The sequence below is a fragment of the Microlunatus soli genome (assembly GCF_900105385.1).
Taxonomy (GTDB): Bacteria; Actinomycetota; Actinomycetes; order Propionibacteriales; family Propionibacteriaceae; genus Microlunatus; species Microlunatus soli.
In genome coordinates this window covers 4,475,128-4,590,470 of sequence record NZ_LT629772.1, presented here as the reverse complement: position 1 = coordinate 4,590,470, position 115,343 = coordinate 4,475,128, and the positions used below count along the sequence as shown (strand labels likewise).

Sequence of the window (115,343 nt, the reverse complement as noted above, 5' to 3'; positions counted from 1 at the left end):
AGGGCTGCAGACGGTCCCGGTCCGGTGGTGACCGTGACACCCGGCGTGCGGTCCCGCGGCAAGCAGTCGCAGGAGCGTGCCCGGGACACTCAGGAAAGCATCCTGATCACCGCCGAGCGGCTGTTCGCCGAGCGTGGCGTCTGGGCGGTGTCCAACCGGCAGATCAGTGATGCCGCCGGGCAAGGCAACAATGCTGCCGTCGGATATCACTTCGGCACCAAGCACGACCTGATTCGCGCGATTCTGCGTCGGCACGCCGCAGAGATCGAGACCATCCGCCGAGAGATGGTCGCCGCTGTCGACGACCGCACTGACGTACGGCAGTGGGCCGAGTGCCTGGTGCTGCCGCAGGCCCGCCATCTTGCGGCAATGGGCGGTCCCACCTGGTTCGCGCGGTTCGCCGCGCAACTGATGACCGATCCCGGACTGCGTCCGATGATCGTCGAGGACTCCCTGGATTCGCCGGTGCTGCAGGAGATCCTGATCAACCTGGGTCGGGCGTTGGGACCGTTGCCGGCGGCCGTCCGGATCGAACGGGCGGACATGACCCGGCAGCTGATGGTGCACATGTTCGCCGAACGCGAGCGGGCGGTGGCCGACGGCGACCCGACCGCGCGACCCGACTGGGAGGCTGCCGCGACCGGTCTGGTCGACGGCCTGGTCGGTGTCTGGACCGCGCCGGTGACACCGGTCCGCCGTTCGGGCCGGCGACCACGGAGGCTCTCGGGAGGCGATCGATGATCTTGACCGGAGCGACCGTGTTGATCATCGGAGCGGGTGCCGCCGGATTCGGCACGGCCGAAGCACTGCGGCGATCCGGTCACACCGGGCGGATCATCGTGCTGGGTGCGGAGCGGCACGCCCCCTATGATCGGCCGCCGCTGTCCAAGCAGGTGTTGTCCGGCGCCTGGGAGCCCGAACGGGCCCGGCTGCGCACGGCCGAGCAGTTGCGTCAGCTGGATGCGGAGCTGCTGCTGGATGACGCGGCAGCCGGCCTGGACAGCGAGCGGCATCGGGTGACGACCACCGCCGGGCGCCGGCTGTCCGGCGATGCGGTCGTGATCGCGACCGGTGTCAGCCCCCGCGAGTTGCCAGGACTGACCGGGATCGACGGCGTGCAAGGTTTCCGATCCCTCGACGATGCACTGGTGCTACGCGACAACCTCCAGGACGCACGACATCTGGTCGTGCTCGGCGACGGGGTGCTCGGTGCCGAGATCGCTGCCTCGGCCCGTTCGCAGGGCGCCGACGTCACGCTGGTCGGTCCGCAGACCGCACCGTTGTCCTGGCAACTCGGCCCACTGGTCGGCGAGGAGTTGGCTGCCGTGCATCACGAGCACGGCGTACGGCTGCGGCCGGGGCGACAGCTGGACCGGGTGATCACCCGGCACCAGCGGGTGACCGGAATCGTGTTGGACGACGGTGAGCACCTGCCGGCCGACCTGATCGTCGTCGCGGCCGGATCGACGCCGAACACCGGATGGCTCGCCGACAGCGGACTCGAGCTCGATGATCATGATCGTAGTGTCCGGTGCGATGCCGCCTGCCGTGCCGCCGAGGACATCTACGCCGTCGGGGACGTCGCCCGATGGCACCATCGGGGACTCGGCCGGTCGATCCGGTTGGAGAATCGGACCAACGCCGGTGAGCAGGCGCTCGCCGTTGCACAGAATCTGATCACGGCCGGCGAGCCGGCGCCGTACCGGCCGGTGCCGTACTTCTGGACCGACCAGTTCGAGATCAAGATCCAGGCCTACGGTCTGCCCAGCCCGCGTGCCGCAGTCACGATGCTCGACGGTGATCTTGACCGACGACGGTTCCTCCTGCAGTACACCGAGGACGACCGGGTGACGGCCGTCGTCGGCTGCAACATGCCCAAGCAGACCCGCCAGCATCGGCGACTGGTCCTGGAGTCCTTCCGCGATCAGCCGGCGCCGGCGATCGCATGATCATCTGATCATCGACCGGCGCTGCCCACCCCGACACAGAACCGACACCCGTCTGGAGATTTCACCATGACGACCACCCCGACAACCCGCACCGACGGCGTACTGAGCTACCCGGCTGCTCGCGCGACCGGCTGTCCGCTGGACCCGGCACCGGCGTTGGCCGATCTGCAACGACACGGCCGGCTGACCAGGGTCCGGCTGTCCGACGGCCAGACTCCGTGGCTGGTCACCCGCTACGACGATCAACGAACGCTGCTCGCCGACTCCCGGATGAGTTCCGAAGCCGGCCGTCCCGGCTACCCGTCGCCGGCTGCCACGCAGGAAGCCGCGCAGCAGGAAGCCGGGCAGGACGGCGACGGCCAACAGGGCAGCAAGATCAGCTTCATCCTGATGGACGATCCGGAGCACGCCCGGTTGCGGCGGATGGTGACCGCACCGTTCATGGTCAAACGGGTGCGGGCGATGCGACCGCGGATCCAGCAGCTGGTCGACGAGCTGATCGATCGGATGCTGGCCGGTCCGCGGCCGGTGGATCTGGTGCAGGCCTTCGCACTGCCGTTGCCGTCGTTGGTCATCTGCGAACTGCTCGGCGTGCCGTACGACGATCATGACTTCTTCCAGGAGAACAGTCGGACGATCGTCACCATCTCCGATGACCGCACAGCCGGCCGGACCGCGATGGGCAACCTCACCCGGTATCTGTCCGACCTGCTGACCACGAAGATGGAGCAGCCGGGCGACGACCTGCTGTCCGGGCTGGTGGAACGGATCCGGGCCGGCGAACTCACGGTGGACGAGGCAGCACAGATGGGCATGCTGCTGCTCCTGGCGGGACACGAGACGACGGCGAACATGATCGCGCTCGGCACACTTGCGCTGCTGCAACATCCCGATCAGCTCGCCCTGCTCCGCGACTCCGGCGACCCGCAGATCGCGATCTCGGCGACCGAGGAGCTGCTGCGCTACCTGCACATCACGCACAACGGACGGCGGCGCGTTGCGACCGCGGACATCGAGTTCGCCGGCGAGATCATCCGGGCCGGCGACGGTGTGATCTTCCCCGGCGAGATCGGCAATCGCGATCCGGAGGCGTTCGAACGGCCCGATGATCTTGATCTGACCCGCGACGCACGCCGACATGTCGCCTTCGGCTTCGGAGTCCATCAGTGCCTCGGTCAGCCGCTGGCCCGTGCCGAGCTGCAGATCGTCTACAGCACCCTGTACCGGCGGATCCCCGGTCTGGCGCTGGCCGCCGACCCAGCCACTCTCGATTTCAAACACGACGCTGCCGTCTACGGTGTGCGCGCTCTCCCGGTCACCTGGTGACCACGAAAGGAACTCATGAAGATCAGCATCGATCAGGACAAGTGCGTCGCATCGGGACAATGTGTGGTCGCGGCCGAGGCCGTCTTCGATCAGCGTGAGGAGGACGGCATCGTCGTCCTGCTGGAGGAGAACCCGCCGCCGGAGATCGCCGATGACGTCCGGCAGGCCGCCATCCTGTGCCCGGCGATGGCGATCACTGTCGAGGACTGACCCGGTTGCTGGCAGGATGCCCTGGTGAGTGCCGCACACCAGTCCTTGATCTACATCTTCCGTGGTGGCGATGAGTTGCCGCGGCAGGTGTTGTTGGGCGAAAAGCTGCGGGGATTCGGGCGCGGCAACGTGATGGGCCCGGGTGGTCATCGCGAGGACGGCGAGACCGATCGGGAAGCTGCGATCCGGGAGCTCGGCGAGGAGACCGGGGTGATCGCCGCAGCAGCCGACGTCGAGCAGGTTGCGACCCTGACGTTCCGGTTCCCGGCCGATCCGACGTCCGACGCGATCGTCAGCGTCTTCACGGCTGCCACCTGGACCGGCACCGTCCGGGCCAGCGACGAGCTCGCACCGCAGTGGTACGACGTGGATGCGATCCCGCTGGATCGGATGTGGGACGACGATCGTTACTGGCTGCCCAGGATTCTCGCCGGTGAGCGGTTGACGGCCGAGTTCAGCTACGACGACGCCGGCACCCGGGTGGTCTCACACCGGATCACCCCCACCCACCCGACTGATCCTGCACCCCCGATCAGCCCGTGACAGTTGTACGGGTCCGAACCTGACACACGGCGTACCCGGTCAGCCGTCGTACTGCCTAGCGTTCATGATCATGAACAGCATCAGCAGTGAGACGTCGCCGATCACCACGACCACCGAAGCAACGGTACGAGGCGGGGCGGCGGCGAGGCGGATCCGGCGGGCGGTGACGATCCTGATCGCCGTCCTGGTCGCGATGATCGACTGGGTGATCTGCACTCAGCTGGTCGGGCTGGACCTGATGGTCGACCAGGGGGCCGGACCGACGCCGGTCAATCCGCTTCTTGTCGGGCTAGCACCGGTCCTGTCCGGGCTCAGCGGATGGGCGTTGTTGGCGATCCTGGAACGCATCAACCGTCGGCGCGGCCCGACGATCTGGATGATCATCGCGATCGTGGTTGCCGTGCTGTCCTGCTGGAGCCCATGGGCGATGGCGCTGTCGGTGTCGATTGCCGTCGCGCTGACCTCGATGCACGTCCTGGTCGGCGCCACCGTGATCATCGGGATGATGATCAGCGGGGCGCGCCGACCCTGACCGGCCGGCTCAGCCGCGGGTGAGGCGGCGGTGCGTGGTGCGGTGCGGACGAGCGGCCTCGGCACCGAGGCGATCGATCTTGTTGGCCTCGTAGTCCTCGAAGTTGCCCTCGAACCAGTACCACTGGGCCGGGTCCTCGTCGGTGCCCTCCCAGGCCAGGATGTGGGTCGCGACCCGGTCCAGGAACCACCGGTCGTGGGAGACGACGACGGCACAGCCCGGGAATTCCAGCAGCGCATCTTCCAATGACTGCAGGGTTTCCACGTCCAGGTCGTTGGTCGGCTCGTCGAGCAGCAGCAAGTTGCCGCCCATCTTGAGGGTGAGTGCCAGGTTGAGCCGGTTGCGTTCGCCGCCGGACAGCACGCCGGCCGGCTTCTGCTGGTCCGGGCCCTTGAAGCCGAACGATGCCACGTAGGCCCGGGACGGCACCTCGTAGTTGGCGACCTTGATGAAGTCCAGACCGTCCGAGACGACCTCCCAGACGTTCTTCTTCGGGTCGAGTCCGCCGCGGCCCTGGTCGACGTAGGAGATCGAGACCGTGCTGCCCAGCTTGAGGGTGCCGCCGTCGGGGGTCTCCTCGCCGGTGATCATCCGGAACAGTGTCGACTTGCCGACGCCGTTCGGGCCGACGATGCCGACGATGCCGGCCCGCGGCAGCGAGAACGACAGACCGTTGAACAGCGTCCGGTCCTCGAAGCCCTTGACCAGCTTGTCCACGTCCAGCACCTGGTTGCCCAGCCGCGGACCCGGCGGGATGTTGATCTCCTCGAAGTCCAGCTTCTTGGCCCGCTCAGCCTCGGCGGCCATCTCCTCATAACGCGCCAGCCGGGCCCGGTTCTTGGCCTGCCGGGCCTTGGGGTTGGAGCGCACCCACTCCAGTTCCTGCTCCAGGATCTTGGCCCGCTTGGCGTCCTTGCGGCCTTCCAGCTGCAGCCGGGAGCGCTTGGTCTCCAGATAGGTGGAGTAGTTGCCCTCGTACGGGTAGGTCCGACCGCGGTCGAGCTCGAGGATCCATTCCGCGACCTGATCCAGGAAGTACCGGTCGTGGGTGACGGCCAGGACGGCGCCGGGGTAGGTCTTCAGGTGGCTCTGCAGCCACAGCACCGACTCAGCGTCCAGGTGGTTGGTCGGCTCGTCCAACAGCAGCAGATCGGGCTGCTGCAGCAGCAGTTTGCACAGCGCGACCCGGCGTCGCTCACCACCGGACAGCACGTCGACGATCGCATCTCCCGGCGGACAGCGCAGCGCGTCCATCGCCTGCTCCAGCTGGGAGTCGACCTCCCAGGCCTCGCGCCGGTCCAACTCGGTCTGCAGGTCGCCCATCTCGGCCAGCAGCGCGTCGTAGTCGGCGTCGGGGTTGGCCAGCTCCTCGGAGATCTCGTTGAAGCGGGCGAGCATCTGCTTGGTCTCACCGACGGCCTCTTCGACGTTCTCCAGGACGGTGGTGCCCTCGGTCAACGGCGGCTCCTGCATCAGGATGCCGACCGAGGCGTCCTTGGCCAGCCGCGCGTCTCCGTTGTTGGGCTGCTCGATACCGGCCATCAGCTTGAGCAGGGTCGACTTGCCCATGCCGTTCGGGCCGACGACGCCGATCTTGGCGCCGGGCAGGAAATCCAGCGTGACGTTGTCCAGGATGACCTTGTCACCCAACGCCTTGCGGACGTTCTGCAGCTGGAAAATGAATTCGGCCATGTTCTGGCGGTCCCCTTCTGCTCGCGAGCATCCCCAACGCTATCGGGATCGACGGTCCCGACAAATCCGGGCCACGAGAACCTCCGACGGCGTGCGGGCAGGTGCTGCACTCGGTCGGCGGACCGGTCTCGGGTATCTTGACGTCAAGGCATTCAACAATCGCATCGTTCAGGCACCGATCCGACAGTTCAGGAGTCAGGCGAACCATGGAAGCGTCACCCAGCGCCACGATCATCTACACCCACACCGACGAGGCGCCGCTGTTGGCGACCTACTCGTTCCTGCCGATCATCCAGGCCTATGCATCCAAGGCCGGGGTCCAGGTCGAGACGCGGGACATCTCGCTGTCCGGGCGGATCATCTCCCAGTTCCCGGACCGCCTGACCGCGGAGCAGCGGCAGCCGGACGCGCTGGCCGAGCTGGGCGAACTGGCCGAGCGGCCGGAGGCCAACATCATCAAGCTGCCCAACGTGTCGGCCTCGATCCCCCAGCTGAAGGCTGCCATCAAGGAACTCCAGGATCAGGGCTACGACCTGCCCGACTACCCGGAGAGCGCGCAGTCGGCCGAGGATCGCGAGATCCAGGCCAAGTACGACGCCGTCAAGGGCTCTGCGGTCAACCCGGTGCTGCGGCAGGGCAACTCCGACCGCCGGGCGCCCGCGTCGGTGAAGAACTACGCCAAGGCCCACCCGCATCGGATGGGCGCCTGGAGCGCCGATTCCAAGACCCGGGTCGCCACCATGGGCCACGACGACTTCCGCTCCAACGAGCAGTCGGTGGTCCTGGAGGCCGACGACACCTTGACGATCGAGCATGTCGCCGCCGACGGCACGGTGACTGTGCTGAAGGAGAAGCTGCCGGTGCTGGCCGGCGAGGTGGTGGACGGCACCTTCCTCAGCGTCAGCGCGCTGGAAGCCTTCCTGGCCGAGCAGATCGCCGCGGCCAAGGCCGACGACGTGCTGTTCTCGCTGCATCTGAAGGCCACCATGATGAAGGTCTCGGACCCGATCATCTTCGGCCACGCCGTCAAGACCTTCCTGCCGGCGCTGTTCGAGAAGTACGGCGAGGAGCTCGCCTCGGCCGGCATCTCGGCCAACGACGGGCTCGGCTGGGTGCTCAGCGCCGCGGAGAAGTTGCCCGACGGCGAGGCGATCAAGAAGCTGGTCGCCGACGGTCTCGCGTCCGGCCCGAAGCTGGCGATGGTCGACTCCGACCGTGGCATCAGCAACCTGCACGTGCCGTCCGACGTGATCGTGGACGCCTCGATGCCGGCCATGATCAGGATCGGCGGTCACATGTGGGGCCCGGAGGGCGAGGAAGCCGACACCCTGGCGGTGATCCCCGACTCCAGCTACGCCGGCGTCTACCAGACTGTGATCGAGGACTGCAAGGCCAACGGCGCCTTCGACCCGGCCACCATGGGTTCGGTGCCGAACGTCGGCCTGATGGCGCAGAAGGCCGAAGAATACGGCTCACACGACAAGACCTTCGAGGCCCCAGCCGACGGCACCATCCGGGTGGTCGACAGCGCCGGCAACGAGTTGATCAAGCACGAGGTCCGGACCGGTGACATCTGGCGGGCCTGCCAGACCAAGGACGCTCCGATCAAGGACTGGGTCAAGCTCGCCGTCACCCGGGCCAAGGCCAGTGGCGCGCCGGCGATCTTCTGGCTGGACGAGGGCCGGGCCCACGACGCCAATCTGATCAAGAAGGTGAACACCTACCTGGCCGAGCTGGACACCGACGGCCTGGAGATCAAGATCATGGCGCCGGCCGAGGCGACGGCGTACTCGCTGGAGCGGATCCGCAAGGGCGAGGACACCATCTCGGTGACCGGCAACGTGCTGCGTGACTACAACACCGACCTGTTCCCGATCCTGGAGCTGGGCACGTCGGCCAAGATGCTGTCGGTGGTGCCGCTGATGGCCGGCGGCGGTCTCTTCGAGACCGGTGCCGGTGGTTCGGCGCCGAAGCACGTGCAGCAGCTGGTGAAGGAGAACTACCTGCGCTGGGACAGCCTCGGCGAGTTCTTCGCCCTGGCCGCCAGCTTCGAGCACCTGGCCGGATTTGCCGACAACGCACGGGCCCAGGTGCTGGCCGACACCCTGGACCGGGCCACCGGCACCTTCCTCAATGAGGACAAGTCACCGACCCGGCGGGTCGGCGGGATCGACAACCGCGGCTCGCATTACTATCTGGCGCGCTACTGGGCGCAGGAGCTGGCCGAGCAGACCGAGGATGCCGAGCTGGCTGCGGCCTTCAAACCGTTGGCCGAGACGCTCGCCGGTCAGGAGGAGACGATCGTCGGTGAGCTGAACGGCGTCCAGGGCTCCCCCGCCGACATCGGTGGCTACTACCGTCCGGACGACGAACTGGCCGCGAAGGTGATGCGGCCGTCCAAGACGCTGAACGAGGCGATCGCTTCGCTGTAAGGGATCTCGGAAGGTCGTTACTACGGTCCTTCGACAACCTCAGGACCCATTGTGGATCCTGAGCTTGTCGAAGGACCGTTTGCGTTAGCCGGAAAGACCGACAACCTCCAGCACGTCCCAGGACTCCAGGACGGCGTGGATCCGCGGACCGTGATCATCGGCGGTTGCTTGCCGGTGGGCGGCGGTGATCACGTCGGCGATCTGCACCGGCTGCTTGACGCTCGCCGACCGGACCGCCGCCTCGACCATCGCCAGGCTGAGCACGTTGGCCGCAGCGTGGGTGTCGGGTCGAGTGCCGTTGCGCAGATGGTCGACGAATTCGACCAGCGAGCCGGCGATGTACTCCGGTGTCTGCGGCGACGGCGGGATCTTCACCTCGTGATCATCGATGCGCTCGGCGGTCGGTTCATGATCACCGTCCCAGGCGGCGCTACCGGCTTCGGCGCTCACCCGCCAGTTACCGTTCCAGGACGTCTCCTGTCCCGGTGCGCACCAGCTGCCGTGATAGCCGAAGCGGGTGCCGTCGGCGAAGGTGAAGATCGCGTTGGCGGCGGCGTCACCGTCGTACCAGCTCCAGGAGGGGTTGTACTCCTCGCAGTAGACGCTGACCGGATTGTTGCCCAGCAACGCCCGCGACGCGTCGAAGGTGTGGATCGCCATGTCGACCAGCAACGGGTGCTCCATGGCGTCCCGGAATCCGCCGAAATGCGGTGCCTTGAAGAAGTCGCAGGTGACGGTGCCGATCCGGCCGAGGTCGCCGACCAGCTGGCGATACTGGGTGAAGGAGTTCACGTAACGCCGCGACTGACTGATCATCAACAGCCGTCCGGACGCCTCGGCCGCGGCCGCCATCGCCAACCCGCCCGCCACGGTCGGAGCGATCGGCTTCTCACACAACACCGGCAGCCCGGCGAAGAGAGCCTGCTGACTGGTGGAGGCGTGCGCCTCGGGGATCGTCACGTTGATCACCGCATCGGCCGACACGTCGAGCGCATCCAGCGAGGTAGCGATCACCGCCTGCTGATGGCCCGCCTCGTCGGCGGCCCGCCGGGCGAGATCGGGATCGAGGTCGACCAGACCGACCAGCTCGACGTCGGGGTTGTCGGCGATGGTGCGCAGCCAGCCACGCCCCATCGAACCGGCACCGATCTGGATGATCTTGATCGGGCCGTGCCCGGTCGAACCCTGTGCTGTTGCCATCTGCGTTCCTTTACGCCTTGTTCTGCCAGGGCGACTGATACTCCCGGCCTTCGTTGAACTGCCCTACCTCATGCCTCCGCAGGGTGGGCATGGTGCGCTCGACGACAGGTCGTGCCCAGCCGACACCGTTGGCGATCACCTTACGCACTGCCGCGTTGTGGTAGACCGGGTAGTCCTGATCGCCCGGGGAGAAGTAGAAGACCCTGCCGTTGCCGCGGCGCCAGGTGCAGCCGGATCGGAACACCTCGCCACCGGTGAAGGAGCTGATGAAGATCAACTCGTCCGGGGTCGGGATGTCGAACTGTTCGCCGTACATCTCCTGGGCCTCGATCTCGATCGGATGCGGAACGCCGCGGGCGATCGGGTGAGTACGGTCGATGGTCCAGACCAACTCGCGGTCGTGCTCGCTGCGCCAGCGCAGGGTGCAGCTGGTGCCCATCAGCTTGCCGAAGATCTTGGACCAGTGCCCGGAGTGCAGCACGATCAGCCCCATCCCGGAGAGCACGTGCCGGTAGACCCGCTCGACGATCTCGTCGGCGACGTCCTGGTGCGCAGCATGGCCCCACCACAGCAGCACGTCGGTTTGGCCGAGCAGCTCCTCGGTCAGGCCGTGTTCGGGATCGTCCAGCGTCACGGTGCGGACGCTGACCTGGTCGCCGAGGTTCTCCTCGATGCCTTCCTTGATCGTGGTGTGCATGCCCTGCGGGTAGATCTTCGCGACATGCTCCTCGCGCTGCTCGTGTCGATTCTCACCCCAGACCACGGCGCGGATCGGTCGATCGGTCGGAGCGTAGCTGAGGTCGGTGCTGCTGACGGTCATCTCTGTCCTTGTCGTCGGGGCCTTGCGGACCCTTGATCATTTGACGGCACCGCCGGCGGCGCCGGCGGCGATGTACTTCTGCGCTGCGATCAGCAGCACGATGGCCGGGATCGCCGACAGTACGGCGGTGGCCATCACGGTGCCCCAGTTCTGCACCTGGGTGCCGAGATATTCATAGATTCCCAGCGTCACGGGACGGATCTGGGAGGTGGTGGTCAGGGTCAGGGCGAACAGGAAGTCACTCCAGGAGAAGAGGAAACTGAACAACGCCGCGGTGATCAGCGAGTTGCGGCTGATCGGCACCACGATCGACAGGAACGACCGCAGATAGCCGGCGCCGTCGACCCGGGCCGCCTCGACCACCGCCGACGGGATCCCGAGCATGAAGGAACGCATGATCAGGATCGCGAACGGGATCGATGCGGTCGAGTTGGCCAGCACCAGACCGGGGATCGAGTTCAGCAGTCCGATCTGGACGTAGGCGGTGTACAGCGCATTGGTGATCACGATGCCCGGGATCATCTGGGAGATCAGAATCGCCAGCAGCGCGACGTTGATCCAGCGGAAGCGGAACTTGGCCAGCGCGTACGCGCACGGTGTCGCCACCGCGAGACTGAAGATCACCGTGCCGAGCGCGATGATCAGACTGACGACCAGATTGCGCCCCTGTTCGACGATCGCCTTGGCGTAGTTGGCGAAGGTCGGGTCGAGTGGCAGGAAGCCGGCGGTCAGGGTGTTGCCGGACCGCTGCAGGGATGCGTTGATCATCCAGTAGACCGGGAACAGCATCAGTGCCAGGATCACGATTCCGATCACGGTGTCGACGCCACGTCGGGTGGCGGAGGTGGCTCTCATCGGTCAGCCCTTCTCATGTCAACTCCGGTCATCTCACTCATCCACCGCTCGCCGGGTCGATCGCAGGTAGAACAGCGCGAACAGCAACGAGATGATGATCAGGATGTTGCTCAACGCCGCCCCCTGGCCGAAGGTGAAGTCGACGAACGACCGCTGGTAGGACTGGGTGGACAGCGTCTGGGTCGCGTTCGCCGGGCCACCGCCGGTGAGACCGAGGATGATGTCCAGCACCTTGATCGTGTAGACCACCCCGAGCACCAGCACCACGCTGACCACCGCCCGCAGGTTGGGCCAGGTGATGTACCAGAATGACTTCCAGGCCCCGGCGCCGTCCAGCGACCCGGCCTCGTACAGCTCCTCGGGTATGTCCATCAGACCGCTGTACAGCAGCGTGGTGTTGAACGGGATGCCGATCCAGATGTTCACCATGATCACGGAGAACAGCGCGACCGACGGGGAACTCAGCCAGCCGATCGGATCAGAGGTGATACCGACCCCCTGCAGCACCCGGTTCAGCGGTCCGCTGTCCTGTTCCAGAATCGACCGCCAGGTGGCGCTGGAGACGATCAACGGCAGCAACCACGGCAACAGCAGCAGGGCGCGCAGCACACCGGACAGCGGGAACCGGCGGCGGAAGAAGATCGCCAGCACCATGCCGATCACGAACTGGCCGACGATCGAACCGACCGTGAAAAGGGCGGTGTTGATCATGGCCTTGGAGAACAGTGAATCGGTTACCACGGTGACGTAGTTGGCCAGCCCGACCCAGGGTGCTTGGCCGGTGAAGAAGGTCTTCAGGCCGTAGTCCTGGAAGCCCATCACGATGTTCTTGATCAGTGGATAGCCGAACAGCAGGATCAGCACCAGGGCCGCCGGCACCACGAACATGATCTTGGTGAGTTCCTCACGCCGGCGCGAGCTGCGGCGTTGTGCTCGCCGCTCGGCGGTCTCCGCCACCTCGGCCCGCATCGTCATCGTCTCGGTCATCCGATCACTTCCCTGCCTTGGCGAAGGCATCGCGCGGCGACGCCTGCCCGGTCAGCGCGAGCTGGATGCCGGTGTAGATCGTGGTCGCCACCTCCGGCCATCGGGTGCCCAACTTGCCGGTCCGGCTGCGGGCGTTCTGCACCTGCCGGGCGAACGGCGTCATCTCCGGCATCGCCTTCTCGTAGCGGGGTAGCAGCGCCGTCCTGGTCGGCACCGTGTAGCGGGACTTGGCCCACGCCAGTTGGGATTGATCATCGTTCAGGCAGGCGACGAACTTCGCCGCCTTGGCCTGCTTCTCCTCGTTCCCGGTGACCGGCACCGACCAGGCCTCGCCGCCCAGTGGTGCGACCGGCTGCTGGCCCGCCTTGTTGACCGGGAACTGCACCACGCCCCACTTCAGCTTCTGCTCCTCGTTCAGGGTGGGGATGTTCCACGGGCCGTTGACCATCATCGCCGCCTTGCCCGCCATGAACTGATCATTGACGTCACCCTGGCCCCAGTTGACCACTGACTTCGATGCGGAGCCGTCGTCGACCAGATCGGTCCACAGTTGCAGCGCCTGGGTGACCTGTGGGGTCCGCAGATCGGTCTCGTCGCCGCCGTTGGTCCACATCGGCGGCAGGAACTGCCAGGCTCCCTCGTACGAGGCGTCGGCGCTGAACGCGAGGCCGTAGTGTCCCTTGCCGGTGAGCTTCTTCGACGCCGCGCGGAGCTCGGCCCAGGTCTGCGGTGGCTCGACGCCGGCCTTGGCCAGCATCTCCTTGTTGTAGAAGATGCCGAGCGTGTTGACCACCGGCGCCAGGCCGTAGATCTTGCCCTGGTACGACGTCGCCGACATGATCCCCGGGGCGAAGCCGTTGCCGGTGATGCCGTAGTCGTTCAGCGGCCGCAGGGCTCCGGTCTCGGCGATCTGCTGGACGTCGGGATTGTCCAACATCAAGACGTCCGGGAGCGTCTTGGATGCTGCCCGCTGCAGGGTTTTCTGGATCAGGCTCTCCCCCGGCACCGACTCGCGCTGCAGACCGACGCCGACCTGACGAGCGCAGCGGTCGAGGCCCTTCTGGGTCAGCGAGTGATCGGGCTCGTCGTTGTAGTAGTCCAGGATGCTCAACGTGTTCGGGCCCGGATCGATCTTGGCGCAGCCGCCGATCAGGAACGGCAGCGCCAGCAGCAGGACGATCAGTCCGCCGATCCGGCGTCGTCGGCCGGCGTGGATCGGGTCGCGCCCGATCCCGCGCCTGATCGTGTGGTGCCCGATCATCAGGGGCGCTCCTTTGCGTCGCAGGGAAACCTCATGCAGCGCCCGTGATCCCCGATCGGTCGTTGTCAATCGACGGTAAAGCGCTTAACCTCGTCCGAGCATGGCCCGTCGTCGCGCACCTTGTCAACCCTGACAGCCGATTCTCTCGCCGTGGCCGCGGACGCAGCGTCGACACCGCTACCGTGGGCGTCCACAGATCGGAACGGAGACAGCCTGATGACGACGATGCGCGAGGTGGCCGACCGGGCGGGCGTGTCGATCGCGACGGTTTCCTTCGTGCTGAACGACACCAAGCCGGTCACGCCGGCGACCCGGGAACGGATCGAGACGGCGATGGCCGAGCTCGGGTTCCGGCGCAACGCGATGGCGCGGGCACTGGCCAGTCGGCGCAGCCATCTGCTGGCGTTGGCCTACCCCGCCCTGGAGCACAAGCTGGGCAGCACCGGGATGGAGTTCGTCACCGGAGCCGCCGCGGCGGCCCGGGAGATGGAGTATCACCTGGTGCTGTGGCCGGTGAGCAACGACGCCACCGAGCTCGGTGAGCTGGTCGCCGACGGACTGGCCGACGGTGTGTTGCTGATGGAGGTGCTGTTGGACGACCCGCGGATCGAGGTGCTGCAGCGCGCCGGGCTGCCGTTCTCGCTGATCGGCAGGACCGCCGACCCGGACGCACTGGACTACGTCGACATCGACTTCGACCAGACCATGACGATCGCCCTGGATCACCTGCAGGAGCTCGGGCATCAGCGGATCGCGCTACTACAGGAGGGCCCGTTGCAGCGTCTGCTGCAGAGCTACGGGCCGAAGCGGCGGACCCGGCAGGCGTTCCGGCGGATGACCCGGCACCGCGGGCTCGACGTCGTCGTCCTGGACTGCCCGCCGACGGTCGGCGGCGGTCGTCAGGCAGTGACCCGGCTGGTCGCCGAACACCCCGACCTGACCGCGATCATGGTGCAGAACGAACACGCCGCTGCGGGCGTGGTGTCCGGTCTGCAGTCGGTCGGAGTCGCCGTGCCACGGGACATGTCGGTGCTCTCGTTCCTGACCTCACCGGACATGGCGATGATGTCGGATCCGGAGCTGACGATGCTGCGGGCCCCGGGGACGGCGCTCGGCGATCTCGGCGTCCGGCGGCTGATCGATCTGGTCGAGGCCAAGCCCCGACCGACGGAGCCCGCCGCACCGCAGCTGATCCCGTGCGAACTGGTGGCGGGCGAGACAACCGCTGCCGCACCCTCGAGATAGGAGGGTGCTGAACAATGTGCCCGTCGCGAGCGGTGCGATGTGCGTGCAACGGCAAGGCGCACGACTGAGGGCGTGCGCCAGCACGTTGAAGGAGTGCAACGCCGCCGGTGTGCGTGCAGCGCGCCGCGCAGTAGGGCAGATTGTTCAGCAGTCTCCTAAACCGGGTTATCCACAGCCGGGGAAGCACTTCGAAGCGCTGTCCACAGCTCGAACAGCCGACGGCCTCGGCGAGGAGAGTGTCGGTACCAGGGTCGCGCAGCAGCGGCCCGCCACACCGAGGAGCAGCGGACCATGGACGCACGGGTCACCATCAGCGGAAACGTCGGCGGACCGGTGGAGTTGTTCACCACCCCGACCGGCAAGTCACGAGCGGTCTTCCGACTGGCGTGTACGCCGCGGTTCCAGCGACAGGGCAGCTGGACCGACGACCAGACGATCTGGATGCGCATCACCTGTTGGCGCAACCTCGCCGACAACGTCGCCGAGAGCGTCAACAAGGGCGACCCGCTGATCGTGACCGGCAAGCTACGCAGCGCGGTCTGGGATGACGATGACGGCCATCACCAGCGGCTGGAGATCGACGCCGACATCGTCGGGCATGACCTGAAACGCGGGGTGGCGGTGTTCCGCCGGGTGGCCCGCACCGACGACCCCGAGGACGCCGACAGTGCCGAGCAGGATCCGCAGGAGTTGGCCGGGGAGCCGGACGCGCTGGCCGCCGTCTGAGCAGGCGACGCCGAGCCGGCGGGCTACTCCCCCGGCGGTTTCCAGTTCGGGTCGACCTTGGAGTACTGGGTGGCGGCGGGCCCGATCGGGGCCGTTCCCGGTGCGGGCATCGAGCCGCCGATGCCGGCCGGGCCGGGGTAGCTCGGCGGTGCGTAGGACGGGATCGCACGCCGCCGGCCGAACAGCTCCCGGATCCGGCCGTAGTCGGCGCGAGCCTCGGGCTGGATGACGGCTGCGCCGCGTGCGGCACGGATCCGGGAGAGCAGGAACTTCTCCCGCTCCAGGCCCGCGTCGTCGATCAGACCGCGGGTCATCGAGTCCCGCAGGTAGGCCAACTCGGTCTCGGCTCGTTGGACCCGCAAGGTCGCCAACGGCGCATGCCCACCACGGAACAACGACTGCCACAGCGCCCGCAGCCGGGTCCGCAGCCGCGACATCGGCAGCACGTCGCCGGTCGGCACCCAGCCGACCCGTGCGTAGTCGGTGAGCCGCTCCCGGATCAGTCGGCCTTCTCGGAATTCCTGCCGGACGATGAAGATGATCATCGCCAGCAGCGCGGGCAGCGCCACGAAGAGGTAGGTCAACAGCAGTTGATTGCCCTGCACCAGGGTGGCAGCGGTGTTGAAGCTCATGTGCAGGAACGCCGCGGCGCAGAAGCCGGCCAGCGGCGCGATGACCCGGACGACCTTGCTCTTGGAGCGCAGCCCGATCGCCAGCCCGATGCCGGTCATCGAGGTGAAGAGGGGGTGACCGAAGAAGGTCAGCACACCGCGCTGCAGGAACAGGCCCTGCAGCGCCTGCTCCGGTTCGACCTGGCCGAAGGTATTGGCGGCGTACCGGTAGACGCGCCCGTAGTAGAGGATGTTCTCCACGAAGGCGAAACCGGCGCCGGCCAGCCCGGCCAGGGCGATGCCGCTGAGCCGGCTGACCCAGCGGTAGCGCATCAGGATCGCCACCCAGAAGAGTGCGGTGGCCTTGGCGAACTCCTCGACCCAGGGTGCGACATAGATGGCCGCGCGGGATCCGGTCGCCGGGTCTCCGTCGCCGATGATCGACAGATGGGAGGCCGCCCAGCTGTTGATCTGGGCGGCGAAGAAGGTGGCCACGCAGGCACCCCAGAGGAACACCATCAGCCAGACCCAGAACCGCCACGGCTTGAAGCGGTCAAGCCACAGGAACAGCAGCGACAGCGGCACCGCGGTGAAGGCGGCGTACTTCGCCGAGATCGGCACCGCCTCGTGACCCAGGCCGATCAGCCGGCCGCCCGGCACCTTCTGGTCCGGCACCACCTGGCGGTAGAGCAGCACCAGGCAGGCGGCGTACAGGATCAGCAACGCCACGGTCACCCAGAACATCCGGCTGGTGATCATCCGCTTCGGCAACGGCTGCGACAGGTCGGCGACCGCCGGCAGACCCGAACGGGCAGCCTTCCGTCGCGCCTGGTTGTTCTGGGCTACCGACACCCCGACAGCCTACTCAGCCGACGGGTCCGTCTCACAGTCGCCGCCGGCCGGCCCGATCACGACGACAAGCCGTCATCGACCGCGGGACGAACCGATACAGTGTCCTGGTTGCCTGCGCGATTCCCGCGCGGTCGGCGCGGCCCGCCCCGGTGGCCAAACGGATAAGGCAGCGAGCTTCTACCTCGCCGATTGGGGGTTCGACTCCCTCCCGGGGCGCAGCGATCCTCGAGGTTCACCGATCGATCACATCAGGGATGTGGCCGCCGGCCGTCAAGCTGAGGGATGTCGGTGCCCCGACCGTGGCGGTGCACGTGGGACCGGGCATGGCCGACGGCGTCGGCCAAGGAGTCGAACAGATGGTCGCTGTGCCTGAGCCTGCCGAGCACACCCACCGTGTGCATCAGCCGGCGATGGCGGTGCTGGACGCCCTTGACGAGCACGGTGATGCCCCGGCGTTCCAACGCGGCGACGAGGTCGGCCAGTGCCTTGGCGCCGGTGGCGTCGACCATCCGCAGCTGGGACAGACGCAGGATGGTCACGACGATCCCGCCACGGGTGGATGCGTCGGTCACCGCCGTCAGCACCCGATCCGACGCCCCGAAGAACATCGCACCCTCGAGTCGGAACAGCGCGATGTGCTCGTCACCGGGTTCGGCCGGTCCGGGCAGGGGTTCCCGCTGGACCGACGATCCGCGCGCGACCCGACGCAACGCGAAGAAGCCGGCCACCACCAACCCGATCTGCACAGCCTCGATGAGGTCGAAAGCGACGGTGATGACGGCTGTGATCGCGAAGGTCAGCGCGTCGGCCCGGGTCGAGCGCAGGATCGCCCGCACCGTGCTCACGACGACCATCCGGCACGCGGTGACCATCAGGACTCCGGCCAGAGCCGCCATCGGGATCCGCGCGACCGGGCCGGTGGCGAGGTAGATCACGGCGAGGACGACGAGCGCATGGATGACCGCCGCGAGCCGCGTCCGCGCACCGGATCGCACGTTGACCGCGGTCCGGGCAATCGCACCGGTGGCAGGCATCCCGCCGAAGAGCCCGGATGCGACGGACGCCAGCCCCTGCCCCACCAGTTCCCGGTCCGGTGCGTAGACCGAGCCGCCGGGGGCCATCGATGCGGCGACCCGTGCCGACAGCAAGGATTCGATCGCGGCCAATGCAGCAACGGCGACCGCTGCACCGAACACGTCGCCGATCGTCGCTGCAGTGAAGCCGGGGAGAACCGGCGTCGGCAGGGTATCGGGCAAGGCACCGATCCGAGCGATCGGCAACTGCGTGATCTCGGCACCGGCGGTGACAACGGCCACCGCGACCAGAGAGGCCGGCAGCGCGCCGTGCAGACGTGGCAGAACGACCATCAGGACCGCCACCACCAGGACGACGAGCAACGTCCACAGCATCCGGGATTCGCCGGCTCGCACGGCTGCGAGAACGGACCGCACCGCCGCCACCAGGGTGTTCCCACCGACGGCGCCCTTCACACCGACCGCCGCGGGCACCTGCTGAAGGAAGATGATCGCCGCGATCCCCAGGGTGAACCCTTCGACGACCGGCCACGGAAGGTAGGTCACCACCCGGCCGAGGCGTGCCAGTCCGAGCAGCAGCACCAGCAGCCCACCGAGCACCGTCACCAGGGCGATCGACATCACCCCGTGCTGGGCGACGATCGGAGCCAACACCACCGCCATCGCACCGGTCGGTCCGGAGACCTGGAAACGCGAACCGCCGAACACGGCGGCGACGATCCCGGCGATCACCGCTGTCACCAGACCAGCCGCCGGTCCGACACCCGAACTCACCCCGAACGCGAGCGCCAACGGAAGGGCGACCACGCCAACGGTGACACCTGCGACGAGGTCGGAGACGACCGTACGGGGACGCAGGTCGTAGTCGGTGCGGTGCGGCAGCAGGTCGCGCAGATCCAGCCGGGCCAGCAGGGTTCGCGACGTCACCGGCCGTCCTCGGGCTCATCAGCCGTGGCCGCGCCGGACCTGATCGCGTCCAGCACCGAACGGGCGCTCGCGCCCGGCAGCGCGGGCAGTTCCCGGGCCGCCGCGAGCAGGTCGGGGCTCGTGTCGCCGCCGGCCAGTCGTCGCAGCAGGAACGCCCGGGCAACGCCGAGCAGTTCGGCGACCAACGGCTCGGTCAGCCGATAGAACACCGCGTTGGCGGCGCGTCGGGACTCCACAACACCCGCCTTCTTGAGTACCGCGAGATGTTGGGAGAGCGCCGACGGCTCGGCTCCGGTGGCACCGAGCAGTTGCGCCACCGGAGCCGTCGACTCCGGGTCCGCGGCAAGCACCTCGAGGATCTGGATGCGGGCCGGATGGGCCAACGCCTTGAAGAGTTCGGCCTTGATCCCGTACAGCGGCTGAGTGTCCACGAGACCGTGACTTTAGCATCTGCTGAAATCACGGTCCCGTGGTTCAGCCTCGACCCGCAACGTTCAGTCGCCCTTGACGTTCACCAGCTGGTGCAGCTCGTACAGCGGCTGCACCAGATCGGCGGCATCGGACATCACCTGGTCGATGTCCTTGTACGCCGCCGGGATCTCGTCGATGAACGCGTCGGTGTCGCGATACTCGATGCCGGCCATCGCCGCCCGCAACTGCTCGGCGGTGAAGGTCTTGCGGGCCTTCGACCGGGAGAAGTTCCGGCCGGCGCCGTGTGGCGCAGAGTTGATCGCCTGCCGGTTGCCGAGCCCGGACACGACATAGGACCGGGTGCCCATCGACCCCGGGATCAACCCCAGCTCGCCCTGCTTGGCCGAGATCGCGCCCTTGCGGGAGACGATCACGCCGTCCCGGCCGTACACCTTCTCCCGCGCGGTGTAGTTGTGGTGGCAGTTCACCGTCTGCCGACGCTCGACCGGCTCCCCGGTCGCCGCCTCGACGGCGTCGATCACCCGGTCCATCATCTCCTCGCGGTTGAGGTAGGCGAACTGCTGCGCCCAGTCCAACGCGTCCAGGTAGGCGTCGAACTCCGCGGTCCCCTGCACCAGGTAGGCCAGATCGGGATCCGGCAGCTCGATGAAGTAGCGCTTCATCAGATCCTGGGCGACCGCGATGTGCCGCTGGGCCAGCTTGTTGCCCACCCCGCGCGACCCGGAGTGCAGGAACAACCAGACCGCACCTTCCTGATCGGCCGAGACTTCGATGAAGTGATTGCCGGAACCGAGCGACCCCAGCTGCAGGGTCCAGTTGGCGGCGATCTCGTCGACCGGCACCTGCCGCCGGTTCGCCTCCGTGACCAGGGTCTCGACCCGCTGTCGGGTCCGCTCGTCGTCGACGCGGGCGTTGTACTTCCCGGCGCTCAACGGGATCCGCAGCTCGATGGCGGTCCGCAGCGCCGCCAGATCGATCGACGACCGCAGACCGGACTCGGTGAACTGGGTCCGGATCGCCATCATCCCGCAGCCGATGTCGACACCGACCGCCGCCGGGATCACCGCGCCGAGCGTCGGAATCACCGATCCCACGGTCGCGCCCTTGCCGAGGTGGGCATCCGGCATCAGCGCCAGATGCGGCCAGACGAACGGCATCGTGGCGGTCCGCTCGGCCTGGGCACGGGTGGTCGGCTCCAGGATCGAGGCCCAGTTCAGCAGCTTGTCGTTGATCTTCTCCATCGTTCTCTCGTCATCGTTCTCGGCGGTCGGGACCCTTGAGTGTCGCCGAGCGGCCGCCTGCTGTCGAACGGTTTGACCGGCTCGCCGTCGACGGGTCCGTCGGTCGTCACAGCCGTCTCATCGGCGGCACCGATGGTCACCGGCTGCATAGCCAGCCGATAGATTTGGATCGTGCCAACGCCTCCCGAAACCATCGAGTGGCGCAAGATCGCCGTTCCGGCCTACGGCCCGACGATCCTGGTGGCAGTCGGGCAGGGTGCGATCCAACCGTTGGTGGCGTTGTCCGCCCGCGATCTCGGCGCCAGCGTTGGGGTCGCGGCGCTGATCGTCGCGCTGACCGGCATCGGCCAGCTGCTCGGTGACCTGCCGGCCGGGGCGCTGGCGGCCCGGATCGGTGAACGACGGGCTCTGATCATCGCCTGCCTGGTCGACGCGGTCGCCCTGTTCGGCGCCTTCCTGGCTCGTTCGCTGATCATGCTCGCGCTCGCCGTGCTGGTCGCCGGCCTCGCCGGCGCCGTGTTCAGCCTGGCCCGGCAGAAATACCTGACCGAAGCGATTCCGATCCGGATCCGGGCCCGGGCCCTGTCCACCCTCGGCGGAGCGGGTCGGATCGGCGTCTTCGTCGGCCCGTTCGTGTCGGCCCTGATCGTCAGTCGGACCAGCATCGGAGCGGCGTACGGCTTCGCCGCGGCGATGAGCCTGGTCGCCGCCGTACTGGCCTTCGCCACTCCCGATCTGACCTCCGGCCAGGAACACAGCGATGGGCCACGCCGGCATCGCAGCGTGCTGTCGGTGCTCAGCGAACATCGCCGGGTATTGCTGCTGCTCGGCTCCGGCATCCTGGTGATCTCCGCGGTCCGCGCCACCCGACAGACGATCGTCCCGTTGTGGGCCGAATCGCACGGCCTGGACGCCACCACCACCAGCCTGATCTACGGCATCTCGGCCGGCGTCGACATGCTGATGTTCTTCCCCGGCGGCGCCATCATGGACCGCTTCGGCCGGGCAGCGGTCGCCGTACCGGCGATGCTCGTCCTGGGGACCGGCTTCGTGCTGCTGCCGCTGACCTCCTCGGCGCTGACGATCGGCAGCGTTGCCTGCCTGATGGGACTGGGCAACGGCATCTCCTCCGGCATCGTGATGACGCTGGGGGCCGATGCCTCCCCCGATGACGGACGCGCCCAGTTCCTCGGCGGCTGGCGGCTGTTCAGCGATCTCGGAAACGCCGGCGGGCCGTTGATCATCTCCGCGATCAGCACGCTCGCGTCGCTGGCCGTCGCGGTGCTGGTGATGGGTGGCATCGGCTACCTCGGGGCCGGCTGGTTGGCCCGCTGGGTGCCGCGGTTCGCGCTGCAACCCAGCCATGCGTCTGCTGAGAGCCGGCCCGATCCGGGCTACAGTGACCCGCGTGAATGAGCAGGTACTGGTCTGGATCGACTGCGAGATGACCGGCCTCGATCTCGTCAACGACGCGCTGATCGAGGTCGCAGCCCTGGTGACCGACTCCGAGCTGAACGTCCTCGGTGAGGGCATCGACGTCATCATCAAGCCGAGCCAGCAGGCACTGGACCAGATGAACGACTTCGTCCGCAGCATGCACGAACACTCCGGGCTGCTCGACGAACTCGCAGCGGGTACGACGATGGCCGACGCCGAGCAGCAAGTGCTGTCCTACATCTCCGAGCACGTCCCCGAAGCGGGCAAGGCGCCGCTGGCCGGCAACACGATCGGCACCGACCGCTCCTTCCTGGCCCGCGACATGCCGACCCTGGAGTCCTACGTCCACTACCGCAACGTCGACGTCTCCTCGATCAAGGAACTGGCCCGCCGCTGGTACCCGCGGGTCTATTACCAATCGCCGGACAAGTCCGGTAACCACCGCGCACTGGCCGACATCCGGGAATCGATCGAGGAGTTGCGGTACTACCGCGAAGCGCTGTTCGTCCCGCAGCCGGGACCGGACACCGCGACCGCCAAGGAGATCGCCCGCAAACACCAGGGCGAACTGAGCGACGAGGACCCCGGAGCACCCGCCGAACCGGCGACCGCCTGACCGAACCGATCCTGTTGCCTCATGTCAAGATGCCCGCGTGGTTTGGGTCGTTGACTCATCTGAAGATGCCCGCTTGGTGGGTAGCTTCTTGCCGCTGAGGTAGACGTGGTTGGTCTTGGCGCGGCGAGTGATCTGGCCCCGGCGGCGGGCGAGTTCGAGCAGGTTGGCTTGGATGTCGCTGATTTGGTGTTTCAGCTCGACCAGGTCGGTGTCGTGGCGGAGGTTTTCCAGTCGGGTCCGGTCGTGGGGGTCGACCATGTCGCCGAACTGGGTGAGGAGTCGGTGGCTGGGGGTGGCGCCCTGATCGTGACGTTTGCTCACTTTCGCTCCATGCCTGGTTTTGGAGATCAGTCGTTGTTGGGGCAGGAACTGGTTGACCTGGATCGAGACCAGGGGCCAGAGCTGGTTCAGGAGGTCGAGTTCGCGTCGGCTGTCGTAGCGGTAGTAGCCGACGTTGCGGCGCACCACTGACCAGTTCTTCTGCTCGATGTGGGCTTGGTCGTTGGAGTGGGATGACCGCCCGCGGGAGAAGGTGATCTTCCGGCTGGTGCACCAGTTCAGCAGGTGGTGGTTGATGAACTCGCTGCCGTTGTCGGAGTGGATCCCGCTGATGTGGAAGGGGAACCGGAGCCAGAGTTGTTCCAGCCCGGCTGCCACGATCCGTTCGCCTTTGGAGCGGACGGTGATGGTTTCGGTCCAGCCGGTGGCCACGTCAGTGGCATCGAGGCTGTAGTGGAAGTGGCCGTTGGCGTCGCCGCCGTCGTGGCCGACCAGATCGATCTGGATGATGCCGGGGATGGTGTCGTTCCATTCGTGCCAGGTCTTCATCGGGATCGAGGACTTCAACAACGAGCCGGGTCGGGTGTGGGAGATGCCCTTGCCGGCGACCAGCCCGGTCCGGGCCGGCGCTAATCGTCGGTCGATGGTGGCTGCCGACATCTGCCGGACCTGGACGATCACGGCCGGATCGATGTCGGCCAGGTGGCCATGCCGGGCAAGGTTGTTCAGCACCTCGTCCAGTGCCGGTTTCAGTCGCTTCCCGGCCGGGCCGTCCAGTGCTGCCCAGCACCGCTCCAACACCTCGATCGCTGCTGGGCCGTAGGTCAGAGCCGGTTCTCGTCGTTTCCGCGGGGCAGAGCCGTGCTGGGGATCGGCCAGCAGGGTCCGGATCGCCTTCCGGGCATGGTCACGATGCCAGCCCGTTACCCCACACACCGAGTCCAGGATCGCCGACTTCTCCACCTTCGACGCCTTCGGCCACTTGGCTAACTGAGCCTGCGTGATCGCCTTCCGCGCAGCCAACGAGAGCTCCATCCATGAGGGATCCCACGCGGGCATCTTGAGATGAGTCAACGACACGACCTACGCGGGCACTTTGGATGAGTCAACGCGCCGATTTCTCCTCGACGCTGCGGTGACGCTAAGATTCACTGGCTGCCGGAGGACGAGGCCATCGTGCCCCGGATCCGGCTGGCGGCAGTAGGTCGCCGATGGTGGGTGTAGCTCAGTTGGTAGAGCACCTGGTTGTGGTCCAGGAAGTCGCGAGTTCAAGTCTCGTCATCCACCCCATCCCCCGACAACGGGAAACCCGCTCCGACGAGGTCAGACCGGAGCGGCCGAACACCACCGGATCGTCGACACGGCTTAGCTGCGACGTGCCCCACCCCGCAGCCGTATCCCCCGAAACGCGCTGCAGAGTGGGGCACTTCTTGCGCGCCCCGCTCGGGGGAAACCGGGGCACGATCGGTTGGACGGGGAGGTCGCCGGCCCCAACCCCGAGGAAATGAACCGGGCGACCTCCGCCTGTGTCGGACCGCAAACCCCGCCATGGGGATCTGGCACGCACAACGGCGAGCATGCCAGGTGTGATTCAAGGGACACGTCCCGACGAAGGTCAAAGACATCACAACCCGCCCCGTTGCCGCCTCACCCCTACGGGTGGAGCCGGTCACGATCATGGTCCGGGTGCCGCAGGCCGTCGCTGAACCCGGCCGCGTTCACGCAGTGGGGCTACGGATGGCGATCGGCAGACGACGCGGCGGTCAGGCCGGCGGCCGATCGACGCACCGCCACCCTGCGCGCTTCGATCATCTGACTCTTCGCCTCACCACCGGTCCGCGATCGGCAGCCCCATCTCACCGGGCTGTCACGGCTCATCGGGCTGTCACGGCGACAGTGAACGCCCGAGGGCGCCGATCAGGCCAGCTCGCGTAATCCCGGATGCCGGCGGGCGACGTCGGCCAATGCGGCCAGCGCGGTGGCGATCCCGGTTTGCTGCCGACTGCCGCGGCGGACCGCGGTCAGGATGTGCCGGGCCGGGATCGGGTCGCCCCGCAGCGGGACCCGCACGGTCCGCTCATCGGCCGGGATCCTGGCCAACCGCGGTACCAGCGCGACACCGAGCCCGGCGCCGACCAGCGCGGCACCGCTGTCCCACTCGGCCGACTCGTGCGCAACCGACGGGGCGAAGCCGGCGGCCGCGCACGCCGTCACCACCAGCTGGTGATAGGGACGGCCGACCCGATCCAGGATCCAGTCCTCACCGGCAGCATCGCTGAGCAGCACCGAGACCCGGGCGGCCAACGGATTGTCGACCGGCACCAACAGGTCCAACGGGTCGTCCAGCAGCGGGGCCTGTTCGAAACGCGGGTCGGCGCTGGACGGCAGCGTCGCCGTGGCCACGACGACGGCGACGTCGGCCTGATCGGCCAGCAGCAGGTTGAAACACTCCTCCGGATCGGCCTCGATGATCCGGACCTGACAGTAGGGATGACGGGCCCGGACCTCCGACACCACCGGCGGCAGCAGTGCCGACGCGGCGGTGGAGAAACCGCACAGCCGCAGCGATCCGGTGTAGACGTCGCGAGCCTCGTCCAGCTCGCCGCGGATCTCCTCCCAGCGGGCGTACAACTCGTCGGCGCGGGCGACCAGCACCCGGGCGGCGGCGGTCAATCGGACCCGACGGCCGTCCTGTTCCAGCAACGGGACACCAAGATCACGAGACAGGCTGCGGAGTTGGTGTGACACCGCCGACGGGGTGTAGTTCAGGGTCTGCGCGGCCGCCGTCACGGTGCCCTGCGCGGCGACGACCCGGAGCACGTGCAACCGGGGGTCGATCATGCGATGAACGTACACGGTTCTGTGAACTATTCTTCGCTTTTCTTCCGGGGCCGTCGGCCTCGACACTGAAGCCGTGCGCACCATCGATCCGCTGCTGCAGCCCTACCGGCTCAAGCACCTTACCCTGCGCAACCGAGTGGTCAGCACCTCGCACGAACCGGCCTATGCCGAGGACGGGATGCCGAAGGATCGCTACCGCCGCTACCACGTGGAGAAGGCCCGCGGCGGCGTCGGACTGACCATGATCGGCGGCTCCGCCGTCGTCGCACCGGACAGCCCGCCGGCGTTCGGCAACCTCGAGCTGTATCGCGACGAGATCGTCGGCTGGCTGCGACGGTTGGCCGACGAGGTGCATGAGCACGGTGCCGGGGTGATGATCCAGGTCACCCATCTGGGCCGTCGGTCCAGCAACTTCTCCGGCGACTGGCTGCCGCTGGTCTATCCGTCGGCGCTGCGCGAACCGGCGCACCGGTCGTTCCCCAAGATCGCCGAGGACTGGGACCTGGACCGGATCGTCGGCAACTACGCCGATGCCGCCGTCCGCTGCCGCGACGCCGGACTGGACGGCATCGAGTTGCAGGCCTACGGGCATCTGATGGATGCGTTCCTGTCGCCGGCCACCAACCACCGGACGGATTCCTACGGTGGTGATCTTGAACAGCGGATGGCCTTCCCGCGCCGGGTGATCACCGCCGTCCGGAGTGCCGTCGGCCCCGATTTCGTCGTCGGGATCCGGATGTCGATGGACGAGGACAAGGCCGATGGACTGTCCGAATCCGAAGCCCTGCGGGCATTGCGGCAGTACGTCGACGACGGCATCGACTTCCTCAGCGTGATCAAGGGCACCATCGACAGCGACGCCACGCTGGCCAAGGTGATTCCGTCGATGGGCACCCCGGCTGCACCGTTCCTGGACTTCGCCGGCCGGATCCGGCAGGCCGTCGACATCCCCGTGATGCACGCCTCCAGGATTTCCGACGTCGCGACCGCCCGGCACGCGATCCGCGACGGCCTGTTGGATCTGGTCGGGATGACCCGGGCCCAGCTCGCCGATCCGTATCTGGTGTCCAAGATCGCGGCCGGTGAGGAGGACCGGATCCGACCTTGCGTCGGCGCGAACTACTGCCTGGACGCGATCTATGAGTCCGGCGACGCCAAGTGCATCCACAATCCGGCGACCGGTCGGGAGCTGCAGCTGCCGCAACGGATCACTGCCGCGACCGGACGACGCCGACGCGCCGTCGTGATCGGGGCCGGGCCGGCCGGGCTGGAGGCTGCCCGGGTGCTCGGGGAGCGCGGTCACGACGTGACGGTGCTGGAGGCCGCCGACCGGCCGGGTGGTCAGATCCTGCTCGCCGCATCGGCCGCCCGGCGACGGGACCTGATCGGCATCGTGGACTGGCGGCGGGCCGAGGCCGAACGGGCCGGGGTCCGATTCCGGTTCGGGATGTACGCCGAGGCCGACGACGTGCTGCACCTGCGGCCGGATCTGGTGATCGTGGCGACCGGCGGCGTACCGAATCGGTCGTTCCTGGCCGAGGGACAGGACCTGGTCAGCGACAGCTGGGACGTGATGGACGGCTCGCTGCGCGCCACCGGCACCGTGCTGGTCTTCGACGACAACGGTTCCGAGCCGGCGCTGGACGCGACCGAGAAGTTGATCACCGACGGCGCCCGCGTCGAATACGTCACACCCGAACGCACGCTGGCGCCGGCGGTCGGCAGCATGAACTCCCCCGGCTACCTGGCCGCCTTCGCCGCCGGCGGCGTCACCGTCACCCTCGGCCGTCGACTCTCCCGGGTCGCCGACAAGGACGGCCGGCTCTTCGTCGAACTGTCCAGTGACTACGCGCCCGGCAGCCTGGACCGGGTCGTCGACCGGGTCGTCGTCGAGCACGGCACCCTGCCCAACGACGAGCTCTACTTCGCTCTGCGGGCCGGCTCGACCAATCTCGGCGAGGTCGATCACGACGCGCTGCTGGCCGGCGAACCGCAGCGTGTGCGAACCAACACCGACGGCGGCTATCAACTGTTCCGGATCGGTGATGCCGTGGCCAGCCGCAACATCCATGCCGCCGTCTACGACGCGCTCCGACTCTGCCACCCGTTCTGATCATGATCCCTGCCCGCATTCAGGAGGTTGCGATGTCCACCACGGCCACCGAGGACGAGACGACTGCACGCCATCGACCGGCGACCACCGACCTCCGCGGTCCGCTGGCCGGTTTGATCGGCCGTCGGCGGCCCGGCTACTCGTTGCCGGCGCCGTTCTACACCGATCGGGCCGTGTTCGATCATGATCTTGCGGCGATCTTCGGCGAACATTGGCTCTTCGTCGGCGCCGAGCCGGAGATCGCCGAGCCCGGCGACTACGTCACCGTGCAGGTCGGGACGTCATCGGTGATCGTGCTGCGCGACGACGACGGCGACGTCCGTGCGCTGCACAACGTCTGCCGGCATCGCGGGACCCGGCTGCTCGACGACCGTCGTGGATCCACCGGCAACATCGTCTGCCCTTACCACCAATGGACCTACGGCACCGACGGGTCGCTGCTGCATGCCGGCCAACAGCCGGCCGGGTTCGACAAGAGTTGCTTCACGATCAAGCAGGTGGCGGTGCGCCGCATCGGCGGATTGATCTTCATCTGCCTGGCCGAGCAGCCGCCGGCCGATGTCGACGAGATGGCCGAACGGATCACCCCGTACCTGCTGCCGCACGACCTCACCCGGACCAGGATCGCCGCCCAGGACGAGGTGATCGTGCAGGCGAACTGGAAGCTGGCGATGGAGAACAACCGGGAGTGTTACCACTGCGAAGGCAGCCACCCGGAGTTGACCTGCGTCTTCTTCCCCACCTACGGCTACGCCGTGGAAGACCTGCCACCGCGACTGTTGCCGGCACATGCCCGCTACCTGGGTGCCGAAGCCGCACTCGAACGGACCTGCGACGAACGCAGCATCCCGTACGCCGCGATCGAGGAGTTGCACGGTCGCCCCACCGGCTTCCGGATCCAGCGCGAGGCGCTGGACGGTGGCGGCGAGTCCTACACCACCGACGGTACGGCCGCCTCGACCAAGCTGCTCGGTGATCTTGACACCGCGAGGCTCGGTCGGCTCAGTCTGCACATCCAGCCGAACGCCTGGTTCCACTTCCTCGGTGATCATGCCGTCGTCTTCTCGTTGCTGCCGCTGGATGTCGACCGGTCGGTGATCAGGACCACCTGGTTGGTGCATTCCGACGCCGTCGAAGGGGTCGACTACGACCATGATCGACTGACCGACGTCTGGCGCAAGACCAACGCCCAGGACGCGGCTCTGTGCCAGCGGGCGCAACTCGGGGTGACCGATCCGGCGTATCAACCGGGGCCGTACGCACCGAACGAGTACCAGGTGGATCACTTCATCCGGTGGTATCTGGAGCGGCTGGAACACAACCTGGGACGGGAGGCCGACCGATGACCGAGATCCTGACCCGTACGACGCCGGCGCCGACCTGGGTCGACGAGGTGGACGGTCCGCTGCGCTGCACCGAGATCGTCGACATCACTCCCGACGTCCGCAGTTTCGGTTTCGTGCTGCCGGTCGGGCAGCTGCGCTTCCTGCCCGGCCAGTACCTCACCTTCAGCTTCGAAATCGACGGTGTCCAGGTCGAACGCTGCTACACGATCTCGTCCACCCCGACCCGCCCCGATCAGCTCACGATCACCGTCAAACGGGTGCCCGGCGGCGAAGTCTCGAACTGGCTCCATGATCAACTGGCGGTCGGCGACATCGTGCGGGCGAGCGGACCGTACGGGCAGTTCAGTCACGCGTTCCATCCCAGCGGCCGCTACCTGTTCCTGACGGCGGGCAGCGGGATCACCCCGGCGATGTCGATGCTGCGCGCGATCACCGACCGCAGCGCGACAACCGAACCGGTCAGCGTGGTCTTCGTGCACTGCGCCCGGACGCCGGACGACATCATCTTCCGCGCCGAACTGGAGGACCTGGCGACCCGGTACGACGTCGAGCTCGCCGTGATCTGCGAGGACGATTCCGCGGCCGAGCAGTGGACCGGGCATCGCGGCCGGCTGACCCTGCCGGTGCTGTTCTCGGTTGCCCCGGATCTGCTCGATCGGGACGTGTTCAGTTGCGGACCGGCGCCGTACATGGCAGCGGTCCGGGAGATGTTGGAACTGATCGGGGCGGATCCGGCGCGACGCCACGAGGAATCGTTCGTGCTCGGCGACGGCCCGGAGGTCGGTGATGATCAGCAGAGCGGGATCAGCTGGCGGATCGAGTTCGCCGGCACCGGCCGGACCATCGACTGCGACGCGGCGACCACCATCCTGCAGGCCGCCACCCGGGCCGGTATCGCGGTGCCGTCGTCGTGCACCGAAGGTGTCTGCGGCACCTGCAAGACCCGGATGATCTCCGGTAGCGTCGACCTGCAGCACGCCGGAGGGATCCGGCAGCGGGAGATCGACCAGGGCAAGATCCTGTTGTGCTGTTCCAGGCCACAGCAGGACGTCGTCCTCGACGCCTGACCCAGCCACCGCAGCCTGTCGAAGGTCCCTGAGCCTGTCGAAGGGAATTCGTCGGGCAACTCTGTCGAGAACGCGTTCCCGGTGCCGACCACAGGGCGAGCGACCGCACCAGCGGTCACCAGTGGAGAGGAAACGCGCGATGAAGTACCTGATCCTGATGCAGGTCGACCCGACCGTGCTCGAAGGTCTGGATGACGATCAGCAGAAGCTGATCATGGACGGCCATCAGAAGTTCATGGCCGACACCACGGCGTCCGGCGAGATGCTGAGCACCAACGCGCTCGGCGACCCGAGCCAGACCACCACCGTCCGGGCCCGCAACGGCAAACCGGAGGTGACCGATGGACCGTATGCGGAGAGCAAGGAATTCATGGGCGGCTACTACCTGCTCGACGTCGAGTCCAAGGAACGCGCGATCGAACTCGCCCAACAGATCCCGGACGCCCAGATCGACGGACTGGCGCTGGAGATCCGGCCGGTGATGTTCTCCGGCGGCGAGCCGCTGTGAGCAGCCGGTGAACGAGCTGGAGGACCTGCTGCGCGACGCCGCGCCGCAGGTCCTCGGCCTGTTGCTGCGGCGCTACGGCAGTGGTCAGTTCGACCTGTGCGAGGACGCCGTCTCCGAGGCGATGCTCGCCACCCACGAGCAATGGCAGCGCGACGGTCTGCCGGACAGCCCGATCGGCTGGCTGACCACTGCCGCCCGGCGCCGGCTGATCGACCGGCTGCGCAGCGACGCCCGCCGTCGGGAACGCGAACTGACCGACGCCCGGCTGGCTCATCCGCTGGCCGAGCAGGCCTTCGACGAACAGGCGGGACGGCATGACGACAGCCTGCAGGTGTTGATGTTGTGCTGCCATCCGGGTCTGCCCCGCTCTGCTCAGGTGGCGTTGACGCTGCGCGCGGTCGGCGGGCTGAGCACCGCGCAGATCGCTCGCGGCTACCTGTTGCCCGAGGCCACGATCGCGCAACGGATCAGCCGGGCCAAGGCGAAGATTCGCGACAACACGGCCGGCTTCCCCGCCGTCACCGATCCGACGGCGCGTCTGGACCCGGTGTTGACGGTGCTGTATCTGATGTTCACCGAGGCACACACTGCCAGCAGCGGTGAGTCGCTCTACGACGTCGATCTGGCCCGGGAGGCGATCCGGCTCACCGAGGGCGTGCATCGGGCGCTTCCCGATCATGGCGAGACCGCGGGCCTGTTGGCGTTGATGTTGTTGACCGACGCCCGCCGGTCGGCCCGGCTCGATGATCATGGCCGGATGGTCCCGCTGGACGAGCAGGACCGTACGCTGTGGGACAGGTCCAAGATCGACCGCGGCACCGCACTGCTGCGACGGACTCTGCCGGGTCGGCCGCCCAGCCCGTACCTGATCCAGGCCTCGATCGCCGCCCTCCATGCCGAGGCGGCGAGTGCGGCGCTGACCGACTGGTCGGAGATCCTTGCCCTGTATGGGATCTTGGAGCGGCTGACCGACAATCCGGTGGTCACCCTGAACCGTGCGGTTGCGGCAGCGATGGTCGGCGGACCGGAGGTCGGGCTGCGGATCGTCGACGAGCTCGGCGACCGGCTGCCATCCGATGATCATCGGCGGCTGGCGGTCCACGCCCACCTGCTGGAGCGGGCCGGTCGGAGCTCGGCGCGGGAGGCGTACCTGGAGGCGTCGAAGCGGACCGATTCGATCGCCGAGCGTGACTACCTGCGGTCGCGGGCGCGTCGGCTGCAGCGCTGACCGAGTCAGCCGGTGGTGATCATCGGCAGCAGCTCGTCCACCGCCGCGCGGACCGCGGCGGCTTCATGATCATCTGGCTGCTCGATCGCCTGCAGCTCGGCATCGGTCCAGGCCCGGTAGGCGGCGATCTCGGTCGCCTTCTGTTCCTCGGTCCAGCCCAGCAACGGTGCCACCAGGTCGGCGACCTCGTCCAGTGCGGCAACGCCCTGCTGCGGCACCTCGTAGACGATCCGGGTCCGGCGAGCCATGATGTCGTCCAGATGCAGCGCACCCTCGTGGCTGACGGCGAAGGCGATTTCGGCCCGCAGATAGGCCGGTGCCTGCTGCAGTGGACGGGCCATCGACGGGTCATCGGTGCAGAGCTGGGCGATCTGGATGATCTCGGCCCCGTAGCGGTGCAGCAGGTGGGAGATCCGCCAGTCGTCCCAGCCGTGTCGTTTGGCCAGGGTCCGGGTGTGTTCCCGGGCACCGGGATAGCCGACCGCGCCGACCAGCGGCACTCCTGCCGTCACCGACGGCAGTCGCTCGGCCCGATCACCCAACGCGAAGTCGACGGCGTCCTTGGCCATCACGCGATAGGTGGTGAACTTGCCGCCGGCGATCGACACCATTCCCGGTTCGGGTTCGGCGACGGTGTGCTCGCGGGAGATCTTGGCCGAGGTGCCCTTGGCGTCGGCAACCGGCTGCAGCAGCGGCCGCAGTCCGGCGTAGTGTCCGACGATGTCGGCCCGCGAGATCGGCCGAGCCAGTACCGCGTTGGCCTGGTCCAGCACGTAATCGATGTCGGACGAGGTCGCCACCGGCCGGGCGACGTCCTCCTTCCACGGGGTGTCGGTGGTGCCGATGATCCAGTACCGCGACCACGGGATGATGAACAGCACACTGGTCGCGGTCTGCAGGATCAGCCCGACCTTGCCGTCGATCCGATCCCGGGGCACGACGATGTGCACGCCCTTGGAAGCCAACACGTGCAGGCTTCCCGGTCCGTCGGTGAGTTTTTCGATCTTGTCGGTCCAGACACCGGTGGCGTTGATCACCGTGGTCGCCCGGGCGTCGAAGGAGTCGCCGGTCTCCAGGTCGACCAGCGTCGCGCCGACCACTCGGTCGCCGTCCTTGATCAACTCCGAGACCTGGGTGCGGCTGGCCGGATGGGCACCGTAGGCCTGCGCGGTGCGGACCAGGTCGGCGACGAACCGGGCGTCGTCGACCGAAGCGTCCCAGTACTGGATCGCCCCGACCGCCGCCTTCGGGTCCAGACCCGGGAACCGCTGCATCAGCCTGCGGTGACTGACATAGCTGTGCCAGGGCAGGGCGCGGCGACGCTGGCCGCGCACCTTGGTGCCGCGGCTGATGCTGGCCAGCCCGTCGTACAGCGAGATGCCGGCCTCGACGTAGGCGCGTTCGATCACCCTGTTGTGCAACGGATAGAGGAACGGCACCGGCTTGACCAGGTGCGGCGCGAGCTGGCTGAGCAGCAGGCCGCGTTCGACCAGCGCCTCGTGCACCAGCTTGAAGTCGAACATCTGCAGGTAACGCAGCCCGCCGTGGATCAGCTTGCTGGACTTGCTGGACGTCCCCGATGCCCAGTCCTGCGCTTCCACCACGGCGGTGTTCAGCCCGCGGGTCGCCGCGTCCAGCGCGATGCCGGCACCGGTCACCCCGCCGCCGATCACCAGGATGTCGAGCTCCTGGTTCGGCCGATTGCTGTCCCGCAGTCGCTGCAGGGCGGCCGCCCGGGAGTCGCCGGTCAACCTGCTGTCGATCATGTTCCTCCGTCGAGCTCGTCTGCTGCCCGCAGCTGGATACATCAGCCTACCGATCGCCGAACGGCGTTTCGGGTCTGGGCGGGCCGATAGGTGACAATGGGCGGCATGCCGTCATCGGATACCACCCGCGGGCTGCTGCCGGTCTCCCGCCGGAGTAGTCAGCTCAGCCTCGTCCCCCGTCTGCGCCTCGCGGCGGCGACCCTGGCCGGCCGGATGGCGTCCAAGGCCTCCCGGCTGTCCGGTCGCGGCACCGGCACCGCCATCCGCGGCCAGGTGATGCTCAAGGTCGACCCGGAGTCGATGGCCAAGCTGCTCGCCGACCGGCGGATCGCGATGGTGTCCGGCACCAACGGCAAGACCACCACCACTCACCTGCTGGCAGCCTCGGTCCGCAACGCACTCGGCGCCGATCCGACCCCCGATGCGCAGTTGGTGCACAACGCCGACGGCGCCAACCTGCACAGCGGGATCACCGCCGCGCTGTCCACCAAACCCGATGCCGGGATCGCGATCCTGGAGACCGACGAGCGGGTGGTGGCCGACGTCGTCCGGGTCGGTCGGCCGGAAGTGCTGGTGCTGCTCAACTTCAGCCGGGATCAGCTGGACCGCCATCACGAGATCAAGGCCCTGGCCCGGGCCTGGCGCAATGCGCTGATCGAGGCCGGTGACGACGGACCGGTGGTGGTCGCCAACGCCGACGAGCCGCTGGTCGTCTGGGCAGCGCAGAAGGCACGCCGTACGGTCTGGGTCGACACCGCGAGCAGCTGGCTGCAGGACGCCGTACTCTGCCCCGAATGCGGCGGTGCGCTGCGCCGCCGGGACGCCGACGGCGGATTGGCCTGGTATTGCGCGGACTGTGGCCTGGCCGAACCGGCGGCCGACTATCGGGTGGTCGAGGACAAGATCGTCTCCCCCGACGGCCGGACCTGGGATCCGCAGCTGCAGGTGCCGGGCAAGTTCAACATCAGCAATGCGGCCTGCGCGCTGGCGGCAGCCGGGCTGCTCGGCATCGACCCGGAGACGGCGATCCCGGGCATGCAGACGGTCACCTCTCCGGCCGGCCGGTTCGGCACCGCACACTTCGGTTCGACCAGCGCCCGGCTGCTGCTGGCCAAGAACCCGGCCGGCTGGGCCGAGGCGCTGCCGCTGGTGCAGACCGACACGGTGATCCTGGCCATCGATTCGGCTGCCGCCGACGGCCGGGACGTGTCCTGGCTGTGGGATGTGGAGTACGAGCAGTTGGCCGGCCGGCGGGTGATCGCCACCGGCCCGCGGGCCCAGGACCTGGCCGTCCGGCTGGGCTATGCCGAGGTCGAGCACCGCTGCGTACCCGAGTTGTCCGATGCGGTGCTCGGGCACACCGAACCGGTCGACATCGTGGCGACGTACACGCCGTTCCAGCGACTGCGCAAGATGGGAGGACTGGCATGAACGCGTCCGGTTTCGGCGGTGGCAAGCGGGTCCACGTCGTCCTGCTGTATCAGTCGTTGCTCGGCATCTACGGCGACCGTGGGAATGCCACCGTGCTGGTCCGCCGGCTCGCCTGGCGCGGCTACGACCCGGTGCTCAGTGTGGTCGAGCCGGGCGATCCGCTGCCCACCGACGGTGATGTCTATCTGCTCGGCGGCGGCGAGGACGCCGCCCAGATCTCCGCGGTCAAGGCGCTCAAGGCCGACGGCACCATCTACCGTGCGGTGGACCGTGGGGCCGCCGTGTTCGCCGTCTGCGCCGGCTATCAGATCCTCGGGAAGTCCTTCACCGTCGGGGACAACGACGCCGTCACCGAAGGGCTCGGGCTGCTCGACGTGACCACCACCCGCGGCCCGGTCCGGGCGGTCGGCGAGTTGCTCGGCCGCTGGATCGGCCATGACGGTGACGAGCAGTGGCTGACCGGCTTCGAGAACCACGGCGGCTACACCCGGCTCGGGCCCGACGCTCAGCCGGTCACCCGGGTCGAGGTCGGCATCGGCAACTGCAACGACGGCACCGACGGCGCCCAGAACGGCAACGTGCTGGCGATCTATCCGCACGGCCCCGCCCTGGCCCGCAACCCGGCGCTGGCCGATCACGTCCTCGAGTTGGCCCTGAAGACCGAACTGCCGGCGATCGACCGACCGGAGATCGCCGAGCTCCGTCGGCAACGCATCGCCGCCGCGCGCCGCTGACTGTCAGCCGAGGACGGTGGCGCCGGCCACGGCCATCGCCTGGATGAACTCGCCGGAGGTGTCCCGTTCGCGGAAGGTCTTGAAGGTGTTCCGGGAGAGCCGGTTGATCCGTTCGTGGCTGACCGTCAGCTGCAGCTTGCCGGTGCCTTGCGAATCCAGCGAGATGTCGCTGTTGGACACCATCGCGTTGGACCAGACACCGAACGAGACCGACGGGTAGGACCAGCCACCAGCCGGTTCGTCGTCGGGGGTGAAGCTGAGCATTCCACCGCTCAGGGTGAGGACGCCGAACCCGGCCAACGGATCGAGGTGACCGTCGCGGCGGACGTGGGCGTTCCACTGCCCGTTGCCCGCTGCGGCGGGACTGCCAGGAGCCAGCGGCTGACGACCCGGGTTGCGGGACATCCGGACCACCACCGCGACGATTCCCACTGCCACCAACACCATCGGCATCGCGAACAGAAACGAAATCGGCCCCAGAGACATCTCGCCAGTATGGCCCTCGCCAGGTTCACCACCCCACCACCCGCCGACCCGTCAGTTCCTCCCCGGTTTACGGCGTGTGTCGGGGAGAAACTGACGGGTCGGCGGGGGTGGGTGGGGTGGTTGGATGGGGATGTGAGCGATGTCGTGATCATCGGAGGCGGGCACAACGGGCTGGTGGCGGCCGGCTATCTGGCGCGGGCCGGGCGGTCGGTGACCGTGTTGGAGGCCCGTGATCGGTTCGGTGGCGCGGTGGCCGGCGAGCCGATCTTCCCCGGTGTCGGGGCCCGGCTGTCCCGCTTCTCCTACCTGGTGTCGCTGCTGCCGGACAAGATCATCTCCGATCTCGATCTGCAGCTGGAGTTGCGATCGCGGTCCGTCGGGTGCTACACGCCGGTCGCTGATCATGGCCTGCTGGTCGAACGTCCCGAGGGCTCGGCGACTGCGGCATCGTTTGCCGAACTGACCGGCGGCAAGGGCGAATACGAAGCCTGGCAGCGGTTTCATGATGATCTTGGTCGGGTCGCGACGACGGTCGCACCGACGCTGACCGAGCCACTGCCCCGGGCGCAGCAGATCCGGGAGCGAATCGGCGAGGAGCTGATGTCGGCGCTGGCCGAACGACCGATCGGCGACCTGGTGGTCGACCGGTTCGTCGACGACACCGTACGGGGCACCCTGCTGACCGACGCCCTGATCGGCACCGAGGCCGGCGTGCATGATCGGAGCCTGGTGCAGAACCGTTGCTTCCTCTATCACGTGATCGGCAACGGCACCGGCGAGTGGAAGGTGCCGGTCGGAGGGATGGGTGCCGTCGCCGCAGCCCTGGAACGGTCCGCCCGCGATGCCGGCGCGGCGTTGATCACCGACGCACGCGTCACCGACCTGCGGCGGGTTGATGATCACTGGCAGATCGACACGGCCGACGGCCGGCGGGGACAGGCGCCGTACGTGTTGGCCAACTGCGCGGACTGGACGCTACGGAAGCTGCTCGGCGAGACACCGACAGCACCGAAGCCGGTCGGTAACCAGCTCAAGATCAACATCGTGTTGCGTCGGCTACCCCGGCTGCGATCCGGTCTCGACCCCCGGACGGCATTCGCCGGCACCCTGCACCTGCATCAGGGTTACCGCGAGTTGCTCGCCGCCCACCAGGCGGCGACCGCCGGCAGGCTCCCCGATCCGTTCCCCTGCGAGGTGTACTGCCACACGTTGACCGATCCCAGCATCCTGGCTGCCGAGTTGATCAAGGACGGCTGGCACACCCTGACCCTCTTCGGGCTGCACGCGCCGGCGTCGCTGTTCGTCGCCGATCCCGACGGGATGCGTGATCGGGCCGCGGCCGCTGCCCTGGCCAGCCTGGAGTCGGTGTTGGCCGAGCCACTGGCCGACTGCATCGCCTCCGATCCGGCCGGCAATCCGTGCGTGGAGGTGATGACTCCGCTGGATGTCCAGGCGTCCGTCGGGATGCCCGGCGGGCACATCTTCCACGGCGATCTCTCCTGGCCCTGGCTCGCCGACGACGAGCCGGCCGACACTCCGGCCCGGCGGTGGGGTGTGGACACCGGCCACCCCGGACTGCTGCTCTGCGGCTCCAGCAGCCGTCGCGGCGGCGCGGTCAGCGGCCTCGGCGGACACAGCGCGGCGATGGCCCTGCTGGAGACCTGATTCGGCCCCCGGTGGCTCGATTTTTCCTGGCGCGGGTAGCCTGCTAATGTTCTTCCTCGCGCGCCATTAGCTCAATTGGCAGAGCAGCTGACTCTTAATCAGCGGGTTCGGGGTTCAAGTCCCTGATGGCGCACCAGCTCTCCTTAGCCTGAGCGGCATACTCACCCGGGTAGACATCAACGCTGATGGAGACCCTCATGACTGATTCCTCCCGCCCTGCCGTCGTCCTCGTACACGGTGCCTGGCATGCCCCCTGGCATTGGCATCAGGTGGTCGATCGCCTCCGGAACAGTTCCCAGCCGGCGGTCGACACCGTCGACCTGCCCAGCTGTTCGAGCGGCGGCGACCTGCACGACGACGCGACGGCGATTCGCACGACACTCGACCGGTACGACGACGTGCTGCTGGTCGCCCACTCCTACGGCGGCATCCCCGCGACCGAGGCCGCGACCGGCCATCCGGCTGTCCGCGAACTGCTGTATCTGTCGGCGTACATGGCCGACCTCGGTGAGTCCCTCGGCGGTTTCGAACCGGCCGACGAGCCGCTCAACATCCACCCGCGGACCGACTGCGAGATGCTCGACGACGGCACCGTGATCATGAAACCCGATCGGGCCGCCGAGGTGCTGTTCCACGACTGCCCGGACCCGGACAGTGCCGTTGATCATCTCCGGCCGATGACGCTCGCGGCGATCGGCCAATCACCGGATTCTGTTGCCTGGAAGGAGATCCCGTCGAGTTACGTGGTCACCACCGCGGACCGGGCGACCGCTGTCTCCGTGCAGCGACGGCTGAGTGACCGAGCCGGCCGGGTCTTCGAGATCGACTGCGGGCACTCCTCGTTCCTGGCTCGTCCGGACCGGGTCACCGAGATCATCGACCAGGTGCTGAGCACGCGGCCGACGACCTGACCCGTCCCGTACGCTGCCGGTGTGCCCCATCTGACCATCGTGACCTGTGGCGCCCCGTTGGCCGCCCGCACCGCCGACCTCACCACCGCGGCGGTCGACCGTGGCTGGGAGGTCGCCTATGCGGTCACCGAGTCGTCCCGTGCCTGGCTGACCGACGTCGACCTCGGCGACAGCGGGTTCCGTCGGCCCGATCAACCCAAGCGGCCCCGACCCGACGCCGTCATCGTCCTGCCGTTGACCTTCAACACCGGCAGCAAATGGGCGCTCGGGATCGCCGACAACCGGCCACTCAGTCTGCTCTGCGAGTCCCTCGGCGCCGGGCTACCGATCGCCGCCGTGCCGCTGGTCAACCGGTCATTGTGGGGACATCCGGCGTGGGCCGGGCATCTCGACGTCCTGACCGGCGCCGGCGTCGTGCTGATCGACCCGCTGACCGGCCACCGCGACGCCGGTCCGGTGACCTCCGATCACACCGACGGGCTGGTCGCCAGCTTCGATCCGCGTTGGCTGCTGGATGCGCTGCCGGGGCGGGATTGATCAGCGTTTCGGTCCTTCGACAGGCTCAGGACCCTTGCTGCGAGTCGGGCATGATGAGATGGGCGACGTGGATCGACCCAGCACACTGGCCGCAGCGCTGCGGCGGATGGCCCCGGGGGCGCGGTTGGTCGACGTCCGCGAGTTGCCCGGTGGGATGTCTGCCCAGATCACGGCGTTGGACGTGGACTTCCCGGACGGATCACGGACCGTCGTCGTCCGGCAGTACGGCCCGAAGAACATCGCCGCCGACCCGCGACCTGCCAGCACCGAGACCACCCTGCTCGGATCGTTGCGGGCTGCCGGCATCCCGGTGCCGGCCCCGCTGTACGCCGACGACGGCACCGACCTGCTCGGCGGGCCGTTCTGTGTCGTCGAGTTCATCTCGGCCGACGGCCCACCGGCGGACTGGTCTGACGCCGTCGCCGAGCAGGTGGTCGACGTCCTGACCCGGCTGCATCGACTGCCCGTGACAACGGTCGGCACACTGCTGGCGCCGTACGCCGACCGGATCGACCGCTGGCTGGCCCAGCCGCCGGAGCAGCCGGACGAGGCGATGCGGGAGTCCCGGATCAGGACCGTGTTGGCGGAGAACTGGCCCCGGCGGCGCGAACTGCCCAGCCGCATCCTGCACGGCGACTTCTGGCCGGGCAACACGATGTGGGCCGACGGCCGGCTGCGGTCGGTGATCGACTGGGAGGACGCCGCGATCGGCGACCCGCGGTCGGATCTGGCGAACCTGCGGCTGGAGCTCACCTGGGCCTACGGGCCCGACGCCGCCGAGGATGCGACGACGCGCTATCTCGACTCGGTCGCCGACCTCGGAGCCGGCGAGCCGGCCACCGACGATCTGGCGCTGTGGGACCTTGCGGCGGCCAGTCGCCCGGTCGGTCGGCTCGCCGAATGGGGCCTCGACCCCGCCACCTGGGAGGAGTTCCTGCGCCGCTACCAGGACTTCGTCGACAGGGCGTTGCGGCAACTCGAGCCGCGCTGACGACGCCCCGCACTCGGGTTCGTCACAGGTTCGCCCGAATGACAACCGCAACCTGTGACGAACCCAACAAGTCTGGGGTCGACCGGACTTCGGAAGGGTCGGATTCAGCGGTTAGATTCGAAACGTGGATCAGATCCGTGGACATCTGCTGCTCTTCCTGGCAGTCGCCATCGGATCGGCCATCCCCTTCGTACCGACCGGCGAGATGGTCAGCGGCAGCTCGGCGCTGGCCGCGCACTCCCGGCTCGACGTGGTGTTGATCTTCCTGATCACCTGGGCCGCATCGGTGCTCGGCGACACCATGCTGTTGCTGGAGGCCCGGCTCGGCGCCCGCAAGCTGCGACCCTGGTTGGCTCGTCGCAAGTATGCGGGCCGGGTGACGCAGGCGGAGCAGAAGCTGCACAAGAACGCGTTCAGCGCGATCGTCACCGGACGGCTGATCCCCGGCGGCCGGGCGCCGGTGGTGATCGCGCTGGGACTGGGCCGCTATTCGATCCGCCGATTCGTCGCCTTCGACGCGGTCGCCTGCGGGCTGTGGGCGTTGATCTATTCGACGATCGGCAGCATCGGCGGACGGATCGCCAACCACCCGCTCTGGGGCATCGTGATCGCGATCGCTTTCGCCGTGTGCATGAGCGTCCTGGTGCAGCAACTGATCAAGTTGGTGCATTGGCAGCGGAATCGGCGGGCCGACGAAGCGACCCGCCGACGTGAGCTCGAACCCCGTACCGATCTGTTGAACGATCTGACCTACGTCACCGACCAGCTGAGCGTGCCGCACCAGCAGAGCGATACCGACTCACCACAGCCTCAGATCAGGCCCGGTCAGCGGCCCCAGTCCCAGAGAGAGCGGTCTCAGAGATAGAGACCGGTCCGGCCGTCGTTCAACCGTTCGGCGGCGACCGCGTGCAGATCACGTTCGCGCAGCAGGATGTAGTCCTGACCGCGGACCTCGACCTCGGCCTTCTCCTCGGGGTCGAACAGCACCCGGTCGCCGACCTTGACGACGCGTACGCTCGCCCCGACCGCCACCACCTCGGCCCAGGCCAGTCGACGGCTCATCGACACCGTCGCCGGGATCAGGATGCCGCTACCGCTGCGTCGTTCACCCGGGTCTGCCTCCCGGCTCACCAGGACCCGATCGTGCAGCATCCGGATCGGCAGATCGGTGCCGGTGTCGGTACTTCTGCTCTGTCCCGGCGCGCCTGTCGCGCCGGAGTCGCCTGCGGTCAGCTCGTCCTCCTGGCTGAGTTGGTGATGGAGTGAGGTCGGTGTGGGTGCAGACCCTCAGTCGCGCTTCGTGGCCTTCGGTCCGCGGACCAGTCGGCGGACGACGATCAGGAACGTGACGGCGCCGGCCACACCGCCGCCGATCGCGGCCAGCCTGGACGTCCGCAACTCCCCGTTGGGGTAGACGAACTGCGACTTCACGTTGTCCAGTTCGGCGGCAACGAGGGCACGGACGCTGTCGATCTGGCGTTGCTTGACCCGCTGCGGGTGGACCAGGTCGATCAGTTCCTCGATCGAGGAAGCCAACCGGTCGCGGGTCGCTGCCTGTTCGGCCTCGATCTGCGCACGTGTCCGCGGGTGCTTCGCGCCTGCCGCTTCGGCCACGGTGACCTCTCCCATCTGCCTGCCTGTCGATCAGCACCCCGGTCGACCCCACCGAAACCCTTCGGCGGGTGACCGATCATGCTGCCTGTCGGCCCAGCGTATTGCACACCAGGGCTCACCCTCATCGGGGTGCGGACCTTGCCGGTGTCAGGGCGTCGGGCGCGGGGGCTAAGGTGCTCCTCATGAGCGACCGTCTGACCCCCGGCGACACCGCACCGGCCTTCAGCCTCACCGAGGCCGACGGCAGCACCGTCTCGCTGTCCGACTTCGCCGGCAAGCGGGTCATCATCTACTTCTACCCCGCCGCTATGACGCCGGGCTGCACCACTCAGGCGGTCGATTTCACCGCCTCGATGGACGAACTGAGCGCCGCGGGCCTGAGCGTGCTCGGCATCTCCCCCGACGAGCCGGGCAAGCTCGCCAAGTTCAAGGAGAAGGAGTCGATCAGCTTCCCGCTGCTGTCCGATCCCGACAAGGAGACCCTGTCGGCGTGGGCGGCCTACGGGGAGAAGCTGCTCTACGGCAAGCTGATCGAGGGCGTCATCCGGTCCACCTTCGTGGTCGATGTCGACGCCGCCGGCGTCGGGACGGTTGCCGTCGCTCAGTACAACGTGCGCGCGAAGGGTCACGTGGCCAAGCTGCGGCGCGAGCTGGCGGTCTGATCCGGCGGCTCCTAACCGCGGAAGACCACGTTCCAGTCGTGATAAGCGACCACGCTGACACCCGGGGTGTTGAAGTAGGGGTCGGCGGCGACCAGTTCCTCGGCCTTCTCCCGGGAGTCGGTGTCGAAGACCACCAGCGCGCCGGAGTCGTCGGCCCAGGGGCCGGCGCCGAAGACCAGGCCGTCGTCGGTCAACTGCTGCAGCCGGTCGCGGTGTTGCGGGCGCAGCGCGATCCGTTCCGGATCGGGGTTCTGATAGGTCAACTGGACGGCGATCATGGCGCTCACGCTAGCGGGGCGTCGGTACCGTCGAATCGGCGGCCTGCCGCATCCTGCAGGGCAAGCCGGCGCAGGGCCAGCAGCAACGGCTCGATCAGGATCGTGCCGAGCACTGCCTGACGGACGGCCGCCTCCGGCGAGTCCATCGGTACGGTGGCCACCTCGGCGACGGCGAGCCCGTGCAACTGCCGCGCATACGCCAGCACGCCGCCGGGGATCAACGCCAGCCCGGCCTGATCGATCGCGGTCAAGGCCTGGGCCAGATCGTCCAGGACCTTGGTGTTCGCGGCGACCCGCCAGCCGAGCTCGTCGACGATCGCGGTGGCCTGCTGCCGGTATTCCTCCCCCACCGCATCCGACCGTGACCGTTCGCCGCCGGTCTGCGGCTCGAGCGATTCCGAAGCTCGGCCGAGCATCTCGTTCGGCGATTCCGGCGGATCGTCGACCGCGGCCAGCACACCACGGATCTCGGCGATCGACAGTCGTCCCGGACCGAGCAGCGCCCGGATCAGCCGCAGCCGATCGAGGTGACTGTCGTCGTACTGGGCCTGGGTCGCGGCGGTCAACTCACCGGCGTGCAGCAAACCCTCACGCAGGTAGTACTTGATCGTCGCCGTCGCCACCCCACTGCTGCGGGACAACTCCGATATGCGCACCGGATCCTCCTTGTCGAGCCTTTTAGACAGTGCTACTCTCCATTATTGGAAAGTGTTGCTACCTAGTATGCCGGAAGGACCGATCATGTCTGCACGCACCCCATCCGCGAGCAATCCCGACGGGAGCAACCGCACTGCGATCAAACACGGTCGGATGACCCATGACTACGACGGTGACCTCGTCGTCTTCCTGATCGGCATGACGATCAACAAGTGGTGGCGGATCGACAAGTGGCTGCCGGTGTTCCGGGCGATGCCACGGATGCTTGCCGAGCTCTCCCGCGACAAGGAGTCCGGACTGCTCGGCTATCGGCTGATCTTCGACCTGCGCGGGCCATGGCTGGTCCAGTACTGGAAAAGTCTGGACAAGCTGTACGGCTACGCCTCGGACCCGCAGGCCAGTCACCGTCCGGCCTGGGCCGCCTTCAATCGCAGCACGCGGGACGGCAGCGGAGCCGTCGGCGTCTGGCACGAGACCTACCCCGTTGCCAAGGCAGAGTCGATCTACGTGCACACCCGCCCCCAGGGTCTGGCCACGGCAACGGCGATCCGTCCGGTCAGCAGGCGGATGAACAGCGCCCGGGAGCGGATCGACGGCGCCGGAGACTCCGATCGGCCCTGATCTCCTCGTCCATGATCGGGAAGCCGGGTGAACGGGACGCTACGGTGTTCCGGTGAGCACTCGGCTGGTCCTGGATTGCGACACCGGCACCGACGACGCGGTGGCGATCATGGCCGGCGTCGGCCATCCCGATCTTGACCTGGTGGCGATCACCACCGTGAACGGCAACGTCGCACTCCAGCACAGCACCGAGAACACCCTGCGGGCCTTGGAGCATGTCGGAGCGACGGTGCCGGTGCACCCGGGCTCACCGCGGCCGCTGGTCCGGCCGGACCTGCCGATCCCCCGCGATGTCCTCAATGCCGACAATCCGGACTTCCAGGTGGCGGAGCTGGATCTGGCACCGTCGCACAGCAGACCGAGCGAGAGCTCGGCCGTCCGCTTCTTGATCGACTTCTTCGCTGATCGTGCCAACGACGATGTCGCGTTGGTGGCGACCGGGCCGCTGACGAACATCGCGCTGGCAGTGGCCGCCGAGCCCGGCCTGGCGAACCGGATCAGCCGGCTGGTGCTGATGGGCGGTGCACACCTCGGCGGCAACGTCACCCCGGTGGCCGAATTCAACATCTGGGCCGACCCGGAGGCCGCCCGGATGGTCCTCTCGGCCGGCATCGCCGACGTGGTGATCTTCGGCCTGGACGCCACCCACAGCGTGCCCCTGACCTTGGCCGACTGCGATCACCTGGACCGGATCGGCACCCCGGCTGGCACCGCATCGGCGACCATGGTGCGGCACCGGATCCGGCAGGATCAGGGCACCTATCCCGACGCGGACCTGCCGTCGGCACCGGTGCACGACCCGCTCTGCCTGGCCTACCTGGTCAATCCGGAGGTGATCACCGAGGGCGGACGTTTCCCGGTCTCGGTCGAGACCGCCGGCGAGCAGACCCTCGGCCAACTGATCCTCGACACCCGCCCCTGGGCACCCGAGCCGCCGAACGCGACCGTCGCGCTGCGCGCGTCGGCAGAGCTCTACCGGGAGTTCCTGTTCGACGGCTGCGGTGCGCGAGGGGGGAATTGAACCCCCACGTCCGAAGACACCAGAACCTAAATCTGGCGCGTCTACCTGATTCCGCCACTCGCGCGAGCAGACCAACAGTAGCCAATCTTTGCGCCCGAGACGATCTCGTCGACGACTCCCGGCGTCAGCCCGCGGCACGGATCTCCCTTGCCGGGCCGCCTTGATGAACTCGACCTCACGAGTAGAAGCCGAGGCTTGTCTCCTCCAGGTTTGCCCGGACAATGCCGTCGAACAGACAGACCGTCGGGTAGTTCGGCATCAGCCCGGCCATCGACGACCGGGCAGGTCGGCGTCACATCGGTGGCGGCCGCCGCGATCTTGCCGAGCCCGTCGCCCTGACGATGCAGATCGGCAATCTGCAACCGCTCCTCCAAGGACAGATAGCGCCCGACGGCGGTCGCCCCGGTCGGTGATACTTCCCGGACTCCGCACACGACACCGTCGACAAATCCCACGACCACAACACCTCACGTGTGTGAGTCCCTTGGAGTGGTGGGGTTTCGGGGTTCGGTGAGTCGTCGCTGTTGAGGGCGCCACCGGCGGGATTCTCGGTGTGTACCGCCAAGTACTCACTGAAGGATGGTCCCACCGATGGCGTTGTCCCAGTCTGTCGCATCCGAGCTGCTTGCAGCGTTTCGTGCCGGTGAAGGCGTTGACCTGATCCGGGAATCGGTTCGGATGGTGATGCAGGAACTGATCGAGACCGAAGCGACCGAACAGATCGGCGCCGGCCCTTATGAACGCACCGACACACGCACGACTCAGCGCAACGGATCTCGTCCGCGGCTGGTCTCCACCCAGGCCGGTGATGTTCAGCTCCAGATCCCGAAGCTGCGGCAGGGATCGTTCTTCCCGGTGATCTTGGAACGCCGACGGCGGATCGATCAGGCCTTGTATGCGGTGGTGATGGAGGCCTGGGTGAACGGTGTCTCGACCCGTGCAGTCGACGATCTTGTCGTCGCTTTGGGCATCGGGACCGGTATCAGCAAGTCCGAAGTGAGCCGGATCTGTGCCGGTCTGGACGAGCAAGTCACCGCGTTCCGGACCCGGCCCTTGCACCACACCAGCTTTCCCTACGTGTTCCTCGACGCGACCTACCTGCATGTCCGACGCACCGGACAGGTCACCTCGATGGCCGTGGTGGTGGCGACCGGGGTGACCGCCAGCGGCGGCCGGGAGATCCTCGGTATCGACGTCGGCGACAGCGAGGACGAGGTGTTCTGGCGCGGTTTCCTCCGCACCCTGCGCGAGCGTGGCCTGTCCGGAGTCCAACTGCTCATCTCCGACCAACACGCCGGTCTGGTCGCCGCTCTGGACCGGCAGTTTCAAGGGGTGGCGCATCAACGCTGCCGGGTCCACTTCGCCCGCAACCTGCTCGCGCTGGTGCCCAAGTCCCACAAGGACATGGTCGCCTCGGTGTTCCGAACCGCGTTCGCCCAACCCGACCCAACAGCAGCTGCAGCGGTCTGGGACCAAGTCCGAGACCAACTCGCGCAAACCTTTCCCAAGATCGGTCCGCTGATGGACGACGCGAAAGCCGAAGTCCTTGCCTTCACCACGTTCCCCCGTAGTCACTGGGCCAAGATCTGGTCGACCAACCCGATCGAACGGATCAACCGCGAGATCAAACGCCGCGCCCGCGTCGTCGGAATCTTCCCCAACGAGGCCAGCGTCATCCGCCTCGTCGGCGCCGTGGTCAACGACCTCCACGACGAATGGCAAGTCGCCGAACGCCGCTACCTCTCCGAAACCAGCATGGCCAAACTCCGCCCCGACAGCGATACTGGACCCGTTGCCGCGATCGAGACCGGCAACTAGACACCGAGAATCAACTCGAAAACCCACCACTCAGCGGGGCTCTATCCCTCACGTCATCAGGTGTTGCAACGACCGGTTGAAACCGCCCGACCGCCAAGAACGCAACAGGGCCGGGCCCCACCCCGCCCATTCGCCCACGGGCACAGCCGCTGGTGCTACAAAATCAGCGCCGCCACCACCCCGCACTCCAAACCGACCGGCCGCCGGAACGATCACCGAGCAACCTCACACACATCGGATCGAACCCGGCGCGCCGTCGCACAGCGGATGATCGCCCAGGCAGAAGATCGGGTCGCGTCGCGCTACTCGAGCTTCGGAGTTGTCGACCCGCGATCCGGAGAACTCGATTCCCGAGAAAGTCGGAATCCGGGCGGCAACGGAAACTCGCCGTCCACAAAGGCACCGACAGCCCGGACCGACCTTGCCCTGTCAGGCCCCACCGCCGGGCCGGCCCGGCGGACGAAGAGGGTCGCACAGCCTTCACACGCAGGGGTGTCCGGTCATCGGGCGCGCGTTCGGTCGGGAACGCGCGCCCGATCCGGATGGATTCAGGCGGGGTTGTTCGCGACTCCTTCGTCGATCGGCGCCTTGCGGGCGCCGGTGATCACCGCGTAGCTGGCCCCGGCGATCGCGGCACCGATGATCGGCGCGACGATGAACAGCCATACCTGCGCGAGCGCCCCGCCACCGGCGAACCAGGCGACGCCGAGCGAACGGGCCGGGTTGACCGAGGTGTTGGTGATCGGGATGCCGACCAGGTGGATGATCGTCAGCGCCAGGCCGATCGCGATCGGAGCGAAGCCCTTCGGTGCGCGATCATCGGTGGCGCCGAGGATCACGTAGAGGAACATCGCGGTCAGCACGATCTCGGCGATCAGGCAGGCGACCAGCGAGTAGCCGCTCGGTGACCGGTCACCGTAGCCGTTGCTGGCGAAACCGCTCTCCACGGCGCTGAAGCCGGACTTGCCGCTGGCGATGGCGAACAGGATCAGACCGGCAAAGCTGGCCGCGACGATCTGGGTGACGATGTAGGTCGGAACCCATTTCCATTCGATCCGCTTTGCCACGGCGAGGCCGACGGTGACGGCCGGGTTGAAGTGACCGCCGGACACGTGACCGACGGCGAAGGCCATCGTCAGGACGGTCAGGCCGAAGGCCAGTGCGACGCCGACATAGCCGATACCGACCGGGAATTTGTCAGGGCTGAGCGCGGTGGCCGCGAAGATCGCCGAGCCACAGCCGCCGAACACCAGCCAGAACGTACCGAGGAACTCCGCACCGACGCGTGCGGGTAGGGAAGGTGAATCCACGATCATTCTCCTCAGAGATGAAGTAGTCCCCGAGACCATGGGAGGTCTGCAACGCAAACCAAGATCAGCCTAAGGGAACTTTCGCAGATCTTGCGGTATTGATGGGTTCGTCTGGATTTCGGAACGGCAACGACCTTGATTCCGTCTGAGTCTCAGGACGCAGCAGTACGACGCCAGGTCACCCAACTGAAGCCGTCATGATCATCATCGCGATCGGTCTGCCGCCAGACCGTGCTGTCGATCACCGGGAAGGTGGCGTCGCCGTCCGGCTCGGCGTGCACCTCGGTGATCTCCAGCCGGTCGCAGACACCCATCGCCGCGCGATAGATGTCGCCCCCGCCGGCGATCACCGTCGGACCCTCCGGATCGATCGCAGCTGCCCGGTCCAGTGCCGACGTCAGCGAGTCGACGACCTGCACCTCGTCGTGGCCGGGAGCCCGCCAGGCCTGGTTGCGGGTGATCACGATGGTGGTCCGCTCCGGCAGCGGCCGACCGATCGAGTCGTAGGTCTTGCGGCCCATGATCAACACGTGGCCCTTGGTCAGCCGCTTGAATCTCGGCAGGTCACCCTTCAACCGCCACGGGATCGCGCCGTCGGCGCCGATCACGCCGTTGCGGGCGACGGCTGCGATCGCGACGACTTCAGGCATGCGTTTCCTCGGATCGGTGATGGGGCAACGGGAGGAGCCCTTCGACAAGCTCGGGGATCGTGGGTCAGACGGCGATCGGGGCTTTGATGCCCTTGTGCGGGTCGTAGCCCTCGATGCTGATGTCGTCCAGGGTGAAGCCGTCGATGTCGGTGACCTCCGGATTCAAGATCAACTTCGGCAGCGGGCGGGGCTCACGGGTGAGCTGCCGCTTGGCCTGCTCGACGTGGTTGACGTACAGGTGGGCGTCGCCGAGGGTGTGCACGAAGTCGCCGACACCGAGGCCGGTGACCTGAGCGACCATATGCGTCAACAGAGCGTAGGAGGCGATGTTGAACGGGACGCCGAGAAAGATGTCGGCCGATCGCTGGTAGAGCTGACAGCTGAGCCGGCCGTCAGCGACGTAGAACTGGAACATCGTGTGGCACGGCGGCAACGCCATCTGGTCGATGTCGGCGACGTTCCACGCGTTGACGATGTGTCGGCGGGACTCGGGGTTGCTGCGGATCGAATCGATCACCGCGGCGATCTGGTCGATCGAATGTCGTTCGCCGTTGTCGCCGGCCACCGGATCGGGCCAGGAACGCCACTGGTAGCCGTAGATCGGCCCGAGCTCGCCGTCCTCGTCGGCCCATTCGTCCCAGATCGTCACATCGTTGTCCCGCAGCCACCCGATGTTGGTGGAGCCCTTGAGGAACCACAGCAACTCGGCGAACACCGACCGGGTGTGGATCCGCTTGGTCGTCAACAGCGGGAATCCGTCGGAGAGATCGAAGCGCATCTGGTAGCCGAAGACGCTGAGCGTCCCGGTGCCCGTCCGGTCACCCTTCGGCGTCCCCTTGGTGAGCACATGGTCCAGCAGATCCAGATACGTCCTCATCGCTTCTCCCCTTCCGCCAGCAGTCCGACCATCACCTCGACCATCGCCCGCACCGCCTTGCCACGATGGCTGATCGCGTCCTTGGCCTCGGCGGTCAGCTCGGCATAGGTCAACTCCGAACCGTCCGGCACGAACATCGGGTCGTAGCCGAACCCATTATCCCCGCGCAGCTCGTCGATCACCCGACCCGGCATCTCACCGTGTCGGACGTACTCCCGGCCGTCCTGGCCGGGAAAGACGAGCGCGATCGCGCTGACGAACGCTGCCTGCCGGCGACCGTCGGCGAGGTCGTGCAACTGGGCCAGCAGCAGATCGTTGTTGGCCTCGTCGGTGGCGTCCGGACCGGACCAGCGGGCCGACCGCACACCGGGCATCCCGTTCAGCGCGGCGACCGCGAGTCCGGAGTCGTCGGCCAGCGCAGGCAGACCGGTCTGCTCCGCGCAGACCCGCGCTTTGATCAGTGCATTGCCCTCGAAGGTCCACTCGGTCTCGGCGGGCTCGGGGTAGGTCGGGAAATCGGCCAGCCCGAGCAGTTCGATCTCCATCCGCCCGGAGGTGACGACCGGATGCTCACCGAGGATCCGGCGCATCTCGACCAGCTTCTTGGCGTTATTGGTGGCCAGCACCACCTGATGGCGGGTCATCGGCGCCCTCAGCCCTGCAGCGCAGAGCGTTGCAGCTCGGTCAGGGTCGTACAGCCACCGGCAGCCAGGTCGAGCAGCTGATTGAGCACGCCGCGATCGAAGGGTCGGCCCTCGGCGGTGCCCTGCACCTCGATGAAGTCACCGTTGCCGCTCATCACCACATTCATGTCGGTGTCGGCGACCGAGTCCTCGTTGTAGGCCAGGTCGAGCATCGGCACACCGTCGACCACGCCGACCGAGATCGCCGACACCGAACCGGTCAACGGCTCACCGGCCAACCGGTTGCGGTCCCGCAGCCAACCGACCGCGTCGCTCAAAGCCACGTAGGCACCGGTGATCGACGCCGTCCGGGTGCCGCCGTCGGCCTGCAGCACGTCACAGTCGAGCACGATCGTGTTCTCGCCGAGTGCCTTGTAGTCGATGATCGCCCGCAGGCTGCGGCCGATCAATCGGCTGATCTCGTGGGTCCGGCCGCCGACCCGGCCCTTGATCGACTCGCGGTCGTTGCGGGTGTTGGTCGAGCGGGGCAACATCGCGTACTCACTGGTCACCCAGCCGAGCCCCGACCCCTTCCGCCAGCGCGGCACCCCCTCGGTGACGCTGGCGGCGACCAACACCCGGGTCCTGCCGAACTCGACCAGTACCGAGCCCTCGGCGGAGTCGAGCCAGCCGCGGGTGAACTTCACCTCGCGGAGCTGATCCAACGCACGACCGTCGGCCCGCTGCCCTGATCCGGTCGTCGGTGCTCCCGCTCCGGTCGATGGGTTTGCGGTGGTCGAATTCGCCTCGGTCATGCCGCCAACCCTAACCAGCGACTCCGACATCCTTCGACGGCCGTCCGACTGCAGTAGCAGCTAGTGCGGTCCGTGGGCCGATCCGTCGTCTTCTGGACATGCCTAACGTGTCGATCATGATGAGACGTCTGTTCGGAATCGTCGCGGGGATGATCGCTACGGCGTTGCTGATCAGCAGCGCGTCCGCCGCCGGCCCGATCCACGCCGTGCTGGCCGAGATTCGGTAGCCGACCTACGATCCGGAGTGGCTGCTGTCGTTGGACATGGGACCGAATCCGGTGCTCGCCGAGGTCGCCGGATTCGAGGTGCTGACCTGGCATCCCGCCGACTACTGGGCCAAGCACACCCAACTGACCGGCGGCCTCACCGACGTCCGGCCAGGGTGCCGTCGGACAGCCTGGAGTTCTGGTTGCGCTGGGAGGACGCCGTCGGCGGCACTGGGCGCCGGGCGGCCGGCCCTCGGTCTGGTCCATGTGACCGCCCGAAAGCCCCGCTGACAACCGGCGATGCACTGACTCGTACGGGATCCGGTCACCCCGCGTCGACCGAGGTCGTCGTGTCCTGACCCTGTGGACCCGGTCGTGATGGAGGTAGCGCGGCCGATGCCAACAGGTTCAGTTTGTCGGCGTCGACGCTGCCCTGATCAGGGTGATAGAGCACCAGCATCTGGCCGTCGGCGCCGGCGACGAGCAGCTTCTCCCGATTCAGTGTGATCCGGCCGACCTGCGGATGGTCGAGGGAGATGGCGGCCGCCTCACGTCCGCGGACGTCCTGCCTGGCCCACAGCTGACCGAACCGTGGGCTGGCGATGGACAGTTCCCCGACGAGTTCGACGAGCCGGGGGTCGTCGGTGTCAGTGCCGACCGAGTGGCGGAAGCCTGCGACCAGTGCCGCCGCGGCCAGTTCCCAGTCGGGTTCGTACAACGCTCGCTCGGCCGGATCGAGGAACACGTCCCGCAGCCGGTTCCCGCCGGCAACCAGCCGCGGCGACAACGCGGTGGCCAACGGGTTGGCCGCCAGCACGTCGAAGTAGCGGCCCTCGACGAAGGCCGGCAGCTGCAGGGCGTCCAGCAGCTTGGCGGTGGTCGGCGGCACGACCTCGGTACGGCGTGGCCGCCGCGGTCGGCGACGGCTCTGGGCTCCGAGCCCGAGCAGGTAGCCGGACGCGTCCTCGTCGAGCTGCAGGACCCGCGCCAACGCCTCGAGGACCTGAGCGGACGGATGCCGGTCGCGGCCCTGCTCCAGCCGGAGGTAGTAGTCGGCACTGACTCCGGCGAGCATCGCGACCTCCTCCCGACGGAGACCCCGAACCCTCCGCGATCCACTGACCGGAAGGCCGAGCTGCTCTGGGGTGACCAGCTCACGGCGGGCGCGCAGGAACTCCCCCAGCTTCGACCCGTCCCGCTGATCATCCGTTCGTCGTGCCATACCGCCACGGTATCCGCTGCGGCTGAGCACTGACTGGTCCTGCCACCCCCAGGAACGCCGCGACCTGTTTGCGGACCGGTACTCGCCGAAGCATGGATCCACGGGCGCATCGGGAATCCGACGAACCGTCATCACAGCACGAAGGGATCCATCCATGACCATTACGTTGATCACCGGTGCCAACAAGGGCATCGGCTACCAGACCGCCCGGCAACTGATCGCCCTCGGCCACACCGTCTACCTCGGTGCCCGCGATGTCGAACGCGGACAGCGGGCGGCGGCCGAGCTGGGCGGCCGGTTCGTCCAGCTCGACGTCACCGACGACGACTCGGTCAGCAGCGCGATCAAGATCATCGACCGGGCCGAGGGCCGTCTCGACGTCTTGATCAACAACGCCGGCATCGCACCGAGCGCACCGTTCGCCGGTGACATCCTGACAGTGCTCGACACCAACGTCGCGGGGGTACTGCGGGTCACCGAGGCCGCCCTGGAGTTGCTGCACCGTTCGGCTGATCCCGTCGTGGTCAACGTGAGCAGCAGCCTGGGCTCGTTCTGGGCCGTACACAACAGTGATCGCCAGGAGTCCCGGGTACTGTCCGGCAGCTACGGCGCATCCAAGGCCGCCGTGACGATGTTGACCGTGCAATATGCGCGCAAAGAGCCGAGTATCCGGTTCAATGCCGTCGAGCCGGGCTACACCGACACCGACCTCACTGCTGACGTACCCGGTGGTCGTTCGGCCGAGGACAGTGCCGCCGTCGTCGTCCGGATGGCCACCGTGGGAGCCGGCGGACCGACCGGAACCCTGCAGGAGGAAGCAGGTCTGCTGGCCTGGTGATCTCGATCACCAGGACTCCCCCGAGCGCCATCCAGGTGTCAGTATCGTGACCATGACCAACGATGTTCCTGGAGTCGGTACAGAAACCGCGCCGCACCCCGGAGGGCAGCAGGCCGTGATCGACAGCGCCCGGCGGGTGCTGGCCGATGATCATCGTGTCCTCGGAGTCTGGCTGTCCGGTAGCTACGGCTCCGGCAGCCAGGACCGGTTCAGTGATGTCGATCTGTGGGTCGTCGTCGAGGACGAAGACCTGCCCGGATTCTGTGACGACTGGCCGGAGATCGCGGAGCGGATCGCGCCGACCGTGTTGTGCAGGCAACTCGGCCAGGCGCCGGTCTTCAACCAGATCTCCGCGGACTGGGTCCGGTTCGACGTCTCGATCGGCACACCCGGCGATGTCGCACGACGGACCCGTTCGACCGTCCGAGCACTGCACGATCCGCACAACCTGAGCGAGCGGCTGGCCGCCCCGGGTCCGGCCCTGCAGCCCGATCCCGACCGGGTCGCGTCGATCACGGTCGAATTCCTGCGGGTGCTCGGCCTGTTGCCGGTGGTGATCGGCCGCGAGGAGTACGTCGTCGGTGTCTCCGGCGTGGAGTTGTTGCGCGGCATGATCATCCAGCTGATGCTGCAGGACGTCGCGGTCGAGGATCGCGGCGGCGCGCTGCACCTGCGGCGCCTGCTGCCGGCCGATCGGCTGCAGATCCTGACCGAACTGCCGGCCACCACGGCCGACCAGGAATCGGTGATCAACGGCAATATCGCCTGCGTCGACCTCTTCTTCCCGTTGGCCCGGGAACTGCACGACCGCTGTGGCATCCCGTGGCCGCAGGAGATGCAGGACGCGGCCCGCCGGCATCTGGCGTCGACGCTCTCCTTCGAGCTGCCGGTCGGCAGTGCGACCGGCGCCGCTCAGTGATCAACACTGAATCCCGGCACCCGGTCCTGCACCACGAAACTGGCGCCGGTGAAGAACGGTGAATCGCGGTCGCTGACCTTGTCCACCACCCGCACGTCGAACCGTGCCCGATCGGCGTTCACGTCGCAGATGTCGTAGCCACAGTGCAGATCCGCCCAGTGCAAGGAGTCGTTCATCCGGCGCCGGACCTGCCGCTTCTCGTTGAGCACCGGGTTGAAATCAGACGCCGTGCTCACCGACGGACTGGTGATGTCGACGCCGATCAGATCCGAGTCGGGATCGAGACTGTCCGAGATCAGATCGGACACGTAGGAACAGTGCACGTCGCCGCCCAACGAGCAGAAGTTACGCACCCGGCCGGCATCGAGATTGGCCGCCACCAGGTCGAACATCCGTTGCTGGGAAGCCTGATAGCCGTCCCAGGTGCCCGGGCTGAAGGTGGTCGGCTGCTCAACGGACGCCGCCGTGTTCAGCCGGGCCATCAGGATCTGCTGGGCGACGAAGTTCCACCGGACCGGGTGACTGCCGAGGCTCTCGGCCAGCCAGCGTTCCTGCTCGGCGCCGAGCACCGTACGACCCGGGTCGCGACGCTCGCCGACGTCCGGCGCCGGCGACGTCTTCGTCTCCGGATCGCGATACTGGCGGGTGTCCAACACGTCGAACTGTGCGGTCCGACCCCAGCCGATCCGCCGGTAGATCCGGGCATCGGATCCCTGCGGGAGTTGCGGCTTGCGCAGCGGCATGTTCTCCCAATAGGCGCGGTACGCCGCCGCCCGCCGATCAAGATCATCACGCGCCAGCGTTTCGTAGTTGTCGGCGACTTCATGATCATCCCAGGTCAGCACCCACGGCATTACGTGGTGCGCGGCCTGCAGGTCGGGATCGAGCTTGTGCAGTCCGTAGCGCAGCCGATACTGCTCCAGGGTCTCCAACATCGGCACGGTCTCCGCCGGGAGGTCGGACGGGATCGGCCGACCGGTCGGCATCTGCTGGATCGCGAACTCGTACACGTAGTCGCCGAGGAAGAACATCGCGTCCAGGTCCTGCTCGGCGGCGTCCCGCATGGCGTGGAAATAGCCGAGTCGGTAATCCATGCAGGAGGCGAATCCGAACCGCAACGGCGGTGTGCTGTCCGGTGCCGGCGCCGTCCGGGTCCGGCCGACCGGGCTGATAAAGGACCGACAGCGGAACCGATACCAGTACGGCCGATCGGGCTGCAGTCCGTCGACATCGACGTGCACCGAATAGCTCTCCGCGGCCGTCGCCCGGGTCGTGCCCCGAGCCGCGATCCGGCGGAAGTGTTCATCGGCCGCCACCTCCCAGCGCACCGTCAGCGATCCGCTGGGATCGAGTCCGCAGCCGACGGCCAGCGGTTCGGGTGCCAGCCTGGTCCAGATCAGCACCGCATGAGGTCGCGGCTCACCCGAGGCGACACCGAGGGTGAACGGGTCGGTCTTCAGCGAGACGTCGGCCCGCGCGTCATGGGACGGCCGAAGAGCGAACGCCAGTCCGGCCGCGCCACCGCCGGCTGCGGCGAGGAACCGGCGACGGGTCACCGGATCGGCGGTGGAGAACGAGGGCAACGTCGCTTTGCTGGTACCGGTCGATGCAGTGGTTGCTCGGCGCACACGACAGAAGGTAGCGATCGCTACTTTCCCTTACCCATAAGGAAAAACGTCCTCGAGGTGAACTCGGGTTGCACTCCTGAGATCGTCACCGGTGATCGTCGACGTATCCGGGGACGCCGTCCTCGACGGTGAAACTCGCACCGGTGCTGACCGGCGAGTCGTCCCGACTGACCTTGTCCACTACGCGGATGTCGAAGCGAATCCGTTCGGCTGTCACGTCGCAGATGTCGTAGCCGCAGTGCAGATCGGCCCATCGCAGGGAGGCGTTCATCCGGCGTCGGACCTGGCGTTTCTCGTTGGCCACCGGATCGAAATCCTGGGCGCTGCTGATCGACGGACTGGTGATGTCGACACCGATCAGCTCCGACTCCGGGTCCAGCGTGTCGGCCATCAGATCGGAGACGTAGGAGCAGTGCACGTCGCCGCCGAGGGAACAGAAGTTGCGGACCTGTTGACGCCGGAGATTCGTCGACACCAGGTCGAACATCCGTTGCTGGGAAGCCTGATAGCCGTCCCAAGTGCCGGGGCTGAACACCGTCGGCTGGTCGTCGGCTGCCGTGTTCAGCCGGGCCATCAGGATCTGCTGGGCGACGAAGTTCCAGCGGACCGGTCGGCGCCCGAAGCTGTCGGCCAGCCAGCGTTCCTGCTCGGCGCCGAGCACCGTGCGGTCCGGGTCGCGGCGCTCGCCCTCGTCCGGCGCCGGCGAGACCGCGGTCTCCGGATCACGGTATTGCCGGGTGTCCAGGACGTCGAACTGTGCGGTCCGCCCCCAGTCGATCCGACGGTACAACCGGGCATCGGATCCCCGCGGACGTTGTGGTCGGCGTAACGGCATGTTCTCCCAGTAGGCCCGGTACGCCGCCGCCCGCCGATCAAGATCATCACGAGCGTCGGTCTCGTAGTCGTTGACGAACTCATGATCATCCCAGGTCAGCACCCAGGGCATCATCCGATGGGCGTTCTGCAGATCGGGATCGAGCTTGTACAGCGCATAGCGCAACCGGTACTGGTCAAGGGTCGCCAGCATCGGCACCACCTCGGCCGGCAGGTCGGCGGCGATCCGGCGGCCGACGGGAAGCTGCTCGATCGGATACTCATAGAGGTAGTCGCCGAGGAAGAACATCACGTCCAGGTCCTGCTCGGCGGCATCCCGCATGGTGTGGAAGTAGCCGGCGCGGTAGTTCATGCAGGAGGCGAACGCGAACCGCAACGCGGGCGCGCTGTCCGGGGCCGGTGCGGTCCTGGTTCGGCCGACCGGGCTGAGGTGGTTCCGGCACCGGAAGCGATACCAGTAGTCCCGTCCGGGTCGCAGGCCGGTGACGTCGACATGCAGCGAGTAGCTCTCCTCCGGACTCGCCGTCGCCGAGCCGCGGGCGACGACAGTGCGGAATCGTTCGTCGGTGGCGACCTCCCACCGAACCTGATAGGAGGACTTCGGGCTGAGGCCGGCGTCGACAGCCAGCGGCTGCGGCGCCAGCCGGGTCCAGATCAGGACGCCGTCGGGACGCGGGTCGCCGGAGGCGACGCCGATCGTGAACGGATCGGCGCGGATCCGGCCGTCGGCGTGGGCCCGGGCGGTCGGACGCAGGGCGAAGGCCAGGCCGGCCGCGCTGCCGCCGGCCGCGGCCAGGAAGCGGCGCCGGGTGACGGGATCTGCTGTGCGGAAGGAGGGCAACGACGACTTGCTCGACCCGGACAGGCGGGTCATTGCTGTGGGCACACCCAGGAAGCTAGTGAAAGCCTTCCGGCCGGTCAGTGCGCATGATCGGTACGTTCGGTGAACTCGTACTGGCCGTTGATCATCAACATCCCGGCCGCAACCGTGGCTCGGCAAACCCTGCGTCAACGGTGGTCGACGGTTGTTGCAGCGCGACGCCGTCCAGGTCCCAGTCGGCCTCGACGGTCACGCCCAGATGCCGCAGCACGGTCGGGGCAAGATCGACGTTGCTGACGGCAGCGGGAGGCGTGAAGCCGAGGTCGGCGTCCAGCCGCGCCATCGCCAGGAAGGACTGCCGCTCCTGCCAGCTGTTGCCACCGTGGCCGCCTTCGTCACGGTGGCCGTGATCGGTGGTGATCACCACCAGCCAGTCCTCGTCGGAAAACGTCGGCCGCCGGCGGACGGCGTCGATCAGTGCGCCGGTCCAGCTGTCCTCCTGCCGGATCGCGTCGCGATACCGCGGTCCGACGCCCTCCAGGTGCGCGGTCTTGTCGGTGCTGGCGAAATAGACGAAGGACAGGGCGTAGTCGCGGTGTCGGAGTTGGTGCCGGGCATCCTCAGCCACCAACGGATCCCGGCCGATCGGCCCGAGCGGATGGGTCCGGACGTCGTGGAAGATCAGCGTCGAGACGCCACCGGCCAGGATCGGCCCGGGCCCCTTGGTCGATCCGAGCATCGCGGCACAGACACAGGCCAGGGTCTGCCGGTCCGGCTGATCGGTCAGCAGCCGCTGCAGCAGATGCGGATAACGGTCGAAGTGATTGGGCATCGGCTCGTTGTCGGTGATGCCGTGTTTGGCCGGCCAGACCCCGGTCAGGTTGGTCGACCATCCCGGCGCGGTCGAGGTCTTGGCCTCGCTCTCCTCCGGCATCGTGGTGCCGATCAGAAATCCCTGCTCGGCAACGGCCGACAGCGTGGGCAACTCCAGCTCGGGCAGCAGATCGTGCCGGACACCGTCCCAGCCGACGATCAGCGCATAAGGGGTAGCAGGTCGGGTGGTCATGATCATCAACTTCCGGGTCAGGCGCGACGGACTCCGCCGCTGAACTGGTCCACGTCGGTGATCAGGTCCGGGACCAGCCTGCGGCCGAGCGCGGAGAAGGAGTCCGGATCGCCGGTGGTCAGGAATCGTCGGCTGGTCTGCCGGGGTGCATCGTGGGCGAGGCCGGCGGTAGCCAGTGTCACGTACAGCTGTTTGGCGCATTCGTCGGCGCTGGACACCAACGTGACCCGGTCCCCGAGCACCATCGAGATCACGCCGGTCAGCAACGGATAGTGGGTGCAGCCGAGAATCAGGGTGTCGATCCCGGCGTCGCGAAGCGGCGTCAGATAGCTCTCGGCGGCCGCGAGCAGCTCCGGCCCGCCGGTCACTCCGGCTTCGACGAACGGTACGAACGCCGGGCAGGCTGCGGTGACGACCTCGACGCCGACGGCGACGCCGAGTGCGTCGTCGTAGGCCATCGAGGTCTTGGTCACTTCGGTGCAGATCACGCCGACCCGGCCGTTCCGGGTTGCGGCTGCTGCTCGCCGAGCGGCCGGCAGCACGACCTCGACCACCGGCAGCCGATAGCGTTCCCGGGCATCCCGCAGGGTCGCCGCACTGCCGGCGTTACAGGCGATCACCAAGGCCTTGACGCCCTGTTCGACCAGATGATCCAGACATTCCAAGGTGTATTCGCGGACGTCGGCGATGGCTTGATCGCCGTACGGTGCCCGCGCGGTGTCGCCGAGATAGATCAGGTCCTCGTTCGGCAGTTGGTCCATCACGGCGCGGGCCACGGTCAGCCCACCGAATCCGGAGTCGAAGATGCCGATCGGCCCTTCGGCGGCACGGGACATCGGTTCGGTCACCTGCCGGAGCCTACCCAAGGCGATCCCGGGAGTTGCAGTGAGCAGCCCACCTGGAGCCGGACCGGTGGCAGCGGACTAAGGTGCGCACCATGGCCCGCCCGCTCCCGACCGAATGGTGGGAGAGGTTCCTGGCGTCCGACCCGGGGCTGACCCGGCTGCGGACGGCGGCTCAGGCCGTCGCCTCGATTGCCGCCGCGATGCTCTGCGAGTGGTTGTTCGTCCGCCTCACCGGTGCCCTCCAGGTCGATCCCGGTCCCGGTCGGTTGACGGCCGAACAGGCTGCCGCGGTCGCCGCGCAGCATCACGCCGCTGTCGTGATGGCGATCATGGTCGGCGCCGTGATCGGGATGATCTCGGCCTTCGCCGGGCCGATGTTCCCGCGCCCGCGGGAGCTGTTGATCAGCCTGCTGCTGATGCCACTGCCGATGATCGCCGGGATGGCGATCGGGCTGGCGCTGGCCCCGTTCCACCTTGCTGCGTTGGCTTCCCTGGTCGTGGTGTTGGCCGCCGGCGGGTATCTGCGTCGGTTCGGTGCGCGCGGCTTCCTGGCCGGACAGCTGCTGTTCATGGGCGACTTCTTCGGCTTCTTCCTGGCCCGGCTGGTCGACATCTCCGACCTCGGCTGGCTGATCGGCATCATCGCCGTCGGCTCCGCGGTGGCGATCGCCGCCCAGTTCACGCTGTTCTATCCCAGTCGACGGCTCGCGCTGCGCCGGATGCGTCGCTCGTTCGCCGTCCGCTCCGGCCGGTTGGCTGCTGCCGCGCTCACCGTTGTCGATCACCCCGATGATCGGACGGAGGCCCGACGGTTGCACGGGCTGCTGATCCGGCTCAACGAGACCGCCCTGATGATCGATGCCCAACTCGCCGATCCCGCGGCGCTGCCACACGGGGCAACGGCCGCGGCCCTGCACCAGCGGGTATTCGACGCCGAACTGAGCCTGACCAATATCGCCCGTTTCGCCGAACGCCTGGCCGGGCTCGAACTGCCCGCAGACCTGTTGCGGCCGGTGCGCGGGGTGCTGCTCGCCGTCGGTGATCATGATCCGGCGGCAGCGGAGGTGGCCGCCGAGGAGATCCGCCGGCAACTGCAGTCCGAGCGGCCGGCCGATCGTGACTCCCCCACCGAGCGGGCGCACCGGACACCGTTGCCGCGGACGACCCAGATCCTGCTGCACCGGTTCTGCACCTCCACCACCGGCTACGCGGCCGTGCTGCGGTCGATCCGCTCCGAACCGAATCCGTCCTTCCTGCCTGACGAGGGCGCGTTCGATCCGGCCGTGACCCTGAGTGGCGGCTGGTTGCCCGGCTCCCGCGACGTCAGTGCCACCGCATCGACCGAACGCGGCAACCGCTGGATCGATCGGGTCCGATTGGAGCCGTACGCACGGGTGTCGATCCAGATGGCGGTTGCGGTGACCGCGGCGATCGTCGTCGGCAGTCTGGTGTCGCCGCAACGGTTCTACTGGGCGGTGATCGCGGCGTTCGTCACCTTCCTCGGCGCGCACAACGCGACCGAACAGATCCGGAAATCCGTGCTGCGGGTGGTCGGCACGGTGATCGGGGTCTTCGTCGGTGCGGTGATGGGACACCTGTTGGCCGACCACACCCGGATCTCGGTGTTGGTCGTGCTGGTGGCACTGTTCTTCGGGCTGTACCTGCTCCGGGTCAGTTACGCCTTCATGACCATCGGCATCACGGTGATGATGTCGCAGCTGTATGTGCAGTTGAACGAGTTCTCCGACAGCCTGCTGCTGGAGCGACTGGCCGAGACCGCGGTCGGCGCCGGGGTGACGGCGCTCACCGTTGCCTTCGTGCTGCCGATCCGGATCGGGCACGTGGTCGCGGTGGCCACCCGGGAACACCTCACCGCACTGCTGGAGGTCGTTGATCTTGCCGTCGGGCAGTTGTGCTCACCGGACAATGACCGTGAGCTGCGGGCCGCGGCGCGGCGGTTGGACGTCGCCTACCAGGCCTTGGAATCGGCCACCTCGCCGAGTCGCAGCCGACTGCGACTCCCGGGCGCCTCGGGCGGCGGATTGCGGGACAAGTTCTGGTACGCGGCCACGGCGTCGCGCTACTACGCGCGCAACCTGGTGGTCGACACCCGCTCCAGTACGCCTCTGCCCGAGCAGGCCGGTGCGGACCTGGCGACAGCGGCCAAACTGCTGTCCACCTCTGCCGGTGAGATCATCGAAGCGTTGCAGCAGGGCCGAGAGGTCGAACAGCGGAGCTACCTGCGTTCTGCCTCGCTGTTCGACCGGGTGGCCACCGCACTCGATGATCAGGACGTGACGACGCCGCGGCAACTGGCGCTGCGTGATCTCGAGCTGATCGACGGCGCGCTGGCCAGCATCGCCGGCTCGTTGCGGATGCAGGTCCGCGGTCTGGACGAGGGGCCGGAATGACCCCGCCGATCATGAGATCAGGTGCACGACCGCGAACAGCAGCGGAACCGGCAGCGCGACCAGCGCGGCGGCCAGCACGTGCAGCCGGGGCCGCTCGGCGAGCACCGCGACGAATTCCCTGATCATCGCGCTCGGCCAGTAGTAGCCGGCGGTCGGTGCGCCGGTGGCCTGGGCCGGGATGCCGAGTTTGCGTGCCAGGATGGCGGCGCGCATCACGTGGTAGTTGCTGGTCACGATCAGCCCCGGAGATGTCGTCGGCTGCTCGGCCCGGCGGGTCGGATCGGTCGGTTCGAGATCAGCGTCGACACCACCGGACGGCAACAGCTCACGGCTGAACCGCAGATTCTGTTCGGTGTTGCGGGACCTGGCCTCCTGCCGGACGGCGTCGGGATCGGCCCCGTTGCCCAGCGCCCACTCGGCCATCGCCTCGGCTTCTGGCCGGATCTCGTCCTCCCCCTGACCGCCGGACATGATCAACAGCGAGGCTCCGCGTCGTCGATACTGCTCGATCCCGGTCCGGATCCTGGATGCCAGCAGTGGCGTCACCCGGCCGTCCCGGCCGAGCCCGGATCCGAGCACCACGATCCATTCGGCCGGCCGGTCCCGGATCAACCTCGGGTAGAGCAGCGCATATCCGGCGAAGGCCACGAACTGGAAGCCGAGATAGGTCGCGATCAGCAGCACCGCCACCAGCGCCAGGATCAACCAGACGCTGCGGGTCAGGAGCACCGGAATGATGATCACCAGCAGTGCGAGCAGACCGACGCCGGCGATCAGGGACAACAGGTTGCCCAGCGATCGACTCTCCCGGCGCAACATCACCGCACCGTTCAAGATCAGGAAGACGGTCAGCACCAACACCAGCAACGGTCCGGTGAGCATCACCATCCCGAGCAGCCAGACCACCAGGCCGGCCCCGGGCAGCCCGAGTCCGGCGAAGGTCTGCACCAGCAGCAGGATCGCGGCCAGCAACCAGTAGGCGTTGGACCAGCGGCGCGGCTCGGTCCGGATCCGGCGCACGGCCATCCAGCAGACGCCGAACGCGATCGCCACCGGGACGATGATCACCAGCGCGGTCAGCAACCCGGTCAGCACGCCGATCGAACCTTCCTGTCAGCTGGTGGGAATCGCCCCCGGATCTCCACCCTGCACGATTTCCTTGATCGGGTCGATACCGGAGTCCCACAGATTGGCATGCATCCCGGCGACCACCCGCCCGTCGAGCACCCAGTATGCGGCGAAGGCACGGCCGGCCACATCACCGCGCAGTTCGACCTTCGGTGAGCTGCCCTGCGGCAGGTAGCCGATGTACTCCATCCCCAGGTCGTACTGATCACTGAAGAAGAACGGCAGGAAGTCGACCGTGGCGTCCTGACCGAGCATCGCCCGGGCCGCCACCGGACCGCAGTCGTTGGCCCAGGCCCAGTGCTCCACCCGGACCCGACCGAGCCGTTCATGATCAACCGCCGCGATGTCGCCGACGGCGTAGATGTCCGACTCGGAGGTGCGCAGCGACCCGTCGGTGAGCACACCGCCGTCGACCCGGAGCCCGGCGTCCTCGGCCAACTGCAGCCGCGGTGCGGCGCCGACGCCGAGGACCACCGTTGCCGCCGGATAGCTGTCGGTCTCGGTGCGCACCGCGGACACCACACCGTCGGTGACGTCGAACCCGGCCACCTTCGCGCCGGTGACCAGGGTGACGCCGTGCTCACGATGCAGGCCGGCGAACACCTCGGCGACCTCCCGTCCGAGGACACCGAGCAGCGGGAGCTCGGCTGCCTCCAGCACGGTCACCTCGACATTGCGCTGACGGGCCGCGGACGCCACTTCGAGCCCGATCCAGCCGCCGCCGATGATCACCAGCGGGCCGCCGTCGTCGATCGCGGCGTTGATCTTCTTGGCGTCCTCCACGTTCCGGAGGGTGAGCACGTTGGGGGCGTCGGCGCCATCCAGCGGCAACCGTCGCGGCTCCGAACCGGTGGCCAGCAGCAGCTTGCTGTAGGACACCGTTCGGCCGGCCGCCGTGGTCAGCCGATGCTCCGCCGGCTCCAGACCGACGGCCGGATCGCCGAGCAGCACCTCGACCTTGTTGTCGTCGTACCACTGCTGATCATGGGCGAACGCCGAGTCCAGCTCTTCCGATCCCAGCAGGTAGCCCTTGGACAGCACCGGACGCTCATAGGGCAACTCGGACTCGGCTGCGACCAGCGTCAGCGGACCGTCGTATCCCTGGCTGCGGAATTCCTCGATCGCCCGGACGGCGGCGAGTCCGCCACCGACGACGACGATCCCGGTCTCTGTGTTGGCATCCATTCCAAGATCATCACCCGTAGCGGTTGTCCGCGCAAGGGTCGGACGGACTACGGGCGCCGCCGGGCTCAGGCCCAGACCTGGGTGTCCAGATGCTCCTCGACCTCGTCCAGGCTTGCCGCGTAGGCCCCGGTGGACAGGTATTTCCAGCCGCCGTCGGCGATCACCAACACGATGTCGGCGGATTCACCGGCGCGCTGGGCCTTGGCCGCCTGCGCCAACGCGGCGTGCACGATCGCACCGGTGGACAGTCCGGCGAAGATCCCTTCGCGTTCGAGGAGCTCCCGCACCCGGCGGACCGCGTCACGGGAACCGACCGAGAAGCGGGAGCTGATCAACGAAGCGTCGTACAGCTCGGGGACGAAGCCCTCATCGAGGTTGCGCAACCCGTAGACCAGTTCTCCGTACCGCGGTTCGGCGGCGATGATCTTGACGTCGGGCTTCTGCTCGGACAGGAAGCGGCCGATCCCCATCAGGGTGCCGGTGGTGCCGAGGCCCGCGACCACGTGGGTGACCTCGGGCAGGTCGGCCAGGATCTCCGGTCCGGTGCCGGCGTAGTGCGCCTCGGCGTTGGCCGGATTGCCGTACTGATAGAGCATCACCCAGTCCGGGTGTTCCTCGCTGAGTTGTTTGGCGACCCGGACGGCCTCGTTCGATCCGCCGGCGGCGGGCGACGAGACGACCTCGGCGCCCCACATCGCCAGCAGCTCACGGCGCTCGGAGCTGGTGTTCTCCGGCATCACACAGATCAGCCGATAGCCGGACAGCTTCGCCGCCATCGCCAACGAGATGCCGGTGTTGCCGCTGGTCGGTTCCAGGATCGTCGAGCCCGGCTTGAGTCGTCCCTCGGCCTCGGCAGCGGCGATCATCCGCAGCGCCGCCCGATCCTTGATCGACCCGGTGGGATTGCGGTCCTCGAGCTTGGCCCAGAGCCGGACGGTTTTGCTCGGCGACAGCCTCGGCAGCCCGACCAGCGGCGTGTTTCCGACCGAGTCGGCGAGCGAGTCGTATCGGGTCATCGGGTCAGCGGCTCACCGGGTCAGCGAGCGCCACCGGCAACTGCCGGCAGCACCACGACCACGTCGTTCTCGGTCACCGGTGCGGCCAGCCCGCCACTGAAACGGACGTCCTCGTCGTTGACGTAGACGTTGACGAAGCGCCGCAGCGCGTCGGCCTCGACCAGACGGTCCTTCAAACCCGGATGGCGGGTCTCGACGTCGTCGATCACCTCGGCCAGCGTGCTTCCGGAGCCGGACACCGTCTTCTCGCCATCGGTGTAGGTCCGCAGGATCGTCGGGACCTTGACTTCGACCGCCATCTGCTCACTCCTGGTTGGTTTACACGGTACTTCTGCTACGAAACAGTTCTCAGTCAGCCAACGACAACCGTCGGCGGACTATTCCGACCCGGCTCAGGACTCGAGATACTCGATGTCCTCCTCGGTCACGTCGCCGTCCAGGATCCGGTAGGACCGCACCGACACCGGGCCGTCGCCGCTGCCGCTCTCGGCGGTGGACACCAGCACGTAGTGGGCCTGGGGCTCGGCGGCGTAGGAGATGTCGGTCCGGGACGGGTAGGCCTCGGTCGCGGTGTGGCTGTGGTAGACCACGACGATCTCCTCGTCGGCGGCGTCGAGTTCCTTGGCCAGCTTCAGCTGCTCCAACGGGTCGAACCGGAAGAAGGTCGGTGAACGGTCCGCGTTGATCATCGGGATCAGCCGGGTCGGCCGGTCCGAACCTTCCGGACCGACCGCGACGCCACAGGCCTCGTCGGGATGATCGGCGCGGGCATGGGCGATCATCTCGTCCACCTGGGCACGCGGGATCCTCAACACACCCGCGAGCCTAGGCAGCCCCGGATCACGGCCCGCCCGCCGCTCGCACTGTGAGACCGGTAGCGTCGCCTCGGTGACTTCACCGTACGGCGATGACGCCGCAGCCGCCTTCCCGCAGCAGGCCGAATGGATCGCAGCCCCCACCCCGACGAACCGGGCCGACCGTTTCCGGGCACCGATCCTGACCCGGGCGATCGCCGTCGACGGCGACGTACAGCAAGCGACGTTGACGGTCTGTGGACTGGGCCTGCAGCACGTCACGCTCGACGGCGAGCCGGTCAACGATCACCGACTGGATCCTCCGTTCACCGACTTCGATCATCGGGTGCTGTACGTCAGCTCCGATGTGACCAGCCGGCTGACCGCCGGTGACCACGAATTGTCGATCATGCTCGGCCGGGGCTTCTTCGCGTTGCCGACCGAGAACGTCTGGCACTGGCACCGGGCGCCGTGGACCGGCGAGTTGCGGGCGATCGCCGAGCTGGAGGTGCACTACACCGATGGTCGGACCGTGATCGTCGGCACCGACCGGGACTGGACCGCCACCCGCAGCCGGATCGGCTACGACTGCTACTACGCCGGCGAGTCCTACGACGCGACGCTGGCGATCCCCGATCCGGTGCCGGTGGTCGGTGCCGAGGCTCCGCGCGGCCGATTGCAGCCGACCGATCACGAACCGATCCGGGTGACCTGGCAGGGCAAGCCGACCTGGCAGCAGGTCGGCGAGTCCTGGGTCGCCGACTTCGGCCGGACCATCGCCGGTTGGGTCGGGCTGCGCTCTGCCCAGCGGGCCGGCGCCGAGGTCAGGATCAGCTACGCCGAGAAGCTGACCGACGACGGTCGCTGCGCCCCGGTCAACGAGCACGTCACCGGCGATCGGTTCCAGGTGGACAGCTACATCGGGGACGGAACGGCCGACCAGCAGTGGGAGCCGTTGTTCAGCTACAAGGGCTACCGGTACGTCCAGCTCGACGGGCTCAGTCATCCGCCGACCGACGAGACCCTGATCGGCTACGCGGCACACAACGACGTCACCCGGGTCGGGAACTTCTCCTCCGATGTCCCACTGTTCGAGACCTTCGTCGACGCGATGGCGCGGACGATCGAGAACAACCTGCACCACATCCCCACCGACACACCGATGTATGAGAAGAACGGGTGGACCGGGGACGCCCAGGTCGGTGCGGTCAGCATGATGAGCCTGTTCGATCTCCGTGGTTTCCTGATCAAATGGCTCGGCGACCTGCGGGACGCACAGCGGCCCGACGGCTGGCTGCCGGTGATCGTGCCGTCCGCAGGATGGGGATTCACCGATCTCGCGCCGTCGCCGGAGTGGACGACGGTCTACCCGCACCTGCTCCGCGAGGTGTACCGCCGCTACGGCGATCGTGAGTTGGTCGTCGATCATTGGCCCTCGGTGCTGCGCTACCTGGACTGGGAGTTGAGCAAGCTGGTCGACGGCTGCGCGGTGTCGGCGCTCGGTGACTATCTGCAGCCCGGCACCAACGGTCTGGGGCCCGACGACTCGGGCGTGACGGCGTCGTCGTTGTTGATCAGGGCCCTGCGGGACACCGCCGAACTGGCCGGGGTGATCGGCGAAGGCGATGATCAACAGCGGCTGCTGCAGGCGGCGGCGTCGCTGGCCGAGGCGATGAACGCCCGGTATCTCGACCGGGACCGCGGACGATATGAGGTCGGGCCGGTCTACAGCCAGACCTCCAATGCGGTGCCGCTCGCCCTCGGCCTGGTGCCGGCCGATCAGGAGGCTGCCGTGGTGGCCAACCTGGTCGCCGACATCGAGGACCGCGATGATCATCTGCATGTCGGCTGCATCGGCGCCAACCTGGTGCTCCGGGCGCTGACCGAACACGGCCACGGCGAGCTCGCCGTCCGGGTGGCACGGCAGACCAGCTATCCCAGCTGGGGCTACTGGTTCGCCGAGGGCGCGGACACGATGTGGGAGATGTGGGAGACCACCGCCCGGTCGCGTGATCACTACTTCCACGGCACCGTTGTGCAGTGGCTGTTCGAGGATGTCGCCGGGCTGCGCTGTGGTGATCATGGCTGGCAGACCATGACGGTCCGACCGCAACCGGTCGGCGGCCTGTCGCACGCGGCCTACGGGATCGACACCGTACGAGGTCGGGCGGCGGTCGACTGGCGGCGCGACGGTGACACCTTCGACCTGTCCGTCGACGTGCCGCCGGGCTGCACGGCCGCCGTGTCCGTACCCGGTCGGGACGTGACGGTCACCGCCGGTTCGGCGACCGAATCCGCCGACGCCACGTTGACTGTCGGAGCGGGCCACGCGGAGTTCCGTTCGACGTTGCCCTGACTCCGGCACCAGCCCCCAACGCCGCTGACCCGTCAGTTCCTCCCCGACATGCCGGGCGTGTCGGGGAGGAACTGACGGGTCGGCGGGGTGTTGCGGCCTGGAAACTGGCTCCCGCCATCGGTTGCATAGCGTCCCCATACTCTCGCGTGCTGTTTGCCGGCTGTTCCCCATTCGCCACCGCCGAATTCAACCCGGAGCCATAACTTCCTGGAGGAAATTAACCTCAGGGGAGCACATGGATCAGACCCCGGCCGTTCGTGCCCGCGGGATCAGCAAATCGTTCGGCGACATCGTCGCCCTGGACGGCATCGATCTGGACATCGCAGCGGGCCAGATCCACGGCCTCGTCGGACCCAACGGCGCCGGCAAGACGACACTGCTCGGCCTGCTGCTCGGACTCGCCGTCGCCGACGGCGGTGAGTTGGAGATCCTCGGCACACCGGTGGGTCGCAGCCTGCTGGTGCCGGACGGCGTGGCCGGCTTCGTCGACGGCCCGGGCCTGTACCCCTCACTGACGCCACGGCAGAACCTGTCGGCGCTGGCCAAGCTGCGCGGCTCCGGCAGCGACGAGATCGACACCACCCTGGAACGGGTCGGGCTGAGCGATGTCGCCGACGACCGGATCCGCGGCTTCTCCCTCGGGATGCGGCAGCGACTGGGCCTGGCCGCCGCGCTGCTCACCCGGCCACGGCTGCTGGTGCTCGACGAACCGGCCAACGGCCTCGACCCGGCCGGCACCCGCGACGTCCACCGGGTGCTCACCTCGCTGGCCTCGACCGGCACCGCCGTGGTGCTGTCCAGCCACCGGATGGATGATCTTGCTGCGCTCTGTCACGAGGTGACCATCCTGGACACCGGCCGACTGGTGTTCACCGGCCCGGTCGCCAAGCTGGCCGCGGAGAGCGGCGAGTTGGACTACCGGCTCCGTACCTCCCACCCGGACAACGCCCGGCGGATCGCCGAACGGATCGCCGGGCTCACGGTGCTGGCCGCCGATGATCAACATCTTCGGCCCGACCCGGACACGCTGCTCGTCCGCGGGCCGGTTCCGGCGCTGGACGAGTTGATCATCGCTCTGGTCGGTGCCGGCGTCGCCGTCCGTGAACTGGCACCGGTGGTCGCTCCGCTGGAGGCCGCGTTCCTCGCGCTCACCGACAAGGAGACCCGATGACTGCCGCCGTCGCCCGGCCCGACAGCGTCACAGCCTCCGACGCCCGACCGCGCCCAGCGGTGCAGCCGGCGTCGTTGCCGCAGACCTATCGCTTCGAGTTGATCAAGTTGCTGTCCCAGTGGCGGGTCCGGATCCTGCTGGTCGCCTGTTGGATCGCGCCGGCCGCGTTCGTCGCCGTGGTCAGTCGGCAGAGCACGCTACCGTCCGACACCGTCTTCGGACGGCTGATGAACTCCACCGGCTGGTCCGGCGCGCTGGTGGTGCTGGCCTTCGCCTGCCTGTGGGCGCTGCCGTTGCTGATCTCGCTGGTCGCCGGTGACGTGTTCGCCGTCGAAGATCGACTCGGCACCTGGCGGCATCTGCTGGTCTCGGTCCGATCACCGGCTCGGATCTTCGTGGCCAAGGCGTCGGCGAGTGCGACAGTGATCCTGACCTTGGTCGTCGGGCTGGCGGTCTCCGGCCTGATCGGCGGCCTGATCTCCGTCGGGAACCGGCCGCTCGCCGGCCTCGACGGCAGCCCGTTCGTCGGTGCCGACGTCGCGGGCCGCTACCTGCTCGCCTGGCTCTGTGTGCTGGCACCGACCGCGGCCTTCGCCGCCGTCGGCCTGCTCGGCTCGGTGGTGCTCGGCCGGTCACCGACCGGGCTGCTGCTGCCCGCCGTCCTCGCTGTCGGGCTGGCCGTCATCCAACTGCTGCCGCTGCCACTCGTGGTCCGGCTCGCCCTGCCCAGCCAGGCGTTCGTCGCCTGGCACGGACTGTTCACCCATCCGGCGCAGACCGGTCCGTTGCTGGTGGGAGTCGTGGTGGCCCTGATCTGGGCTGTTGTCGCGACGGCGGCGGCGTACCGGATCTTCGTCCGTCGCGACTTCACCGATCTGGCCAACGACGGCTCCGGTCGCCGGTTCCTGATCGGCGGGCTGCTGCCGCTGGCCGTGGTCGCCGGGCTGTCGGTATCGGTGATCGCGATCGCCACGCCGGCGACCGGCTCCGGCATCGACAAGATCAAGGTCCAGCAGTCGCTGGCGACGTCCTACAGCCACCTGTACGTGCTGCAGTCGCGGGAGATGGGCCGGCCGGCCGTCACGCCCGAACAGATGCAGACAACCGCCGCTTGTGACAAGGGCGGTTCGATGGTGACCGACGAGGGCCCGGGCAGCGATTGGCGCTGCGTCGTGTCCTGGCACCTGCCCGACACCAGCGCGGTGGGTCAGGCCATCTACCAACTCGACGTCACGGCCGACGGACGGTACGTCGCCGACGGTGACGGACCGACCGAGATCAACGGATTCTTCCAGGTCAGAGCCCCCTACGGGAGCGCTCCGAACCCTCTTTGGCAGTTCGACGGCTCCGTCGATCTGCTCACCCCCTCGCAGAAGGACTGATGCCATGCAAGTAAGACGCCAACGCCGATCCAAAGCCGGCCGCCTGATCGGGCGCGGCCGGTCGACGCGGATCGCGATCGCCGGGATCGCGGCGGTGTGCCTGGTCAGCGGAGGTGCGGCCTACGCCAACACCGACGCGTTCGGCAAGCACCAGGTCGGCACCGAGTACAAGGCCGGACTCCAGGTGTCGGGCGATCAGGTGATCAAGCCGCTCGGCGATCGCCTGGTCACCAAGTTCGGCAAGTTCATGGGGTCGGCGACCAGCCCCGACGGCCGGTTCCTGGCCGCTACCGCCACGGACAAGAAGATGGTGCTGCAGATCTTCGATCTGAAGACCTACCGGCTGATCTGGACGGTCGGCTCCGCCACCGGCGTGAACACCAAACTGGCCGACGGCACCGTCGGCCAGGAGGGACCGACCTGGTCACCGGACGGCAAGTTCCTGTGGCTGCCGCAGAAGGACGGTCTGACCCGGTTCGCGGTCAACTCCGACGGTTCGCTCGGCGCCATGACCACCGTCGCGATCCCGGTCGTCGACGGACACTCGGCACTGCCGGGCAAGTCGGCCTACTCCCCCGACGGATCAACCCTCTACGTCCCGGTCAACGGCCAGAACACCGTCGCCGCGATCGACCCGTCGTCCGGTGCCATCACCCGCACCTGGAAGGTCGGTATCGCGCCGCGTTCGGTGGCCTTCGTCGGCGACAAGCTCTACGTCAGCAACGAAGGCGGCCGGCTGGCCCGCTCCGGTGAGAGCACCATCGAGTCCTACGGCACCCAGGTGCCGGCCGACCCGCACAAGGGCACCTCGACCACCGGAACGGTGAGCGTGATCGACCCGGCGAGCGCATCCGATTCGGTCGGCTCGATCAACGTCGGGCTGCACCCCACCGCCTTGTACGCCGGCAAGAACACACTGTTCGTCACCAACACCTTCGACGACAGCGTCTCGGTGATCGACACCACCAAGGGACATGTGGTGCAGACGATCGAGACCAAGCCCTGGCCGTCCTCCGATGTCGGCTACGCACCCAACAGCGTCACCCTGACCGACGACGGGCACCTGCTCGTCACCCTCGGCCGGGCCAACGCCGTCGCGGTCTACCAGTATCACGACGACCCGCAGGAACCGGTCAACTACATCGGCCTGCTGCCGACCGACTACTACCCGTCCGACATCGCCCAGTCCGACGGCAAGATCGTGGTCACCAACACCCGCGGCATCGATGCCCGCGGACCCGAACTCACCTTCAACGGCGGGCCCGGCACCGTGGTGGCGACCGGTCACGGCACCCACAGCACGACCGCTTCGCTGACCCGATTCACCTTGCCCAATGATCAGGAGATCGCCGCCGCCACCCAGACGGTGTTCACCCAGAACGGTTGGACCGACACCGATGTGGAGAAGGCATCGGGCAGCAAGGCCAAGGCCGTTCCGGTGCCGAAGCGGATCGGCGACCCGTCGACGATCAAGCACGTTTTCCTGCTGGTCAAGGAAAACCGGACCTACGACCAGATCTACGGCGACGACAGCCGCGGCAACGGCGACCCCACCCTGGCCCAGTTCGGCGAGAACGTCACCCCCAATCAGCATGCGCTGGCCAAGCAGTTCGGCCTGTACGACAACTTCTACGACGTCGGCACCAACTCCGCCGAAGGTCACAACTGGGTGATGCAGGGCGACAACCCCGAATACACCGAGTCCGACGCCGGTGAGTACATCCGCAGCTACGACACCGAGAACGACGTGCTCGGCCATCAGCGTTCGGGCTTCCTGTGGACCGCGGTACAGGACGCCGGCGGCACCGCCCGCAACTTCGGCGAGTTCATGCCGTTCCTGAACAAGCCGGCCGGAGCGACCTGGCAGCAGTACTACTGCGCCGCCACCGGCGTCGACAACGGCGGCGACCCGGCCCAGCTGACCGATCCCGCGATCCGGGTCAACGACCAGTCGCCGATCCCGTCGCTGAACGAGATCTCCAATCACGACGCGCCCCAGTTCGACACCGCCATCCCCGACATCTACCGCTACCAGATCTGGAAGCAGGAGTTCGAGGAGAAGGGGCCGGCCAGCCTGAACATGATGTGGCTGTCCAGCGACCACACCGGCGGCACCGCCGGTCCGCGCGCGCAGGTGGCCGACGGCGACCTGGCGGTGGGCAAGATCGTCGACGAGATCTCGCACAGCAAGTACTGGAAGGACTCCGCGATCTTCGTCGTCGAGGATGACAGCCAGAACGGTGCCGACCACGTCGACGGGCATCGGGCACCGTTCCAAGTGATCAGTCCGTGGGCGCAGCACGGCAAGGTGATCAGCGGATTCGAGTCCCAGATCACCATGGTGCGGACCATCGAGCAGATCCTCGGTGCGCAGCCGCTGAACCAGAAGGTCGCCGCGGCCACCCCGATGTACAACGCGTTCACCAGCAAGGCCGACACGACGCCGTTCGACGCCGTGCCCAACCAGATCCCGCTGACCGAGGGCGTGGTGACCCCGCCGTCCTGCGGTGTGGACACCCTCGGCAAGAAGGGCGCGGCAGCCAAGAAGGTCACCGAGGAGTCGGCCAAGCGGACCGCCGTCCCGGCCGATCAGAAGACGGTGGCCAAGAAGTGGGAGACGTGGAGCAACAAGCAGCATCTCACCGGTAACGGCGCGGTCCCCGACTACGCCCACCCCGAGCAGCTGAACCGCTACACCTGGTACCAGACCCACAGCTGGAAGAAGCCGTACCCGGGTGACTCCGAGATCTACGCCCCCGAGGACGTCCCGGGTGGTTCCATCCCGGGTGTTGACGCAGACGGCTGATCCTGAGGCACTGATCAGCAGCTCGCTGACCGATCGAACGGCCCGCCGGACGTTTCCGGCGGGCCGTTTCGCTGCCCGCAGATACCATCGCTGCCGACCAGATTCAACCCTCCCGTTCTCCTCCGGGACCTGATTAAATCGATTCAACGCCGCCTCGGGGGATGCGACGTCGGCAGCCCGGGAGGCTGCCCGAACGCTGCAGGGCCACGACCCAATCACGACGATGTGTGCCCGGGAGCAGCCGATGACGAGGTCCCTTCATGCCACCGACCGGACAGGTCGCGTCTCCCGCCGTGCCCTGCTCGGCGCCGGAGCCGCCGGTACGGCCGCGCTGGCCCTCGGGTCGACCGGCTGCCAGGTGGTGTCCCAGGGCGCCGACGGTATGAAGACCAGCCCGAGCAAGGACGCCGCGCCGGGCCGGAAGTTCACGATCTCGATCTTCAACATCTGGGGCGACGCCGCAGGCAGCGGCATCGTGAAGTGTGCAACGGACTTCGAACAGAGTCATCCCGACATCGGCGTTCGGGTCGTGTTCGCCCCGGAGAATCCGTCGACCCGGCAGCGGCTGTTCACCGCGATCGCCGGCGACGAGTCGCCCGACATCGGCCTGTGCGCCGCTGACGTGGCGCCGATGTGGACCCGGCTCGGCATCATGACCGATCTGGCGCCGTACTTCGAACGGGACGGAATCGACCTCGGTGGCTTCCTGCCCAGCGCCCAGAAGGGGATGCAGTACCGCGACGGCATCTGGCATGTCCCGTGGGACGCCGACGCCAACTTCCCCTTCTACTGGAACAAACAGCTCTTCGAGGATGCCGGTCTCGACCCGGACAAGCCGCCGACCACCATCGAGGAGGTCACCGAGTACGACAACAAGATCACCAAGATCAAGGGGGGCCGGGTGCTCAAGATCGGGATCGTCCCGTGGGATCAGTACGGGGGTAACAACTCGATGCTGACCTGGACCTACGCCTTCGGCGGCCGGCTCGCCGAACCCGGCACCGATCAGGTCACACCGGACAACGAGTATGCGGTCAAGGCCTTGGAATGGATCGCATCCCGGGCCAAGCGGATCGGCTGGGCCGGTGCGTTGTCGATCTCGCCACCGTCGCTTGCTGCCCATCCGTTCGTCACCGGCAATCTGGGGATGTCGGGACTGGTCTCGGCCAACGTCGCGCAGATCAAGCAACTCAATCCCAAGCTGGAGTTCGGTTCGACGCTGCTGCCCTATCAACCGCCGGGCGCCGAACGGCCGGGTGAGGGCGCCTGGCTCGGTGGCTGGTCCTTCTTCATCCCCAAGAACGCTCCGCAGAAGGAGGCGGCCTGGGAGTTCATCAAGTGGATGGGCACCGAGGACGCGGGAACCGCGGCGGCCTGGAAGAACATCGGCTTCCCGCCGGCCTACAGCCCGGCGCCGGTGAACCGGAAGATCGCCGCAGATCCGGTGATGGGTGTCTTCTACAAGACGCTGATGCGGATGACGAACGCCCGCCCGAACGTGCTCGCGGCGAACTTCTACAGTCAGCAGTTCGAGGAGAAGATGTCCAAGGTCGTCTACGGACAGCAGAAGCCGCTGGATGCGCTGCGCGAGATCAAGCAGCTCACCGAACGTGAGACCACCCGAATGAAGCGGGTCGGGTGAGGAGACGATCATGACCACGACAGCCGCGCGCCCGGCATCGGCCGGTGACCGTACGCCTGCATCCGCCGGCCGACAGCGCCGACGTGGATCCGCCGTCCGACGACAGAATCTCAAGTGGGGCCTGATCTTCTGCTCACCGGCGATCGTCGGGCTGCTGTTCCTGACCGCCTACCCGGTGCTGCGATCGCTGCAGAACAGCTTCACCTCGGCCAGCGCCTTGACCCGCGGCCGATGGATCGGCCTGCAGAACTATCGTGATCTGCTCACCGATGACACCTTCTGGACAGCACTGGGCAACACCGCCTTCATCATGATCGGCGCCGTCCCGTTGGGGATCGCGGTCGCGTTCGGGCTGGCGCTGCTGCTGAACATGAAGGTCCGCGGTCGCGGCATGTATCGGGTGTTCTTCTACATCCCCAGCATCGTGCCGCTGGTGGCCACGGCGGTGGTCTGGTCCTTCGTCCTCAACCCGCAGTACGGCGCGATGAACAGTCTGCTGGCCAAGTTCGGCATCGCCGGTCCTGGTTGGCTGAGTGACCCGTTGTGGTCCAAGCCGGCCTTGATCATCATCTCGGTCTGGGGTGCCGGCAACCTGATGGTGATCCTGCTCGCCGGCGTCCAGGACGTACCCGAGGAGTTGCACGAACAGGCCAAGATCGACGGCGCCGGCGTATTCAGCCGCTTCCGCAACGTGACGCTGCCATTCCTGTCGCCACACCTGCTGTTCGCACTGGTGACCGGACTGATCGCGGGCTTCCAGTACTTCACCGAGGTGTTCGTGCTGACCGACGGGTTGGGTACACCCGCCAACTCGACCTTGGTCGCCGGACTGTACCTCTACATGAACGCCTTCGCCTTCTTCAAGATCGGCTACGCCAGCGCCATCGCCTGGGTGCTGTTCATCCTCTGCGGCGTCTCTGCGCTCTTGGTGTTCTGGATATTCGGACGTCGCGTCTACTACGGGGGTCGTTGATCATGACCAGCACCGATACCGTGGCGGCACCCGCTGCCGAATCTGACCGCCAGGCCGCGGCTGCGACGCGGCGGCCGCCACAACGACGCCGACCGCTGATGCCCCGGCTGCTCGCCGCGATGGCCAAGCACGCCGTGCTGATCGGGTTGTCGGTGATCTTCCTGATCCCGCTGTTCTGGATGATCACCGGCGCGTTCAAGACGCCCGAGGTGTTGAACGCCGTACCGACGATCTGGTTCCCCGACACGATGACCTTCGACAACTTCGTCCAGGCCTTCACCGTGTTCCCGATCTTCCGTTTCATGATCAACACGTTCATCGTCTGTCTGCTGTCGGTCTGCGGCACCGTCTTCAGCTCTGCGATGGTCGGCTACGGCCTGGCCCGGATCCCCTGGCGGGGGCGCAATGTGTTGTTCGGGATGATCCTGTCCACGATGATGATCCCGGCCTTCGTGACGATGTTCCCGACCTTCGAGATCTATCGCGCACTGCATCTGACCAACACCTGGGTGCCGCTGATCCTGCCGAGTTGGCTCGGCGTCCCGGTCTACATCTTCCTGATGCGGCAGTTCCTGATGACGATCCCGCAGGAGCTGAGCGAGAGTGCCCGGATCGACGGCGCCGGTGAGTGGTCGATCTTCGTCCGGATCATCCTGCCGCTGGTCAAGCCGGCGCTGGTGGCGATCGGGCTCTTCCAGTTCCTGATCTCCTGGAACGACCTGCTCGGCCCGCTGATCTACCTCTCCGATCCCAAGCTCTACACGCTGTCCTTGGGCTTGAGCTACTTCAAGGGCCAGTTCGCCACCGACTTCGGACCCCTGATGGCCGCCGCAACGATCACCGTGATCCCGATCATCATCCTGTTCTTCTTCGCGCAGCGGATGTTCATCCAAGGCATCACCCTGACCGGCGTCAAGGGCTGACCCACCCAAGCGCCATGAGCTTGTCGAAGCGCGGTCAACCCGCCGTGCGAACTCGACCCAAAATCTGTGGATAACCGTTACTGGCTTGGGATCTCGACCGGCACAAACTGTCAGACCCCCTGCCTAGTGTTGATCACATGATCGATGGCAGCGGGCTGATGCACACAGCCCAGACGACGGCGGGCATCGATCCGTCCTGCCTGGCCACCGACCAACTCCTGCACCACGTCACCGCCATCGACTGGCTCGTCCGCGCCACCACCAACGCCAGGCTCTGCGTGGCAGCAACCTGGGCCGACCGCTTCCCCGCCGACAGCATCGCCGCCCACCAGTTAGCGATCCCCGGCGGCGACCGCCCGATCCGACCCGGCGGCGACGGCACCCCCGAACTCAGCCGATTCTGCGTCACCGACCTCGCCGCCACCCTGCACAAATCCACCGGCTCTGCCGAACGGATCATCGCCGACGCCCTCGACCTCCGCCACCGCCTGCCCTGCCTGTGGCAACGCCTTTGCAGGAACGAGGTCGACGCCCTGGATTGTCAGACCATCGCCCGCCAAACTCGGCACCTGACCCTGGAGCAGGCGTTGGAGATTGATCGGTCGATCGCGCCGATGGTCGGACACTGGTCCTGGAACAAACTCCTTGCCCAACTCGAAGCCACGATCATCCGGGTCGACGCCGAGAACGTGAAGAAGCTCGCCGAGGAAGCCTGCAAGGAGGTCGGCGTCTTCATCAATCAGAGCAACGAACACGGCATCAAAGGCATCTACATCCTCACCGACTCACCAGCGGGGATCCGGTTCTACGCCCAAGTCACCAGGATCGCCGACATCCTCACCCGCCGCGGCCACACCGGCACCAAGAACGAACGGATGGCCGCCGCCATCGACGTCCTGGCCAACCCCCTCGACGCGGTCCGGATGATCGCCGAAGACACCGAACCCACGCTCTTCGATCCCGACCCCGACGACGACTCCCTCTTCCCGAAACCGACGAACGACGCCGACACGTGGACGGCCGGGCCGCACGCGTCCGCATCATCGGCGCTCGGCGAGGATGTCGACCAGGACCAGCCCGCCGACACCGCGACGCCCGCACCGGGCCAACAGCCGCATGATCACGACAGGGCGCGTGAGCCGCAACCCGATGATCACGACTCCCAGGACGAACCGCCACCGGATCCCCTGGACGACGGCGCAACCGGCCGCTTCCCCCGCGTTGATCAAGACCGCAGGCTGGCCGAGCTCGCGATCCGCGCGATCGGCAAGATCAACCCGGCCACGTTCCGACCCAACGCCACCCTCTACGTCCACATCGCCAAAGAAACCCTCGACACCGGACTCGGCGTCACCCGGATCGAAGACATCGGCCCCATGATCAGCAGCCTGGTCGCCGACTGGCTCGGCCACTGCAACATCACCCTCAAACCCGTCATCGACCTCACGGTCGACCTGACACCGGTGGATTCCTACGAGATCCCGCGGGAGATGCGAGAACGCCTGTTCCTCAAACACCCCGGCAGCATGTTCCCCTACTCCGGAGCCGTCGGGCGTCACCTTGATCTTGACCACAACATCCCGTTCGTCGAAGGCGTCCCGGCTCAAACCCGGGAGGACAACCTCTCCCCCGCCGGCCGCCGGGAACACAACGTGATCACCCACGGACTGTGGAAACGGCGACGACCCGAGCCCGGAACGTTGGTGTTCCGGGCGCCGGAAGGCAGAGTGTTTCTGGTCAACGCGACCGGCAGCTACGACCTCGGACGTGGCAGCTTCGCCCAACACATCTGGCACACCAGCGCGCCCACACCCGACGCCACCTGATCGCTCCGGCTCCGCCGCTCGCCACTGGTTCGCACTCTTCGGAGAACGGACCGGCGCCGTCATGACGGACCGTCCGGGCTGCAACCGGACACGTCGCAAAGCAGTTGCCGTGCAGCGACCTGCTGGGCATCATCGACGGTGCCATGATCACCGAACAGGACCGGCTCGCGCAGCTGATCACCCAGCGCCGTGCGACCGACGGCTACCAGACCTGGGGCTATCACTCAAGGGTGTCGGTCGCACACCGCTGGGTCTGCGTGCCGATCCCGAAGGTGGCCTGTACGACGACCAAGACGGTGCTCCGCGAGTTCGACGGGTTACCACCGTCGGAGCACATCCACGACGAGGGGCCACGACTTGCGGACTTCACCGTCGCCGACAACGTCGAGATGATCATGTCGCCGGACTGGCTGCGGTTCGCTTTCGTCCGCAATCCCTATGCCCGGCTCTATTCGGCGTACAAATCCAAGATCGGCAACACCTGGGAGCAGCAGTACGACTGGCTCCGTGGCGAGATCAGGGAGGCGTTCGACTATCCGGCCCGCGACAGTCGGCGGGCCGGCATGGTCACCTTCGACGACTTCGTACGGCTCGTCGCCGCTTCCGACGACCCACGCATCATCACCGACGGCCATCTTGCGGCCCAGACCGCCGTACTCCAGCAGGATTGCATCCGTTACGACGTGATCGGCCGGTTCGAGTCCTTCCAGGACGACTTCACCGCGATCCTCACCCGCCTCGGCGCACCGGATGACGTCCGGCAGCGGGCGCGTGAGGTCCTCAACCCGACGCCCTACTCCCCGCTGGCCGCGGCTTATCGCCGGGAACTGGCCGACATCGTGCACACCCTGTATGAGGCCGACTTCGAGGCGTGGAACTACCCGCGGGACAGCTGGCTCTTCATCGACCTCTGACGGCCTCATCCGGTCGGGAGGACGTTCACCACCACCGAGGAGTGCGCTGCAGCATCACCTGCCGGGCGGACCGGACCGATGATCCGGACCCGATGCCCCTCGGGCAGGCTGAACACGAACTCCCGGGTCCCCCACGGCTGATCCACCGGCTGCATATCGATCGTCACGCCCGACTCGGCGGCTCGCCGATACATCACGTCCGTCGGGATGCCGATGTCGAAGGAGACCGTCGCGCAGGCAATCACGCCGTCGGCAGCACTGAGGTCGACTCCGGCGGAGCCGGTCCACGGAGCCACGCCCAGCCGCGCGAAGGTCGGAGGGTCGCCGTACTCGAACAGGACGGTCAGCCCGAGGACCCTGGTCAGCAGCCTGCCGGTCTGCCGAACGTCGCGGACCGGCAGGTTCGGTCGGGCGGCGAGGACATCGCAGTCGCCGGGCTCGGCTGCTCGAGCCATCACGACCTGCTGGGCGGTGTGATCGGGATAGACCCGGGCCAGCGTCGCTCGCTCCGCCAGCCGTGCTCTGCGAGCGACACCGATCGACCGGGTGTTCCGGGTGTCGATCCAGGCCTCCACCCCGTCGATGCCCGGCTGTGCGAGCAGATGATCAATCACGACCGGCGCGGCCTCACCCATCAGACCACGTCCCCAGTGATCACGCCGCAAGCCCCAACTCAACCCTCGGATCGTCGTTCCCTGATCAGCGAAGATCCCGATGGTCCCGAGCGCCTCGGTCCGCGGCCGCAGCCGCAGTACCCAGGTCCAGCCGCCGTTGGCACGCAGCATCTCGGCCAGCCGCCGGCGGGTCGCGGCGACATCGGCGGTCGGTTCGTTCGGGCCGTATCGGTCGTACTCGGGGTCGGAGTACATCGCGAACAGGCTTTCGGCGTCCCGGTCCGGGTCGAGCGGCACCAGGTCAAGACGATCGGTGGTCAGCTGCATGGCTCATCGTCCTCGATCTCGTCACCGAGCGCGCGCATCGCGTCCAGCCCGGCGCGCCAGCGAGCCGGCCAGCCGTCGGCAACCCAGCCGGCGTGCGGCTGATGGCCGCGTTCGCCGAGCCGGACGACCTCGTCGATCGCCTGCTGGTGCCGCCGGACGGCCGCGTCGACGACGTCGAACGGTTCGCTCCAGCCGTATCCGTCCAGCAGCGCCGCGATCCGTGCCCGGCGGTCCGGTGCCGCCGTGAATCCACGTCGTTTCAGTTCGTCCGAGTCGGCGGTGAACGGGGCCAACCAGATCAGGGCGTAGGCGAGATCGTTCTTCCGGTCCCCGGGCCGGGCCGCATCCCAGTCGAAGATTCCGACGGCCCGCCCGTCCCGCCAGGCCAGGTTGGCCGGCTGCGGGTCTCCGTGACAGATCACCGGGCCCGGACCGTACGGCACCGACCACTCCGCCGCCGGCGGCGGCCGCCAGTCCACGGTCGCGTCATGGATCCGGCGCAGCAGCTGCCCGGCCGATCGCACGCCGTCCAAGCCCACCTGATGCGGCCAGGCATCGACGCCCGCGTCGCCCTCCACCAGACCGACGTACTCATAGGTCGTGTCGTAGCCGAGCGGCTCGGGAACCGGCAGCCCGCACGCATGCAGATGGCCGAGCAACGACTGGACCGTCGCGGTCCAGGGTTTGGCGGGTCGCCGCACGACGTTGCCGACGATCCGGATCGCCCGCTCGGCACTCATGATCAGAGCGCCAGGACCAGAGTCTCCTGAGCGAATCCGAGCCAGTCGTAGACGCTGATCAGGAAGGCTCGCGGATCGTCGTCGGGGACGGCAGCCAACGCCTCGGCGTCGTCGTTGTCGTTGATCCCCAGCCGGCCGGCGACCGCGAGCCGGATGCTGGTCAGCGTCCGCAGCCAGGAACCGGCCTCCTCGGCGGGGATCCGCAGCTGGTCCCGTCCGCCGTCGGTCGCTGCGAGGTGTCTCAGCACCACCTCGGCGTCGGTCGCCTTCTTCTGCCGTAGGTTGCGATCGGTGAAGCGACGGAACTCCGCCGATGCCTTGGGATCGTTGGGATAGGCGTCGGGCAGCAGCCGTTGCAGCACCGGGTCGGTGGGCGGCTCCACCGGACCGTCGTCGGCCAGCTCCGCAGCCCAGGCGGCGAACGGATCGTCCTCGGCGACGGTGTCGGTCGGTGCGGAGTCGGCTGTGCCGGTGTCGAGCAGTCCGATCAGCTCACGGACCAGGGACTCCAGCAGCTGGACCTCGTCGGCGGTCAGATCGGTGCTGATCACGCCGCCACGCTTCTTGAATCTGTGCATCAGTCCTCGGGGTCCCGGTTCAGGAATCGGCTCGGTCCAGCGTTGCCCACAGACCGTACTCGTGCATCGCGGTGACGTCGCGTTCCATCTCTTCCTTGCTCCCGGTGGCGACGATCGCCTTGCCCTCGGTGTGTACCGCCATCATCAGTCGGTGTGCCTTGGACTTGGAGTAGTGGAAGTAGGTGGCGAACACGTGGGCGACGTAGGACATCAGGTTCACCGGGTCGTCCCAGACGATCGTTGCCCACGGCGAGTCGTCGTACGAGTCCTCGATCGGGCGCTCCTCGATCGCGGTTCCAGCCGCGGGCGCCAGAATGGGATCGGAGGTTGTGGGCATGCAGCCCATTGTGACAAACCGGGATCCCGCGACGGAAACAGCCGCACCCGAGGAGCGCCCTGGTGACGTCCTAGGGTGTGTCTCCTTACTCGGGTTGGAGCGAGCAGGTGCGCGGTCGAGTGCCTCGGCGTCGCCGGCGAGGGAGGCATATCGGGATATGTCGACCGAGTCCGGCCACGGCGAGGTGCCGACCGCGTGCCGCGCAGCCCCGCACGAATAAGGAGACACGCCCTAAGCTCTGCGGTGTGACTGCGAATCCGGCGATGGCCGACCCGGCGACGACGGTCGGCGAGCCCTGGGGCCCCAGCGAGGTGCCCACCACGGCACTGCTGACCGACCACTACGAGCTCACCATGCTGCGGGCGGCGTTCCAGTCCGGGACGGCCGACCGACGCTGCGTTTTCGAACTCTTCCCGCGCAAGTTGCCCGACGGCCGCCGCTACGGCGTGGTCGCCGGTGTCGGGCGCGCGCTGCGGGCGCTGTCGCACTTCCGGTTCGACGACGAGAGCCGGCAGTTCCTGCTGGACCGCGGGATCGTCGATCAGCAGACCGCCGACTGGCTCGCCGACTTCCGCTTCAGCGGCCAGATCTGGGGGTACGCCGAGGGCGAGATGTTCTTCCCCGGCTCACCGTTGATGGTCGTCGAGAGCACCTTCGCCGAGGCCGTGCTGCTGGAGACGGTGCTGCTCAGCATCTACAACCACGATTCGGCGATCGCGTCGGCAGCCTCCCGGATGACCGCGGTGGCCGACGGTCGACCCTGCCTGGAGATGGGTGCGCGGCGGACCCAGGAGCTGTCCGCGGTCGCCGCCGCTCGGGCCGCCTACATCGCCGGCTTCGACGGCACGTCCTCGTTGGAGGCCGGCCGACGCTACGGGGTGCCGACCATCGGCACCGCGGCACACGCCTTCACGCTGCTGCACGACAACGAACGCGATGCCTTCACCGCGCAGATCGCCGCGCTCGGCGAGGACACCACCCTGTTGGTCGACACCTACGACGTCGACGAGGCGGTCCGGACCGCGGTCGAGCTGACCGGCGGCAAGATCGGATCGGTCCGGCTGGACTCCGGCGACCTTCCGGTCCAGGCCAAGCACGTCCGCAGCCTGCTGGACTCGCTGGGCGCGATCCACACCAAGATCATCGTGACCAGCGACCTGGACGAGTGGCAGATCGCGGCGCTCTCCGGTGCCCCGGTCGACGGCTACGGCGTCGGCACCGCGTTGGTCACCGGATCCGGGCATCCGACCTGCGGATTCGTCTACAAGATGGTCGCCCGAGCCACCTCCGACGAACCGGATGCGCCGATGATCCACGTCGCCAAGAAGAGCGCGTCCAAGGCGACGATCGGCGGCCGCAAGTATGCCGTCCGCAGCTACGATTCACGCGGCGTCGCCGACGCGGAGGTGATCGGGATCGACAAGGAACCCACCGTCGAGTCCGGCCGCGATCTGCTGGTCCCGTTGGTCACCGACGGTGAGATCGTCGGTCGGGAACCGCTGGCCGCTGCCCGGGAACGCCATCGCAAGGCCTTCGCCGAGCTGCCGTTGGCGGCATCGAAGATGTCGCGCGGCGAACCGGTGTTGGAGACCGTCTTCGTCTGAGCACAGGACCTCGAGAGGAAGTTGATCATGACCCATGCTTTGATCGTCGTCGACGTCCAGAAGGACTTCTGCGAGGGCGGTTCACTGGCCGTCACCGGCGGAGCCGCCACGGCGGCCCGGATCAGCCAACTGCTCGACGGTGATCACGGCTACGACGTGGTGGTCGCCACCCGTGATCATCACATCGACCCCGGATCCCACTTCTCCGACCATCCCGACTTCGTCGACAGCTGGCCGCCGCACTGCGTGGTCGGCACCGACGGTGTCGAGTTTCATGATCAACTGACCTTTTCCGACTTCGGCTCGGTCTTCGACAAGGGAGAGTACGAGGCCGCCTACTCCGGCTTCGAGGGTCGGGACAAGGACGGGAAAACGTTGCAGGCTTGGCTTGCCGATCATCGGGTCGACAGCTGCGACGTGGTCGGCATCGCCACCGACCATTGCGTCCGGGCCACCGCCCTGGATGCCGTGAAGGCGGGCTTCACCACCACCGTACGGCTGGATCTCACCGCCGCCGTGGCTCCGGAACGGATCGAACAGACCTATGCCGAGCTGGCCGAGGCCGGGGTGGCCACCGAAGGCGAGCTGTGATCCGGGACTGCTGTCCGCTCAGCTCGGCGTTGCCGCGTCCAACTGCTTGATCAGGGCCTTCGGCGCGACGCTCCGGTAGGCCTCTTCGGCGATCCGGTCCAGCTCGCCCTGATCGACCTCGCGCAGGTGCACCCCGAGCCAGCCACGATGGCCGACATAGGGCGGCCGGAAGAAGCGTTCGGGCTCGGTGTCGATCATCTCCTGCTGGACACCCTCGGGCGCGGCGCACCAGATCGCCAGCCGGCCGTCGCCGTGATGATCATCGAGGAACATCACGAACAGTTTCTTGTCCCGGACGAAGAATCCGGGGCCGCCGTGGCTGGGCCGTTCGGTCATCTCGGGGAGATCCCGGCAAGCACGCCGGACCTTCGCCAACTCGCGGTCGGCATCGGCCTGGGTCCAGTCCGCCATCTCGCGCTCCTGATCGTCGTCGTCCGCCGATCACTCAGATCTACCACAGGCCAGGCCGACGGACCGCTGGACTACCCTGCTGAGGATGAGGCTCTTCAGCGGATTGATCGACCCGGCGTCGGCTCAGCCGGTGACCACCGTGTCCGAGATTCAGGAGCTGCGATCCGGCCCGCACGGTGCCTTGCTCGGGGCGCTGCTGGTGCCCGATCAGGAACTGATGGCTCTGGACCGCGCCGCGTCCGCCGAACTGCCGGTGACGGTGATCAACACCGGCGGGGCGGGCGGACTGGTCGCCGTGGCCGGGCGGCATCCGCAGCGGTTGCGGATCGCCGGCGTCGACAACGTGGTCCGTGATCCCCAGGATCCGGTGGGCAACATCGCCCGGATCGCGGCCGCCGCCCGGGAACTCGATCCCGAGATCGTGATCCGGGTCGCGATCCCCTTCCGCTGCACGGGTTATGACGACGCCGTCGCCGAGGCGGAGTCCGAGGAACTGCAGGGTCTGCTGTCGGCGACCGATCCATCCGCCGACGGCGACCTGGCTGCTCAACTCAGCACCTTCGTCGAGGCCGACCTGGCGTGCGCCGTGGCACTCGACGATCCGGTCCGCCTGGTCGGGCTGATCATCGCCCTGGACGCGATCATCGACGGCGCCGACCCGGCCGACGCCCGGGTCCTGCTGGCCGGGAACGATGCTCCGGCCGCTGCCGGTGAGATTGCCGGCTGGGATGATCAACGGATCGGCCGGGTCCGGCGCCGACTGACCGCCGTCCGGGTCCCCGACCCCGCTGCCCTGCTGGATCAGCTGACCCGCTGGGGCATCCTCACCTGATCTTGATCAGCTGGGTCTTGGCGGCGATGTCATGGATCGCCTGACGCTTGGCGTTCCACAGCGGGAACAGCGAATTGAGCGCTCCGAACAGCAACAGCATCGCCGTCCCGGCAGTGAACGGGACACTCCAGACCAACGCCCGGATGACCGCCTGCGGCCAGGGCAACCGTTCGGTGTTGCGCCCCTGACCGTCCGGTACCACCCGCAGCCCGCAGATCGACTGTCCCAGCGTCGCGCCCCGAAACCGCCACAGCAGAACGAAGTACAACAGCCCCACGACGACCGTGATCGCGCTCATCAGGATCTGTTGGTTGGTGCTGAACAACTCCTGCGCGGTCAGTGTCGGTGTCATCCGGCCGGCCTCGGCATCGGCGACCGCCTGGCTGAAGTATCGCGAGATCGCCGGCAACGACTGCAGAGACACCGGCAGAGCGAGGATCGAGCCGACGATCGAGACGATGATCAGATCGATCAATCCGGACAGGAACCGCCAGCCCCAACCCGCCAGCGGTACGCCGTCGGCGGTCTGCGGACCAGCGACAGCCTGCGCTGCCGCACCGGGATAGGACGGCAACGGCTGCGGCTGGCCCTGCTGGTAACCCTGTTGCTGGTAACCCTGTTGCTGGTAACCCTGCTGCTGATACCCCTGTTGCTGCTGGAAGCCGTGCGGCTGGAAGCCGGGTGCGCCGGTGGGGCCGGCGCCTGCCGGCCCGTTCGCCGCCACCTCACGCGTATTGCGGGACCAACCCCAGCCGTCCCAGTAGCGTTCCCGAGAGCCGTCGACCGGATCCGGATACCAGCCGCGGGGCGCGGCATGCCGACCCGGAGGAGCGGGCGGGGAACCGATCGGAATGTCACTCACGGTGTCCAGGGTAGTCGGGACCGCCGACCGACGTCAGATGGCTTCGACGTTGCGCGCGCAGCGGCGCAGCAACTCCACTACTCGGGCCACCTCGGCCTCGCTGATTCCGGCGATCATCCGATCCTCGACCCGGCCCACCGCACGGTCGGCCTTCCGCAGCACCTTGCGCCCCTCCGGGGTGATCCTGATCGGCAGCGCGCGGCCCTTGCCCGATTGCTCGACCACCCGGACGTAGCCGCTGCTGCGGAGCACCCGCATCAACTCCTGCAGCGACTGCCGGCTGACGTTGCAGTCCCGCGCGATCTGGGCCGAGGACACGTCCGGTGTCCGGGCGATGGCCTGCAGCACGGTGTACTGCGCCAGGGTCAGCCCGGTGGTCTGCAGCGCCGCGTCGCCGGTTCGCCGCAACACCTGCTGCAACCGCCGCGTCTGGTAGGCGATGTGATCCTGCGCGTCGTCGCCTGCATCGTTCGATCGCTCTGCCATGCCCCTCCTCACCGCATCGATCAGGAGGTTACACAGCCCTCATGTCAGGCTCCTGACGGGGGCGACCGAGAAGCGGTCAGCGCAGGCTGTAGCCGCCGTCCATCAGCAGTTCACTGCCGCAGTAGAACGCAGATTCGTCGCCGAGCAGGAAGGCAGCGGTGGCGGCCACCTCCTCCGGTCGCGCCATCCGACCGGCCGGAGTGGCCTGAAGCCATTGGGCGAACTGGTGCTTCTTGGCCGCCAGCAACGGGGTGTCGACATAACCCGGCGCGATCGCGTTCACCCGGACCCCGCGTGGCCCCCACTCCGCGGCCAGGGATCGGACCAGCGCGCTGACTCCGGCCTTGGACGCGTTGTAGGCACATTGGTCCTGCGGCGTGTTGACCACGTGGTTGCCGCTCATCGAGGAGATCGCGACGACACTGCCGCTGCCGGCCCGCAGCATCGGCTGCCCGAAGGCCTGGCAGGTCAGAAACACGCCGACGAGATTGACCTCGATCACGGCGCGGAACTGACCGGCCGACATCTGTTCTGCGGCGACGTCGTCCTCGACGATGCCGGCCGCAGCGACGACTCCGTCGACCTTCCCTGCCTCGGCCAACACTCGATCCCGGGCCGCGCCCAGCGACTCCGCGGAGGTCACGTCGATCTCGACCGGGATGCCGTGAACGCCGGCATGGGTGTCCAAGGCGTAGACGGTCGCTCCGTCGTCGGCCAGCCGTCGGCAGATCGCCTGCCCGATACCTCCTGCTGCACCGGTGACCGCGATCACCTGGTCGGAAAAGTCAGTCGCCACGCCGCGCCTCCTACAACCCGTCGGATGCTGTTCCGGTCGGTGTTCATCGTGCCAGCCGGTCAGGTCGGTTCCTGATGCCGCACCCGTACGGTGTCGACGACGACCGCGAGGAAGATCATCACGCCACCGACGATGGCAACGTAGTAGGCGGAGATGTTGATGATCTGCAGACCGACCTGGACCACTGTCAGCAACAGCGTGCCGCCGAGCATGCCGATGATGTTGCCTCGGCCACCGAACAACGACACGCCGCCGATCACCGGGGCAGCGATCGCATACAACAACAGATTGTTGCTGCCGACAGTCGCGTTGACACCGGCGAGGTAGGCGGTCGTCAGCCAGCCGGCAACCCCGGCGAGCAGCCCGGACACCACGAAGGCCTGCAGCTTCACCCGCTTGACATTGATGCCCGACGCGTACGCCGCCCGCGGGTTGCCACCGGTGGCGTAGAGCCGACGGCCCCATCGGGTCCGGGAGAAGATCACTCCCATGATCACGAAGAGCAGCACCAGCGCGATCGGCATCACCGGCCAACCGCCGATCAGTCCCTGCCCGATCCACAGATAGGCCGGCGAATCGATGGTGATCGTCTGACCTCGGGTGATCGCCAGCACGGCACCGCCCAGCGCCAGTCCCATCGCCAGTGTCTCGATCAGCGAGTTCATCCGCAGGTAGGAGATGCAGAAGCCGTTCACCAGACCGATCAGCGCGCCGAGCGCGAGCACCACCAGAATGGCGAGCCCGCCCGGGACACCGTGTTGGACGAGTACGGCGCCGACCGCACCGCTGACGCCGAGGATGCCGACCACCGAGAGGTCGATCTCCCCGAGCAGCAGCGTCACCGCCAGAGCCAGCGCGAGTGCGGCCAGACTTGTCGCCTGGACAAGGATGTTCTGAAGATTGGGAATGGTCAGGAAGAACGGGTTGATGACGTTGGCGATGATCGCGAAGACGATCAACAACAACCAGACGACGTTGTTCAGCAGCAGATTGATGACCCGAGTGCTGCTGCCCGATCGGGTCGGTCCGGTCGGCGTGGTGCCGGTCGGTCCTCCTGGGTCCGGCGAAACGGACTCCGGAGCCGCGCCGGACGCTGTCTGCGACGCTGAGGGGCTGATCACTTCACGCTCCCGGTGTAGGTGGATTCCTTGTGTGCCAGGGCATCCAGGACGTTTTCGACACTGAGTCGATCCCCGGCCAGTTCCCCGGAGATGCTGCCGTCGGCGAAGGCGACGGCGCGGTCGACGACCCGGACCAGCTCGTCGGTGTCGTAGGCCAGCATGATCACCGCCAGCCCGTGATCGGTCAGTTCGTCGACCAGCCGGTGCACCTCCTCCTTGGTTCCGACGTCGATGCCCAGGGTCGGCTCGTCGAGGATCAGCACCTTGGGCTGCAGGGCGAGCAGTCGTCCGATCAGCACCTTCTGCTGGTTGCCGCCGGACAGTTCGGAGACCGGTTGCTGCGGTCGGTGCACCCGCAACGACAACGAGTCGCGATACCGTTCGAAGACCCGCCGCATGTCGGACAGATCGAGAAACCCGTGCCGGGTCGGCCAAGCGCCGATGTGCATGCTTTCCTGCACCGACAGCGGACCGACCAGCCCTTCCCCGATCCGGTCCGGCGTCAGATAGGCGATGCCGCCGCGCACGGCGGACTGCACCGACCGACATCGGACGGTGCGGCCGTCGACCGTCACCGACCCGGACCGGGGCGGCCGGAGACCGGCGATCGTCCGTGCGGTCTCCTGCGAACCGGACCCGGGCAGCCCGATGAATCCGACGATCTCACCGGCCCGGACGGTCAGCGAGACCGGCCCGACACCGTCGCTGGTCAATCCGTCGACCTCCAGGACGACGTCACCGACCCGACCGGAATCGCGGCGGAACTCGGTGACCTCCGACCCGACGACCAGCTCCGACAGCTGCGCGCTGCTCAGCTGCTTGACCTGTGCGCCGGACGCCACCCGTTGGGCATCGCGCAGGATGGTGTATTCGTCGCACACCGCCTGGATCTCGTTGTTGAAGTGGGAGATGTAGACGAAGGTCTGGCCGCCGGCGTTCAGGTCCCGCATCCAGTCGAACAGGGACACCCGCTCGGCTTGACTGAGAGCCGTGGTCGGCTCGTCCAACATGGCGAGTTGTCCGTTGCCAGCAAGGGTTTTCACGATCCCCAGCTTGCGTTGGTCGGGCAGTGCGAGACTTCCGGCCGGTACATCGGGCGGGATGACCAGGTCGTACCGCTGCAGCAGCTCTGCGGCCCGCGCACGGACGTCGCGCCAGTTGACCCAGGCGGCGCCGTTGTAGTCCGGGGTGAGCAGATTCTCCGCCACCGACAGATTGGGCATGATCTCCGCATGTTGCGGCAGCAGTCGGATCCCCAGCCGGCGGCGGGCCGCGAGGCTGCTGCCGGTGATGTCCTGTCCACGGAAGATCACCTGGCCCGAGGTCGGGGTGATCGAGCCGGCGATGATCCCCATCAGCGTCGATTTGCCGGCGCCGTTCTTGCCGAGCAGGCCGTGGATCGATCCCTCGGTGATCGTCAGGTCCAAGGGATGCAGAGCCCACGCCTCGCCGTACCGCTTGGAGACGCCGCGGACCTCCAGCAGTGGCGCCCCGTCGCCGGGGTTGATGATGCCGCCGGGGTTGTTCGTACCATCGGGGGTCATGATTGCTTCATGCCCCAGTCCTTGATCACCACGTTGCCCCACTGCCGCGGATCCTCGACGTTGTCGGCATCGATGTAGTACGGCGGGATCACCATGGTCGGGCCGGTCGCCCCCTTGACGATCGGTGCCTTTTCCCAGAAGTAGTCCTTGTTGCTGTAGTCCTGCAAGGGAACCTCCTTGCCGGCGACCGCGTACTTGTTCAGCATCTCCACACAGATCTGCCCGTAGGCCACCGGGTCCTGCGACACCTCGGCGTCCAGGATCTTGTCCCGGGTCCACTGCAACGACTGCGGCTCGCCGTCGATCGAGACCAGGATGATGTGATCATCATCGCCGACCGGCTTGGCCTTGCCGGCGTTCTTCATCGAGGTCACGATGCCGCGGGTGATCGAACCGCTCGGCGCGTGCGCCGCGTCCAGATCCGGGTATTCCGACAGCGTCGCCGCCGCCACGTCGCGGGCCTTGGTCTCGGCGCCGTCGGTCGGCCGCGCCAGGATCTTGACACCCGGATACTTCTTCAGCACTGCTTCGAAACCTTCCTTGCGTTGCCGCCAGGCGACCGAGGACAGCGCACCGTAGGCGTTCAGCACGGTGCCTTTCACGCTGCCGTACTTCTTCTTCAACAGGTCGGCGACCTTCTGGCCCGCCAGCTCGCCGCCCTTCCTGTTGTCGAAGGAGACGGTGAAGTCGGTCTCGCCCTTGGTCAGCGGGGTATCGATGATGCCGACCGGGATCTTCTGTTGGCCGGCCTTCTTCGTCATCGGCGCCAGCCCCTCGGAATCCACCGGGTCGGAGATGATCATGCCCGGGCGTTGCAGCAGTGCGGAGTTCCAGTTGTTGTACTGGGCGCTCGCATCCTGCTTGGCATCGGTGGTCTGGAAGGTGTAGCCGATCTCCTTGCTCGCCCGCTTCACTGCCTCGGACTGGACGACGAAGAAGAAGAAATCCATGCCCTTGTTGACGTAGGAGGCGGTTTTGTTGCCGCCACCACCGGCGGCCGATCCGGAGGTTTCTCCACAGGCGCCCAGGACACCGGCCGCGGCCAGCCCGAGACCGCCGGTCAGGAACTGACGCCGAGTCGGCAGGATCAGCGAGGTTGTCTGCTCTGACATGTGTGCTCCTCTGCACTGTCGTACCGCTGACGTCTTCACGCTGCGGTGCTGGCGGCGCCGGGCAAGCTGAGGACCCAGCGCTCGATTCAGTTGTCGGGACCGTCAGTTGTCGTCACGCTCTGCGGCGAGGAACCGGGCGCGGTTGCGGACCACGCGCCGCAGGTGGTGCTCGGTCGCATACCGTGCTCGGTTCGGATCTCCGGCGGCGATCGCGTCGGCGATCTCGATGTGCTCGGCGATGGTCTGGGTCGCCTCCGACGGATAGCCCGGCCCGGCGGCGTACTCCTCGGACAGGAATCCGTTGATCGGCCGGACGATCAACGCGAAGAACGGGTTCCCACTGGCCTGCGCAACCAACTCGTGGAAACCGAGGTCGGCCTGCAGGAACTCCGCTTTGGCGTTCACGGCCTGCTCCAACCGGTGGTTGGTGTCGATCATGTCCTTCAGCTGCTGATCGGTACGGCGCGCGGCGGCGAGTGCCGCCATCTCGACCTCGAGGACCAGCCGGACCTCCAGCAGCTGAACGAAGGAGCCCTGGCTGTGCCGCAGCAGCAGGGCGTACTGATCGGCGATCATCCGACCGTCGAACTCGGCAACCGTCATGCCACGACCCGGGCTCACCGAGACCAGGCCCCGCTGGACCAGGTAACGGGTGGCCTCCCGGACGGCGGTCCGGGACACCTCGAAGCGGGACGCCAACTCATTCTCGGTCGGCAGCTTGGTGCCGACCTCGAGCCCCAAGATCTCATTCTGGAGCTCGTTCGCAATCGCCTCGGGGAGGCGTTTGCGAGTCGGGGCGACATCGTCCATGTCTGGAAATGTATGATGATTGTCGTGTCATGTCAACGCCGACGATCGACTCACGTCGGGCAAGTTCTCTGTGTAGCAAGGACATATCTCACGACCGCAAGGAGCCTTGCTCCATAATTTGTACGATGATACGGTCCCGGAGACGGCGTCGGCGCGGTCTGCGTGACGCCCCTCTCGCCCGCTCGTCAGCAGATTCCCGCAGCTGATGGGCTCAGACACACGGAGCACATCCCATGGTGAGTCAGCCTCAATCCCCTACCTCACTGATCGACTCGGAGTCCTTGGTCGCCCAGGTCCTCCCCGATGACGCCGGCACCGCGACCCTTGTCGGCCGCCTCCTCGACCCCGCGGTCGGACCGTGTGTGGTCGCGGTCCGCGGCGACGAACTGATCGACATCACCCACCTCGCGCCGACCACGGCCGACCTGTTCGACAATCCGGATCGGGTCGCGGTGGTCTGTGCCGCCGACGGTGATCGCCGCTGGCGGCTGGCCGACGTGCTGCGGGCCAGCTTCGACCCTGCTGGGGACGATCGGCAGCCTCGTCTGCTGGCGCCGATCGATGTCCAGGTCCTCAAGGCCGCCGGAGTCACCTTCGCCCGCAGCATGATCGAGCGGGTGATCGAGGAACGGTCGGCCGGAGACCCGGACCGTGCCGCCGAGGTCCGCCGCCAGGTCGCCGACGTGGTCGGCGAGAACATCTCCGTCGAACCCGGCACGCCGCAGGCCGAGAAGGCCAAGCAGGTGTTGATCTCCGAGGGCCTGTGGTCGCAGTATCTCGAGGTCGGGATCGGGCCGGACCCGGAGATCTTCACCAAAGCTCCGGTGCTGTCCGCGGTCGGCGTCGGCGCGGCGATCGGTATTCTGGCCCGATCCACCTGGAACAACCCGGAGCCCGAGATGGTGTTGATCAACACCTCTGCCGGCGAGCCCGTCGGAGCCACCCTGGGCAACGACGTCAACCTGCGTGACTTCGAGGGCCGCAGCGCATTGCTGCTGGCCGAGGCCAAGGACAACAACGCCAGTTGCGCCATCGGCCCCTTCGTCCGACTCTTCGACGACTCCTTCGGCTACGACGATGCGGCCACCATCGATGTGACGCTGCGGATCAGCGGACCGGACGGGTTCCGGTTGGAAGGCATCAACCCGGTCAGTGAGATCTCCCGGGATCCCCGAACCCTGGTCGCGCACGCCTACGGCGATCACCACCAGTACCCCGACGGATTCGTCCTCTTCACCGGCACCATGTTTGCTCCGACCGAGGACCGTGACCATCCGGGACAGGGCTTCACCCACAAGGTCGGCGACGAGGTCAGCATCTCCTCGCCACGGTTGGGCAGCTTGATCAACATCGTCCAGACCGCCGAAGCAGCACCGGACTGGACCGTCGGCGTCCGATCCCTGATGCGCAATCTCGCCGGCCGCGGACTGCTCGCCACCGGCTCTGCCCAGCCGTCATGACCCGCCGGATCGTGGTCACCGATCACGCCTTCGGCAACGTCGACGCCGAGCGGGCCGTGGCTGCCGAGATCGGCGCCAGCTTTGCCGTGCATCAATGCCGGACCGAGGCCGAGACGATCACGGCCGTCCGTGGCGCGGACGCCGTGCTGGTCAACTTCGCGCCGATGACGGCGGCCGCGTTGCAGGCTCTCGCCCCGGCGGCCATCGTGGTCCGCTACGGCATCGGCTACGACAACGTCGACGTCGACGCGGCCCGCGCAGCCGGAATCGCGGTCGCCAACGTTCCCGACTACGGCAGCGAAACCGTCGCCGACCACGCCGTCGCGGCACTCCTGTCGCTGCTGCGCCGGCTACCCGTCTACGACGGACTGATCCGGGACCAGGGCTGGTGCCAGCCGCCGGACGTCGGCCCGCTACCGGCCCTGGCCGATACAACGGTCGGGCTGATCGGGACCGGCCGGATCGGGCTCGCGGTGGCGCGCCGTCTGCAGGCCTTCGGGACCAGAGTTCTGGCCCACGACCCGTACGCCGATCCTCGGATCGACGAGGTCGTCACCCGGGTCGAGCTGGACGACCTGCTCACGACCAGCGACGCGATCTCGTTGCACTGCCCGCTGGTGCCCGAGACCGCGCACCTGATCGATCACCGGGCCCTCGGCAGACTCCGACCGGGAGCGGTCCTGGTCAACACCTCCCGTGGTGGGCTGGTCGATACGGCCGCGCTGACCGACGCCTTGTCCGACGGCCGGCTCGCCGGTGCCGCACTGGACGTGTTCGAGCCCGAACCGCTGCCGGCCGACAGCCCGCTGCGGACCCAGGCCGGGGTCATTCTCACCCCGCATGCCGCCTTCTACTCCACCGCCTCGGTCCGGGCCCTGCAGCAGCTGGCCGCCGACGAGGTCCGGCGTGCATTGACCGGCGCCGAACTCCGCAGCAGGGTCGCTTGAGACGATGATCCACAACGACCTGCCGCACCAAGATCCCGACAGCAAGATCATTCCGACCGGAGAACAGCGATGAACAAGCCCAACAACGGGACGGTCCGCAACTGGATCAACGGGGTGTGGACCGACCATGCCGGTCCGACCATCGACGTGATCAATCCGGCCACCGGACAGGTGGTGACCAGCCAACCCGACAGCTCCGCCGAGCAGGTCGACAGTGCCGTGAGCGCGGCACGGTCTGCCTTCAGCTCCTGGCGCACCGTCAACCCGTCGGTCCGAGCGCAACACCTGCACGCGATCGCCGATCAGGTCGCCCTGCGGATCGACGAACTGGCGACGGCGGTCACCATCGAGATGGGCAAGCCGCTGGACGAGGCGCGCGGAGAGGCCCGCAAGCTGGTTGCCGCCCTGCACTTCTACGCCGAGGAGGCGACCCGACTCCGCGGGTCGATCGTGCCGAACGCCGACGACGGCTTCTCCAGCCTCGTCGAGTACGAGCCGATCGGCGTTGTGGCCGCGATCGCGCCGTGGAACTATCCGCTGGAGTTGATCGGCTGGAAGCTCGGCGCCGGGCTGGCCGCCGGCTGCACGATGGTGATCAAGCCGTCGGAGTACAGCCCCGGCTCCGGACTGTTGCTGGCCGAGTGCGTCGCCGCCACCGAGCTCCCGGCCGGCGTGGTCAACATGATCACCGGAGCCGGACAGACCGGGCAGGCACTCACCCAGCACGGCGACATCGACAAGATCGCCTTCACCGGGTCGGGCGCCACCGGCGCCGCGATCGCGCGCGGGGTGGCCAAGGCGACGTCGCTGTCGATGGAACTCGGTGGCAGCTGCCCGCTGATCGTCACCGAGACCGCCGACCTCACCGAGGCCGTCCGCGGGACGCTTCGGCGGGCCTTCCGCAATGCCGGCCAGATCTGCATCTCGATCAACCGCGGGTACGTGCACACCGACGTCTACGACGACTACCTGGCGGCCCTCGCCGAAGGCGCCACTCGGCTCGTGGTTGCCGATGGGTTGCAGACGCCCAACGCCGACGTCGGGCCGGTGGTGAACCAGGAGATCTTCGACCGGACCACGGCGCACATCGCCGACGCTGTCCAGCGGGGCGCCCGGGTGATCGCCGGCGGCGGACCGATCTCCGACCTGGCCCCCGGTCTCTTCCTGCAACCGACCGTCCTGGCCGACACCGACCAGGACATGTTGATCATGCACGAAGAGACCTTCGGTCCGGTGATCGGCATCGCCCGCTACACCGATCTGGACGAGGCGATCTCTCAGGCCAACAGCACCTCAGCAGGTCTGGCGGCGTACGGATTCTGCCGCGATCTCGGCCAGACGTTCACCCTCAGCAAGCAGCTGGACTTCGGCAACGTCGCGATCAACAACGTCGACGCCGGCATCATCAACGCGCCGTACGGTGGCCGCAAGGGCAGCGGCTTCGGTGTCGAGCACGGCCGCGAAGCCATCGACGGATACCTGCACGTCAAACACACCCGGATCCGGCACGGCGCCTGACGCGTGGAGGGGAATCGCACCATGTGGATGGGTATCGATGCGGGCACCTCGGCGTGCAAGGTCGTGGTGATCAGCGAGGACGGACGGGTCGTCGCCGAGGCGACCCGGGACTATCCCCTGCAGGTCCCCCGGCCGGGTTGGGCCGAGCAGGACCCGGAGGACTGGTGGCAGGCGACCGACGCCGCAGTCAGCGACGTCGTCGGACGCGTCGATCCGCAGCGGATCGCGGGCATCGGCCTGTGCGGGCAGATGCACGGCCTGACCGCGCTCGACGAGCACGGCGAGGTGTTGATCCCGGCGATCCTGTGGAACGACCAACGCTGTGCCACCGAGTGCGACGAGATCGTCACTGCAGCCGGCGGGCTGGCTGCCCTGTTGCAGCTGACCGACAACCAGATGCTGCCCGGCTACACGGCCGGCAAGATCAGCTGGATGCGGAAGCATCGACCCGCGGAGTTCGCCCGACTGCGAACAGTGCTGAACCCGAAGGATTTTCTGCGGTTCAAGATCACCGGCGACCGCTGCACCGACGTATCCGACGCCTCCGGTACCGGGCTGTTCGACGTCCGCCGACGCCGCTGGTCGACCGAGCTGATGCGGCTGATCGACCTCGATCCCGACCTGTTCCCCAGGGTGGTCGAGTCGACCGAGATCACCGGCACGATCCTCCCCGAACTCGCCCGGCGATGGGGGCTGGCCGCCGACACCCCGGTCGTCGGCGGCGGAGGCGACTCCGTCCTGCAGACCACCTCGATGGGCATCGTCGGACCGGGCGTGCAGGGCGTCACGCTGGGCACCGCCGGACTGGTCGGCGCCGCCGACACCCGCTGCCCGGACAATCCCGACGGCCGGCTGCAGATCTCCTGCGGCAACGCTCCGGGCCGCTGGCATGTGATGGGCGTGTCGCTGAACGCCGGCGGCAGCTACGCCTGGCTCCGCTCGGTCCTCGGCGAACTCGCCGATGGGCTGGACTTCACCGCCCTGAACAGGGCTGCCGACGCCGCACCCGTGGGATCGGAGGGGCTGCTGTTCCTGCCGTACCTGTCCGGCGAGCGAGCACCGCACATCGCACCGACCGCCCGCGGCGGCTGGATCGGTCTGACCGGACGGCACCGCAGTGATCATCTGATCCGCAGCGTGCTGGAGGGAGTGTTGCTCAATCTGCGCCAGATCGGATCCATGGTGACCGCCGCCGTCGGCGCACCGGAGCGGATCCTGGTGTCCGGCGGAGCCACCGGCGGCCGGCTCTGGCTGCAGCTGCTGGCCGACGTGCTCGGACAGCCGGTGCGCTCGGTCAGCGGCGCCGAGCAGGGCGGCGCCTTCGGTGCCGCGTTGCTGGCCGGCGTCGGCACCGGTGCCTGGCCCGAACTGGACCGGGCCCTGGCCGTCGTCACCGAGCAGGATCCGGTGCGACCGAACACCGAGGCGTCCACGATCTACGACCGTCTCTCCGAGGTCTACCAGCGGCTCTTCCCTGCCCTGGAAGGAACCTTCGACACCCTGGCCGGGCTCGAGTTGCCGACGGCCGGCTCGGTCAGTGCCGCCGCGGCCGACGATGATCGGCCCGTACGCACCGTGATCTTCGATCTGGACGGAACGCTGGTCGATACCGCTGCCGACATCGCCCGGGCGGTCAACGTCGTCCTCGCCGAACACGGCCGCCCCGCCCAGGACCCGCGATTCGTCGAGGGGTTCACCGGTCACGGACCGACCGGTCTGATCTCGGGTGTCTACCGGGCGATCGGACTGCAGGTCGACGACGACCGGTTGACCCGCGACGTAGAGACCTATCTGCGGGCCGCCCGGACGAGCCCGGTGCAGGAGTCCCGACTCTTTGCCGACGCGGCGGAATCCCTGCAGGCGTTGGCCGATCGGGGAATTGCGATCGGCATCTGCACCAACAAGACCGAGGACATGGCCCGTCGGGTCCTGACCGCGCTCGGCGTCGACCGGTTCGTCGGTGCGATTGTCGGCGCCGACACGCTCGACCAGCACAAGCCCGATCCCGAGCACCTGTTGGAGACGATCCGCCGGCTCGGCGGTGATCGGTCGACCTCGCTGTACGTCGGCGACAGCGCGGTCGATCTGCAGACCGGCGACCGGGCCGAGGTCAGCACCTGGCTGGTGGACTGGTCCCGGATCGACGATCCGGACCGGCGCCGGATCGCCACCTTCGCCGAGGTCGTCGCAGCGACCGACATGATCAGCTCGACCCCGATCCCAGCAGCAATCTCACCCACCGCACAAGGAGTTGTCCGATGATCGAATCCTCTCTGACCGACGGTCTGACCGGTCAGGACCTGGCCAAACAGACCTCAGGACTGCGGGCGGCCCATGATCTTTGTCAGGACGGGATGAAGCTGGGGCTGGGTTCGGGCACCACGTCGCACTTCTTCGTCCGTGCCTTGGCCGAGCGGGTCCGCAACGGCTTGGACATCGTCGGGGTGCCGACCTCGACCGCAACGCGCGATCTCGCACGCGAGCTCGACGTTCCACTGGCCGACCTGAACGATCTGGTCGAGCTGGACCTGACCGTCGACGGCCCCGACGAAATCGCACCGGACGGTTCGATGATCAAGGGGGCGGTGCCTGCCTGTTGTGGGAGAAGGTGGTCGCCCGAGCCTCGAAGACGGTGATGATCGTCGCCGACGACAGCAAGCTCGTCCCCCAGCTGGGCGCCTTCCCGCTGCCGATCGAGGTGCTGCCGTTCGGCTGGCGGAGCAGTCGGAAGTTGATCATCGAACTGCTGTCCGACCACGGTCACGCCGGCGCCGACCCGCAGCAGCGGATCCGCAACGACGAGGTGGTGATCACCGACAGCGGCAACTACATCCTGGACGTCCGACTCGGCTCGGTCACCGACCAGGCCACCCTGGCGGTCGAGTTGAACACCATTCCCGGTGTTGTCGAGAACGGCTTCTTCGTCGGCATCGCCGACGGGGTGGTGATCGGCCGGCCCGATGGTTCGTCGGAGATCAGGGAGATCGATTCGCCAGCATCCCAGACATCCGCATCCCAGACAGCAGTCTGACCCGATCGGTACCGCAGTCCGATGGCCTGCCTTGTCGGACTGCCTACTCTGGTGATCATGCCGCTGAGCCGACGATCCCTGCTGAGGTTGGGCGTCGGCACGGCAACCGGGCTCGCGGCGGCTGGCGTCGCCGGATGTGCACCGGGGACCGACGAGCCGACCCCGGACCCGACCTGCGTGTCCCGTAGCAGCCTGAGCGGGCACCGGTCGCTGGGCGACGCCGACCTGATCTACGACATCAGCCAGAACCGGAACACCTTCTGGTTCGACGACGGCTTCTACGGTCAGCTGGGCCGCTGGCTCGACGACTACCGCGAGCTCACCGGCGCTGCGAAACCCGACCAGGTGTGGACCTACGGATCCTGGTTGGACGGCGGACCGGATTGTGATTCCTGGCATGACGCCGGCCGCGCGTTCGATCTGTCCCGGCTGGTCCGCAACGGCGAGGTCCAGGTGTCGGCCCGCTATGACATCTGGAAGGACTACGCCGAGGACCGGCGGCGGCGTTTCCGGACCCGCTACTGGGCGTTGGCCGCCAGCCTGCACCTGCACTTCGCCTACGTGCTGACCTATCTGTACAACCCGACCCACCACAATCACATCCACATCGACAACGGTCGGTCGGGTGAGCAACTGTCGACCTTCAGCACTCGCTCGACGGCACAGGTCCAGGCCGTCCAGGGGATGCTCAATCACATCTGGGATCGGCCGGTCGAGATCACCGGTGACTTCGACCGAGCAACGGCGAAGGCGGCGCGCAGCGTGCTCGAGCAGACCGGAACCGACGGCGGTCTGGACGACGGTGTCGATCAGTGGCGCGCCTTCCTGCGAGCAACCGCCGCTCGCAGGATCAAGCGCCACTGACCGCCCAGTGCCGGATGGCGTCGATCCGCTGCTGGAGTTGATCTTCGCTGGCGACCGCCGACGGCGGGCCGCCGCACTCCGACACCAGCGCGGCATGGATCACCCCGTGCGGCTTGCTGGTCCGGTGATGCCAGGCCGCCACCAGGCCGTTCAGTTCCTTGCGCAGCTCACGGAGCCGCTGGTGGGTGCTGTGCGAAGCCGGTGGCTCGGCACCACCGCGCTCGACCTGCGAGGCCTGATGCCGACGCAGCAGATCCTTGACCTGGTCGGCCTCCAACAGCCCGGGGATGCCGAGGTAGTCCAACTCGTCCTGACTGCCGGAGTAGGCCGCCATCCCGAATTCGCCACCGTCGAACACCACCCGGTCGAAGTCGGCGTCGCTGGCCAGCGCGGCGAACGAGTGCTCGCCGTCCAGGTCGGCGTCCTCCTCGGTCTGGGTCCGCTCGGCCTCGACCAGCAACTGGGTCTCGTCCTCGCTGCGCGGCTTCAGCGCGTGATCGCGTTCGACCTCCATGTCGGCGGCGAACCGCAACAGGTGCCCAGCGCTGGGCAGGAAGACCGACGCGGTCTCCCCCTTCGATCGGGCCCGGACGAACCGGCCGACGGCCTGGGCGAAGAACAGCGGTGTCGCCGTCATCGTCGCGTACACCCCGACCGCGAGCCGCGGCACGTCGACACCCTCCGACACCATCCGGACCGCCACCATCCAACGGTCGTCGCCCTCGGAGAACTTGGTGATCTTCTTGCCGGCCTTGGCCTCGTCGCTGAGCACCACCACCGGACGCTTACCGGTGATCGTCTTCAGGATGTCGGCGTAGGCCCGAGCGTGATTCTGATCGGTCGCGATCACCAGTCCGCCGGCGTCCGGAACATGCTGCCGGACCTCGGTCAGCCGATGGTCGGCGGCCTTCAGCACCACCGGGATCCAGGAGCCGGCCGGGTCCAGCGCGGTCCGCAGCGCCTGATTGGTGAGGTCCTTGGTCATCGGTTCGCCGAGCCGGGCGGCGACCTCGTCGCCGGCCTTGGTCCGCCAGTGCATGTCACCGGAGTAGGCCATGAAGAGCACCGGCCGGACGATCCCGTCCTCCAGAGCCGGGCCGTAGCCGTAGGCGTAGTCGGCCTTGGACCGCATCGCGCCGGTGCCGTCCGGTTCGTACCGGACGAACGGGATCGGATTGGCGTCGGAACGGAACGGTGTCCCGGTCAGCGCCAGCCGCCGGGCAGCCGGCTCGAACGCCTCCCGGACCGCCTCGCCCCAGCTCAACGCGTCGCCGGCGTGGTGCACCTCGTCCAGGATCACCAGGGTCTTGAAGCCCTCGACCCGGATCCGCAGCCCCAACGGGTTCGCCGCCACCCCGGCGTAGGTCAGCGCGATCCCCTTGAAATCCTTGCTGGTCTTGCCCTGTTTGCTGCCGAAATTCGGATCGATCGGGATGTTGATCTTGTCCGCGGCCTCGGCCCACTGGGTCTTCAGATGCTCGGTCGGTGCGACCACGACCACCCGGTCGATCTCCCGCCGGTCGAAGAGGTTGGCCGCCAGCGTCAACGCGAACGAGGTCTTCCCCGCACCCGGCGTCGCGACCGCCAGGAAGTCCTGCGGGTTGGTGTCGAAATACTGCGTCAGCGCCGCGGCCTGCCAGGCCCGCAGCTGCTTGACGGTGCCCCACGCCGCCCGATCCGGAAAGGCCGGCGGCAGCCCGGTCCGGGTGGTGATCTCGTTCCCTGAGGCATCGATCGGAGTCTCCGGCTCAGGTTGGGCTGTCACGCGTCAGAACTTTAGACGAGCACCCCGACAGGAACCGAACCCGACTCACCCTCACCGCGGATCAGTGCGGGAGCTTGCCGACCCGGAGCGAGGCGAGCACGCCGAGCAGTCCGACGAACGCCATCACCGCGAAGGCGATGCCGAAGGTGCCGGCCAGGTCGCCGCGACCGTGCAAGGCGCTGAACACGGACCCGCTGATCCCGACGAACACACTGGTGCCGAGCGCGTCGCCGAGGTTGAGCGACGACGCATTACGACCCTGCTCGGCGTCGCTGGACAACGCCATCGTCGCCACCGAACTGCTCGCCGTGCCGACCCCCATCCCGAACGCCGCGATGATCCAGCCGATCGCCACCAGCCCGACCCAACTGCCGGGCAGCAGCGCCATCACCGCGACCACCGCGACACCGAGGGTGACGCTGGCGACGCCGATGGTGATCATCCGGTCCCGACGGACCGTCATCCAGCGCTGGGACTGCACCCAGGCGCCGAACGACCAGCCGATCGACCCGACGGTCAGCGCCGCGCCGGCCAGGGTCAGACTGAGATGTCGCTCCTCGACCAGCATCAGCGGAATGAACGCCTCGGCGCCAAAGAAGGCGCCCGGCAGCATCATCCGGGTCAGCACCACCGCCGGCAGCCCGCGGCCGAGCCGGGTGAAGCCGGGCGGCATCAGCCGTGGCAGCGCGACCACCAGGCCGGCCAGACCGAGCACCCCCGGGATGACCGCGAGCAGGTCGAGGCGCTGGCCGGCGTACTGGATCAGGGCCGCCGACAGCGCCGCGACGGCGGCTCCCCAGATCGGCGCCGGATTGCTCGGCGCGGCGTTCTCGTCGCGGTCCGGCGACGGCGTCCGCAACAGCAGCCGCCAGGTCGGCGTCAGCAGGACCGCGCCGAACGCCAGTAGCGGCAGCACGGCGAAGAAGGCCCAATGCCAGCTGAAGGTCCGGGTGATCCAGGCCGCCGCCGACGGGCCGGCGATCCCGGGCAGCACCCAGGCCATCGAGATGTAGGTGAACATCCGCGGCCGCTGCTTGGCGTCGAACACCTGGGCGATACACACGTACGACGCCGTGTTCAGCGCACCGCCGCCGAGTCCCTGGACCAGCCGGCCGATGATCAGCATCGGCCAGCTGACCGCCGTACCGCCGATCACCAGGCCGGCGGCGAAGATCAGCATCCCGACGATCATCGGTTTGGCCGGGCCCACCCGGTCGCACAGCCGGCCGGCGACGACGGTGGAGAAGAGCATCCCGATGGTGAACAGCGAGAACGCCCAGGCGTAGGAGTCGATCCCGTTCAGGTCCTTGGCCGCGACCGGCATCGAGGTCGCCACCGCTGCCGCTTCGAACGCGATCCCGATGATCATCGCGCAGAGACCGATCGCCAACCCGGTCCGAGTCACCGTCGGACCGTCCCCCGGACTCGGTGTGTCGGTGCTGCCCGGGGTGGTCGACGGTTGGTTCACCGCCCTACTCCATCACCTCGACCCAGGTCGAGGTCAAGTGAGAATCTCGGGCAACACGGGCGTGGGCTTCCGGTTGGCCCGGCAGCGCATAAAGTGGGTCCCGTGAGTCAGCAACTGAGCCCGGGTGCGGAGACGATTGTCGACGAGCGCACCGAGACCGAGTACCGGTACGACGAGGGCGACGCTGAGCGGTTCAGTCACTATGTCCCCAAGGACAAGCTCACCGAGGCGATGGTGATGGGCACGCCGGTGGTCGCCCTCTGCGGCAAGGTGTGGGTGCCCAGCCGCGACCCGGAGAAGTTCCCGGTCTGCCCCGAGTGCAAGGAGATCTGGGACAGCCTGCGCCCCGGGGGCAAGAACGGCAAGGGCGGCGGCGACAACAGCGGCGGGGACGAGTAAGAGCGTCCCGAGCCCGTCGAAGGAACCCGAACTCGTCGGACCAGCCGAAGGACCCGAACGTGTCGAAGGGCTGGCTCGGTCGAAGGATCTGATCTGCCGGAGGATCTGATCCGTCGAGACACGCGAACTGGTGACCTGCTCGACGCCGGCATCGCTGCCGAGATGCCGCCGGCCGAAACCCGGCCGACTGTCCGGAAATCGCGGTCGGGTGCTGAGCTTGCCGAAGGGAGGTCGACGACAACCGCACGGTCGCCGCTTCACCCGGTTTTCGACAGACTCAGGGGCCGCGGTGCCGATCGACCGGTTCGGGGCGTTCACTCGTCCTGGTGCTTCAGTTCTTCCTGCTGCTGTTCCAGGCTGCTGACGATGTCCTCGGCGGGCACCGGGGCGAGCCGGTCCCAGAGCAGGAAGAGCAGTCCCGCGATCAGCATCGCGATCCCGGTCCAGATGTTGATCTGGATGCCGCCGGTCTTATCGCCATCGGTGCTGTGATTGACGATGCCGACGAGCAGCACGATGATCCCGTAGACGCCGAACAGGGCGCCCAGGATCCGGCGGAGGTCGAAGCGCCGAGTTGACCGGACGGCGTCCTCGGCGGCTTCCTGGCCGGTCAGATCAGGAACGTTCTTGCCCGACCCCTGATCGCGCGGGCCGTTGTTGCCGGCGCCCGGAGTGGTGTTGGCGTTGTTGTTCATGACGGTTCTCCTTGCTCAGCGTCAGAGGAAGGGCAGGTAGAGGGCGACGCAGAGCACCAGTGCCACGGTGCCGAGCAGGGCCGGGGATCGGTACCACTTGGTGTCGGTGGCCACCGCATCTCCGTGGATGTCGATCTTGCCGATGCCGTACACCAGGCCGGACAGTTCCTTCTCCGGCTTCGGCTTGGTGACCAGGCTGACCAGCACCCCGAAGACGATCACGGTGCCGAAGGAGATGATCGCGCCGTACAGAGTCTCCGCCGTCGCGGTGGCGAACAGATCCGGATTCAGCAGATAGGCGATCCAGACGATCGTCGGAGCGATGATGCCGAGCAGATAGCCGACCAATGCGGCCGGTGTCGTCATCCGCTTCCAGAGCAGACCGAGGATGAAGACCCCGAACAGCGGTGCATTGAAGAAGGAGAACAGGGTCTGCATGTAGGTCATGATGTTCTGTGCCTGCGCGGCCAGGAACGCGGTGCCGATGCCGACCAGGACACCGATGATGGTGACCATCCGGCCGATGTGCAGGTAGTGGCTGTCCGGCATCTTCGGCCGGATGTAGCGCTGCCAGATGTCGTAGGTGAAGACGGTGTTGAAGCTGGACACATTGGCCGCCATCCCGGCCATGAACGAGGCCAGCAGTCCGGTGACCGCTACACCGAGAACGCCGGACGGCAGATACATCTGGATCAGCTTCGGGATCGCGTCGTTGTAGTCCAACCCGGAATTGTTCGCGCCCGCCAATTGGTTGCCCAGCACCGCACCGGCGATCATGCCGGGAATCACCACGATGAACGGGATGAACAGCTTGGGGAATGCCGCGATCAACGGCGTCCGACGGGCCGCCGACATGTTCTTGGCCGAGAACGCCCGCTGCACCTCGGTGAAGTTGGTGGTCCAGTAACCGAAGCTGAGCACGAAGCCCAGACCGAGGACGATCGCCAGCCAGTTGGCGCCGATCGGGTTGGTCACGTCACCGATGCCGGTGCCGACCCAGGTGGACAGATGCTGCACCCCGGAGGTCTGCTCGACGGCCTTGGTCAGGCCGCCCCAGCCACCGACCCGATGCAGGCCGACGATGGTCAGCGGCACCAGTCCGGCGATGATCACGAAGAACTGCATCACCTCGTTGTAGATCGCGCTGGAGAGCCCGCCGAGGGTGATGTAGGCCAGCACGAAGCCCGCCGAGACGATGATCGCCACCCATTCCGGCCAGCCGAGCATCGCCTCGATCACGATCGCCATCGCGTACAGGTTGATGCCGGCGATCAGCACGTTGGACACCGAGAACGCGATCGAGTTGACGATGTGCGGGCTCTTACCGAAGCGGCGGAGCATGAACTCCGGGACGCTGCGGACCTTCGAGCCGTAATAGAACGGCATCATCACCAGTCCGAGGAACACCATCGCCGGGACGGCGCCGACCAGGTAATAGTGCAGCGTGGTGATACCCAACTGGGCGCCGTTGGCCGCCATGCCGATGATCTCGGTGGCGCCGAGGTTTGCCGAAACGAAGGCCAGACCGGTGATCCAGGCAGGCATCGAGCGACCGGACAGGAAGAAGTCCATGCTCGTCTTGACCCGTCTTCGCGCCGTGAACCCGATCCCGATCACGACACCGAAGTAGATGATAATCATCAGGTAATCGACCCAGGACAGGTCGAGTTGGATCCCTGTGGTCACGATGCGCCTTTCTGGTTGACCGGCCTTGGCCGTTCGTCCCGGGGGTGCTTTCGGCGCTGAATCTCGGTCCGAGGCGAAACCTGTTCAGCTTGCCACAGGACGGCGACCGGACGGAAGTCAGGCGGTCGCCAGACGGTGCAGGATCTGCTCGCCGTAGCGGGACAGCTTGGCGTCACCGACGCCGCCGACGGCGCCGAGTGCGGCCAGATCCTGCGGCCGATCGACCGCGATCTGCCGCAGCGTCGCGTCGTGGAAGATCACGTAGGCCGGGACACCCTGTTCCTTGGCCGTTTCGGCGCGCCACTGCCGCAGCGCCTCGAAGATCGGAACGGCGTCCGGCGGCAGATCGATCACGGCCTTGGCCTGCTTGGCCTTCTTCGTCGGCCGACGGCGTTCCGGGTCGCGGCGCAGCCGGACCTCACGCTTGTCGAACAACACCTGCCGGCTGCTCTCGGTGAGTCCCAGCGTCCCGTGATCGGACTCCACGGCGAGGAAGCCCTGGGCCAGCAGTTGCCTGATCACGGTCCGCCACTGGTTGGCGTCCAGATCGGCCCCGACGCCGAACACGCTGAGCTGCTGATGTCCGAACTGCTCGATCTTCGGGGTCAGCTTGCCGGTCAGGATGTCGGTGATGTGTCCGGCCCCGAAATGCTGGCGTCGTTCGGTGTGCAACCGGTAGACGCAGGACAGCATCTTCTGCGCCGCGATCGTGCCGTCCCAGGACTCCGCCGGGATCAGGCAGGTGTCGCAGTTGCCGCAGGCGCCCTGGGTCGACTCGCCGAAATAGCCCAACAGCTGTCCACGCCGGCACTGGATGGTCTCGCAGAGCGCCAGCATCGCATCCAGATGGGCGGCCTGCTGCCGTTTGTACTGCGCATCGCCGTCGCTGTTCATGATCAGCTTGCGCTGCTGGACCACGTCGGCCAACCCGTACGCCATCCACGCGGTGGACGGCAGCCCGTCCCGACCCGCACGCCCGGTCTCCTGGTAGTAGCCCTCGACCGACTTCGGCAGGTCGAGATGGGCGACGAAGCGGACGTCCGGCTTGTCGATCCCCATCCCGAAGGCGATCGTCGCGACCATGATCAGCCCCTCCTCGCGGAGGAACCGGGACTGGTGTTCGGCGCGGGTCGCCGCACCGAGTCCGGCGTGATACGGCAACGCCGCGATCCCTTGCTGGGAAAGGAATTGTGCGGTGTCCTCGACCGACGCCCGGGACAGGCAGTAGACGATGCCGGCATCCCCGGCGTGCTCGGTGTTGATCAGATCCAGCAACTGCCGTCGGGGGTTGTCCTTGCCTACGATGCGGTAGCTGATGTTGGGCCGGTCGAAGCTGGCGACGAAATGGCGGGCCTGGGTGAGGTCGAGCCGCTCGGCGATCTCGGCCCGGGTGGCCCGGGTGGCGGTCGCGGTCAACGCGATTCTGGGCACCTGCGGCCAGCGCTCGTGCAACTGCGACAGCGACAGGTAGTCGGGCCGGAAGTCGTGTCCCCATTGCGACACGCAGTGCGCCTCGTCGATCGCGAACAGCGCGATCCCGGTGTCGCCGGCCACCCGGTCCAGCAGTTCCAGGGTGGCCGGCACCCGGAGCCGTTCGGGTGCCAGGTAGAGCAGGTCGAGTTCGCCGGCCAGCAGCGCCTGTTCGGTGCCGCGGCGCTGCTCGAAATCCTGGGTCGAGTTCAGGAAGCCGGCCCGGACACCGAGGGCGCGCAGTGCGTCGACCTGATCCTGCATCAGCGCGATCAGCGGCGAGATGACCACCCCGACCCCGTCCCGGACCAGCGCCGGGATCTGGTAGCACAACGACTTGCCGCCGCCGGTCGGCATCAGCACCAGGGCGTCGCCGCCGGAACAGACCTGCTCCACGATCTCGGCCTGCGGGCCGCGGAAGGAGTCGTAGCCGAAGACCCGTTGCAGCACCTGCTCCGCCGACTGCCGTTCGCTCCCCACGCCCGCCGAGTGTAGCCATCCCCCGGCGGGCGCCGGCGCCGTCATCCCCAACGCCGGCGACCCGATCAGCGTTCGAGGCCGTTCAGTTTGGAATGCCGGCGCCCGTAGGCGAAGTAGATGATCAAGCCGATCAGCAGCCAGACCACGAACCGCAGCCAGGTCTCCCAATGCAGTTGGGTGATCAGGAACAGCGAAGCGATCACCCCGATCGCAGGAACCAGCGGCATCCACGGCCGCCGCAGGGCGAAGCTGCGTTCGGCGTCCGGACGCCGGTAGTGGAACACGATCACCGCGCTGCAGACCACGACGAAGGCGGCCAGGATGCCGATGTTGGTCAGGTCGGCGACCAACCGGATCGGGAACACACCGGCCAGGAACGCCGACCCGAAGCCGGCGATCCAGGTCACCCGCTGCGGCACGCCACGCTGGTCGGTCTTGGCGAACCACTTCGGTAGCAGGCCGTCCCGGCTCATCGAATACCAGACCCGGGTGACGCCGATCATGAAGGTCAACATCACCGTCAGGATGGAGATCACCGCGAAGCCGGCGATGATCAATCCGATCGCCCGCAGTCCGACCGAGTCGAAGGCGACAGCGAACGCTGCCGCGGGATCGATCTTGGTCCAGTTCTGCATCCCGGTCAGCACCAGGGTGGCCAACACGTACAGCACCATCGCGATCGCCAGCGACAGCAGGATCGCCTTCGGCATGTGCTTCTTGCCGTCCTTGGCCTCCTCCGCCGCCGAGCTCATCGCGTCGTAGCCGAAGACGGCGAAGAAGACGGTCGCCGCGCCGGTGAAGATGGCCCCGAATCCGTTCGGTGCAAAGGGTGTGTAGTTCTCCGGCTTGATGTAGAAGGCGCCGAGAATGATCACGAACAGCACCAGCACGATCTTCAGACCGACCGCCACCAGCTCGAAACGGCCGAACGTCTTGGAGCCCCGACTGAGGATGAACGCGATCAGCAGGCAGAGCAGGATCGCCGGCAGATTGATCAAGCCCCCGTCGTCGGCGGTCGCCGAGATGGCAGCCGGGAGTTGGACCCCGAGTCCGCTGATCAACTCGTTGAGGTAGCCCGAGATGCCGATCGCGACGACCGCCACCACCGCGATGTATTCCAGCAGCAGATCCCAGCCGATGAACCAGCCGACGATCTCGCCGAGCGCGACGTAGCCGTAGGTGTAGGCCGAGCCGGCCCGCGGGATCATTCCGGAGAACTCGGCGTAGGACAGTGCGGCCGCGGCACTGGCCAGGCCGGCGATCAGGAAGGAGATCATCACCGCCGGCCCGACGCCCGGGGATCCCTCCGAACCGTGCGCGACCTCGCCGGCCAGGGTGAAGATGCCCACCCCGATGATGCCGCCGACCCCGATCGCGGTGAGTTGCCAGAGCCCGAGCGTCTTGAACAGACCGCTCCGACTGGCTTCGTCCTCGATGTCGGACAACGGCTTGCGCCGCAGAACCGATCGCGTTGTCGCCATCGCCACACTCCGTCCGCGTCGACGTGCCGACAGCGGTCGCTGTCGACCTCATGGCGTGTTGCTTTCTGTGACGGTAGCGCCGATCGACGGTCGGGGCAGGGACGCCGTACGCCGCGCCGTTGCGTGCCGTCCGGCAGTGATCTATGATCAGGTCAATCGCCTAGGGCACTCGTACAGGTCAATTGCCCTGGAGCGTGGTCAGGACACCTGATGATCAGCCGCCGACCCGCGCGGCCGACCGATCGAAGGAGCGCCGTGAGCACAACTTCCGTGGCCCGTGGAGAGGCCGTCCGGCAACGCCTGCTGGCGGCCGCGGTCGAGCTCATCGCCGAGCTGGGCTGGTCCGCCGTCAGCACCCGTCTGCTGGCCGAACGGGCCGGCGTGACGCCGAGTGTCGTGCACTATCACTATTCGTCGATGCGGGCCCTGCTCAACGAGGCGGTCCTGGAGATGATCGGTCGCGGTGTGGCCGAGCTGGACCGGCTGCTGGCGACCGCGCACACACCGGCCGAGGTCATCGACGCGATCTTCGCTGCCGCCGACCGCTACACCGGGCGGGACGACTCGACACTGGTCGCCGTCGAATCCACCCTGGCCGGCACCCGCGACCAGCAGTTGCGGGCAGATCTTCGAGCAGCATTGGACGGATTCCGGATCCGGTTCGGCGACTGGCTCGCCGAGCATCGGGTGTCGGACCCGCACGAGACGGCCGCCGTCGTCGCCGCGTCGCTCGACGGACTGGTGCTGCAACGGGCGCTGGGGGTCGAACTGCCGCGTCCGGCGACGGCCGCCGTGCTGCGCCGCCTGGTCGCGACCACTGAGCAGGAGGATCGATGAAGATCCTGATCTGTGGCGCCGGCATCGCCGGACTGGCCCTGGCCAACCGACTTGCAGTCCGCGGTTTCCAGGTGGTGCTGCTGGAGCGTTCCCGCGTCCCGCGTGAGCAGGGCTACATGATCGACTTCTTCGGACCCGGCTACGACGCGATCGAGGCGATGGGGCTGCTGCCTGCCGTCTCGGCGATCTCCTACGACCTGGACGAGGCAGTGTTGCTGGACGACCGTGGCCGGCGCCGGGCCGGTGTCGATCCCGCCCGGTTCGCAGCCGAGGCCCCGCGACTGGACCTGATGCGCCCGGACCTGGAACGTGTGCTCCGGGAGAACCTGCCGCCGTCGGTCGAACTCCGGTACGGTGCCCGGGTCACCGGCGTTGTCGACCGCGTCGATCAGGTCACGGTGATGCTGGCCGATCGGAGCACCCTGACCGGTGATCTGCTGGTCGGCGCCGACGGCATCCACTCCACCGTTCGGGAGCAGGTGTTCGGGCCCGAGGTCGACTACCTGCGCTACCTCGGCTACCAGACCGCCGCCTTCGTGTTCGACGATCCGGCGATCTACGCCGAGATCGGCGGACGGTTCTGTCTGACCGACACTGTCGGCCGTCAACTGGGTCTGTACGGGCTGCGCGACGGGCGGGTGGCCACGTACGCCGTGCACCGGACAGCGGATCCGACCCTTCCGCAGGATCCGCGAGCCGCCGTCCGCGACATCTACGCCGAGCTCGGCTGGGTCGCCCCTGCCGTCCTGCAGTCCTGCCCGCCACCCCGGGAGATGTACTACGACCTGGTCGCCCAGGCGATCGTTCCGCAGTGGAGTCGAGGACGGGTGGTGCTGGTCGGAGACGCCGGCTACGCGGTCTCGCTGTTGGCCGGGCTCGGCGCTTCGCTCGGCGTCGCCGGCGGTTACCTGCTGGCCGAGCAGCTGTTCCGGGCCCGCTCCGTCGCCGACGGGCTGGCCGGCTACGAAGCGCTCTGGCGCCCACTGGTCGAAGACAAGCAACGGTCGGCCCGGGACGCCGTGCGATGGTTCCTGCCCGAGAACACCATCCAACTCCTGGTTCGACGTGCCGCGCTACGCCTGTCGAGACTTCCGATCGTGGAGCGGCGGCTCGCCGGAATCATCGGCGGCACGTCGAGTGCGGTGATCACGAACCTGCGGGACGCCGACGCCTTCGACGTACGCCGACCGGGATGATCGCGACCGGCCGTTCGTAACCTTCCGTCAACCGAAGCTGCGTACCGTGGGTCCCATGGCGGTCAAACGCACGATCGTTCTCCTGCGCCATGCGAAGTCGGCGTGGGGACTCGACGTACCTGATCATGAACGACCACTGTCCAAACGCGGACGCCGGGACAGCATCGCGGTGGCTGAACACCTGCTCGACAACGAGATCCGACCCGACCTGGTCTGGTGCTCGACGGCGCTGCGCTCCCGGGAGACCTGGGAGCGGGCGGAGAAGGCCGGTGCGAAGGCGTCCGAGGTCAGCTACGACGACCACCTGTACGAGGCAGTCGCCCACGAACTGATGAAGGTGCTCCGCAAGACCCCGGACGAGGTGCACACCGTCCTGATGATCGGTCACTCCCCCGGTATCCCCGACCTGGTGGAGAAACTGGCTCCCCGCAAGGGCAACAAGGACCTGTGGAACCGGATGGACACCAAGTATCCGACCAGCGGACTGGCCACGCTGTCCTATCGCGGCGACTGGCCCGAGCTGGCCAAGCAATCCGCCGAGCTGCTCGGTTTCGACGTCCCGCGGGGCAAGAAACCGTCCTGATCGGCCGGCCGGCCGACGCCCGCCGGCTGGCATCCGGCTGAAGTAGGTTGACGCCCGTGTTCACGTGGGTGCATCGCGACGGCTTCGACTGGCAGCTCATCGAGCCACCCGAGGGCCAGCAGAGCGGACCGTCCGCGCCGACGTACGTCCTCGGCGTGACCTTCGGGTACGGCGCAGCGGACGAGCCGCTCACCGACCTCGGGTCCCTGCGGTGTGCGGCGGCCGTCATCCGCAGCGAACTCCGACGACCGATCGAGCTGCCGGGCGGTGGAGTCGGCACCGCCGAGGTCGAAGCCGTGGTCGGCTCGGACACCAGCACGTTCACCGTGGCCGGCAGTGTCGACGTGCTGACCGCGGCCTGGCAGGGACTCGCGCTGCTCTTCGCCGCACCGCGGATCGAGGAGGACCAGGGCCCGCTGCCCGCCCAGCCGTTCCCGTGGCCCACCGACCGCACCGTCCGCTACGGGCTGGATGCGCTCGCCCTGAACGCTCTGGAGGACGTCACCACCGACCTGGCCGCTGCGGCGCACCGCCGACTGACCGAGCTGGACCCCGCTGCCGGCCAGGTCCGCTGCACCTTCTTCACCACCTCCGAACTGCTGCTCGGGACGGCCACCGGCCCCGGCAACGGCGGTCGGCCGGGATTCGTCGCGCCGACCGTGCCGGCCGCACCGGCCGACGGTGGCCCGCCGCTGGCGGCGAACACCCGCCGGGGCAGCCTGCCCGCCCCGAACGATCAGCTGATGCTGTCCACCTCCTTGCCGTCGACGTTGGACGGCCTGGTCGCCGCACAGCTGATCGCGACTCGGTCCGGCAACACCTTCGAGGCGGTGAACGCGACCGGCCGGGACACCTTCGTGAACCTGGCCGGGATGCGCAGTGAGCACTATCTGGCGATCGGCAACGCAGCGGCGCAGTCACCGCAGGACCGGGAGCGGATCCTGCCGCTGCTGATCGACGACCTGACGACCGCCTCGGACGAGCAGATCGAGACCGAGTTGCTGTCGGTCGCCATGGACGTCAGTCCCGGCTGGGCGCGCCGAAGCCGGACCCTCGGGCTGGACGACGCAGCACCGACCGTCGCCGGTGTCCGGCAGGCCCTGCGATCCGGTTCGGACGGGGTGCACCTGGCCCTCGTTGCCGGCCGACCGGCGCCGGAGGCGTTCCCGATGCTGCGGGAGCAGTTGCCTCCGGAGAAGGGCAAGACCTTCCATTCCTGGGGTAGACAACGGCTGACGGCCGGCTACTCGACGGCGGTGGCAGATGTGCGGATCGGCCGACGGACGCTGACGACCTACCAGAACGGCAACGTCGACGGCCGCAAGGTGCCGGCGGTGTTCCAGCAGATCGACCTGAACGACGCGGGTCTGGTGATCGCCGATCCTGCCGGACGGACCACGATCGTGGACCGCGCGCTGCGTTCGCTCGACCTGATGGTGTCGGGCTTCCGCGGATCGCAGAAATTGCAGCGGCAACTCGACGATCGGCTCCGCGACGTCCCCGTCCTGCGCGTTGCGACCAGCCCGATCGACATCGAGACCCATCGGCAAGCGATCCGTCGAGCAAAACGGCTGTGGGTGTTCGCCTTCGTCGGCCCGATCCTGGTGATGGCGGTGTTGATCGGCGCTGCGGTCGCCCAGCAACTCGCCACCGACGATCCGATCGACCTCGACACCTCCGTCGGCGAGTCCGCCAAGCTCAGCAACGGCACCGTGATCACCGTCACCGAAGTCGATCCGGTGGTGCACGACCATGACGCCACGGTACGAGTGCACGTGCGGTTCTGCGCCGGGAAGGACACCGATGCCGACGGCGCGCCGGCCGACGTCCGCCGCCGGGTCTCACCGTCGGACTTCGCCTTCTACGACGGGTATGCGACCGGTCAGCGGACGACGACCAGCACCGAACTGCCGCGCCGAACCCTCGCATCGGGCGAGTGTGTCGAGGGCGATGTCGGCTTCCGGGCGATGAGTTACACCGGCGGTCAGGACAAGGTCTCCTACCGCAACGAGGTCG

General features: G+C 67.6%; 105 protein-coding genes, 4 tRNA genes and 1 pseudogene (2 of these 110 only partly in view). 58 read left to right on the top strand and 52 right to left on the bottom strand.

Going from position 1 to position 115,343, the window contains the following annotated elements; genetic code table 11:
- From BLU38_RS20980 to BLU38_RS20950, 7 genes are all read left to right on the top strand, one after another.
- Nucleotides 1-31 carry the final stretch of a cytochrome P450 gene (locus BLU38_RS20980; RefSeq protein ID WP_231919962.1) on the top strand. 1,283 nt of this gene lie to the left of the window's left edge, so the window shows 31 of its 1,314 coding nt (coding positions 1,284-1,314); the start codon falls outside the window, past its left edge; its stop codon occupies nt 29-31.
- 2 nt (nt 32-33) lie between these two features.
- Nucleotides 34-741, top strand: a complete 708-nt coding sequence (locus BLU38_RS20975; protein WP_197680255.1) for a TetR/AcrR family transcriptional regulator — start codon at nt 34-36, stop codon at nt 739-741.
- Nucleotides 738-1,949, top strand: coding sequence for an NAD(P)/FAD-dependent oxidoreductase (locus BLU38_RS20970; protein WP_091527360.1), 1,212 nt, complete (start codon nt 738-740; stop codon nt 1,947-1,949). Before BLU38_RS20975 ends, BLU38_RS20970 begins: the two co-directional genes overlap by 4 nt.
- 66 nt (nt 1,950-2,015) lie before the next feature.
- Nucleotides 2,016-3,275, top strand: a complete 1,260-nt coding sequence (locus BLU38_RS20965) for a cytochrome P450 (protein WP_091527359.1) — start codon at nt 2,016-2,018, stop codon at nt 3,273-3,275.
- A 15-nt stretch (nt 3,276-3,290) separates the two neighbouring features.
- Nucleotides 3,291-3,485: a ferredoxin gene (locus BLU38_RS20960; RefSeq protein WP_091527358.1), complete on the top strand. Its 195-nt coding sequence runs from the start codon at nt 3,291-3,293 to the stop codon at nt 3,483-3,485.
- Between the two features lie 24 nt (nt 3,486-3,509).
- A complete protein-coding gene (locus BLU38_RS20955) occupies nt 3,510-4,028 on the top strand; it encodes an 8-oxo-dGTP diphosphatase (RefSeq protein WP_157683597.1) in 519 nt (172 codons plus the stop codon).
- A 70-nt stretch (nt 4,029-4,098) separates the two neighbouring features.
- Nucleotides 4,099-4,560 (top strand): DUF6069 family protein, encoded by a 462-nt coding sequence (locus BLU38_RS20950; RefSeq protein ID WP_157683596.1) that lies wholly within the window; start codon nt 4,099-4,101, stop codon nt 4,558-4,560.
- Between the two features lie 9 nt (nt 4,561-4,569).
- On the opposite strand, the gene ettA is transcribed toward BLU38_RS20950, so the two are convergent.
- Nucleotides 4,570-6,252, bottom strand: coding sequence for an energy-dependent translational throttle protein EttA (gene ettA, locus BLU38_RS20945; protein ID WP_091527355.1), 1,683 nt, complete (start codon nt 6,250-6,252; stop codon nt 4,570-4,572).
- Nucleotides 6,253-6,458: 206 nt separating this feature from the next.
- Between ettA and BLU38_RS20940 the strand changes: the two genes are divergently transcribed.
- The gene (locus tag BLU38_RS20940; protein WP_091527354.1) at nt 6,459-8,684 is read left to right on the top strand and encodes an NADP-dependent isocitrate dehydrogenase; all 2,226 of its coding nucleotides are present in this window, start codon (nt 6,459-6,461) and stop codon (nt 8,682-8,684) included.
- Nucleotides 8,685-8,768: 84 nt separating this feature from the next.
- Here BLU38_RS20940 and BLU38_RS20935 read toward each other — a convergent pair whose 3' ends face one another.
- From BLU38_RS20935 to BLU38_RS20915, 5 genes are read right to left on the bottom strand one after another with little or no spacing between them, the layout of a single operon-like run.
- Nucleotides 8,769-9,884 (bottom strand): Gfo/Idh/MocA family protein, encoded by a 1,116-nt coding sequence (locus BLU38_RS20935; RefSeq protein WP_091527353.1) that lies wholly within the window; start codon nt 9,882-9,884, stop codon nt 8,769-8,771.
- A 10-nt stretch (nt 9,885-9,894) separates the two neighbouring features.
- Complete coding sequence (locus BLU38_RS20930) at nt 9,895-10,704, bottom strand: ThuA domain-containing protein (protein WP_091527352.1); 810 nt, start codon at nt 10,702-10,704, stop codon at nt 9,895-9,897.
- Nucleotides 10,705-10,740: 36 nt separating this feature from the next.
- Complete coding sequence (locus BLU38_RS20925; RefSeq protein WP_091527351.1) at nt 10,741-11,559, bottom strand: carbohydrate ABC transporter permease; 819 nt, start codon at nt 11,557-11,559, stop codon at nt 10,741-10,743.
- A 33-nt stretch (nt 11,560-11,592) separates the two neighbouring features.
- Nucleotides 11,593-12,546 (bottom strand): carbohydrate ABC transporter permease, encoded by a 954-nt coding sequence (locus BLU38_RS20920; protein WP_197679804.1) that lies wholly within the window; start codon nt 12,544-12,546, stop codon nt 11,593-11,595.
- Between the two features lie 4 nt (nt 12,547-12,550).
- The gene (locus BLU38_RS20915; protein ID WP_091527349.1) at nt 12,551-13,807 is read right to left on the bottom strand and encodes a sugar ABC transporter substrate-binding protein; all 1,257 of its coding nucleotides are present in this window, start codon (nt 13,805-13,807) and stop codon (nt 12,551-12,553) included.
- A gap of 216 nt (nt 13,808-14,023) precedes the next feature.
- Between BLU38_RS20915 and BLU38_RS20910 the strand changes: the two genes are divergently transcribed.
- Nucleotides 14,024-15,052, top strand: a complete 1,029-nt coding sequence (locus tag BLU38_RS20910) for a LacI family DNA-binding transcriptional regulator (protein ID WP_091527348.1) — start codon at nt 14,024-14,026, stop codon at nt 15,050-15,052.
- Nucleotides 15,053-15,343: 291 nt separating this feature from the next.
- Nucleotides 15,344-15,778, top strand: a complete 435-nt coding sequence (locus BLU38_RS20905; protein ID WP_091527347.1) for a single-stranded DNA-binding protein — start codon at nt 15,344-15,346, stop codon at nt 15,776-15,778.
- A 23-nt stretch (nt 15,779-15,801) separates the two neighbouring features.
- Here the strand turns inward: BLU38_RS20905 and BLU38_RS20900 are convergent, their stop codons facing one another.
- On the bottom strand, nt 15,802-17,241 hold the full coding sequence (locus tag BLU38_RS20900; protein ID WP_091527346.1) for a PrsW family intramembrane metalloprotease: 1,440 nt from the start codon (nt 17,239-17,241) through the stop codon (nt 15,802-15,804).
- Between the two features lie 143 nt (nt 17,242-17,384).
- Here BLU38_RS20900 and BLU38_RS20895 point away from each other — a divergent pair.
- Nucleotides 17,385-17,457, top strand: a tRNA-Arg gene (locus BLU38_RS20895).
- Between the two features lie 32 nt (nt 17,458-17,489).
- On the opposite strand, the gene BLU38_RS20890 is transcribed toward BLU38_RS20895, so the two are convergent.
- The 3 genes from BLU38_RS20890 to BLU38_RS20880 all read right to left on the bottom strand — a co-directional run bounded on the left by BLU38_RS20890 (nt 17,490) and on the right by BLU38_RS20880 (nt 20,875).
- A complete protein-coding gene (locus BLU38_RS20890; RefSeq protein WP_197679803.1) occupies nt 17,490-19,202 on the bottom strand; it encodes a SulP family inorganic anion transporter in 1,713 nt (570 codons plus the stop codon).
- The gene (locus tag BLU38_RS20885) at nt 19,199-19,633 is read right to left on the bottom strand and encodes an ArsR/SmtB family transcription factor (RefSeq protein ID WP_091527345.1); all 435 of its coding nucleotides are present in this window, start codon (nt 19,631-19,633) and stop codon (nt 19,199-19,201) included. The genes BLU38_RS20890 and BLU38_RS20885 overlap by 4 nt, the downstream gene beginning before the upstream one ends.
- A gap of 63 nt (nt 19,634-19,696) precedes the next feature.
- Nucleotides 19,697-20,875, bottom strand: coding sequence for an RtcB family protein (locus tag BLU38_RS20880; protein WP_091527344.1), 1,179 nt, complete (start codon nt 20,873-20,875; stop codon nt 19,697-19,699).
- A gap of 171 nt (nt 20,876-21,046) precedes the next feature.
- On the opposite strand from BLU38_RS20880, the gene BLU38_RS20875 reads away from it, so the two are divergent.
- Both BLU38_RS20875 and orn read left to right on the top strand, forming a co-directional pair.
- Nucleotides 21,047-22,291, top strand: coding sequence for an MFS transporter (locus BLU38_RS20875; protein ID WP_231919961.1), 1,245 nt, complete (start codon nt 21,047-21,049; stop codon nt 22,289-22,291).
- Nucleotides 22,239-22,928, top strand: coding sequence for an oligoribonuclease (gene orn / locus BLU38_RS20870; RefSeq protein ID WP_197679802.1), 690 nt, complete (start codon nt 22,239-22,241; stop codon nt 22,926-22,928). Before BLU38_RS20875 ends, orn begins: the two co-directional genes overlap by 53 nt.
- A 24-nt stretch (nt 22,929-22,952) precedes the next feature.
- Here the strand turns inward: orn and BLU38_RS20865 are convergent, their stop codons facing one another.
- Nucleotides 22,953-24,230, bottom strand: coding sequence for an integrase catalytic domain-containing protein (locus BLU38_RS20865; protein WP_091532731.1), 1,278 nt, complete (start codon nt 24,228-24,230; stop codon nt 22,953-22,955).
- A 191-nt stretch (nt 24,231-24,421) separates the two neighbouring features.
- Between BLU38_RS20865 and BLU38_RS20860 the strand changes: the two genes are divergently transcribed.
- Nucleotides 24,422-24,497: transfer RNA gene (locus tag BLU38_RS20860), tRNA-His, on the top strand.
- 627 nt (nt 24,498-25,124) lie between these two features.
- Here BLU38_RS20860 and BLU38_RS20855 read toward each other — a convergent pair.
- Nucleotides 25,125-26,048 carry a LysR family transcriptional regulator gene (locus BLU38_RS20855; protein ID WP_091527341.1) on the bottom strand — a complete coding sequence of 308 codons (924 nt, stop codon included), beginning with the start codon at nt 26,046-26,048 and terminating at the stop codon, nt 25,125-25,127.
- 73 nt (nt 26,049-26,121) lie between these two features.
- On the opposite strand from BLU38_RS20855, the gene BLU38_RS20850 reads away from it, so the two are divergent.
- The 5 genes from BLU38_RS20850 to BLU38_RS20830 all read left to right on the top strand — a co-directional run bounded on the left by BLU38_RS20850 (nt 26,122) and on the right by BLU38_RS20830 (nt 32,310).
- Nucleotides 26,122-28,161 carry an NADH:flavin oxidoreductase gene (locus BLU38_RS20850; protein ID WP_091527340.1) on the top strand — a complete coding sequence of 680 codons (2,040 nt, stop codon included), beginning with the start codon at nt 26,122-26,124 and terminating at the stop codon, nt 28,159-28,161.
- Between the two features lie 32 nt (nt 28,162-28,193).
- Nucleotides 28,194-29,507, top strand: coding sequence for an aromatic ring-hydroxylating oxygenase subunit alpha (locus BLU38_RS20845; RefSeq protein WP_091532880.1), 1,314 nt, complete (start codon nt 28,194-28,196; stop codon nt 29,505-29,507).
- Entirely contained in the window at nt 29,504-30,574 is a 1,071-nt protein-coding gene (locus tag BLU38_RS20840; protein WP_091527339.1) for a hybrid-cluster NAD(P)-dependent oxidoreductase, read from the top strand. Before BLU38_RS20845 ends, BLU38_RS20840 begins: the two co-directional genes overlap by 4 nt.
- A gap of 139 nt (nt 30,575-30,713) precedes the next feature.
- The gene (locus tag BLU38_RS20835; RefSeq protein ID WP_091527338.1) at nt 30,714-31,082 is read left to right on the top strand and encodes a YciI family protein; all 369 of its coding nucleotides are present in this window, start codon (nt 30,714-30,716) and stop codon (nt 31,080-31,082) included.
- Nucleotides 31,083-31,089: 7 nt separating this feature from the next.
- Entirely contained in the window at nt 31,090-32,310 is a 1,221-nt protein-coding gene (locus tag BLU38_RS20830; RefSeq protein WP_091527337.1) for an RNA polymerase sigma factor, read from the top strand.
- A 5-nt stretch (nt 32,311-32,315) separates the two neighbouring features.
- Here the strand turns inward: BLU38_RS20830 and BLU38_RS20825 are convergent, their stop codons facing one another.
- Nucleotides 32,316-34,076 carry a glycerol-3-phosphate dehydrogenase/oxidase gene (locus tag BLU38_RS20825; RefSeq protein ID WP_091527336.1) on the bottom strand — a complete coding sequence of 587 codons (1,761 nt, stop codon included), beginning with the start codon at nt 34,074-34,076 and terminating at the stop codon, nt 32,316-32,318.
- 276 nt (nt 34,077-34,352) lie between these two features.
- Here BLU38_RS20825 and BLU38_RS20820 point away from each other — a divergent pair, with 276 nt between their 5' ends.
- Nucleotides 34,353-35,507, top strand: a complete 1,155-nt coding sequence (locus BLU38_RS20820) for a Mur ligase family protein (RefSeq protein WP_231920424.1) — start codon at nt 34,353-34,355, stop codon at nt 35,505-35,507.
- Nucleotides 35,504-36,241 (top strand): type 1 glutamine amidotransferase, encoded by a 738-nt coding sequence (locus BLU38_RS20815; protein ID WP_091527335.1) that lies wholly within the window; start codon nt 35,504-35,506, stop codon nt 36,239-36,241. Before BLU38_RS20820 ends, BLU38_RS20815 begins: the two co-directional genes overlap by 4 nt.
- Nucleotides 36,242-36,244: 3 nt before the next feature.
- On the opposite strand, the gene BLU38_RS20810 is transcribed toward BLU38_RS20815, so the two are convergent.
- Nucleotides 36,245-36,727 (bottom strand): hypothetical protein, encoded by a 483-nt coding sequence (locus BLU38_RS20810; RefSeq protein ID WP_157683595.1) that lies wholly within the window; start codon nt 36,725-36,727, stop codon nt 36,245-36,247.
- Nucleotides 36,728-36,859: 132 nt separating this feature from the next.
- Here BLU38_RS20810 and BLU38_RS20805 point away from each other — a divergent pair, with 132 nt between their 5' ends.
- The 6 genes from BLU38_RS20805 to BLU38_RS20780 all read left to right on the top strand — a co-directional run bounded on the left by BLU38_RS20805 (nt 36,860) and on the right by BLU38_RS20780 (nt 41,696).
- On the top strand, nt 36,860-38,392 hold the full coding sequence (locus BLU38_RS20805) for a phytoene desaturase family protein (RefSeq protein WP_231919960.1): 1,533 nt from the start codon (nt 36,860-36,862) through the stop codon (nt 38,390-38,392).
- 60 nt (nt 38,393-38,452) lie between these two features.
- A tRNA-Lys gene (locus tag BLU38_RS20800) sits at nt 38,453-38,528 on the top strand.
- A gap of 61 nt (nt 38,529-38,589) precedes the next feature.
- Nucleotides 38,590-39,303: an alpha/beta hydrolase gene (locus BLU38_RS20795; RefSeq protein ID WP_157683594.1), complete on the top strand. Its 714-nt coding sequence runs from the start codon at nt 38,590-38,592 to the stop codon at nt 39,301-39,303.
- A 21-nt stretch (nt 39,304-39,324) separates the two neighbouring features.
- Entirely contained in the window at nt 39,325-39,840 is a 516-nt protein-coding gene (locus tag BLU38_RS20790; protein ID WP_091527331.1) for a flavoprotein, read from the top strand.
- A 67-nt stretch (nt 39,841-39,907) separates the two neighbouring features.
- Entirely contained in the window at nt 39,908-40,831 is a 924-nt protein-coding gene (locus tag BLU38_RS20785) for a phosphotransferase family protein (RefSeq protein ID WP_157683593.1), read from the top strand.
- Between the two features lie 124 nt (nt 40,832-40,955).
- Nucleotides 40,956-41,696, top strand: a complete 741-nt coding sequence (locus BLU38_RS20780; RefSeq protein ID WP_091527329.1) for a DedA family protein — start codon at nt 40,956-40,958, stop codon at nt 41,694-41,696.
- On the opposite strand, the gene BLU38_RS20775 is transcribed toward BLU38_RS20780, so the two are convergent.
- Nucleotides 41,687-41,983, bottom strand: a complete 297-nt coding sequence (locus BLU38_RS20775; RefSeq protein WP_091527328.1) for a GroES family chaperonin — start codon at nt 41,981-41,983, stop codon at nt 41,687-41,689. The genes BLU38_RS20780 and BLU38_RS20775 overlap by 10 nt on opposite strands.
- Nucleotides 41,984-42,118: 135 nt before the next feature.
- Nucleotides 42,119-42,460, bottom strand: coding sequence for a DUF3618 domain-containing protein (locus BLU38_RS20770; protein ID WP_091527327.1), 342 nt, complete (start codon nt 42,458-42,460; stop codon nt 42,119-42,121).
- 167 nt (nt 42,461-42,627) lie between these two features.
- Between BLU38_RS20770 and bcp the strand changes: the two genes are divergently transcribed.
- Nucleotides 42,628-43,107 carry a thioredoxin-dependent thiol peroxidase gene (bcp, locus tag BLU38_RS20765; protein ID WP_091527326.1) on the top strand — a complete coding sequence of 160 codons (480 nt, stop codon included), beginning with the start codon at nt 42,628-42,630 and terminating at the stop codon, nt 43,105-43,107.
- Between the two features lie 11 nt (nt 43,108-43,118).
- Here the strand turns inward: bcp and BLU38_RS20760 are convergent, their stop codons facing one another.
- On the bottom strand, nt 43,119-43,385 hold the full coding sequence (locus BLU38_RS20760) for a YciI family protein (protein ID WP_091527325.1): 267 nt from the start codon (nt 43,383-43,385) through the stop codon (nt 43,119-43,121).
- 5 nt (nt 43,386-43,390) lie between these two features.
- Nucleotides 43,391-44,041 (bottom strand): MerR family transcriptional regulator, encoded by a 651-nt coding sequence (locus tag BLU38_RS20755; RefSeq protein ID WP_091527324.1) that lies wholly within the window; start codon nt 44,039-44,041, stop codon nt 43,391-43,393.
- Between the two features lie 85 nt (nt 44,042-44,126).
- On the opposite strand from BLU38_RS20755, the gene BLU38_RS20750 reads away from it, so the two are divergent.
- Nucleotides 44,127-44,663, top strand: coding sequence for a DUF4188 domain-containing protein (locus BLU38_RS20750; RefSeq protein WP_091532876.1), 537 nt, complete (start codon nt 44,127-44,129; stop codon nt 44,661-44,663).
- Nucleotides 44,664-44,715: 52 nt separating this feature from the next.
- Nucleotides 44,716-45,684: a nucleoside hydrolase gene (locus tag BLU38_RS20745; RefSeq protein WP_091527323.1), complete on the top strand. Its 969-nt coding sequence runs from the start codon at nt 44,716-44,718 to the stop codon at nt 45,682-45,684.
- Here BLU38_RS20745 and BLU38_RS20740 read toward each other — a convergent pair.
- Nucleotides 45,666-45,748 (bottom strand) — tRNA-Leu (locus tag BLU38_RS20740). The genes BLU38_RS20745 and BLU38_RS20740 overlap by 19 nt on opposite strands.
- 527 nt (nt 45,749-46,275) lie before the next feature.
- Here BLU38_RS20740 and BLU38_RS20735 point away from each other — a divergent pair.
- Nucleotides 46,276-47,502: an IS256 family transposase gene (locus tag BLU38_RS20735; RefSeq protein ID WP_091532027.1), complete on the top strand. Its 1,227-nt coding sequence runs from the start codon at nt 46,276-46,278 to the stop codon at nt 47,500-47,502.
- 548 nt (nt 47,503-48,050) lie between these two features.
- Here the strand turns inward: BLU38_RS20735 and aqpZ are convergent.
- From aqpZ to rph, 5 genes are all read right to left on the bottom strand, one after another.
- Nucleotides 48,051-48,812: an aquaporin Z gene (gene aqpZ, locus BLU38_RS20730; protein WP_231919959.1), complete on the bottom strand. Its 762-nt coding sequence runs from the start codon at nt 48,810-48,812 to the stop codon at nt 48,051-48,053.
- 152 nt (nt 48,813-48,964) lie between these two features.
- Complete coding sequence (locus tag BLU38_RS20725; protein ID WP_091527321.1) at nt 48,965-49,462, bottom strand: dihydrofolate reductase; 498 nt, start codon at nt 49,460-49,462, stop codon at nt 48,965-48,967.
- Between the two features lie 64 nt (nt 49,463-49,526).
- Nucleotides 49,527-50,339 carry a thymidylate synthase gene (locus tag BLU38_RS20720; protein ID WP_091527320.1) on the bottom strand — a complete coding sequence of 271 codons (813 nt, stop codon included), beginning with the start codon at nt 50,337-50,339 and terminating at the stop codon, nt 49,527-49,529.
- Complete coding sequence (gene rdgB / locus BLU38_RS20715; RefSeq protein ID WP_091527319.1) at nt 50,336-50,983, bottom strand: RdgB/HAM1 family non-canonical purine NTP pyrophosphatase; 648 nt, start codon at nt 50,981-50,983, stop codon at nt 50,336-50,338. The genes BLU38_RS20720 and rdgB overlap by 4 nt, the downstream gene beginning before the upstream one ends.
- A gap of 8 nt (nt 50,984-50,991) precedes the next feature.
- Entirely contained in the window at nt 50,992-51,777 is a 786-nt protein-coding gene (rph, locus tag BLU38_RS20710; RefSeq protein ID WP_091527318.1) for a ribonuclease PH, read from the bottom strand.
- A gap of 263 nt (nt 51,778-52,040) precedes the next feature.
- On the opposite strand from rph, the gene BLU38_RS20705 reads away from it, so the two are divergent.
- Entirely contained in the window at nt 52,041-52,274 is a 234-nt protein-coding gene (locus BLU38_RS20705; protein WP_091527317.1) for a hypothetical protein, read from the top strand.
- A 34-nt stretch (nt 52,275-52,308) separates the two neighbouring features.
- On the opposite strand, the gene BLU38_RS20700 is transcribed toward BLU38_RS20705, so the two are convergent.
- Complete coding sequence (locus BLU38_RS20700) at nt 52,309-53,205, bottom strand: helix-turn-helix domain-containing protein (protein ID WP_091527316.1); 897 nt, start codon at nt 53,203-53,205, stop codon at nt 52,309-52,311.
- 154 nt (nt 53,206-53,359) lie between these two features.
- Here BLU38_RS20700 and BLU38_RS20695 point away from each other — a divergent pair, with 154 nt between their 5' ends.
- A complete protein-coding gene (locus BLU38_RS20695; RefSeq protein ID WP_091527315.1) occupies nt 53,360-54,043 on the top strand; it encodes an SDR family NAD(P)-dependent oxidoreductase in 684 nt (227 codons plus the stop codon).
- A gap of 52 nt (nt 54,044-54,095) precedes the next feature.
- Nucleotides 54,096-54,962, top strand: coding sequence for a nucleotidyltransferase domain-containing protein (locus BLU38_RS20690; protein WP_157683592.1), 867 nt, complete (start codon nt 54,096-54,098; stop codon nt 54,960-54,962).
- Here BLU38_RS20690 and BLU38_RS20685 read toward each other — a convergent pair.
- The 4 genes from BLU38_RS20685 to murI all read right to left on the bottom strand — a co-directional run bounded on the left by BLU38_RS20685 (nt 54,956) and on the right by murI (nt 60,158).
- Nucleotides 54,956-56,590 carry an alkaline phosphatase D family protein gene (locus BLU38_RS20685; RefSeq protein WP_091527313.1) on the bottom strand — a complete coding sequence of 545 codons (1,635 nt, stop codon included), beginning with the start codon at nt 56,588-56,590 and terminating at the stop codon, nt 54,956-54,958. The genes BLU38_RS20690 and BLU38_RS20685 overlap by 7 nt on opposite strands.
- An 85-nt stretch (nt 56,591-56,675) precedes the next feature.
- Nucleotides 56,676-58,310 carry an alkaline phosphatase D family protein gene (locus tag BLU38_RS20680; RefSeq protein WP_197679801.1) on the bottom strand — a complete coding sequence of 545 codons (1,635 nt, stop codon included), beginning with the start codon at nt 58,308-58,310 and terminating at the stop codon, nt 56,676-56,678.
- 82 nt (nt 58,311-58,392) lie between these two features.
- Complete coding sequence (locus tag BLU38_RS20675; protein ID WP_172836193.1) at nt 58,393-59,310, bottom strand: alkaline phosphatase family protein; 918 nt, start codon at nt 59,308-59,310, stop codon at nt 58,393-58,395.
- Nucleotides 59,311-59,327: 17 nt separating this feature from the next.
- Nucleotides 59,328-60,158: a glutamate racemase gene (gene murI / locus BLU38_RS20670; protein ID WP_407939613.1), complete on the bottom strand. Its 831-nt coding sequence runs from the start codon at nt 60,156-60,158 to the stop codon at nt 59,328-59,330.
- 89 nt (nt 60,159-60,247) lie between these two features.
- Here murI and BLU38_RS20665 point away from each other — a divergent pair, with 89 nt between their 5' ends.
- Nucleotides 60,248-62,566, top strand: a complete 2,319-nt coding sequence (locus tag BLU38_RS20665; protein ID WP_091527310.1) for an FUSC family protein — start codon at nt 60,248-60,250, stop codon at nt 62,564-62,566.
- A gap of 9 nt (nt 62,567-62,575) precedes the next feature.
- On the opposite strand, the gene BLU38_RS20660 is transcribed toward BLU38_RS20665, so the two are convergent.
- The 5 genes from BLU38_RS20660 to BLU38_RS20640 form a co-directional block, all read right to left on the bottom strand.
- Complete coding sequence (locus BLU38_RS20660; protein WP_091527309.1) at nt 62,576-63,661, bottom strand: YdcF family protein; 1,086 nt, start codon at nt 63,659-63,661, stop codon at nt 62,576-62,578.
- A gap of 18 nt (nt 63,662-63,679) precedes the next feature.
- The gene (locus BLU38_RS20655; RefSeq protein WP_091527308.1) at nt 63,680-64,879 is read right to left on the bottom strand and encodes an NAD(P)/FAD-dependent oxidoreductase; all 1,200 of its coding nucleotides are present in this window, start codon (nt 64,877-64,879) and stop codon (nt 63,680-63,682) included.
- Between the two features lie 65 nt (nt 64,880-64,944).
- Nucleotides 64,945-65,895, bottom strand: a complete 951-nt coding sequence (locus tag BLU38_RS20650; RefSeq protein WP_091527307.1) for a PLP-dependent cysteine synthase family protein — start codon at nt 65,893-65,895, stop codon at nt 64,945-64,947.
- A 20-nt stretch (nt 65,896-65,915) separates the two neighbouring features.
- Nucleotides 65,916-66,194, bottom strand: coding sequence for a MoaD/ThiS family protein (locus BLU38_RS20645; protein ID WP_091527306.1), 279 nt, complete (start codon nt 66,192-66,194; stop codon nt 65,916-65,918).
- A 93-nt stretch (nt 66,195-66,287) separates the two neighbouring features.
- The gene (locus tag BLU38_RS20640) at nt 66,288-66,710 is read right to left on the bottom strand and encodes a Mov34/MPN/PAD-1 family protein (RefSeq protein ID WP_091527305.1); all 423 of its coding nucleotides are present in this window, start codon (nt 66,708-66,710) and stop codon (nt 66,288-66,290) included.
- A 73-nt stretch (nt 66,711-66,783) separates the two neighbouring features.
- On the opposite strand from BLU38_RS20640, the gene BLU38_RS20635 reads away from it, so the two are divergent.
- From BLU38_RS20635 to BLU38_RS20595, 9 genes are all read left to right on the top strand, one after another.
- A complete protein-coding gene (locus BLU38_RS20635; RefSeq protein ID WP_091527304.1) occupies nt 66,784-69,045 on the top strand; it encodes an alpha-L-rhamnosidase in 2,262 nt (753 codons plus the stop codon).
- Nucleotides 69,046-69,280: 235 nt separating this feature from the next.
- Nucleotides 69,281-70,216, top strand: a complete 936-nt coding sequence (locus BLU38_RS20630; RefSeq protein ID WP_091527303.1) for an ABC transporter ATP-binding protein — start codon at nt 69,281-69,283, stop codon at nt 70,214-70,216.
- Nucleotides 70,213-71,598 (top strand): ABC transporter permease, encoded by a 1,386-nt coding sequence (locus BLU38_RS20625; RefSeq protein ID WP_091527302.1) that lies wholly within the window; start codon nt 70,213-70,215, stop codon nt 71,596-71,598. The genes BLU38_RS20630 and BLU38_RS20625 overlap by 4 nt, the downstream gene beginning before the upstream one ends.
- Before the next feature lie 4 nt (nt 71,599-71,602).
- Nucleotides 71,603-74,404, top strand: coding sequence for an alkaline phosphatase family protein (locus tag BLU38_RS20620; RefSeq protein WP_091527301.1), 2,802 nt, complete (start codon nt 71,603-71,605; stop codon nt 74,402-74,404).
- 244 nt (nt 74,405-74,648) lie between these two features.
- Nucleotides 74,649-76,046: an ABC transporter substrate-binding protein gene (locus tag BLU38_RS20615; protein WP_157683591.1), complete on the top strand. Its 1,398-nt coding sequence runs from the start codon at nt 74,649-74,651 to the stop codon at nt 76,044-76,046.
- A gap of 10 nt (nt 76,047-76,056) precedes the next feature.
- A complete protein-coding gene (locus tag BLU38_RS20610; RefSeq protein WP_091527299.1) occupies nt 76,057-77,019 on the top strand; it encodes a carbohydrate ABC transporter permease in 963 nt (320 codons plus the stop codon).
- 2 nt (nt 77,020-77,021) lie between these two features.
- On the top strand, nt 77,022-77,942 hold the full coding sequence (locus BLU38_RS20605) for a carbohydrate ABC transporter permease (RefSeq protein WP_231919958.1): 921 nt from the start codon (nt 77,022-77,024) through the stop codon (nt 77,940-77,942).
- Between the two features lie 137 nt (nt 77,943-78,079).
- Nucleotides 78,080-79,768, top strand: a complete 1,689-nt coding sequence (locus BLU38_RS20600) for a hypothetical protein (RefSeq protein WP_091527298.1) — start codon at nt 78,080-78,082, stop codon at nt 79,766-79,768.
- Nucleotides 79,769-79,911: 143 nt separating this feature from the next.
- On the top strand, nt 79,912-80,682 hold the full coding sequence (locus BLU38_RS20595; RefSeq protein WP_157683590.1) for a sulfotransferase family protein: 771 nt from the start codon (nt 79,912-79,914) through the stop codon (nt 80,680-80,682).
- Nucleotides 80,683-80,687: 5 nt separating this feature from the next.
- On the opposite strand, the gene BLU38_RS20590 is transcribed toward BLU38_RS20595, so the two are convergent.
- The 4 genes from BLU38_RS20590 to clpS are packed head-to-tail and all read right to left on the bottom strand — an operon-like array spanning nt 80,688 to nt 83,278.
- A complete protein-coding gene (locus BLU38_RS20590; RefSeq protein ID WP_091527296.1) occupies nt 80,688-81,623 on the bottom strand; it encodes a GNAT family N-acetyltransferase in 936 nt (311 codons plus the stop codon).
- Nucleotides 81,614-82,363 carry a phosphotransferase gene (locus tag BLU38_RS20585; protein WP_091527295.1) on the bottom strand — a complete coding sequence of 250 codons (750 nt, stop codon included), beginning with the start codon at nt 82,361-82,363 and terminating at the stop codon, nt 81,614-81,616. The genes BLU38_RS20590 and BLU38_RS20585 overlap by 10 nt, the downstream gene beginning before the upstream one ends.
- Before the next feature lie 2 nt (nt 82,364-82,365).
- Complete coding sequence (locus BLU38_RS20580) at nt 82,366-82,941, bottom strand: DUF2017 domain-containing protein (protein WP_091527294.1); 576 nt, start codon at nt 82,939-82,941, stop codon at nt 82,366-82,368.
- Between the two features lie 19 nt (nt 82,942-82,960).
- Nucleotides 82,961-83,278 (bottom strand): ATP-dependent Clp protease adapter ClpS, encoded by a 318-nt coding sequence (clpS, locus tag BLU38_RS20575; RefSeq protein ID WP_172836192.1) that lies wholly within the window; start codon nt 83,276-83,278, stop codon nt 82,961-82,963.
- Between the two features lie 263 nt (nt 83,279-83,541).
- Here clpS and BLU38_RS20570 point away from each other — a divergent pair, with 263 nt between their 5' ends.
- A complete protein-coding gene (locus BLU38_RS20570; RefSeq protein ID WP_091527292.1) occupies nt 83,542-84,882 on the top strand; it encodes a nicotinate phosphoribosyltransferase in 1,341 nt (446 codons plus the stop codon).
- A gap of 21 nt (nt 84,883-84,903) precedes the next feature.
- Nucleotides 84,904-85,473 carry an isochorismatase family protein gene (locus BLU38_RS20565; RefSeq protein ID WP_456238061.1) on the top strand — a complete coding sequence of 190 codons (570 nt, stop codon included), beginning with the start codon at nt 84,904-84,906 and terminating at the stop codon, nt 85,471-85,473.
- Between the two features lie 18 nt (nt 85,474-85,491).
- On the opposite strand, the gene BLU38_RS20560 is transcribed toward BLU38_RS20565, so the two are convergent.
- Complete coding sequence (locus BLU38_RS20560) at nt 85,492-85,884, bottom strand: MmcQ/YjbR family DNA-binding protein (protein WP_091527290.1); 393 nt, start codon at nt 85,882-85,884, stop codon at nt 85,492-85,494.
- Between the two features lie 85 nt (nt 85,885-85,969).
- Between BLU38_RS20560 and BLU38_RS20555 the strand changes: the two genes are divergently transcribed.
- Nucleotides 85,970-86,716 (top strand): hypothetical protein, encoded by a 747-nt coding sequence (locus BLU38_RS20555; protein WP_091527289.1) that lies wholly within the window; start codon nt 85,970-85,972, stop codon nt 86,714-86,716.
- Here the strand turns inward: BLU38_RS20555 and BLU38_RS20550 are convergent.
- The 7 genes from BLU38_RS20550 to BLU38_RS20520 form a co-directional block, all read right to left on the bottom strand.
- Nucleotides 86,709-87,578, bottom strand: a complete 870-nt coding sequence (locus tag BLU38_RS20550) for an RDD family protein (protein ID WP_091527288.1) — start codon at nt 87,576-87,578, stop codon at nt 86,709-86,711. The genes BLU38_RS20555 and BLU38_RS20550 overlap by 8 nt on opposite strands.
- A gap of 33 nt (nt 87,579-87,611) precedes the next feature.
- Nucleotides 87,612-88,064: a MarR family winged helix-turn-helix transcriptional regulator gene (locus BLU38_RS20545; protein ID WP_091527287.1), complete on the bottom strand. Its 453-nt coding sequence runs from the start codon at nt 88,062-88,064 to the stop codon at nt 87,612-87,614.
- 76 nt (nt 88,065-88,140) lie between these two features.
- Entirely contained in the window at nt 88,141-88,860 is a 720-nt protein-coding gene (locus tag BLU38_RS20540; protein ID WP_091527286.1) for an SDR family oxidoreductase, read from the bottom strand.
- Between the two features lie 59 nt (nt 88,861-88,919).
- Nucleotides 88,920-89,981 (bottom strand): ABC transporter permease, encoded by a 1,062-nt coding sequence (locus BLU38_RS20535; RefSeq protein WP_197679800.1) that lies wholly within the window; start codon nt 89,979-89,981, stop codon nt 88,920-88,922.
- Entirely contained in the window at nt 89,978-91,525 is a 1,548-nt protein-coding gene (locus BLU38_RS20530; RefSeq protein WP_091527285.1) for a sugar ABC transporter ATP-binding protein, read from the bottom strand. The genes BLU38_RS20535 and BLU38_RS20530 overlap by 4 nt, the downstream gene beginning before the upstream one ends.
- Entirely contained in the window at nt 91,522-92,637 is a 1,116-nt protein-coding gene (locus tag BLU38_RS20525; protein ID WP_091527284.1) for a sugar ABC transporter substrate-binding protein, read from the bottom strand. The genes BLU38_RS20530 and BLU38_RS20525 overlap by 4 nt, the downstream gene beginning before the upstream one ends.
- A 102-nt stretch (nt 92,638-92,739) precedes the next feature.
- Nucleotides 92,740-93,447: a FadR/GntR family transcriptional regulator gene (locus BLU38_RS20520; RefSeq protein WP_091527283.1), complete on the bottom strand. Its 708-nt coding sequence runs from the start codon at nt 93,445-93,447 to the stop codon at nt 92,740-92,742.
- A gap of 233 nt (nt 93,448-93,680) precedes the next feature.
- On the opposite strand from BLU38_RS20520, the gene BLU38_RS20515 reads away from it, so the two are divergent.
- From BLU38_RS20515 to BLU38_RS20490, 6 genes and pseudogenes are all read left to right on the top strand, one after another.
- A complete protein-coding gene (locus BLU38_RS20515; protein ID WP_091527282.1) occupies nt 93,681-94,907 on the top strand; it encodes a fumarylacetoacetate hydrolase family protein in 1,227 nt (408 codons plus the stop codon).
- Nucleotides 94,904-95,854, top strand: coding sequence for a C-terminal binding protein (locus BLU38_RS20510; protein WP_091527281.1), 951 nt, complete (start codon nt 94,904-94,906; stop codon nt 95,852-95,854). The genes BLU38_RS20515 and BLU38_RS20510 overlap by 4 nt, the downstream gene beginning before the upstream one ends.
- Before the next feature lie 69 nt (nt 95,855-95,923).
- Complete coding sequence (locus tag BLU38_RS20505) at nt 95,924-97,372, top strand: aldehyde dehydrogenase family protein (protein WP_091527280.1); 1,449 nt, start codon at nt 95,924-95,926, stop codon at nt 97,370-97,372.
- Between the two features lie 21 nt (nt 97,373-97,393).
- Nucleotides 97,394-99,634, top strand: a complete 2,241-nt coding sequence (gene xylB, locus BLU38_RS20500) for a xylulokinase (protein ID WP_091527279.1) — start codon at nt 97,394-97,396, stop codon at nt 99,632-99,634.
- Nucleotides 99,631-100,403, top strand: a pseudogene (gene rpiA, locus BLU38_RS32395) (ribose-5-phosphate isomerase RpiA). Before xylB ends, rpiA begins: the two are co-directional and overlap by 4 nt.
- Before the next feature lie 57 nt (nt 100,404-100,460).
- On the top strand, nt 100,461-101,267 hold the full coding sequence (locus BLU38_RS20490; protein ID WP_157683589.1) for a hypothetical protein: 807 nt from the start codon (nt 100,461-100,463) through the stop codon (nt 101,265-101,267).
- Here BLU38_RS20490 and BLU38_RS20485 read toward each other — a convergent pair.
- Together BLU38_RS20485 and BLU38_RS20480 are read right to left on the bottom strand one after the other, a co-directional pair.
- On the bottom strand, nt 101,254-102,963 hold the full coding sequence (locus tag BLU38_RS20485; RefSeq protein WP_231920423.1) for a DEAD/DEAH box helicase: 1,710 nt from the start codon (nt 102,961-102,963) through the stop codon (nt 101,254-101,256). The genes BLU38_RS20490 and BLU38_RS20485 overlap by 14 nt on opposite strands.
- Before the next feature lie 130 nt (nt 102,964-103,093).
- Nucleotides 103,094-104,500, bottom strand: a complete 1,407-nt coding sequence (locus BLU38_RS20480) for an MFS transporter (protein WP_091527276.1) — start codon at nt 104,498-104,500, stop codon at nt 103,094-103,096.
- Nucleotides 104,501-104,602: 102 nt separating this feature from the next.
- On the opposite strand from BLU38_RS20480, the gene BLU38_RS20475 reads away from it, so the two are divergent.
- Nucleotides 104,603-104,899 (top strand): DUF3039 domain-containing protein, encoded by a 297-nt coding sequence (locus BLU38_RS20475; protein WP_091527275.1) that lies wholly within the window; start codon nt 104,603-104,605, stop codon nt 104,897-104,899.
- A gap of 314 nt (nt 104,900-105,213) precedes the next feature.
- Here BLU38_RS20475 and BLU38_RS31435 read toward each other — a convergent pair whose 3' ends face one another.
- The 4 genes from BLU38_RS31435 to BLU38_RS20455 all read right to left on the bottom strand — a co-directional run bounded on the left by BLU38_RS31435 (nt 105,214) and on the right by BLU38_RS20455 (nt 110,711).
- Entirely contained in the window at nt 105,214-105,594 is a 381-nt protein-coding gene (locus tag BLU38_RS31435; RefSeq protein ID WP_197679797.1) for a hypothetical protein, read from the bottom strand.
- A 21-nt stretch (nt 105,595-105,615) separates the two neighbouring features.
- Nucleotides 105,616-107,235, bottom strand: coding sequence for a sodium:solute symporter family protein (locus BLU38_RS20465; RefSeq protein ID WP_091532852.1), 1,620 nt, complete (start codon nt 107,233-107,235; stop codon nt 105,616-105,618).
- Nucleotides 107,236-107,397: 162 nt separating this feature from the next.
- Nucleotides 107,398-109,230, bottom strand: a complete 1,833-nt coding sequence (gene recQ / locus BLU38_RS20460; RefSeq protein WP_231919956.1) for a DNA helicase RecQ — start codon at nt 109,228-109,230, stop codon at nt 107,398-107,400.
- 65 nt (nt 109,231-109,295) lie between these two features.
- Nucleotides 109,296-110,711: an amino acid permease gene (locus BLU38_RS20455; RefSeq protein WP_091527273.1), complete on the bottom strand. Its 1,416-nt coding sequence runs from the start codon at nt 110,709-110,711 to the stop codon at nt 109,296-109,298.
- Nucleotides 110,712-110,966: 255 nt separating this feature from the next.
- Here BLU38_RS20455 and BLU38_RS20450 point away from each other — a divergent pair, with 255 nt between their 5' ends.
- The 4 genes in view from BLU38_RS20450 to BLU38_RS20435 are tightly spaced (at most 56 nt apart) and all read left to right on the top strand, a layout consistent with a single transcriptional unit that may run on beyond the window.
- Entirely contained in the window at nt 110,967-111,548 is a 582-nt protein-coding gene (locus BLU38_RS20450; protein ID WP_197679796.1) for a TetR/AcrR family transcriptional regulator, read from the top strand.
- Nucleotides 111,545-112,744: an FAD-dependent monooxygenase gene (locus BLU38_RS20445; RefSeq protein ID WP_091527271.1), complete on the top strand. Its 1,200-nt coding sequence runs from the start codon at nt 111,545-111,547 to the stop codon at nt 112,742-112,744. Before BLU38_RS20450 ends, BLU38_RS20445 begins: the two co-directional genes overlap by 4 nt.
- Nucleotides 112,745-112,799: 55 nt before the next feature.
- Nucleotides 112,800-113,327, top strand: coding sequence for a SixA phosphatase family protein (locus BLU38_RS20440; RefSeq protein WP_091527270.1), 528 nt, complete (start codon nt 112,800-112,802; stop codon nt 113,325-113,327).
- Nucleotides 113,328-113,383: 56 nt separating this feature from the next.
- Nucleotides 113,384-115,343 carry the 5' portion of a hypothetical protein gene (locus BLU38_RS20435; protein WP_091527269.1) on the top strand. 26 nt of this gene lie beyond the right edge of the window, so the window shows 1,960 of its 1,986 coding nt (coding positions 1-1,960); the start codon lies at nt 113,384-113,386; its stop codon lies off the right edge, out of view.

Coding starts and splice junctions, on each gene's coding strand:
- BLU38_RS20855 (WP_091527341.1), bottom strand. CDS start 26,048: ATGATCGACCCCCGGTTGCACGTGCTCCGGGTCGTCGCCGCGCAGGGC.
- BLU38_RS20935 (WP_091527353.1), bottom strand. CDS start 9,884: ATGGCAACAGCACAGGGTTCGACCGGGCACGGCCCGATCAAGATCATC.
- BLU38_RS20590 (WP_091527296.1), bottom strand. CDS start 81,623: ATGCAGCTGACCACCGATCGTCTTGACCTGGTGCCGCTCGACCCGGAC.
- BLU38_RS20925 (WP_091527351.1), bottom strand. CDS start 11,559: ATGAGAGCCACCTCCGCCACCCGACGTGGCGTCGACACCGTGATCGGA.
- orn (WP_197679802.1), top strand. CDS start 22,239: ATGCGTCTGCTGAGAGCCGGCCCGATCCGGGCTACAGTGACCCGCGTG.
- BLU38_RS20555 (WP_091527289.1), top strand. CDS start 85,970: ATGAGGCTCTTCAGCGGATTGATCGACCCGGCGTCGGCTCAGCCGGTG.
- BLU38_RS20835 (WP_091527338.1), top strand. CDS start 30,714: ATGAAGTACCTGATCCTGATGCAGGTCGACCCGACCGTGCTCGAAGGT.
- BLU38_RS20655 (WP_091527308.1), bottom strand. CDS start 64,879: ATGGATGCCAACACAGAGACCGGGATCGTCGTCGTCGGTGGCGGACTC.
- BLU38_RS20440 (WP_091527270.1), top strand. CDS start 112,800: ATGGCGGTCAAACGCACGATCGTTCTCCTGCGCCATGCGAAGTCGGCG.
- ettA (WP_091527355.1), bottom strand. CDS start 6,252: ATGGCCGAATTCATTTTCCAGCTGCAGAACGTCCGCAAGGCGTTGGGT.
- BLU38_RS20650 (WP_091527307.1), bottom strand. CDS start 65,895: ATGACCCGATACGACTCGCTCGCCGACTCGGTCGGAAACACGCCGCTG.
- BLU38_RS20675 (WP_172836193.1), bottom strand. CDS start 59,310: ATGACCACCCGACCTGCTACCCCTTATGCGCTGATCGTCGGCTGGGAC.
- BLU38_RS20930 (WP_091527352.1), bottom strand. CDS start 10,704: ATGACCGTCAGCAGCACCGACCTCAGCTACGCTCCGACCGATCGACCG.
- BLU38_RS20645 (WP_091527306.1), bottom strand. CDS start 66,194: ATGGCGGTCGAAGTCAAGGTCCCGACGATCCTGCGGACCTACACCGAT.
- BLU38_RS20950 (WP_157683596.1), top strand. CDS start 4,099: ATGAACAGCATCAGCAGTGAGACGTCGCCGATCACCACGACCACCGAA.
- BLU38_RS20560 (WP_091527290.1), bottom strand. CDS start 85,884: ATGGCGGACTGGACCCAGGCCGATGCCGACCGCGAGTTGGCGAAGGTC.
- BLU38_RS20775 (WP_091527328.1), bottom strand. CDS start 41,983: ATGCTGCACGATCGGGTCCTGGTGAGCCGGGAGGCAGACCCGGGTGAA.
- BLU38_RS20770 (WP_091527327.1), bottom strand. CDS start 42,460: ATGGGAGAGGTCACCGTGGCCGAAGCGGCAGGCGCGAAGCACCCGCGG.
- BLU38_RS20545 (WP_091527287.1), bottom strand. CDS start 88,064: ATGGCAGAGCGATCGAACGATGCAGGCGACGACGCGCAGGATCACATC.
- BLU38_RS31435 (WP_197679797.1), bottom strand. CDS start 105,594: ATGAACAACAACGCCAACACCACTCCGGGCGCCGGCAACAACGGCCCG.
- BLU38_RS20490 (WP_157683589.1), top strand. CDS start 100,461: ATGCCGCTGAGCCGACGATCCCTGCTGAGGTTGGGCGTCGGCACGGCA.
- BLU38_RS20810 (WP_157683595.1), bottom strand. CDS start 36,727: ATGTCTCTGGGGCCGATTTCGTTTCTGTTCGCGATGCCGATGGTGTTG.
- BLU38_RS20705 (WP_091527317.1), top strand. CDS start 52,041: ATGGGACCGAATCCGGTGCTCGCCGAGGTCGCCGGATTCGAGGTGCTG.
- BLU38_RS20735 (WP_091532027.1), top strand. CDS start 46,276: ATGGCGTTGTCCCAGTCTGTCGCATCCGAGCTGCTTGCAGCGTTTCGT.
- rdgB (WP_091527319.1), bottom strand. CDS start 50,983: ATGACCCGCCATCAGGTGGTGCTGGCCACCAATAACGCCAAGAAGCTG.
- BLU38_RS20970 (WP_091527360.1), top strand. CDS start 738: ATGATCTTGACCGGAGCGACCGTGTTGATCATCGGAGCGGGTGCCGCC.
- BLU38_RS20665 (WP_091527310.1), top strand. CDS start 60,248: ATGGCCCGCCCGCTCCCGACCGAATGGTGGGAGAGGTTCCTGGCGTCC.
- BLU38_RS20605 (WP_231919958.1), top strand. CDS start 77,022: ATGACCAGCACCGATACCGTGGCGGCACCCGCTGCCGAATCTGACCGC.
- BLU38_RS20595 (WP_157683590.1), top strand. CDS start 79,912: ATGATCACCGAACAGGACCGGCTCGCGCAGCTGATCACCCAGCGCCGT.
- BLU38_RS20825 (WP_091527336.1), bottom strand. CDS start 34,076: ATGATCGACAGCAGGTTGACCGGCGACTCCCGGGCGGCCGCCCTGCAG.
- BLU38_RS20760 (WP_091527325.1), bottom strand. CDS start 43,385: ATGATCGCCGTCCAGTTGACCTATCAGAACCCCGATCCGGAACGGATC.
- BLU38_RS20615 (WP_157683591.1), top strand. CDS start 74,649: ATGACGAGGTCCCTTCATGCCACCGACCGGACAGGTCGCGTCTCCCGC.
- BLU38_RS20700 (WP_091527316.1), bottom strand. CDS start 53,205: ATGGCACGACGAACGGATGATCAGCGGGACGGGTCGAAGCTGGGGGAG.
- BLU38_RS20530 (WP_091527285.1), bottom strand. CDS start 91,525: ATGACCCCCGATGGTACGAACAACCCCGGCGGCATCATCAACCCCGGC.
- BLU38_RS20610 (WP_091527299.1), top strand. CDS start 76,057: ATGACCACGACAGCCGCGCGCCCGGCATCGGCCGGTGACCGTACGCCT.
- BLU38_RS20795 (WP_157683594.1), top strand. CDS start 38,590: ATGACTGATTCCTCCCGCCCTGCCGTCGTCCTCGTACACGGTGCCTGG.
- rph (WP_091527318.1), bottom strand. CDS start 51,777: ATGACCGAGGCGAATTCGACCACCGCAAACCCATCGACCGGAGCGGGA.
- BLU38_RS20690 (WP_157683592.1), top strand. CDS start 54,096: ATGACCAACGATGTTCCTGGAGTCGGTACAGAAACCGCGCCGCACCCC.
- BLU38_RS20585 (WP_091527295.1), bottom strand. CDS start 82,363: ATGAGTGCCGAGCGGGCGATCCGGATCGTCGGCAACGTCGTGCGGCGA.
- BLU38_RS20520 (WP_091527283.1), bottom strand. CDS start 93,447: ATGGACGATGTCGCCCCGACTCGCAAACGCCTCCCCGAGGCGATTGCG.
- xylB (WP_091527279.1), top strand. CDS start 97,394: ATGTGGATGGGTATCGATGCGGGCACCTCGGCGTGCAAGGTCGTGGTG.
- BLU38_RS20965 (WP_091527359.1), top strand. CDS start 2,016: ATGACGACCACCCCGACAACCCGCACCGACGGCGTACTGAGCTACCCG.
- BLU38_RS20515 (WP_091527282.1), top strand. CDS start 93,681: ATGGTGAGTCAGCCTCAATCCCCTACCTCACTGATCGACTCGGAGTCC.
- BLU38_RS20455 (WP_091527273.1), bottom strand. CDS start 110,711: ATGGCGACAACGCGATCGGTTCTGCGGCGCAAGCCGTTGTCCGACATC.
- BLU38_RS20750 (WP_091532876.1), top strand. CDS start 44,127: ATGTCTGCACGCACCCCATCCGCGAGCAATCCCGACGGGAGCAACCGC.
- BLU38_RS20915 (WP_091527349.1), bottom strand. CDS start 13,807: ATGATCGGGCACCACACGATCAGGCGCGGGATCGGGCGCGACCCGATC.
- BLU38_RS20600 (WP_091527298.1), top strand. CDS start 78,080: ATGATCGATGGCAGCGGGCTGATGCACACAGCCCAGACGACGGCGGGC.
- BLU38_RS20940 (WP_091527354.1), top strand. CDS start 6,459: ATGGAAGCGTCACCCAGCGCCACGATCATCTACACCCACACCGACGAG.
- BLU38_RS20625 (WP_091527302.1), top strand. CDS start 70,213: ATGACTGCCGCCGTCGCCCGGCCCGACAGCGTCACAGCCTCCGACGCC.
- BLU38_RS20445 (WP_091527271.1), top strand. CDS start 111,545: ATGAAGATCCTGATCTGTGGCGCCGGCATCGCCGGACTGGCCCTGGCC.
- BLU38_RS20845 (WP_091532880.1), top strand. CDS start 28,194: ATGTCCACCACGGCCACCGAGGACGAGACGACTGCACGCCATCGACCG.
- bcp (WP_091527326.1), top strand. CDS start 42,628: ATGAGCGACCGTCTGACCCCCGGCGACACCGCACCGGCCTTCAGCCTC.
- BLU38_RS20720 (WP_091527320.1), bottom strand. CDS start 50,339: ATGAGGACGTATCTGGATCTGCTGGACCATGTGCTCACCAAGGGGACG.
- BLU38_RS20880 (WP_091527344.1), bottom strand. CDS start 20,875: ATGGAGAAGATCAACGACAAGCTGCTGAACTGGGCCTCGATCCTGGAG.
- BLU38_RS20725 (WP_091527321.1), bottom strand. CDS start 49,462: ATGCCTGAAGTCGTCGCGATCGCAGCCGTCGCCCGCAACGGCGTGATC.
- BLU38_RS20570 (WP_091527292.1), top strand. CDS start 83,542: ATGGCCGACCCGGCGACGACGGTCGGCGAGCCCTGGGGCCCCAGCGAG.
- BLU38_RS20580 (WP_091527294.1), bottom strand. CDS start 82,941: ATGCACAGATTCAAGAAGCGTGGCGGCGTGATCAGCACCGATCTGACC.
- BLU38_RS20815 (WP_091527335.1), top strand. CDS start 35,504: ATGAACGCGTCCGGTTTCGGCGGTGGCAAGCGGGTCCACGTCGTCCTG.
- BLU38_RS20465 (WP_091532852.1), bottom strand. CDS start 107,235: ATGATTATCATCTACTTCGGTGTCGTGATCGGGATCGGGTTCACGGCG.
- BLU38_RS20620 (WP_091527301.1), top strand. CDS start 71,603: ATGCAAGTAAGACGCCAACGCCGATCCAAAGCCGGCCGCCTGATCGGG.
- BLU38_RS20910 (WP_091527348.1), top strand. CDS start 14,024: ATGACGACGATGCGCGAGGTGGCCGACCGGGCGGGCGTGTCGATCGCG.
- BLU38_RS20695 (WP_091527315.1), top strand. CDS start 53,360: ATGACCATTACGTTGATCACCGGTGCCAACAAGGGCATCGGCTACCAG.
- BLU38_RS20510 (WP_091527281.1), top strand. CDS start 94,904: ATGACCCGCCGGATCGTGGTCACCGATCACGCCTTCGGCAACGTCGAC.
- BLU38_RS20525 (WP_091527284.1), bottom strand. CDS start 92,637: ATGTCAGAGCAGACAACCTCGCTGATCCTGCCGACTCGGCGTCAGTTC.
- BLU38_RS20920 (WP_197679804.1), bottom strand. CDS start 12,546: ATGACCGAGACGATGACGATGCGGGCCGAGGTGGCGGAGACCGCCGAG.
- BLU38_RS20840 (WP_091527339.1), top strand. CDS start 29,504: ATGACCGAGATCCTGACCCGTACGACGCCGGCGCCGACCTGGGTCGAC.
- BLU38_RS20505 (WP_091527280.1), top strand. CDS start 95,924: ATGAACAAGCCCAACAACGGGACGGTCCGCAACTGGATCAACGGGGTG.
- BLU38_RS20820 (WP_231920424.1), top strand. CDS start 34,353: ATGCTCAAGGTCGACCCGGAGTCGATGGCCAAGCTGCTCGCCGACCGG.
- BLU38_RS20960 (WP_091527358.1), top strand. CDS start 3,291: ATGAAGATCAGCATCGATCAGGACAAGTGCGTCGCATCGGGACAATGT.
- BLU38_RS20905 (WP_091527347.1), top strand. CDS start 15,344: ATGGACGCACGGGTCACCATCAGCGGAAACGTCGGCGGACCGGTGGAG.
- BLU38_RS20630 (WP_091527303.1), top strand. CDS start 69,281: ATGGATCAGACCCCGGCCGTTCGTGCCCGCGGGATCAGCAAATCGTTC.
- clpS (WP_172836192.1), bottom strand. CDS start 83,278: ATGCCCACAACCTCCGATCCCATTCTGGCGCCCGCGGCTGGAACCGCG.